This is a genomic window from Paraburkholderia strydomiana (assembly GCF_031456815.1).
Lineage (GTDB): Bacteria > Pseudomonadota > Gammaproteobacteria > Burkholderiales > Burkholderiaceae > Paraburkholderia > Paraburkholderia caledonica.
In genome coordinates this window covers 1-108,764 of the sequence record NZ_JAVDVL010000015.1, presented here as the reverse complement: position 1 = coordinate 108,764, position 108,764 = coordinate 1, and the positions used below count along the sequence as shown (strand labels likewise).

The window sequence follows — 108,764 nt, the reverse complement described above, 5'->3', positions numbered from 1 at the left end:
ATGCTTCCATGCGCGAGTTCGCGGAAGAGGAAATTCGCGCGGCCCGCGAGCGGATGGAACAGCTCGGCGGCGAACTGCAGAAAATGCTGCTGCCGAAAGACCCGAACGACGACCGCAACATCTTCCTCGAGATTCGAGCGGGGACGGGCGGCGACGAGTCCGCGCTCTTCGCCGGCGATCTTTTGCGCATGTATCTGCGTTATGCCGAGCGTAATCGCTGGCAGGTCGAGATGATGTCGGCAAGCGAATCCGACCTGGGCGGCTATAAGGAAGTAATCGTGCGAATCGCTGGCGAAGCCGCGTATTCGAAGCTCAAGTTCGAATCCGGCGGCCACCGCGTGCAGCGCGTGCCGGCAACGGAAACGCAGGGCCGCATTCACACCTCCGCGTGCACGGTTGCCGTGATGCCGGAGGCGGACGAAATCGGCGAGGTTGAAATCAATCCGGCGGATCTGCGGATCGACACGTTCCGCGCGTCCGGCGCCGGCGGCCAGCACATCAACAAGACGGACTCGGCCGTGCGCGTTACGCACTTGCCGACGGGGATCGTCGTCGAATGTCAGGACGACCGTTCGCAGCACAAGAACAAAGACCGCGCACTGAAAGTGCTGGCGGCTCGCATCAAGGACAAGCAGTCGCACGAGCAGCAGGCAAAGGAAGCCGCCACGCGTAAGAGCCTGATCGGCTCGGGCGATCGCTCCGAGCGGATTCGCACCTACAACTTCCCGCAAGGACGTCTGACAGACCATCGGATCAATCTGACGCTGTATCGCCTCGACGCGATTATGGACGGTGATCTGGACGAACTGATCGGCGCACTCGTCAGCGAGCATCAGGCCGAGTTGCTCGCTTCGCTTGGCGACGCGGACTAAGCATCCATGACGTCGAACGCCCCAGCCGATCGCGACAATGCGGCCACGCCCGCCGCGCTGTTGCGCGCCTCGCCGCTGCCGTCGCTGGAAGCGCGGATTCTGCTCACGCATGTGCTCGGCTGGCGGCAAACGCAATTGATCACGCGCGCCGACGAAGCGCTCGACAGCGAATCTGTTCAGCGCTATCAGGCATTACAAGCGCGTCGCGTAGCGGGCGAGCCGGTGGCGCAACTTGTCGGCGTCCGCGAATTTTTCGGGCTCGATTTCGAGGTCACGCCGCATGTGCTGATTCCCCGTCCCGAAACCGAATTGCTGGTCGAAACGGCACTCGTCGCGATGCAGAACCTCGTACGCCCGCGCGTGCTCGATCTCGGCACCGGCACGGGCGCGATTGCGGTGGCGATCGCGTCGATGCGTCCGGACACACGAGTCAGCGCGCTCGACCGTTCGGCGGAGGCACTTGCCGTCGCCTCGCGCAACGCCGCGCGCCTGCTCGATCCGAAACGGCCAGGCGGCGCTGTGACATTCGCACAAAGCGACTGGTACGACTCGCTGGACGAGGCACTTCAGTTTGACGTGATAGTCAGCAATCCGCCGTATATCGCGAGCGGCGACCCGCATCTTTTGCAGGGCGATCTGCGCTACGAACCGCGCGGCGCGCTCACCGACGAAGCGGACGGCCTCAGCGCGATCCGGGCGATCGTCTCGGGCGCGCCTCGTCGTCTTGCCGCAAACGGCGTACTGTGGATGGAGCACGGCTACGATCAGGCTGAAGCCGTGCGCGCGCTTCTGGTCGCGCAAGGTTTCACGCAGGTCCAATCGGAGCGCGATCTTGCAGGCATTGAGCGGATCTCCGGCGGTCGGCTCGCTGACTGACAGAGCCTGGCGTCAGCCGACACAGCCATCGCAATAGCCGCGACGAGCAAATGGACAAAGCGGCCGTCGGCTGGCGCAAGCGAAATCCGCTATCATTTCAGCCTATTCCCTACACATACCGGAACCGCAAGGTCAGTCATGGATACGCAACAACGCATCAAGCAAATCGTCGACGAAAACAACGTCGTGCTCTTCATGAAGGGCAGCGCCCAGTTCCCGATGTGCGGCTTTTCGGGCCGCGCAATCCAGATTCTGAAGGCATGCAACGTCAATGAATTCAAGACGGTCAACGTGCTCGAAGACGACGAAGTCCGCCAGGGCATCAAGCAGTTCTCGAATTGGCCGACCATTCCGCAGCTTTACGTGAAGGGCGAATTCGTCGGCGGCTCGGACATCATGATGGAAATGTACGAATCGGGCGAATTGCAGCAACTGTTTGCTGCAGCCTGACCGTCTGCTTCAAAGCCGATCCTGGAAGGCGCCGCGAGCCATGGAAACACGCGCTGCGGCGCCCCGCCGGCTGATTGTCGCGATCACCGGCGCGACGGGCGCCGTTTACGGCGTTCGTCTGCTGCAGACGCTGCGCAAGCTCGGCGGCGTTGAAAGCCATCTGCTGATCTCCAGCGCCGGGTGGCTCAACATTCAGCATGAGTTAAAGCTGGGCAAGCAAGACGTCCATCCGCTCGCCGATGTAGTCCATTCGGTGCGCGACGTCGGCGCGAGCATCGCGTCCGGCTCTTTCGCGACCGACGGCATGATCGTCGCGCCGTGTTCGATGAAAACGCTCGCGAGCGTCGCTCACGGTCTATCCGACAATCTGATCACCCGTGCTGCCGACGTCACCCTCAAAGAGCGCCGCCGGCTCGTGCTGCTGGTGCGCGAAACGCCGTTCAATCTCGCGCATTTGCGCAATATGACGGCGGTCACCGAAATGGGCGGCGTGATTTTTCCGCCCTTGCCTGCTTTCTACAACCAACCCGCCACCATCGACGAGATGGTCGATCACACTGTTTCCCGCGTGCTCGATCTGTTCGCGCTCGGGCCCGCCTTGTCGCCTGCGTGGGCGGGACTGCGCGGCGCTGACGAGTAAATCCCGGCCGGCCTTCGCGTGCGGGCATGCGGCGGGCACCTTTTCACGATTCCAGACACGCTTGCCGCGAATGACGGCCCGCAGCGCTTGCGGTCGATTATTACCAACCGCTGGAAGAGAATCAAATCCGGTTTGAGCCGTTTATCAAACAGCGGTGCGGCTCTATATTGGTAGTAACCGAACTTTCGAGCGCGCCTCCCGGCGCCCTGCTGCCATGAACCGCTTACCGTCGCTGTTTCTTTCCCACGGCGCGCCGACGTTGCCGATCGACCCATCGCTGCCGTCCGCTGAATTCGGCGTGCTCAGCTCGCAATTGGCGCGGCCTGAGGCGGTGTTGATGCTGTCAGCTCATTGGGGCACAGCGCAGCCGGTCGCAAGCACATCGACAGAACCTGAAACCATCCACGACTTTTACGGTTTTCCGCGCCAGCTGTATGAGATCCAGTATCCGGCGCCGGGCGCGCCCGATCTCGCGCGACGTGCCGCAGTTTTGCTTGGCGATAGCGGCATTCACGCCGACGTACAGCCGCACGGACTCGATCACGGCGCATGGGTGCCGATGTTGTTGATGTTCCCCGACGCCGACGTGCCCGTCGCCCAGTTGTCGATCCAGCCGCACCTGGACGCCGAACATCACTTTCGCGTCGGCCGCGCGCTGCGCTCACTCAGGCAGCAAGGCGTGATGGTGATCGGCTCCGGACAGATCACGCACAATCTGCGCGCCGCGGATTTCTCCGCGCGACCCGAAGATGCAGATCCGCGCGTCGCCGAGTTCACCGACTGGTTCGAAGCGAGGCTCGCCGCCCATGACATCGACGCGTTGCTCGACTACCGCCGTCAGGCGCCGCACGCCGTGTTGATGCATCCGACCGACGAGCACCTCCTGCCGGTGTTCGCAGCGCTCGGCGCGGCCGACGACGATTATTCGCTGACGGTCCAATCGCTCGGCACTTATCAGCGTTCGCTTGCCATGACGAACTACGTGTTTGGAACAGCCTGATCGGCGACATGGCCGCGTGCGCCGCAAGCGCAGACCAGGCAAACCGCTGCAAAACGAAAAACCCCGCCTGAGCGGAACTCAGGCGGGGTTTTTTACGTCATGCAGGACCTTGAACGGCCCGGGCAGCGCCTTAATGCGCGCCGATTCCCTCCAGCACTTCGTCGTGCGTCTGACGCTCTTCCAGATACTCCGAGCGGTAGCCGCTGTGCACGCCCCAGTAATAAAACACGAGCGAGAACGCAATCACGACCAGCATGTCCCAGCCGTACGGCAAGATGCCGTGGCCGCCGAACTCCTTGCTGCCGATCAGCGACAGAATCGCCATTATCGGCAGATAGGCGACCAGCCACCATGCCGCCTTCAGATCGCGGCCCCAGCCGGCAAAACCGGACTTCGCCTGGAAGTAGAAGTACACGGGCAGCGCGACGACCATCAACAGAATGATCTCACCCGTCAGCGGCCATTTGGCCCAATAGAGAATCAGCGATGCGCACACGAACGCGAACGGTGCGATCACCTGCATGCCCGGGATATGCAGCGGGCGCTCGAGGTCGGTCGCCGCGCGGCGCAGCGCCATCAGGCTGATCGGGCCGGTCAGGTACGAAATCACGGTCGCAACGGAAATCACCGCCGCGAGCGAACTCCAGCCGCGGAAGAAGAACAGGAAGATGAACGAGACCAGCAGGTTGAACCACATCGCCGGCCGCGGCACGCCGTAGAACGGATGCACGTTGCCGAAGATCTTCGGCATGGTGTTGTTGCGCTCCATCGCGTAGATCATGCGCGTGGTGGTCGCCATGTAGGTCGTGCCGGTGCCGCTCGGGCTGACGAACGCGTCGACGTACAGCAGAATGGCCAGCCAGTTCAGATTCAGCGCGATCGCCAGTTCTGCGAACGGCGAAGCGAAATTGAAGTGGCTCCAGCCCTTCATTACGTCGGAAGGGCTCACCGCGCCGATATACGCGATTTGCAGCAGCACGTAGATCACGAGCGCGAGCAAAATCGAGCCGATCACCGCAAACGGCACGCTCTTGGCCGGATTGCGCGCTTCACCGGCGAGGTTGATCGGGCTTTGGAAACCGTTGAACGCGAACACGATGCCGCTCGTCGCAACCGCGGTCAGCACAGCCGACCAGCCATACGGCGCGAACGTGCTGGTTTCGCCGAAGTTTTCCTTGTGAAAGCCGGTCAGCATCAGGCCGAGAATCGTCGCGCCCGGAATCAGGAACTTGAAGATCGTGATCGCCGAGTTGGCGCGCGCGAAGAGTTTCACGCCCCAGTAGTTCAGCAGGAAGTAAATGATCACGAGGGCCGCCGAGAGCAGCAGCCCGTTCGTAGTTAATGAGCCGTCGACGAATAATGCGTGCGCCCACTCGTACGGCCACGTGCTCATGTATTGAATGGATGCCTCGGCTTCGATCGGAATCACCGAAACAATGGCGATCCAGTTGGCCCATGCACTAATGAAACCGACCAGCGCGCCGTGCGAATACCGGGCGTAACGCACCATCCCGCCGGACTCCGGGAACATGGCGCCGAGTTCGGCGTAGGTCAGTGCAATAGCGAGAATTACGACAGCGCCGATAATCCACGCGCAGATCGATGCCGGGCCCGCGATCTTCGCGGCCTTCCAGGCGCCGAACAGCCAGCCGGAGCCGATGATCGAACCCAGGCCGGTCAGCATGAGTGCGAACGGCCCGATGTTCCGTTGTATAGAACTTTTCACGTCTTCTCCTGTTTCAGAACCATGTCGGCACCCTACGACCGGCGCTCGTGGCGCTGAAAACGGGTGACACGCATGTATGCGCGGCGGTTATCCATAGGTGCAACCGGCGCGGGCGCGTAGTTTAACGGTTGCACCCGGAGCCTGCAGTGAAACTCAGGGTTCTCCCTAGCAAAAAAGACGCCCGTCCAGCAAGGTTTGTAAGCAACTTTTCATTGCGCTATCGCGAATTTTTGTAAAGTTGCCGCCCGAGTGTTGACCTTCTCTCGAAATCGCCGTATAACGTTCGGGCAGGATTTCAAGCGGCGAGTGAATTGGTCTTTCGTAGTTCGCCCATCAACGGTACTCCGGTTGGTCCCATTACCCCCTTCCTTGATTTTCATGCACCCATTGGGCTTCGGCCTTATTTACCATCTTTAGGAACAAGTAATATGGAAACCGGTACCGTCAAGTGGTTCAATGACGCAAAGGGCTTCGGCTTTATCACGCCTGACGGCGGCGGCGAAGATCTGTTCGCGCATTTCTCGGAAATCCGCACGGAAGGCTTCAAGACGCTGCAAGAGAACCAAAAGGTCACGTTTGAAGTGAAGACGGGCCCGAAGGGCAAGCAAGCTGCGAACATCAAGCCGGTGTAAGCGCTACGCTGCTTCCTTCTGGACGCAAAAAACCCCGCCAAGGCGGGGTTTTTTTATATCAGTCTCCATTGCAAGCGGTGATTATCTTCGCAGTATGCGAGCGGTGATTTCCGGTTATCCGAACACGCGTTGCGCGTGAATACCGAGTCCCGTTGCGACACTCGCAAGACGATCGCCGAATACTGCTTCTGCATCCGGAAACGCCTGCGCCAACGCGCCGGACAGAAACGCGAGCCCCGTCGAGCCGCCCGTGAAGTAAATCGCGCTTACGTCGCGGATCGAAACACCGGCCGCCTGCACCGTGTCGCGCGCAGCCGCCACGATGCGGCGTGTTTCTTCCTGGCCCGCTTCGATAAGCTGAGCTTCGTCGAATGCAAGACGCAGATCGTCCTCCACTTCGTCGAGGTCGATCACGGTTTCGCCGCCCGCCGCGACGCCGATCTTCGCTTCTTCGGCGTGCGCCGCGAGCGCATGCCCAAGGCGCCGCTCCACCACGCGCATCAAGCGGTCATGGTGCTTGACCTCGGTGAACAGGTGCCGCATGAGCCCCAGCTCGCTAACGCGCTTCGGCGCATAAACGGTGTTGATCAGATGCCAGGTCGCCAGATCGAAATAGACGCGGTTCGGAATCTCGCGGCCCTCCGGATCGAGCGTCTGATAGCCGAGTTCGCGCAGAATGGTCGTTAATTCGACGCGGCGGTCGAAGTCCGTGCCCGCGACGTGCACACCGTGGTGAGCAAGCACGTCGTCCTTACGCTCCACCCGCTTCATCCGCTCGGGGCCGACGCGCACCAGCGAAAAGTCCGATGTACCGCCGCCGATGTCGGCCACCAGCACCAGCCCTTCTCGCGTGAGACGCGATTCGTAGTCGAATGCGGCGGCGATCGGCTCGAACTGAAAGTGAATGTCCCGCAAACCGACCGCGCGCGCCGCCGCTTCGAGCTGCTTTTGCGCCATCTGATCGGCGCGCGGATCGTCGTCGACGAAGAAAACCGGGCGACCCAGCACCGCGCGATCGATCGGCGCCCCGGCGCTTTTTTCCGCGGAGCGCTTCAGATGGTCGAGGAAAATCGCAATCACATCGGTGTACTTGATTGCGGAGCCGTCGCCGAGGTCAGTCGAGTTGTCGGCAAGCGGCGAGCCCAGAATGCTTTTCATCGAGCGCATCAGGCGGCCGTCGAAACCGTCGATGTACGCCGCAAGCGCCGCGCGCCCGAATTCGCGCGTGTCCTCGTCGGTATTGAAGAAAACGGACGTGGGCAGCGTCGTATAAGCGCCTTCGACCGGCGCGAGCCTCAGCGCAGCGCCGTCGGGAACGGCTACGGCCGAATTGGAAGTACCGAAGTCAATCGCGCAATAGTTCATGGCAGGAATCGCCGCTAACGGCTGGCGCGGACAGGAAGGGGGAGCGGCTTTGTATCACGAAAGCCGGATCAGCATCAACTTGCCAATAGAAGCGCAAGCGGGCCGTTGCGGAATACAAATTGCTGCCTCCTGCTGCCTGAGTGCGGATTCGGCGCTGACTCAACCTGATCTACCGGCAAAGTGTCGCCGCAAAATATCGCCATCAAGGAGACCTCCAGCAATGAGCGCGCCGCCTGTCGCCGATGCCGAGCGCAAAACAACAGCGACCATCGAAACCGATCTGCCGTCGCGGCTCGACCGACTGCCTTGGGGGCGTTTTCACACGCTGATCGTCCTGGCGCTAGGGGTGACATGGCTGCTCGATGGACTTGAAGTGACACTAGCCGGGGCGGTTGCGAGCGCGCTGAAGGCGAGCCCGGCGCTGCATTTCACCAATGCGGACGTGGGCCTGGCCGGCAGCGCTTACATCGCCGGCGCCGTACTTGGTGCGCTCGGCTTCGGCTGGCTCACTGACCGGTTGGGCCGTCGAAAACTGTTTTTCATTACGCTGGGACTGTATCTCGCCGCGACCGCTGCGACCGCGGTTTCGTGGAATCTCGCCAGCTTTCTGCTGTTCCGCTTTTTGACGGGCGCGGGCATTGGCGGCGAATACACCGCAATCAATTCGACGATCCAGGAATTCACGCCGCCTCGCGTGCGCGGCTGGGTCGATCTTGCGATCAACGGCACCTTCTGGGTCGGCGCCGGGCTCGGCGCGGCGGGCTCGCTAATTCTGCTCGACCCTCACGTGGTGCCCGGTGACTGGGGCTGGCGTGCGTGCTTTTTCATCGGCGCGGCGCTCGCGCTGATCGTGCTGCCAATGCGTATCTGGGTGCCGGAAAGCCCGCGCTGGCTGCTCACCCACGGCAACGAGCGCGACGCGCACGCTATCGTCGACGGAATCGAAACGCGCTTTCGTAACGAAGGCCACACGCTTTCCACGCATGGCCTCGCGCGTCTGCGCCTGCGCGCGCGCGGACACACGCCGCTGCGCGAAGTGTTCCACACGTTGTTCAATGTGCACCGGCGGCGAGCGCTGGTCGGCCTGTCGCTGATGACCGCGCAGGCGTTTTTCTACAACGCGATCTTTTTCACCTATGCGCTGGTGCTGACGGATTTCTACGGCGTGCCGGGCGACCACATCGGCTGGTACTTGCTGCCTTTCGCGCTCGGGAATTTTCTCGGACCGTTGCTTCTTGGCCGGCTCTTCGACGTGATCGGACGGCGCAAGATGATCGCGTCGACTTACGCTATTTCGGCGATTCTGCTGACAGTCAGCGGCTACCTTTTCGAGCAACACATGCTGACGGTCGTCATCCAGACGATCGCGTGGATGGTGATTTTCTTTTTCGCGTCCGCCGCGGCAAGTTCAGCCTATCTGACAGTCAGCGAATCGTTTCCGCTGGAGATCCGCGCGCTCGCGATCGCCGTGTTCTATGCGTTCGGCACGGCACTCGGCGGGATTGCCGGGCCGGCCTTCTTCGGACGGCTGATCGACACGCATCAACGCAGCGAAGTGTTTTCGGGCTATCTGGTCGGGTCGGCGCTGATGCTCGCGGCGGCCGTGATCGCGGCGGTGTGGGGTGTGGACGCGGAGCGCAAATCTCTCGAACATGTGGCGGCGCCGCTTTCGAGCGTAACCGACGACGCGCCGTAGACACGTCGACGCAAAAACGCGCGGTCTGCGCCGCGCGTCCGTGTAAAACGGTTAAAGCTGACAGACCCGCTCAGAACGCCTTCTTCCAGCCGCCGCCGTAGGCGATTTCCGCCAACGGCAGACGCTGCCGCACCGATTTTTCGCGTTCGCGCAAAACAGGATCGAGCTTCTCGACATCGCCGAAATGGCCCAACGAAATGAAGGCGATCGGTTCGACGTCGTTCGGCAGGTCAAACGCCTTGCGGAATGCGTTCGGGTCGAAGCCGCTCATCTGATGCGCGGCGAGGCCGAGCGCGTGCGCCTGCAACACCAGAGCCATGGCGGCCGCGCCTGCGTCGTATTGAGCACAGCGGTTCACCTCGCCCTTGCTCGTGCGCGTGAGTGTGGTAACGGCGATCAGCACGGGCGCGGGCGCGTTCCAGGCCTGGTTAAACGGCACGAGGGTGGCGAACGCCTGCTTGAACGCGACTTCGTCGACGCTGCGATCGAACACAAGGAAACGCCACGGTTGAGCGTTATACGACGAAGGTGCCCAGCGTGCCGCTTCCAGCACAGCGTGCAGATTCTCGCGGCTCACCGGCTCGCTTGAATACGCGCGCGGGCTCCAGCGACCGGCAATCAGCTCGTGAATGGCAACTGCGGAAGGGGCGGGTTTGTGGGCCATGCGCTTCTCTCGGTAGAAATTCATGATCGCGGGCGGCTGCCCGAAGGTCACATAGCATAACCGGGGTTCGGCGCGCGCGCTGCACGAAGCGAGCGGATAGATTTTCCGTAGCGTGGAAAGGCGCGGGCGCTGCCGCGTCTTTCCGTGTAACCGGTCTAGGCCGCCTGCGGCTGCGGCGCCTTGGCGGGACGATTGATGCGCAACACGATGACGGCGGCCACGAGGCACAGACCACCGGATATCATCGACGCCACGGTGTACGTACCGAGGCTCGCGCGCAGCATGCCCGCGCCGAGCGCCGCGAACGCCGCGCCGAGTTGATGCCCGGCGACGACCCAGCCAAACACCACGGGAGCCGCCTCCTTGCCGTAGACGTCAGTCGCGAGACGCACCGTCGGCGGGACGGTCGCAATCCAGTCGAGCCCGTAAAACACAGCGAAGAGCGGCAATCCGAAAAAATCGATGCCGAAAGCGTGCGGCAGATACATGAGCGACAAGCCGCGCAGTCCGTAGTACCAGAACAGCAGCACGCGGCTATTGAAGCGATCGGAGAGCCAGCCGGAGAGCGTCGTGCCGAACAGATCGAAGATGCCCATCGCGGCAAGCAGCGACGCGCCCTGCACTTCCGACATGCCGTAATCGCCGCACATCGCAATCAGGTGCGTGCCGACGTAGCCGTTCGTGCTCGCCCCGCAAATGAAAAAGCTGAAGAACAGCAGCCAGAAATCGCGTGTTTTGCTCGCCATGGCGAGTGTGCCGAAGGCGATCGCAAGCGGATTCTGTTTTGTCGCCGACGCGCTCACCGGTGCGTCGTGCGGCTCGCCATAAGGGCGCAGCGCGACGTCGGACGGCCGCTCCGGGAGCAGGAACGCAACCAGCGGCAGCATGACCGCCGCAACCGCCGCGACGACCCACACCACCTGGCGCCAGCCGTAGTGCTCGACGATCGCCGCGAGCATCGGCAGGAACACGAGTTGGCCGGTCGCGGAACTGGCGGTCAGAATCCCCATGACGAGTCCGCGATGCGTGGTGAACCAGCGTGTCACGACCGTCGCCGACAACGACAGCGCTGCCACGCCTGTCGAACCGCCAACCATCACGCCCCAGATGAGGATCATCTGCCAAGGGTGCGTCATGAGCGACGACAAAGCGACGCCCGCCGCCATGGTGCCGAGCGCAATGAGCAGCGTGGGGCGCACGCCGAAACGCTGCATCGCCGCCGCCGCGAACGGACCCATTAGCCCGTATAGGGCGATGTTCACCGAGATTGCCAGCGAAATGGTGCCGCGGCTCCAGCCAAACTGATGTTCGAGCGGAACCATCATCACGCTCGGTGTTGCGCGCGTGCCCGCCGCCGCCAGAAGCACCAGAAACACCACGGCCACGGTCAACCAGCCGTAGTGGAAACGCCTGCCTATCAGTCTCGCTGCCCAGTTCATCGGCTCTCCTGTCGGCGTCGTCAGACTCGCCGCGCCGTTCGCATTATTGCGGTTTCGGTAAGGGACTTGTGACAGATCAGTCACAATAGTGTTGCGATGTTAGTTACCGGTCGGTAACATGTCAAGGCGTCAATTGAATTCGGGAGCACCCATGTCTGACAACGAAAGCTCCAAGCGAGGCTCTACAGCGGGAAATCCGGCTTCGTCCCGCTCGCGACGAGCACGCGGTGGCCACACAACTGGGCCGGAGGCGCAACAGCATCTGCTCCGCGCGGCGGATGAACTGTTTTACCGTGAAGGCGTGCGCTCGGTCGGCGTCGATGCGGTCGTCGAGCGCGCCGGCGTGAACAAGATGAGTCTGTACCGCCAGTTCTCGTCGAAAGACGATTTGGTGATGGCATATTTGGAGCGCAAAGACGCTCGGTTCTTCGGCTACGTCGAGACGAGCTTCGCGAAACACTCCGGAGACCCCGCAAAGCAGCTGCAGCAATATTTCGACGATCTCGCCGCACGGGCGTCGGCGGAAGGCTATCGCGGCTGTCCGTTCGTGAACGTCGCGGTGGAGTTCCCCGATACCGTGCATCCGGCACGGCAATTCGTGTTCAGGAACAAGGAGCGTCTGCTGGCACGCCTGACGGAGTTAGCAATCGCCGCAGGCGCCGACGATCCTGAGATGCTCGCCAGCTCCCTGGCTTTGCTGATCGAGGGCGTGTATGCGGCGAGTCAGACCTACCGTGCTGGATCGAGTCCGGTGCTCGCCGCGCCGAAAGCCGCCGCGCAGCTTATCGCCGCGGCGTGTGGCGGGAAAACGGGGCGTTAGTCGGCCGCGGGTTGGTTCGGCTGGTGTATAGCTCGGGTGTGGCCTGGCTTCGGCTGCTTCGGGGCTTCGTTCTGCCGTTTCGTTCTGCCGTTTGCTCTCCCGCTTCGTTCCGCAGCGTTGCCCGAGGCAGTCGCGCACTGGCGTGGCGCACGCACCGTTAAAATGGCTCTTTGCCGTCTTTTCCCTTTTCGCAGCCTGCCATGACGTTGTCCTCCGAATCGCACGACGCTGTCGTTGCCGCCACCCGTCACTGGCTGACGGAAGCCGTAATCGGGCTCAATCTGTGTCCGTTCGCAAAGGCCGTCCATGTGAAGGGACAAATCCGCTACGCGGTTAGCGCCGCGACCGGTCTGGAAGGTGTGCTAGCCGACCTCGAAACCGAACTCAACGGTCTCGCCGCCAGCGACCCCGCCGCGGTGGATACCACGCTGTTGATCGTGCCTCAGGCGCTAGAAGATTTTCTGCAATATAACGACGCACTGTTTTTCGCAGAAAGAATGCTCAAGCAGCTTCGCCTGACTGGCATTATCCAGATTGCCAGCTTTCACCCGTCTTATCAGTTTGAAGGCACCGAACCGGACGATATCGAGAATTACACCAACCGCGCGCCCTATCCGATTTTTCATCTACTCAGAGAAGATAGTATTGAACGCGCGGTTGAGGCGTTTCCCGATCCGGAAGCCATTTATGAGCGCAATCAGGAAACGCTTCGCCGAATAGGGCTCGTCGGCTGGAATAAATTAATGAAAACGTGATTCAAGCAGGAACGAAGAATCTCTCTTTAAGTTCCTCGATACCGAGCGTCTGCATGACCTCGTTGAGCCGCTCCGCCGGGCGCCGCCGCGGCAGGTCCTTGAATTGGGCGATGATCAGCTCGTTTTTCATCGAATGTTCCCATCCGACCAGTTCGGTTACGCTGACCTGATAACCGTGCGCTTCCAACTGAAGACAGCGCAGCACATTCGTAATCTGGCTGCCGAATTCCCGCGTATGTAACGGATGCCGCCAGATTTCCGTCAACGCATTGGCGAGCGATTTACTTTTATTCTGACGCAAAACGCCCGCCACCTCAGCCTGGCAGCACGGCACGACCACGATATGTTTTGCGTTCTTTTCGAGGGCGAATCGAATCGCGTCGTCCGTTGCGGTATTGCAGGCATGCAGTGCCGTAACGATATCGATGCGCGACGGCAAACGGTCGGACGTAATAGATTCCGCTACCGATAAATTTACGAACGACATACCCTTGAAGCCGAGGCGCGCCGCCAGCTCCTCCGACCGCGCAACGAGCTCCTGGCGCGTTTCGATGCCGTAAATGTGCGACGCCCCACCTGCGGCATCCTGAAATTCCTTGAAGAACAGGTCATACAGGATAAAACCTAGATATGACTTGCCCGCGCCGTGATCGACAAGGGTGATTGCCCCCTGCTGGTCCTTCAGGTCCTTGAGGAGCGGCTCGATGAACTGGAACAGATGGTAGACCTGCTTGAGCTTGCGGCGGCTGTCCTGGTTCATCTTGCCGTCGCGCGTCAGGATGTGAAGCTCCTTGAGCAATTCGATGGACTGGTTCGGTCGGATTTCGTGGGTTTTGCTGGACATCGTGGGGGACCGGCGTCAATTGCGACGCGAACGTGCGTCAGGTGACGGAAAAAGGAAGAAGTTGCTGCCAGTTTACCCAAACCGCGGCCCGCTCACCGAAGAGCCGCGGAAAACCTGCAGGAAGTGCAGCAATCTTGGAACACTTCCTGCTAACAAAGGCACGACGCGGGACATTTACGCACGGCGCAGAAACCGATTCGCGCCGCCCGAGTCCCAAGAACGTAAGCCGTGGTGCCTATAACAATAAGCTGTCGGTCGTGGTAACGGACACACGATCTTATGCAAGTGGGGAGGGCGGCCCAGTGACATGGGCCGAACGTTACGTCACCGGCAGCGCGCCGCGATCTCAACTGAACGTGCGCCCGGATAATAGAAGAGGCAGCAATGGATACGGTACCCAACGGAAACGTCGAACAGAAGTTCCAGGAAATGATGGCGAAGCTCACCGCCATGCCCGCCTGGTCGGAAAAGCAGCAGCTTGAACTCGAGATGGCCCGCGACATCTCCACCGAAATGCTGCGTCTGGCAGAAGTCATGCGGGACGGGAGCGTCGACATGGAAACGTGTCTGACATTGCTCAAATACGCGAAAGTGCTCGACTTCGTGATGACGACGCTGGCTTCACGGCGCGATATCAAACCGCAAACGTTGCGGGTCATCTTCAAGCTTGCGGGCCTCAAGGTAGACGAGGCTTATCCGAGCTGAGGTCCGGCGAGGAATCGCGGACATATCGAACCCACACGGCGACTCGCGCGAACGGCCATTTGCCGCTCGCCTCCCCTGCGAGTCACCGCGGTGGCTGCTTCTTCCAGAACACTCGATTCATGCGCGCGGCGCTTCCACCGGCGGCGTGCCTTCGTGGAAGAGCGACTTCAATTGCTGGCGCAGTTCGGGCGAGTCGTCGTGTTTGTGCACGCTGACGGCATGTTGCACGGCTGCGTTGAGCAGCTCGTCTTCGTTATCGGCCGACAGGGCGACCGTGCAGTTCGTTTCGCTCGGGAACTCGCGGCAGTCGATGTATTTGCGGGTCATGGCAGTCTCCTTGATCGATATGTATGACCATCCACGCTGGCACAAGGCTCAAACCGAAGCGCACCGCTCCCGATGCCACGGCACGCGGCGCCCGGACAGCGCGGTCGCTTGTACTGACGCGGGAATGACGCGGGGAATGACACGAACGCGCCCAATGGAAGGTGTCCAAAAATTATAGTTTGCGATGCTGAATAACAAAGCCGTGGAGCGGACAAGCCGTGGGACCAGGCGCGCCTGAATGTAGCGTTCTGACGCCCGGTTGGCGACAGGTGCGTTTGCTCCGCGCTGGATGCGGTGTGAAAATAGCGGGCCTTGTGGGGTGTTGGGGGTTGAGCGCTTTTTTCGGGCTGCTGGCCTTTGGACGCTTGGACGCGGAGGGCGCATCTGGCGCATCCTCCGCGCTCTCGCGCCTTCATCATGCTCGACGCTCCGCTGAGCGTCCGCGATCGCCAGCGTTCCAGCGCCTCACACTGCCGCGGTAGCCGTTTTTCACACCCTTCGCGCCGTCCACGCATTAGTGCTGCCGGCGCGCCGCCTCTTTTGCTCATCTGCAGGCCCGCATGTCATCTTCGTTCGATTCCGCCCGGGTCGCCGTCATCGGCGGCGGACCCGCTGGCCTGATGGCCGCCGAGGCGCTTTCCCTGCAAGGCGTACAGGTCGACGTCTATGACGCGATGCCCTCGGTGGGCCGCAAATTCCTGATGGCCGGCAAAGGCGGCATGAACATCACGCATTCGGAGCCGCTCGAGCCGTTTCTCGATCGCTACGGCACGCGTCGCGAATGGATTGCGCCGCTGCTGCAGACGTTCGGACCCGACGCGTTGCGCGCCTGGCTGCGAGAGCTTGGGGTCGAGACGTTCGTCGGCAGTTCAGGACGGGTTTTTCCCACCGACATGAAAGCGGCGCCCATGCTGCGCGCCTGGCTGCATCGATTGAGGGATGCGGGCGTGCGCTTCCACATGCGGCAAAAATGGATCGGCTGGCAGATCGGGGACGAGACCACCGCCGACGCGTCCGCGACGGCGCACTCCGCGCATACCCTTGTATTCGCCACGCCCGACGGAGAGCAGCCCGTGACCTACGACGCCGTCGTATTGGCACTCGGTGGCGCAAGTTGGCCTCGCCTCGGATCGGATGCCGCCTGGGTTCCGTTGCTCACCTCCCGCGACGTGCCCGTACGTCCACTGCAACCCGCGAACTGCGGCTTCGACGCGGACTGGAGCCCTTACCTGCGCGAGCGTTTCGCCGGTCAGCCGGTGAAGTCCATCGCCATTTCACTCACCGATGTAGACGGAAAAGTCCACAATCGACAAGGTGAAATACTTTTGACGGAAACGGGCCTCGAAGGGAGCCTGATCTATGCGCTCTCCGCCGCGATTCGCGAGCGAATTCGTGCTGACGGCGAGTTCACCATTACCCTGGATCTGGTGCCCGGCTTGCCTTTGGAGCGCGTGATAGCAGAAGTCACGAGGCCGCGCGGCTCGCGGTCGATATCGAGCCATCTGCAGGGAAGAGTTGGGATTAGCGGTGTCAAACTGGCATTGCTGCACGAGATCCTGCCGAAAGACGTGTTCGCGGATGCCCCGCGTCTCGCGCACGCTATCAAGGCGCTCCCGGTGAAACTTCTGCGCGCCCGGCCGATCGCAGAAGCGATCAGCAGCGCCGGGGGCATTCCGTTCGAAGCACTGGACCATCATCTGATGATCCAGCATTTGCCCGGTGTTTTTTGCGCGGGCGAAATGCTGGATTGGGAAGCGCCGACAGGCGGTTATCTGCTGACTGCGTGCTTTGCGAGCGGTCTCGTCGCTGGCGGCGGTGCCGCGGCGTTCGTAGGGGCGCGCGGCGCGTTGCAGTAAAGTGGGCGCCGCGTCAGAACCCAAACTCGCTTCAGGCGCGCGCCTTCAACCGCCACAGCGACGTCACTTCGGCGACCCGCGCTGCATGCAACGGGTCCGTCTCGTCGGCGGATTTGGGATGCCTCGGACGAATATCCTCGCGCCCGATCACAGTTAAGCCGGCCTCGTCGATCGCGGCAAGCAACCACTCGCGGGTGCGCAAACCCAGATGCTCCGCGAAGTCGGACAAAATGAGCCAGCCTTCGCCGCCCGGCGACAAATGCTCGGCGAGGCCGTTGAGAAAGCCCAGCAGCATTCGGCTTTCCGGATCGTAGACCGCGTATTCGATCGGCGATGCGGGCCGCGCCGGCACCCACGGTGGGTTGCAAACAACCAGCGGCGCGCGTCCTTCAGGGAACAGGTCGGCTTGAATGACCTCGACCTGCTGTTCGTAGCCGAGGCGCGCAATGTTCTCCCGCGCGCAGGCAAGCGCGCGTGGGTCCTGGTCGGTGGCAACGATCTTCTTCACGCCGCGCTTTGCCAGCAACGCCGACAGCACGCCGGTGCCGGTGCCGATATCGAACGCCTTGTTCAACGAAGGCAACGCAGTCCGCGCAACGAGATCGACGTATTCACCGCGCACCGGCGAAAACACGCCGTAATAAGGATGAATGCGATCGCCGAGCGCGGGAATCTCGACGCCCTTTTTGCGCCACTCGTGCGCGCCGATCAGTCCGAGCAGTTCGCGCAACGACACGACTGACGCCTCATCGGTCGGCGGTCCATAGGTCTCGATGCACGCCTGTTGCACGTCGGGCGCGCGGCGCAGCGGAATCCCATATGACGCGTCAAGCGGTATCAGGATCATGCCGAGCGTGCGCGCACGTTGCGACTGCGTCTGCCGGTGCAGGTTGAACGCCTCGAGCGGCGTCGCGCCCTGCTTGCGCGGCTTGCGTTCCAGACGTCGCGTCACCGCCTGCAACAGTTGCCGCGCGTTCTGGAAATCCCCGTTCCACAGAAGCGCCGTGCCTTCGCACGCAAGCCGGTAGGCGGAGTCGGCGGTGGTCCGGTCGTCGGCGACGATTACGCGTTTGGGCGGAGGCACCGCCGCTTCGGAGCGCCAACGCGCGGTGCGGGGGCCGTCGGCTTCGGGCCAGGTGATGCTTGCAGGGCTGGTCATGATGAGGTGGGTCGTGTTGCGGGAGCGACGCGGTGAGACGTGGCCTGGTTGGACGGCGCGATATGCGCCGGGGTGCGCGGGCGGCGTGCATGAAGCGAACAGCAGTGCCCGCCCGACCCGAATAGTAACCCCTGCCGCCTCGCCTCACGGCATCGTATTCATCGCGCTACTCGCCACGAATGTAGACGATTTTGTCCACGATCGACAAGGTGAAAGAGATATGGCGATTTTGAGCATCAAAAGACGCTCACCGATCGGCGAAAAACGGCGATGGCCGCGTGCGGGCCTTCCTAGCGGCCGACCAGATGCCCAATGAGCGCCAAATAAAAAACGGGGTTTCTGACTGAACAGAAACCCCGTTTCGTACTACTGGTGCCGGCTGCAGGACTCGAACCCGCCACCTCATGATTACAAGTCAAGCGCTCTACCTGATGAGCTAAGCCGGCATGAGGCCGTGATTCTACTTCATTTTACGATCTTGAGGCGAGCCCTACCGCCACCTTTTGAACCGTCGTCGTCGGGCTGGTCGCCCTCCGGCGTCTGATCAGCTTTGGCGGCGCTGTCAGTTGCGGACGGACTTTCGACCGCACGAGGCGCACTGGGCGCAACCGGCGCGGCGGCCGGCTCGACTGTTTCGGCGTCGGCGCCCGAATCCTGCGCTTCGCCTCCGGTCGACTCGACCGGAAAAGCCATGCCCTGCCCGTTTTCGCGCGCGTATATCGCGAGGATATTGGCGACCGGCACTTCGATCTTGTGCGACTTGCCGGAGAACCGCGCGCTAAATTCGACCCACTCGTTGCCCATTTGCAGCTGGCTCGTAGCCTCGAAGCTGATGTTCAACACAATCTCGTTGTCGCGCACGAATTGCCGCGGCACGCGCGTCTGATTGTCGACGCGCACTGCGATATGCGGCGTGTAGCCGTTATCCGTGCACCATTCGTACAGCGCTCGCAGCAGGTACGGCTTGGTGGAAATCTCTTGCATCAGCAGTCCTCTTACCGGGCGCGGAGCTGCGCGCGAGACGCCGCGCGCAGCCCGCAACCCAAAGCCAAACTCAACGACGCATCACCTTTTCCGACGGCGTCAGCGCCTCGATATAAGCCGGACGGCTGAAAATGCGCTCGGCGTACTTCATCAGCGGTGCCGCATTCTTCGACAGTTCGATGCCGTAGTGATCGAGACGCCACAGGAGCGGCGCGATCGCGACGTCGAGCATCGAGAACTCTTCGCCGAGCATGTACTTGTTCTTCAGGAAGATCGGCGCGAGTTGCGTCAGGCGGTCGCGGATGGCGAGGCGCGCTTTCTCGTGGTTCTTCTCCGCGGCCTTGCCCTTTTCGTTCTCGAGCGTGCCGACGTGGACGAACAGTTCCTTCTCGAAGTTCAGCAGGAACAGACGGGCACGCGCGCGTTGAACCGGGTCGGCCGGCATCAGTTGCGGATGCGGAAAGCGCTCGTCGATGTATTCGTTGATGATGTTCGATTCGTACAGAATCAGGTCCCGTTCGACGAGAATAGGCACCTGACCATACGGATTCATCACGGCGATGTCTTCCGGCTTGTTAAACAGGTCGACGTCGCGGATCTCGAAGTCCATGCCCTTTTCGAACAACACCAGCCGGCAACGCTGGGAGAACGGGCAAGTTGTGCCGGAATACAGAACCATCATGATTTACGTTTCCTCAAAAAGCTGAAGGGCCAGCGCGCGGAAAAACCGTTCAACAGGTTTTTCCTGGCGCCGGCCCCACGCCGTGTAGCGGCGTGATTATTTGATATGTTTCCAGTACGCGGCGTTCAGTCGCCAGGCGAAAAAGCTCAGAATACCGAGGAACATCAGCACCCACACGCCAAGCTGTTTGCGGGTTTTCTGAGTCGGCTCGGACATCCAGGACAGATACGACACAAGGTCGGCCACAGCAGAATCATAATCTACCGGCGACATCGTCCCCGGAGTGACCTGCTGGAAGCCCACAAATTTGTGCACCGTTTCGCCCGTTTTTTCGTCGACTTCTTCACCGAACTTCGCGGTACGTTGCCCCTGAAGCTGCCACAACACGTGAGGCATGCTCACGTTTTCATACACCAGATTATTCCAGCCAGTCGGCCGCGTATTGTCGCGATAAAAGCTGCGCAGATACGTGTAGAGCCAGTCCTTGCCGCGCGCCCGCGCTTCCACCGACAAATCCGGCGGACTTGCGCCGAACCACGCCTTCGCGTCGTCCGGGCGCATTGCCACGGTCATCGTGTTGCCGACCTTGTCGGTAGTGAACAGCAGGTTCGACTGAATCTCGGCTGGCGCAATGCCAAGATCGGTCAGCCGGTTATAGCGCACCAGATTCGCGCTGTGGCAATTCAGGCAGTAGTTTACAAACAATTGCGCGCCGTGCTGCAAAGAAGCGAAATTGTCCGCGTTATCCGGCGCGCGGTCGAGATGAACATTCTCGTCCGCATACGCCGAGCCGCTCAGCACCGCGAGCAGTGTCGCGCCGATCAGCGCGCACGTCGAAAGCAGTTTCTTCATCTTCGTGTTCTCCTCGCTCGCCATTAGTGGGACTTGAACCGCACACGCTCGGGCGGTTGCTTGAACGTGCCAAGCCTCGTCCAGAACGGCATGCCGAGGAAAAACGCGAAGTAGATCAGCGCGCACACCTGCGCAATCAACGTGGCGGCCGGCGACGGCGGTTTAGTGCCGAGGAAGCCCAACGTCAGGAAAGCGAGCACGAAGATCCCGTAAAACACCTTGTGGAAGAACGGCCGGTACCGAATCGACTTGACCGGCGAGCGGTCCAGCCACGGCAGGAAAAAGAGCGAAATCACCGCGCCGCCCATCACCACCACGCCCCAGAACTTCGACTCGGTGAAGGCCATTGCCAGAATCACGAGTACCGCGAGCACCGGCAAACCCAGTTTCCACTTGCCGCGGGCGCGCACCAGCGCGAGCAGGCCGAGCAACGCGATCACGACCATCAGCACGATCTTGAACGGATCGGTCGTGGCGCGCAGCATCGCGTAAAAGGCCGTGAAGTACCACACCGGCGCGATTTCCTGAGGTGTTTGCAGCGGATTCGCCGGGACGAAGTTGTTGGCCTCGAGGAAGTACCCGCCCATTTCCGGTGCGAAGAAAATAATCGCCGCGAAAATCATCAGGAAGATCGACACGCCGAAGAAATCGTGCACCGAGTAGTACGGATGGAAAGGGATGCCGTCGAGCGGAATGCCGTCCGGGTCTTTCTTCGCCTTGATCTCGATGCCGTCCGGATTGTTGGACCCGACTTCATGCAGCGCGACCAGGTGCGCGACGACGAGCCCAAGCAACACCAGCGGGATCGCGATCACGTGGAACGCGAAAAAGCGGTTCAGCGTGACGTCCGACACCACGTAGTCGCCGCGAATCCACAGCGACAGGTCCGGCCCGATGAACGGAATCGCCGAGAACAGGTTCACGATGACCTGCGCGCCCCAGAACGACATCTGGCCCCACGGGAGCAGGTAACCGAAGAACGCTTCGGCCATCAGGCACAGGAAGATCGCGCAGCCGAAAATCCACACGAGTTCGCGCGGCTTGCGGTATGAACCGTACATGAGGCCGCGGAACATATGCAGATACACGACGACGAAGAACATCGACGCGCCCGTGGAGTGCATGTAGCGGATCAGCCAGCCCCACGGCACTTCGCGCATGATGTACTCGACCGACGCGAACGCGAGCGTCGCGTCGGGCTTGTAGTTCATCGTGAGGAAAATGCCGGTGACGATCTGATTGACCAGCACCAGCAGCGCGAGCGAGCCGAAGAAGTACCAGAAGTTGAAATTCTTCGGTGCGTAGTATTCGGAGACGTGCTTTTTCCAGGTGGACGTCAGGGGGAAGCGCCGGTCGATCCAACCGACCAGCCCGGTCTTCTCTACTTCATGTTCGATCGCCATTACGCTTCTCCTTTCTCGTCCTTGCCGATCACGAGCCCGTTGGCTCCCGTGAACATGTAAGGCGGGATGTCGAGGTTCTGCGGCGCAGGTTTGTTCTTGAAGACGCGGCCGGCCATGTCATAGGTCGAACCGTGGCACGGGCACAGGAAGCCGCCTGGCCAGTCGTCAGGAAGATTGGGCTGCGCGCCCTCCATGAAGCGCGGCGTCGGCGTGCAGCCCAGATGGGTGCACACGGCAACGGCGACAAATATGTTCTTGCGGTCGGTGCGTGCACGGAATTCGTTGTTGCAGTACTCCGGCAACGGCATCGAAAAGACATTCTTGCTGTGGGGATCGGCTACTTCGTTATCGGCTTTCTGGACATCGGCAAGCATCTTGTCGGTGCGGTTGATGATCCACACCGGCTTGCCGCGCCATGCAACGGTCATCATGTCGCCGGGCTTCAGATTGCTGATGTCCACTTCGACCGGGGCACCTGCTGCCTTGGCCTTTTCAGATGGTGCAAACGAACTAACAAAGGGTACGACAGTGGCAACGCCTCCTATGCCACCTGCTACGGTCGTCGCTATCAGCCAGGTACGGCGGCTGCCGTCGACGCGTTCATCTTCCTTGTCTCGCATCACACGCCCCACTTCTGAGTTGGATTTTTCCTTCACGTCGCTTCTACCGCCGCTAGTTTGCTCGAATGGAGTCGCCATTTACAAGGGCCGATTGCCAAAAACCGTGCGAAGCCCTTGATAGGTAAGGGTTTCTCCGTACGGATCGCAAACTTTTTCGCACCTCCTTTTAAGTGTCCCCTCCGTTATTCGTGCCTTTTGCTTAGCTAATGCCTATTTGCTAATTCAAACGAATCAAACCGGATTAGGGATATCGATAAAGAGGTGTTCGATATCGAACTGCTCGGACAAGTGCTTGCCCACCGCCTGCACCCCGAAGCGTTCTGTCGCATGATGCCCGGCCGCGAGAAACGCGACGCCGCTTTCCGCCGACGTGTGCATGACCGACTCCGACACCTCGCCGGTCAGATAAACGTCGGCGCCGGCGTTGATCGCCGCGTCGAACATGCCTTGCGCAGCGCCCGTGCACCACGCGACGCGGCGCAGACTGCGATCCGGGTCGCCGAACACGAGCGGCGTGCGGCCAAGCGTCTGTTCGATCTCGGCAGTGAAGTGCGCGAGCGTGATCGGCATTGCGAAAGTGGCGAGCCAGCCGAGGTCGTTCTCGCCGAAGCGCGCGTCGCTGATCCAGCCCATCTTCGCGCCTATCTGCGCGTTGTTGCCGAGTTCGGGATGGTCGTCGAGCGGCAAGTGATACGCGAACATGTTCAGGTCGTTCGCGAGCAGCAGTTTCAGGCGCGCGTATTTGCGGCCGGTGATCTGCGGCGCCTCGTTGCGCCAGAAATAGCCGTGATGGACGAGCACGGCGTCCGCGCCCCAGTCCAGCGCGGCCTCGAGAAACGCCACCGAGGCGGTCACGCCCGTTGCGAGCTTGTTGATCTTGCGACGCCCTTCGACTTGCAGGCCATTGGGGCAATAGTCCTTGAAGCGCGCGGTTTCAAGGAGATTGTTCAAGTACAATTCAAGTTCGATCCGATCCATATAAACCTCTAGTCTTCAGATGCTTAGACGCTTTTGGCTGTTCTTTGCCCAAGCGGTGACTGTGCTGTTGGCGCTGATGTTCATCATCGCGACCCTCAAACCGCAGTGGCTCCAGCGTCAAGGGCAATTCGGCAAGCAACTTGCCGAACCGATCGTCGCCTTGCGAGAAGTGGCGCCTGGCATGGGTAGCGGGCCCGCAACTACGTCTTATGCAGACGCCGCTCAAAAGGCCATGCCTGCGGTCGTGAATGTCTTTTCCAGCAAAGATGGCTCGCTGCCGCCGGATCCGCGCGCGAAAGATCCGCTGTTCCGCTACTTCTTCGGCGACAAGAACAATCGCAAGCAGCGCGAGCAACCGGCCGCGAACCTCGGCTCCGGCGTGATAGTGAGTTCGGAAGGTTACATTCTAACGAACCAGCACGTGGTCGACGGCGCCGATCAGATCGAAATCGCGTTGGCCGACGGCCGCACCACGAATGCCAAGGTAATCGGCATCGATCCTGAAACGGATCTGGCCGTGCTGAAGGTCAACATGACCAACCTGCCCACCATCACCTTGGGTCGCATGGAACAGACCCGTGTCGGCGACGTCGTGCTCGCGATCGGTAATCCGTTTGGCGTCGGGCAGACGGTCACCATGGGCATTGTCAGCGCGCTCGGTCGCAACCATCTCGGCATCAATACGTTCGAAAACTTCATTCAGACCGACGCGGCGATCAATCCCGGCAACTCGGGCGGCGCACTGGTCGACGTGAACGGCAATCTGCTCGGCATCAACACCGCGATCTATTCGCGCTCCGGCGGTTCGCTCGGCATTGGCTTCGCGATTCCGGTGTCTACGGCCCGCAGCGTGCTGGAGAGCATCATTACCACGGGTTCGGTTACGCGCGGCTGGATCGGCGTCGAACCGCAAGATGTCACACCGGAGATTGCCGAGTCGTTCGGGCTTGAGCAGAAGTCGGGCGCGATCGTCGCAGGCGTGTTGAAGAACGGTCCGGCCGACCGCGCCGGTATCAAGCCAGGCGACATTCTGATGAGCGTGAACGGTCAGGAAATCACCGACACGACCCGCTTGCTGAATGTGATCGCGCAGATCAAGCCGGGCACGGCCGCGAAGGTGCACCTGGTGCGCAAGAACCGCGAGCTGGATCTGGACGTGACCATCGGCAAGCGCCCGCCGCCGCCGAAACAACCCGTCGAAGACAGCGATCAGCAGGACGACGACGGCGGTTGAGTCTGCCGGTGCCAAAGTCCATTCGGGCTTGAGGCAGAACGCGGAACACAAAAAAGGGCAGCCCATGACGGACTGCCCTTTTGTTTTAGCCGCGCTGCGTAATTGCTGCCGCGGTCTTACCGCAAGATCGACACGGAGTCACCCCAAGCCTGTCACCGATCGGCAGAGCCACGGCAACACCGTAGCGGGCTCACTTCAAGCCGGCGGCGTCGCGTCTTCGACAACTGAGGGTTGCTTGCCGACGATCAACCGCGCGGCGATGATCCCCGCCTCATACAGCACGATCAGCGGAATGGCGAGAATAAGCTGGGAGAACACGTCTGGCGGCGTGACCACCGCCGAAATCACGAACGCGCCGACGATCACGTACGGCCGGATCTCCTTGAGCTTCTTCAGCGTCACTACGTTCATGCGCACCAGCAGCACGACGACGATCGGTACTTCGAACGTCACGCCAAACGCGATGAACATGGTGAGCACGAAGCTCAGGTAATTGTCGATATCGGTCGTCATCTCCGCGCCCAATGGCGCGTTGTAATGGGCCATTACGCGAAAGATGGTCGGGAAGACCACGAAGTACGCGAACGCCATGCCGCACAGAAAGAGCGTATAGCTGCTGCCGACCAGCGGCCCAACCAGCTTCTTTTCATGCTGATAAAGACCCGGCGCGACAAACGCCCAGATCTGATAAAGCACGATGGGCAGCGCGATCACGAAAGCCACCAGCATGGTCACTTTCATCGGCACGAAGAAGGAGCCGGTGACGTCGGTGACAATCATCTTGCCGTCTTTGGGCAGGTTCTGCATCAGCGGGCGCGCCAGCAGCCGGAAGATATCCGGCGCCCAGTACACCAGGCCGACAAACACCACGATGACGGCAAGGCCCGCGCGGATAATGCGGTCGCGCAATTCAACGAGGTGAGAAATGAAGGTCTCTTCAGCGCCTTCGTCCTGACTTTTCTGGGGGTCGCTCACACCGGCCCTCTGTTAGAGATTGTCGTTCTGGTCATCAGAAAAACCGCGTCGGACGACGCATGCTGGCAGGCTTGTGCCGCGCGACGCGCGCCGCGCCCGACTGCACGCGCGTGCGGCGCGTGGTTGCGCGCTTGTACCAGGTTGGCATTGCGGTTTGCTTGACGCGCCAGTTCTTGCGCTTGGCTGCCCCGGCTGGCGCGCTGCCTTGCCACGGAGTATTGCCGGCGTCTTCGACCGCACCGCCGGCAATGCTCGGCGACACCGACGTGCCGCTGTTCCACGCGTCGTTCAGTTCCGTCTCGTGCTTGCGCAGGTTCTCCTGCACGGAGGTCTGGACATTGCTCGCCGCCGTCTCGAACTCGGTTTTCATGCGACGCAATTCGTCGAGTTCGATTTCCCGCGTGACTTCCGACTTGACGTCGTTGATATACCGCTGAGCGCGACCGAACAGCGCGCCGGCCGTGCGGGCGACGCGCGGCAAGCGCTCAGGGCCGAGCACGACTAGCGCGACGACGCCAATCAGCGCCATCTTGGTTAGACCGAGGTCCAGCATGGAGGGAAATGTCCGTCAGTAACGCGGTTGGCCCGCGGCTTAGCGGTAATCGCCCGAACGCGGGGCCTTTTCCTTTGCTTCCACATCGACGGCGCCGTTGCGCGGCAGTTCACGCTGTTGCGTCTCAGCCGGCGTTTCGCCTTCCTTCATGCCTTCCTTGAAGCCTTTTACAGCGCCACCGAGGTCGCCGCCGATATTGCGCAACTTCTTCGTGCCGAACACGAGTGCCACGATCAGCAACACGATCAACCAATGCCAAATACTCAACGAACCCATGACTACTCTCCTTAACCCCGACGCCGCACGTGATGCGGCAAAAATCGTCTGCCTTGCGGCGTGAATCGAAGCAGATGCGCTTCTTCTACGTTACAGCGGCACAGTGCACATTGTGGCCATGCGATCGCGTCGCCGAAATTACAACGCAGCAAAAACAACGCCGACCCCGACGGGCCGCTCGCCCGATCTTCGCGATCAGCCCATGCGCTGCCACGGACGCGGCCCCGCCAGGATGTGCGCATGCAGGTGATAAACCTCTTGCCCACCGCCCGGCCCCGTGTTGATGACCGTGCGGAAGCCCGTTTCACCACCTGTGTATGCCACGCCCAACTGATCGGCAAGACGCGCCGTCAAAACAAGCATTCTACCAAGCAGCGGCGCATCGCTCTCGGTGCAGTCACTGAGGGTGGCAATGTGCTTGCGCGGGATCACCAGCACATGGGTCTCGGCCGCCGGACGGATGTCGCGGAAGGCGACGAAATCGTCGTCTTCGTGGACTTTGGTCGACGGAATCTCGCCGGCGGCGATCTTGCAAAAGAGACAGTTCGGGTCGTGGCTCATCGTATTCCTAACGCGGCAATGCCAAGCATGACTGGACGCGGTCCTTCGCGGCTCCGCGATCGCCCTTAACGTCGGACGAATTCAGAACCACGAACGCGGATTCGCGAGTGGCTTGTTATCGTACAGATACAGCCACCCTTTGATAATACGGTACAACATCCAGATGCTCACCGCCCACAGCACCGCAACACCGATCACCACGAACAGCAGCAGCCCGCCTATCGCATAGCCCAGCAGGCCGATCCAGAACGTGCGGATTTGCCACTCGAAGTGCGCTTCATACGGCGTGCCCGCGGCGTCGCTCCGCTTCACATAGTTGATGATGATCGCGACGAGGATGGTCAGCCCGCCCGTCAGCCAATGCACCGCATACAGCGCGTACAGCACATGCGTTAGCGTGCGCAGGCTGCGTTCCCGCTCCGGCTCGATCGCGTGGCGATACGCCGGCCGCGGATAACTCTCATGCGACTGTTCCATGCTTGCGTCCTCCCGAGGATGCGTTTGCGATGCGTTCAGTGCAATGTGGGCTCCGGCGCGCGCCACTTCAAGACAGTACGGGAAAACATCGGCGAAGAACGCCGCTCAGTCCCCGTTCTGTTCGCGCTCGCGGCTCTTGCGCAGCGCCTTTTCTTCGATGCCGGACATGCCTTCGCGACGCTCGAGTTCGGCGAGCACGTCGGCCGGGCTCAGATCGTAGTGCGAAAGCATCACGAGGCAGTGAAACCACAAGTCTGCGACCTCGCCGACAAGCGCCTTCGTCGCGCCGCCGTGGCGCGTGTCCTTGGCTGCCAGTACGACTTCGGTGGCCTCTTCGCCGATCTTCTTGAGCACCGCGTCGTCGCCTTTGTGGAACAGGCGCGAGACGTACGACACGTCGGGATCGCCGCCCTTGCGGCTGTCGATGATCGCCGCCAGGCGCATCAGCGTGTCGGTCGTGGACGGCGTGGACGGCGTGGACGGCGTGGACGGCGTGGACGGCGTGGACGGTGTAGCTTGCGTGGTCTGCGTCATTTGTAGATGTGTTCGGGGTCTTTCAGCACGGGATCGACGGCGATCCAGTCGCCATCCTCGGCCGTGCCTTCGAATTTCTGGAAAAAGCACGAGTGACGGCCGGTGTGGCACGCAATGCCGGACACCTGCTCCACTTTCAGCAGCACGACGTCTTCGTCGCAATCGAGCCGCACTTCATGCACATGCTGCACGTGGCCGGACTCTTCGCCTTTGAACCACAAGCGCTGGCGCGAGCGCGAGAAGTACACCGCGCGGCCCAGTTCGATGGTCTTCGCCAACGCCTCGCGGTTCATCCACGCGAACATGAGCACGTCGTTTGTCGACGCTTCTTGCGCGATGACCGGCACGAGGCCGTTCGCGTCCCATTTGACCTTGTCGAGCCAGTTGACTGCCGTTGGATTCACCACGTCACAACCTCACCGAAATGCCTTGCTCGGCCATGAAGCGCTTGGCCTCGCCCACCGTGTGCTCGCCATAGTGGAAGATGCTCGCGGCAAGCACGGCGTCCGCGTGGCCGCTCGTGATGCCGTCGGCGAGATGCTGCAGATTGCCGACGCCGCCCGATGCGATCACCGGAACCGGCACCGCGTCGGACACCGCGCGCGTGAGCGCGAGGTCGAAGCCGCTCTTCGTGCCGTCGCGGTCCATGCTGGTCAGCAGGATTTCGCCCGCGCCGAGTTCGGCCATCTTGCGCGCCCATTCGACCGCTTCGAGGCCGGTGGCCTTGCGTCCGCCGTGCGTGAAGACCTCCCAGCGCGGCGTCTCGCCGTCCGCGGAAACGCGCTTGGCGTCAATCGCGACGACGATGCATTGCGAGCCGTATTTGTCGGTGGCGTCTTTCACGAGCTGCGGATTCGCGACCGCCGACGAGTTCATGCTGATCTTGTCCGCGCCCGCGTTCAGCAGACGCCGCACGTCTTCGACGGCGCGCACGCCGCCGCCGACCGTCAGCGGAATAAAGACCTGCGAGGCGACCGCTTCGATGATCGGCAGGATCAGGTCGCGCTGATCCGAGGTAGCGGTGATATCGAGGAAAGTGAGTTCGTCCGCGCCCTGATCGTCGTAACGCCGCGCGATTTCGACCGGGTCGCCCGCGTCGCGCAATTCGACGAAGTTGACGCCCTTGACCACGCGGCCAGCGGTGACGTCGAGACAGGGAATGATGCGTTTAGCTAGAGCCATGATCTTGCAATTCTGCCAATACCGCTGATGAGGCCGCTCATTTCGGACTGAAGCGAGCGGCATGGCCCGGCGCGGAAGGCCGCGCCACGCCGGATGTGTTTCGCGCAACCGAGCCTCGAACCGCTACGGGAGCGCGCCGCAGGAACACGCCGCCACGTGCGCTCGGGTGCCGGAAAGGAATCCGGGCGCGAACGCGTCAAACCTGCCCGTCGCGTCGCGACGATACCGACGCCACGATTCAGGCGTCGTCTGATTCGCGCAGCCGGTCCGCGAGCGTTTGTGCAGCCGCAAAGTCGAGGTCGCCCGAGTAGATTGCCCGGCCGCAGATCACGCCTTCAATGCCTTCGTCTTCGACTTCGCACAGCGATTCAATGTCGGTCAGGTTCGACAGCCCGCCGCTCGCGATCACCGGAATCTTCACCGCGCGAGCAAGACGCACGGTCGCTTCGATGTTGATGCCTTGCAGCATCCCGTCGCGGCCGATGTCCGTGTAAATGATCGACTCGCAGCCGTAATCCTCGAACTTGCGCGCGAGATCCGCGACTTCGTGGCCCGTCAGCTTGCTCCAGCCGTCGGTCGCGACCTTGCCGTCTTTCGCGTCCAGACCGACGATGATATGGCCGCCGAACGCCGTGCACGCGTCCTGCAAGAAGCCCGGATTCTTCACCGCCGCGGTGCCGATGATCACGTACTCCAGACCGTCGTCGAGATAGCGCTCAATCGTATTCAGGTCGCGGATGCCGCCGCCGAGCTGCACGGGAATCTCGCCGCCCACTTCCTCGATGATCGCGCGAATCGCTTCTTCGTTCCTCGGCTTGCCGGCGAACGCGCCATTCAGGTCGACGAGGTGCAGACGGCGCGCGCCGCGCTCGACCCAATGTCGGGCCATAGCCGCCGGTTCCTCGGAGAATATCGTCGCCTGGTCCATATCGCCCTGTTTGAGGCGTACACACTGACCGTCTTTCAGGTCGATGGCGGGGATCAGCAGCATAGCAATCGGGTGTTGTGTGGGAAGGGGTTGAAGGTCGGCGGCAGCGGCTGGTAGGTCAGCTCGCCAGAACGCCGTCTCGCTAGTTTAGTACAACTCTTTCGGCGGCCTTGCGTACCGGCAGGGCCGCGCGAAATCACGGTGCAAAAGCTGTGGCGCGCGGCAGCAGTCCCGCTCGTGGCGGAACGGTGCACGGCAACGGAACAGACAAAGGCGCTCACGGGTTCCAGTGCACGAAGTTGCGATACACGCGCAGTCCCGCGTCGGCGCTCTTTTCCGGGTGAAATTGGGTCGCGAAGATGTTATCCCGCGCCACCGCCGAGGTAAAGGGCACACCGTACACGGTTTCGCCGGACGTATGCGCGGCATTTTCCGGCACCACGTAGTAGCTGTGCACGAAGTAAAAGAACGCGTTGTCCGCCACGCCGTCCCATAGCGGATGCGGCAGCGCCTGACGCACGCGGTTCCAGCCCATTTGCGGCACCTTGAAGCGCGAGCCGTCGTCCTGCACCTGGCCTTCCAGATCGAAACGCAGCACCTTGCCCGGCAACAGTCCGAGGCCTGGCGTATCGCCCTCCGCACTCCAGTCGAACAGCATCTGTTCGCCGACGCAGACGCCCATCAGCGGCTTCACGCGCGACGCTTCCACGACTGCTTCCTGCAAGCCGGACTCCGCGAGACTGCGCATGCAATCGGGCATTGCGCCCTGGCCCGGCAACACCACGCGGTCGGCCGCGCGAATCGCTTCGGGCTTGTCGACGATCGCCACGTCCGCTTCCGGCGCGGCTTTGCGCAAGGCCTGCGCCACCGAGCGCAAGTTGCCCATTCCGTAATCCACAATCGCTATCGAAGTTTTCATTTCAAGTTAGGCAGCAAAGCCTTCAATCCATCGACGATGAATTCCACCGCCAGCGCCGATAACATCAAACCCATGAGCCGCGTGCCGATGTTGATACCCGTGCGACCAACCCAGCGGGCAATCGGTTCGGCAAGACGCAACGAAAAAAAGCAGATCGCCGCCAGAACCGCGCCGATCACGATCAGGCTGATCCGGTCGTACCAGTGCGGCGAGCCGGCTGCATAAATGATCGTGGTGCTGATCGCGCCCGGGCCGGTCAACAGCGGAATCGCCAGCGGCACGACCGCGATGTTGTCCTTCTGCTCTGCCTCGTGGCGTTCTTCGGGCGTCGAACGGCTATTGCCGATCTGCGCGTTCAGCATGTTGATCGCCATCAGCAGCATGATGATCCCGCCGCCGACCTCGAGCGAACCGACCGAAATGCCGAAGAAGCTGATGATCTGCTGCCCAAGCATCGTGGTTATCGCAATCACGCAGAACACCGAGATCGCCGCGATCCGAATGGTTCTGCGCCGCTCGACGTCGCTCTGATTCGCCGTCAGGCTCATGAAAAACGGAATGGCGCCGATCGGATTGATCAGCGCGAGCAGCGAGATAAACGACTTCAGAATATCCATTGAACACCGGGCGCGCGCATTGCGCGACCCCGGTCCTGGTAAATGCGTCGCTTAAAGGCTGCCCTTGGTCGACGGAATCTGTCCCGCCGCGCGTTCGTCCAGCTCGACAGCCATGCGCAGCGCACGACCGAAAGCCTTGAACACCGTTTCCAGTTGATGGTGAGCGTTCAGGCCGCGCAGGTTGTCGATATGCAGCGTGACGCCCGCGTGGTTCACGAAGCCGCGGAAAAATTCGATCGACAGATCGACGTCGAACGTGCCGATGCGCGCGCGCGTGAACGGCACATGAAATTCGAGTCCCGGACGGCCGGAGAAGTCGATTACGACACGCGAAAGCGCTTCGTCGAGCGGCACATACGAGTGGCCATAGCGGCGAATGCCCTTGCGGTCGCCGATTGCTTTTGCCACGGCCTGGCCGAGCGTGATGCCGGTGTCTTCGACAGTATGGTGGTCGTCGATATGCAGGTCGCCATGCGCTTCGATGTCGAGATCGAACAGGCCATGCCGCGCGATCTGGTCGAGCATGTGGTCCAGAAACGGCACGCCGGTGGCCAGCTTTTGCTGACCGGTGCCGTCCAGATTGATCTTGACACGGATCTGCGTTTCGCTGGTATTGCGAACGACTTCCGCAAGGCGCATGGTAATTCCTCGAATCTAGCTGTGAAGCGATAGTAGTGTGGGGTGGGAGCGGCTGCTTGTCGCCGCTCGCTCAGTGCAGCACGAGTTTCAGCGCGGCGATCAATTGGGCGTTTTCTTCGGGAGAACCGACGGTCAAACGCACACAATTAGCGAGCAGTGCATGCATTTTACTCACGTTTTTGATCAAAACCCGTGCGGCGAGCAGGGTTTCGAACAGAACCGAGGCATCGGGCACGCGCACCAACAGGAAGTTGCCGGCGCTCGGGAACACTTCGGCGCCCGGCAATTCGGCTACGGCCTGAGCGAGTTTCGTGCGCTCGTCGCGCAATTGCGCGGCTTGCGAGTCGAGCACGTCGACGTGATCCAGCAGGAAGTCCGCCGCCGCCTGGGTCAACACGTTGGTGTTGTAGGGCGGGCGCACCTTGTCCAGTTCGGTCAGCCAGGCGGGCTTGCCGACCAGATAACCGAGACGGATGCCGGCGAGGCCCAGCTTCGACACCGTGCGCATCACGACGACGTTGTCGAACGCGTCAGCGCGCGGCAGCCAGCTTCGCTGCGCGAACGGCTGGTACGCTTCGTCGATCACCACGAGACTTTTCGTCGCTGCGGCGATGATGCGCTCCATGTCGGCATCGTCGAATAACGTGCCCGTGGGGTTGTTCGGGTAGGCGAGATAGACGACCGCCGGCTCGTGTTCGGCGATTGCCGCGAGCATGGCTTCCGTGTCGAGCGTGAAGTCGGCGTTCAGCGGCACACCGATGAACTCCAGATTCGCGAGCTTAGCCGACATCTGATACATGACGAAGCCCGGCACCGGTGCCAGCACCTTCGCGCCCGGCTTCGCGCACGCGATCGACACCATACTGATGATCTCGTCGGAGCCATTGCCGAGCAGCACCTCGCAGCCGGCCGGCACGCCCATTACGCGCTTGATTTTCTCTATCAGCGCTTCGGGGCGCGGCGCCGGATAACGGTTGAGCGCGACGCCCGCCAGATGCTCGCCAAGATGCGCGGCGAGCACCGGCGGCAGCGGAAACGGGTTTTCCATTGCGTCGAGCTTGATGTAGCCGGTCGCGTCTGCAACGGGATAGCTCGTCATCGCGAGCACGTCGCGTCGGATGATGTCTTGAGGTGTCGTCATAGGTCAGTTGGCTGGCCGCGCGTGTCGCACGCGTCTGGCGCATGAAACGCGTCGGACGCGCCTTGTTTCGCAGCGGCTTGCCGCGTCGGGTTGGTCTGCGTTGTCGTTATTGGATACGAGTTCGTCAACGGGAGTTGCGCGGGAGTTGCTCGGGGAGCGGCGAACCGTGCGGCATCGATGCATTGGCTGCGTAACGTTCCCGCCTTGTTCGCGATTCGGGGCACCTTGCGCTTGAGCTGCATGGGCCGCTCCGCTCGCCTTCGCTGTGATCAGCCGGTCAACACATTCGCGTAGCCGCCTTGCCGCTCCAGCCGCGCTCAGCCGCTATGCCGCATCCGGTACTCGGCGCTGCGCGCGTGTGCCTGCAAGCCTTCGCCGTAGGCCAGCTCGGCGGCAATTTCGCCAAGCGTCTGCGCGCCTTCCGCGCTCACTTCGATCACGCTCGAGCGCTTGAAGAAATCGTAGACGCCCAACGGCGACGAGAACCGTGCGGTGCGAGACGTCGGCAAAACGTGGTTCGGCCCCGCGCAGTAGTCGCCGAGACTCTCGCTCGTATAGCGGCCGAGGAAAATTGCGCCCGCGTGGCGGATCAACTGCCCCCACTGATGCGGCTCCAGCGCCGAAATTTCGAGGTGTTCCGGCGCGATGTCGTTGGCGATCGCGCAGGCCTCCGCCATATCGCGCACCTTGATGAGCGCGCCACGCCCTTCCAGCGACGCCTGAATAACGTCCCGGCGCGGCATGGTGGGCAAGAGTTCGTTGATCGCATCGTTCACGCGGCCGATGAACGCGTCGTCCGGGCACAGCAGAATGGACTGCGCGAGCTCGTCGTGCTCGGCTTGCGAGAACAGGTCCATTGCGACCCAACGCGGATCGGTCGTACCGTCGCACAGCACGAGGATTTCCGACGGCCCCGCAATCATGTCGATGCCGACTGTGCCGAACACGCGCCGCTTCGCCGACGCCACATACGCATTGCCGGGACCGCAAATCTTGTCGACAGCCGGCACGGTTTGCGTGCCGTACGCGAGCGCGCCGACGGCCTGCGCGCCGCCAATCGTGAATACTCGATCCACGCCGCCGAGCAGGGCCGCCGCCAGCACCAGCGGGTTCTTCACGCCGTCCGGCGTGGGCACCACCATGACGATTTCGCGCACGCCGGCCACGCGCGCCGGAATCGCATTCATCAGCACCGACGACGGATACGCTGCCTTGCCGCCCGGCACGTAGATACCCGCGCGATCGAGCGGCGTGACCTTCTGGCCGAGCACAGTGCCGTCGGCTTCCGTGTATTGCCAGCTATGGCTGCCGCACTCGATTTTCTGCTTCTCGTGATAGCCGCGCACGCGCGCCGCCGCCGCTTCGAGCGCCGCGCGCCGCTTCGGCTCGAGACCTTCGAGCGCCGCTTCGAGTTCCGACATCGGCAGCTCTAACGCGGCAACGCTGTTCGCGCTCAGGCGGTCGAAGCGGTTCGTGTATTCGAGCACCGCCGCGTCGCCGCGCGCCTTGACGTCGCTGAGAATCTGCGCGACCGAGCGCTCGATTGCTTCGTCTTCGCTCGCCTCGAACGCGAGCACCGCATGCAGTGACTTCTGGAAGTCGCGAGCAGTGGAATCGAGTTTGCGAATCTTGATAGACATACGGGTATCCGTTTCGGTAAGGCGCGCTTTAGAGCAAAGTCAAACTGGCTCGATCCGCCTGTCAGGCCGCGGCAAGACCGGCTTTCGTCGCGCGTTCGAACGCGTCGAGAATCGGCCGCAATGCGGCGCGCTTGAGCTTCAGCGCCGCCTGGTTCACAACGAGGCGCGACGAAATCTGCATGATCTCCTCGACCTCCACGAGATTGTTGGCGCGCAACGTGTTGCCCGAACTGACCAGATCGACGATGGCGTCCGCGAGTCCGACGAGCGGCGCCAGTTCCATGGAACCGTACAACTTGATCAGGTCGACGTGAACACCCTTGGCGGCAAAATGCTCACGTGCGGTTTCGACGTACTTGGTCGCCACGCGCAAGCGGGCGCCCTGGCGCACCGCGTTCGCGTAATCGAAACCCGCCGCGACCGCGACCGACATACGGCAGCGCGCGATGTCCAGATCCACCGGCTGATACAGCCCGCTGCCGCCGTGTTCGAGCAATACGTCTTTGCCGGCCACGCCGAAATCGGCCGCGCCGTATTCCACGTAGGTCGGCACATCGGTCGCGCGCACGATGATCACGCGCAGATTAGCGTCGGTAGTCGGCAAAATCAGCTTGCGCGAGGTCTCCGGATCTTCGGCTACTTCGATGCCGGCTGCAGCCAGTAACGGCAGCGTTTCCTCAAAGATACGCCCCTTCGACAAAGCAAGCGTAAGCGGCGCGCTGACCGCCGGCGAGCTCGACGTTTGCGGCATCGAACTCATGCCTGGCTCCCGGCGATGCGGCGGACCTTCGCGCCAATCGCGTTGAGCTTGGTTTCCATGCGGTCGTAGCCGCGGTCGAGGTGATAAATGCGGTCGATCAGCGTCTCGCCTTCCGCACGCAAAGCAGCGATTACGAGACTGGCCGACGCGCGCAGGTCCGTTGCCATCACCTTGGCGCCGGAGAGCTTGTCGACGCCGGTCACGAGCGCGGTCTTGCCGTCCGTTGTGATGTTGGCGCCGAGGCGGTTCAACTCCTGCACGTGCATGAAGCGATTTTCGAAGATCGTTTCGACAACCTGTGCCTTGCCGTCCGCCACCGTATTCAGCGCCATGAACTGCGCCTGCATGTCGGTCGGAAACGCCGGGTACTCGGACGTGCGGAACGACACGGCATTCGGTCGCTTGTCCATGCGCACGCGCATCCAGTCGTCGCCTTCCTCGATTGTCACGCCGGCTTCGCGCAATTTGTCGGTCACCGCTTCCAGAATCTGCGGACGCACATGACGCAACGTGACGTCGCCGCCCGCCGCGGCCACCGCGCACAGAAACGTGCCGGCTTCGATCCGGTCCGGAATAACGGTGTGCTTTGCGCCGTGCAGCTTGTCCACGCCCTGAATGACGAGGCGGTCAGTGCCGATGCCCTCGATCTTCGCGCCCATCTGCACGAGCAGATGCGCAAGGTCGCCGACTTCGGGTTCGCGCGCCGCGTTTTCGATGATCGTCTCGCCTTCCGCAAGCACCGCTGCCATCAGCAGGTTTTCGGTTCCGGTCACCGTGATCATGTCGGTGATGATGCGCGCGCCCTTCAGGCGCTCCGCGCGCGCTTCGATAAAGCCGTGCTCGATGGTGATCTCGGCGCCCATGGCTTGCAGGCCCTTGATGTGCTGATCCACCGGGCGCGCGCCGATCGCGCAACCGCCGGGCAGCGACACGCGCGCGTGGCCAAAACGCGCGACCAGCGGGCCCAGCACCAGGATCGACGCGCGCATGGTCTTCACCATTTCATACGGCGCGACGAGGTTATCCACCTTCGATGCGTCGAGCGACACGCGCCCGTTGCCGCTCTCAATGCGCACGCCCATCTGGCCGAGCAGCTTGAGCATCGTGCGCACGTCCTGCAAATCCGGCACGTTATCCAGTTCGACCGGCTCCGCGCTTAGCAGACTGGCGCACAGGATCGGCAACGCCGCGTTCTTCGCGCCCGAGACAACGACCTCACCCGACAGCGGGTAGCCACCTTCAATGACGAGTTTGTCCATGCCTGTCTGTTCCTGATCGACCCGGACTTCAGCCGGGACTGCTTTGAATGTGTTCGACGCGCCGCTGCCGGCGTCGCGCCCTTCCTGAGTAATTCGCACTAAATTTCCAGATTACGCGTTCTGCCATTCGGCGGGCGTCAGCGTTTTCATGCTGAGCGCGTGGATTTCTTCGCGCATGCGGTCACCGAGTGCCGCATACACGAGTTGATGACGCTGGATCAGCCGCTTGCCCTCGAAGCTCGGGGAAACGATGGTCGCAAAGAAATGCTGACCGTCGCCTTCGACTTCGAGATGCTGGCAGGCGAGCCCAGCGGCGATGTATTGCTTGACCTGTTCGGGAGTCGGCAACATGAGAAAAGCTCCTGTCAGTGGCGCAGCTTGTAGCCGGACGCGAGCATGCGCATCGCCACCACGGCCAGCACCACGAAGAAACCGGCGACAATCGCGAGGCTCGCGAGCGGATTGATATCCGACATCCCGAAGAAACCGTAGCGAAAGCCGTCGATCATGTAGAAAAAAGGATTGAGCCGCGACACCTCGCGCCATACCGGCGGCAGCGTATGTGTGGAGTAGAACACGCCCGAGAGAAACGTGAGCGGCATGATCAGAAAGTTCTGGAACGCGGCGAGCTGGTCGAACTTTTCGGCCCAGATACCGGCGATCAGACCGAGCGTGCCGAGAATCGCAGCGCCGCAAATGGCAAACAGAATGATATAGAGCGGCGCGACGAAACTGATCGGCACGAACCAGATCGTCACGATGAACACGCCGAAGCCGACCGCAAGCCCACGCGCGACCGCCGCGAGGACGTAGGCACCGAACACCTCGTAATGCGACAACGGCGGCAATAGCACGAACACCAGATTACCGGTGATTTTCGACTGGATCAGCGACGACGAGCTATTCGCAAACGCGTTTTGCAGCACGCTCATCATCACGAGGCCTGGAATCAGGAAGCTCGTGTATTCGACGCCCGGATAGACCTGCACATGGTCGCGCAATGCGTGGCCGAAAATGGTCAGATAGAGCAGCGCGGTGATGATGGGCGCCAATACCGTCTGGAACGACACCTTCCAGAAGCGCAGAATTTCCTTGTAGAACAGCGTGCCGAAACCGCTATAGCCGCTCATGCGAGCCCCTCGATCACTTCCGGACCGTTCATTACCTGAACGAAAACGTCTTCGAGGTCGGCTTTGCGGACCTCGATTTCTTCGAATGTGCAACCCGCCGCACGGCATTGCGCGAGGATTTTCTCGACCTCGTCATAGCTCGTGAGACGCAGCAGGTGCTGACGGCCGTTGCCGTTGCCCGCGCCGCCCTCGGCTTCGAGCGGCCGCAGTTCGGCCGGCAACACGCCTTGCGCGAAGCGCACGAACAACTGCATGCCGGCGAAGCGTTGCAGCAAGGTGCTCGTGCGATCGAGCGCTACCACTTCGCCGCGACGCAGCATCGCGATGCGGTCGCACAGCGACTCCGCCTCTTCCAGATAGTGCGTGGTCAGCACGATGGTGTGGCCTTCGCGATTCAGGCGCGAGATGAATTTCCACAGCGTCTGGCGCAACTCGACGTCGACGCCGGCGGTCGGTTCGTCGAGCACGATTACCGGCGGGCGGTGCACCAGCGCCTGCGCGACCAGCACGCGGCGCTTCATGCCGCCCGACAGTGCGCGCATGTTGGCGTCGGCTTTGTCGGTGAGATCGAGATTGGCCATGATTTCGTCGATCCACGCGTCGTTGTTGCGCAGCCCGTAATAGCCGGACTGGATACGCAACGTTTCGCGCACGGTGAAGAACGGATCGAACACCAGTTCCTGCGGCACCACGCCGAGCGCGCGGCGAGCTGCGCGAAAGTCGCCGACCACGTCATGGCCGCGCACGGCTATGTTGCCTTCGTCTGCGCGCGCGAGGCCAGCGAGAATGCTGATGAGCGTTGTCTTGCCCGCGCCGTTCGGACCGAGGAGCCCGAAGAACTCGCCTTCTTCCACCGAGAGGCTGACGCCCTTGAGCGCCTGCAAGTCCTTGTAGCGCTTTTTGACGTTACGAATTTCTATGGCTGACATGACAGTGCGCCACGTGCGACGCGGCGCTTAAAGGAGCCCTGGGCGGGCGCACAAATGCGGGAAAGAATCGGAATTGGGGCCGGTTAGGCGGTCCGAACCGCGCCCCAAAAAACGCTTGATTATAGGGCAAAACGCAAAGGCCCTATCTCAGTAGCGGGGAGTGCGGAGCGGCGCGATGAACGCTTCAGGAGAGCGTCAATGTCGCGCCGACAGCAGCGTATCGACGCCGTAGGCTTGCGCAAGACTGGCAAGGCCAGCCGGCAAATTGAGGATCTGGAAGGCGGCGCCGCGAGCCTGAGCGGCTCGCTGCCATGCGAGGAGCACGGCGAGCGCCGACGAATCGAACTGCGTAAGCGGCGCGCAATCGACAGCGCCCGCGCCCGCGGCAATCCGCTCGAGACCCGCCGCAAGCGCGGCATTCGCGCTCGCGTGGGTCAGCGTCGTGCCGCTCGCAAAGCGATTGACGACGGGGCTCAGCACTTCGCTCACGACTGCTTGCCCGCGGCGAGTTGCTGGTTGCGCTGCGTGAGGAACTGGATCAGCCCGTCCACGCCCTTCTGCTGGATCTGCTCGTTGAACTGCTGCTGATACGCCTGGATCAGCCACGCGCCGAGCACGTTGATGTCATAGACACGCCAGCCTTGCGGCGTCTTGTAAAGACGATAGTCGAGCTGGATCGGCGAGCCGTTGTTCATCACGACGGAGCGAACCACCGTATCGGTGTCGTCAGGATTCATGCGGAACGGCTTGTACTGGATCTGCTGGTCGCGCACCTGAGCAAGCGCGCCCGAATACGTGCGAATCAGCAGCATCTTGAACTGCTCGACGACCTGGTTCTGCTGCTCAGGCGTCGCCGTGCGCCAGTTGCGGCCCATTGCCAACTGCGTGGTGCGACGGAAATCCGTGTACGGCAGGATCTTCTGGTTGACGAGCTGCGTGATGTGCGAGATGTCGCCCTGCTGGATCGACTTGTCGGCGCGCACGGCGTCGATCACCTGTTGCGTGACTGTCTTGACCAGAACGTCCGGCGCGCTACTGTCGACGGTCTGCGCAGATGCACCCAAACTCGCGAACGAGAACAGCGCAGCGAACAACGGAATCAGGAAAAATTTTTTCATATCGAGCCTTGCGTAAAAAATAGTGCAACCGTTTGAACCGACATTAACACGCGAGTTCAGCGGCAATCCATGCGCAAACTGCGAGAGTCGTATCGATCTGTTACGGCCACGCGGTCAGCGCAATTTGAATGAGGGGATGTTGAACCGTGTGGGCGGCACAAGCTGTCCCGCCGGGATCTGCGTGGTTTCCGGGCCGCCGTTCAAATCGAGCGGCGGCGTTTCCGAGCTGCCCGAAGCGGACTCGGGCGCCGCGGCGTTGTTAGCCGTTCCGGTTCCCGAAGCGGCTTGAGGCGGCGTCGCGGCGCTCGCACCCGACGCGGCCGACGCCTTTGCGGCAGCACTGTTCGTTCCAGCCGCGCCCGCCGTTCCCGTCACCGCGCCTGCCGGCGCACCGGCGGCCGTGCCGTCGACGTCTTCGTATTTCGGCAGCGGAGCTTCGTCGCCATAGTTCGGCAACGCCTGCGACTGCTTGCCGTCCGACAACAGATACTGACGACGCTGCAAATACGCGTTACGCACGAACGAATACTTGTCGAGTGCGGCGCCTTCCAGCACATCGCTCGCGTTAAGCAGATTCGCGCGCGTATTGACAATGTTGAGGCCGTACAGCGCCCAGCTCAAACCCGCCGGATCCACATAGCTAAGCGGGTTCACATAGTAGTTGCCGATGGAACCCACCGCGTCACGCACCGTGCTCGGCCCGAACAGCGGCAGCACCAGGTACGGACCTGCCGGCACGCCATAGTGGCCGAGCGTCAGGCCGAGGTCGTTGTCGTGCTTCGGCAGCTTGGCAAGCGTCGCTACGTCGAACAGACCGCCGACACCGAAGATCGTGTTGATCACGATCCGCATGATGTCCTGCACGCCGTCGGTGATCTTCAGCTGCAGCAGGTTGTTCGCCGCGATGTAGACGTCGCCGATGTTCGAGAAGAAGTTGGTCACGCTGTCGCGAATCGGCTGCGGCGTGATGAATACGTAACCCTTGGCGACCGGCTTCAGCGCGTACTGGTCCAGCTTGTCGTTGACCGTGAAGATGGTGCGGTTCAAGCCTTCGAGCGGATCGCCCTTGGTGGGCGTCTGCACCGTGGTACAGCCGGCGAGCAGCGCGGCGGCGACGGCCAGTTTGGCCACCCGGAAGGCGCCAGCGCTCCCAGCGTGTGAGGTCTGCATTATTGTTCTCCTTATTGACCGGCGGAGCCGGAAGCAGGCAAGGCCGCCGCAGGCGCCGCGGATGCCGCGCCCGGCTTCGACGCGCCCGAATCAGCCGCTTTGCTATAGAGGAACTGCCCGATCAGGTTTTCGAGCACGATTGCCGATTGCGTCATCGAAATCGTGTCGCCGGCTTTAAGCATCTCGGAGTCGCCGCCTGGCTCCAGGCCAATGTATTGCTCGCCGAGAAGACCCGAGGTCAGGATCTTTGCCGACGTGTCTTTCGGAAACTGGTATTGCTTGTCGATGTCGATAGTGACGACCGCCTGATAGGCATTGCTGTCAAAACCAATCGAGGCGACGCGGCCAACCGTCACGCCCGCGCTCTTCACGGGCGCGCGCGCCTTCAATCCGCCGATATTGTCGAACTTCAGCTTGACCGGGTAGGTCGCCTGGAACGACAGCGAGCTCATGTTGCCGGCCTTGAGCGCGAGGAACAGCAACGCCACAAAACCCAGCACCACGAACAGGCCGACCCAGAAGTCGAGAGCAGTCTTTTTCATCGTCATCCCAAAGTGAATCTGCCGCGCCGCCGTTACTCCGCCGCGCGCGGCCACTGACGCACCGCAGCGGAAAACATGCAGCGCAGTCTTAGCTGAACATCAGCGCGGTCAGCAGAAAATCGAGGCCGAGCACCGCAAGCGACGCGTACACGACGGTCTTCGTCGTGGCGCGCGACACGCCTTCCGGCGTCGGCTTGGCTTCATAGCCCTGAAAGAGCGCCACGAACGTCACCGCGAGACCGAACACCACGCTCTTGACGACACCCGCGCCCACGTCGCGCCAGACATCCACGCCGCCTTGCATTTGCGACCAGAACGCACCGGCGTCCACACCGATCAGCAGCACGCCGACCACATAGCCGCCCGCAATGCCTACCGCGCTGAAAATCGCGGCGAGAATCGGCATGGCAATGATGCCGGCCCACAGGCGCGGCGCGACCACGACCTTGACCGGGTCGACCGCCATCATTTCCATCGCGGTCAATTGCTCGCCGGCCTTCATCAGGCCGATTTCAGCAGTGAGCGAGGTGCCCGCGCGACCGGCGAACAGCAGCGCCGTGACGACCGGCCCGAGTTCGCGCACGAGCGATAGCGCGACCAGCAGCCCAAGCGCCTGCTCCGAGCCATAGCGATTCAACGTGTAGTAACCCTGCAGGCCAAGCACGAAGCCGACGAACAGCCCCGACACCGCGATGATCACCAGCGAATAATTACCTACGAAGTGGATCTGCTTCGTGACAAGACGCGGGCGGCGCAGCAATGGGAAGAACTCGAGCACGAGGCGCAGGAAAAAGCGCGTCGCATAGCCGGCCGTGCCGAGGCCGTCGAGCACCGAGCGGCCGACCGAGCTGATCAGTGAACCGATCATGACTGACCTCCGCCGACGCCGAAATCCGCCGCCAGCGGCGTCTTGCTCGGATAGTGAAATTTGAACGGGCCGTCTGGCGCGCCGTCGATAAACTGCCGCACCGTCGGGTCCGTGGACGCACGCAATTGGGCAGGTGTGCCCTCGGCATGGACGCCGCCGTTGGCCAGGAAATAAACGTAATCGGCGATCGCGAACGATTCCGGCACGTCGTGCGTCACTAGAATAGAAGTCGCGCCGAGCGCCTGATTGAGCGCCCGGATGAGGTTCGCCGTGATGCCGAGCGAGATCGGATCGAGGCCGGCGAACGGCTCGTCGTACATCATCAGTTCGGGGTCGAGGGCGATAGCGCGCGCGAGCGCCACCCGCCGTGCCATGCCGCCCGAAATCTCCGAGGGCAGAAGATCGCGCGCGCCGCGCAGGCCGACTGCGTTGAGCTTCATCAGCACGAGATCGCGAATCAATTCCTCGGGAAGCTCCGTGTGCTCACGCAGCGCAAACGCGACGTTCTCGAACACCGACATGTCTGTAAACAGCGCGCCGAACTGGAACAACATACCCATCTTGCGGCGCAACGCGTACAGGCCCTCGCGCGTCTGCGCGCCGACGTTCTGGCCGTCGAACAGGATCTCGCCGCGCTGGGCGCGCACCAGACCGCCGATCAGCCGGAGCACCGTGGTCTTGCCGCAACCCGAACCGCCCATGACCGCGACGACCTGACCGCGCTTGAAGCGCAGGTTCAGGTTCGACAGGACGAGCCGGTCGCCGTAACCGAAGTCGACATTGCGCAGCTCGAGTAAGGTCTCGGAGGGGGAAGACACTGACTGACAGTCCTTTTACACGGAAGGCCGAATTATAGGGCCATCATGCAAAAGTTGCCGTGAGGTGCCCTGTCCCTTAACGATTCATCGGGATTATCGCGTAAACCCTTGCTGCAGTGCGGAAACTGCGGCAGCGGGATCGACGGCTTCGGTCACTGCGCGGACCACTGCGGCGCACCCTACGCCGGTCGCGAGCACCTCGGGCAGGACCTGCAGGTCAATCCCACCGATCGCGACCAGCGGCACGACGCCGTCAAGCAGCCGGACATAGCGGGCGAGGCGCTTGAGGCCCTGCGGCGCCGTGGGCATCACCTTGGTCGTGGTCGGAAACACCGCGCCCAACGCGATGTAGCTAGGACGAAAATGCAGCGCCTTCAGAATTTCGTAGAAACCGTGCGTTGAAAGTCCGAGACGTACACCCGACGCGGCGATCGCCGACAGATCCGCGGTATGCACATCTTCCTGGCCGAGATGGACGCCGTAAGCGCCTGCATCGAGCGCGGCCTGCCAGTGGTCGTTGATGAAAACCTGCGCGTCGTGCTGGCGCCCCGCAGCAACGCAGCGGGCAATTTCGCGCTGAAGTTCGTCGGCGGGATGGGCGGACTTCCGGCGTAGCTGCACCGTTTTCACGCCAAAGCCGACCACCCTTTCAACCCACTCCGCGCTCGGCAGAACCGGATAGAGCCCGAGCCGCGCCGGACAGCGCGGAAAGGCTTGGGCCGGCGCTTGCGGCAGACCGGCGAGGCGAGGGAAAGTGGCCAGATCGCAGGGGAAAGCGTCGCCGGCCGCGTTGGTCCGGGTTTCGTCGCCGTCGCGCCACGCGAGCGCCAGCACCAACGCGTCGTGCGGATCGAAACCGCAATCGAGAAATGCGGCCAGCGCGGGAATCCAGTCTTCCGCGAGATGCCCTTCGAGGCGATATTTCTCGCCGCCCAGGTGCAGCGTGACCTTGTTCTCGGCCGCTTCGACCACCGCCGCGCCCTTTACCAGCCAGTGCGCCATCTGCTCGCCGTGCCGCGCGGCATCGGTGAGTACGATCAGATCGCCGCCGTTCGGCTCGTCCGGCGCGGTCAGACAGATGCGCCACGGCGCGTGGGTAGGCGGCCAGTCGCCAAGGCGCGCGCGGATGCGCTCGGTCGCCTCGGTGAGTTCGTCGGCGGGCGGCCAGAACAGGTCGCGGTCTTTCAGAGCCAATGTTTGCGTCATGCAGCGCTCCCGTCCTGATGCCAGAACGGCATGCCGACCACCGGCGTGCTCGCGTGGGCGCTCTCGCGCTCGGCCATCGGTCCCGCGAGAAACGCCTGGCGGCCCGCTTCGACGCCCAGCGCGAAAGCGCGCGCCATCGCGTCCGGATGCGTGGCCTGCGACACGGCCGTGTTCAGCAGCACCCCGTCGAAGCCCCATTCCATCACCTGCGCCGCATGCGACGGCACGCCAAGTCCGGCGTCGACAATGAGCGGCACGTCCGGCAACCGCTCGCGCAGCACGCGCAAGCCGTACGGATTGATGACACCCTTGCCGGTGCCGATCGGCGCGCCCCACGGCATCAGCGCTTCGCAACCGGCATCCAGCAGACGGCGGCCGATCACGAGGTCTTCGGTGCAATACGGCAGCACCTTGAAGCCGTCTTTGACGAGCTTCGCGGCCGCTTCGATCAGGCCGACGGGATCGGGTTGCAACGTGTAGTCGTCGCCGATCAGTTCGAGCTTGATCCACTCGGTTTCGAAAATTTCACGCGCCATGTGCGCGGTCGCCACGGCCTCGCCGACGGTCAGGCACCCTGCCGTATTGGGCAATAGCGGCACGCGATGGCGCTTGAGCAGGTCGAAGAAGCCGGCTTCAGCGCCGCCTTCGTTCATCTGCCGGCGCAGCGCGACCGTCACCATGCCGGGTCGGGCGGCGTCAATGGAATCCGACAGCGATTGCAGCGACGGGTAACGCGACGTGCCAAGCAGCACGCGGCTCGCGAAGGGTTGGCCGTACAGCGTGAGCGCGTCGGCGGCCTGTGGGGTAGTCATTTGCATGTCTGGTCTCCTGCAATGCGTGACGGCGTTAGCCGCCGGCCACGGGTTGCACGACATCGAGCTTGTCGCCCGGTTGCAACGCGCGCGCCGCATGCTGCGCGCGTGCGACGAAATCGCCGTTGAGCGCGACGGCGAACGGCGGCCGCGCGCCGTAAGCAGCGAGCGCATCGGCGACAGTCGCGCCTTCTGGCAGCGACAGCGGCTTCTGGTTGATGTGAATGTCCATGATGTTCGAATACGGTTCAGTCGATGGCTAAAGCACAAGCGTGCTGACGGCACTGCGGCACGGTTCGGCGCTCATGCCGGCTCCCGCGCACAATCGTGCTGGAAAAGCTCGCTCCAGCGCGCGCCGCGCTGCCAGTCCGCGAACGCGTCGGCGTTGCCGATGCGCCCGTCCAGCAGCGCCGTCGCGAAGCGCACGGCTTCGTCGGCGACTTCGGGCACGATCATGTAGCCGTGCCGGTAAAGTCCGTTCACCCGCAGCGTCTGCGCGCCGTCCCACAGCAATGCCGGCCGATGATCGGGCAAAGTCGGGCGGCACTGCGAATTCAACTCCAGAATGCGCGCCTCGCCAAAGCCCGGATGCACGGAAAACGCAGCGCTCAAAAGCTCCAGCGCGGAACGCACGCTGACGGGCGACATGTCCTCGCCTTCCACCTCGGTTGCGCCGATCACGTAGAGATCGTCCTGCTTCGGTGCAATGTAGAGCGGATAACGCGGATGCAGCAGCCGCACCGGGCGCGTCAGGTTAATGCCTGGCGCATGCACGCGTGCGACTTCACCGCGAATGCCGCGCAGTGTCGGCAGCACGGGTTTGGCGCCGAGGCCGCGGCAGTCGATCGTGACGCGCGCAGGCGGCAGCGCGCTGTCGCTAACAGGTGTATTCCAGTGAGTCTCAACGCCGCGTTGCGCAAGCCCTGCCGCAAGCGCGCGAAGCACCTGGCGGTTATCGAGCTGGCCCTCGCGCGGCAGGAGCCACCCCTGACTGAAGCGCCCCGCCAGCGCCGGCTCGGCCGCGCCGAGCTGGGCGCCGGCAAGCGTGACAAAGCCGCCGTCCAGCAATTCGGCCGGCGCGTTCGAGCGCACGCGTCGTTCGAACAACGGCGCCTCGGTGCGATCCGCGTGATGCCAGACGACGAGCGTGCCATTGCGCTGAAAGAACACCGGTTCGGGCAGTTCGGCCAGCACTTGCGGCCACGTATCGAGCGAGGTCGCGCCCAATCGAGTGATCAGAAGTTCGGCACTCGCGGCTTCGGCGAGCGGCGCCAGCATCGCTGCGGCGACCCACGCGGCGGCTTGCGAACCGGCTGCGTCGCCGCGCTCATAAAGCGCGACGCGATGCCCTTGCCCGGCGAGCCGCCACGCGACGAGACGCCCGCACAGGCCGCCGCCGAGCACCGCGAAATCGGGTTGTGCAGCGCGGCTCATCGTGCGCACTCCGATCCAATGCAACGCGCAATGGCAACGCAGTGCATGCCGCCGGCGACGTGACAAGGAGCAAGAAACATAACTGAAGAATAGGCGGTCATCGAGTCCTTTCCGTACGGCCAAAAAGAAGCGCGTACCCAGGACGAAACCGGCGGGCAAGGCCGGCCAGGCAATAGCGTGCTTCAATGAAGAACGCCGCCCGGCGGGGAATGGAAGACTGGTTGCTTCCGGAAACTTCCCGCGCCGGTATTACCCGGATCGGGTGCAAAGGGTCTCTCTCAGCCTCGCTGCCGCAGCGTGAAAATCACGCCGCTCAAGTGCGAAGCACCCCTGTTTCGTCGAAGGTCATTAGACCATAAAAGGCGCGGCGCTCGCAAACGAGCGGCGCGCGGCATCGAACGCGCCTTGATCCGGCACCGCCTTGGGCGTCACCCATATCGGCGGCGCGGCGCTCTGGCACAATGCCAGCAGAGATGGCGCAGCGAATGCGGCATGACGCGGGGACTGGCGGCGCAAAGTCGCGGCGACGCAGGCGAAACACCCGCAGCGCGATCACCGCAAAACTCGCGCCGATCATTAATTTTCGCTTAAGGGCTTCGCGCCAGAATCGGCAATCGCACCGGTGGTGCTTGCCGGGTGTCGCCACCGGCACACGCACAAATATTCGCAATGGGCCGGCCTGCGTGGGTCGGCCCGAATGGAACAGCACTCCTCAGGACGCTCATGACAACGAATACATCCGCCAGCCCCGCGCTGCCGCCAGACGAGAAAGTCTCCGCCTGGAGCCTGATCAAGCCCTACTGGGTGTCGGAAGAACGCAAGACGGCGTGGGCGTTGCTTCTCGCGATCATCGTGATGAATCTGCTGGTCGTGTGGATCAACGTCCGGCTCAACCGCTGGAGCGCCGACTTCTACAACGCGCTGCAAACCAAGAATGTGCGCGACTTCCCACATTTGCTGATGGTGTTTTCGGGCCTCGCGTTCGGCTACATCATTCTCGCGGTCTACGGGCGTTACATGCGGCAGATGCTCGGGTTCCGCTGGCGTCAGTGGCTCACCACGCGCTATCTGAACGAGTGGCTGCACGACAGCGCGTTCTACCGGATCGAGCGCGACCGCCTCGCCGACAACCCAGACCAGCGGATCAGCGACGACCTTCAGTCGTTCGCCACCACCACGCTGTCGCTCACGCTCGATCTGCTGTCCACGGTCGTCACGCTGGTGTCGTTCATCACGATCCTGTGGTCGCTCGCCGGCGCGCTGACCATCACGCTCGGCGGCGTTCCGCTGCACATCCCCGGCTATATGGTCTGGGCGGCCGCGCTTTACGCGGTGGTCGGATCGCTCGTGATCCAGAAAGTCGGCCACCCGCTCGTGCCGATCAACTATCAGGCACAGAAAGTCGAGGCGGATTTCCGTTTCGGCCTGATCCGTCTGCGCGAAAACGCGGAGCAGATCGCGTTCTACAACGGCATGGACACTGAGAAGAAAAACGCGCATTCGCTGTTCGGCCGGATTCGCGACAACTGGTGGCAGGTCATGAAGTACACGAAGCGATTGACCTTCGTGCTGAGCTTCTATGGCCAGATCGCAATTATTTTCCCGCTCGTCGTGGCTGCGCCGCGTTACTTCGCGGGCGCCTTCACATTCGGCGTGCTGATGCAGATTTCGAGCGCGTTCGGCACCGTCAGCGATTCGTTCTCGTGGTTCATCAACAGTTACTCGACACTCGTCGAGTGGCGCGCGACCGTGAACCGGTTGCGCGAATTCAAGCGGGTCGTGCATGCGCCGCGTCTGAAGGAATCGGTGTCGCCGGCCACCGCGCACGGCGGCATCAACCTGCATTTCGTCGACGCCGACTCGCTCACCACCGACCGCCTGAAGCTCGCGCTGCCCAACGGCACTCCGCTGTCGCGCATCCGCGATATCGCGATCGAACCCGGCTCACGGTGGCTCGTGCGCGGCCCATCCGGCTCGGGCAAGAGCACGTTGATGCGCGCGCTCGCCGGCCTCTGGCCGTTCGGCGACGGCTCGATAGACGCGCCGGTCAACGCGCGGATGATGTTCATCCCGCAGGTCAGCTACATGCCGATCGGCACGCTGAAGGCTGCGCTCACCTATCCGTCGGCAGCCGACACATATACCGACGACGAATGCCGCGAGGCGCTCGTCACCTGCCATCTGTCGCAGTACGCGGACCGTTTGCAGGAATCGGGGCACTGGACGCGCATGTTGTCGCCGGGCGAGCAGCAGCGCCTTGCCGCGGCACGCGTGCTGCTGCACAAGCCAGACTACCTGTTCCTCGATGAAGCGACGAGCGCGCTCGACGCCGAAAACGAAGCGCGGCTCTATCGCCTCTTCACCGAGCGCCTGCCGAAGGCGGCGATTGTCAGCGTCGCGCACCGCGAATCGCTTGCTGCGTTCCATGACGAGACGCTCGAAGTCGAGCGTGCCAGCGAAGCGGTCGCCGCATGACTTCCGGCAGCGGTGCGACGAGCGGCAGCAACGCGGCTTTCGAGCGCGTCGTACTGATCACGGGCGCGGGGTCGGGCATCGGGGCCGCGCTCGCCCGGCGGCTCTCGGCCCTGCGGATGGCCGCGCAGGAGACAAGCGCCGCGTCGACGACCCCGCCCGCGATCGACGCTCCACGCATTGCGCTGATGTTGCACGCACGCGGCGCCGATCACGAATCGCGTCAGCGTCTCACGCAAGTTGCCGCCGAATGCAGCGCGAATGGCGCGGACTGCGCCACCGTCTTCGGCGACCTCGCCGAGCGAGGCGCAGCCGAACATGTGGTGCATCAAACGCTTGCAAACTTTGGCGCGCTCGATCAACTGGTCGCCAACGCAGGCCACGCGCAGCGCCAAACGTTGCAGACACTCGATCTCGACACGCTGGGCGCGGCCTTCGCAGCGATGCCCGCCGCGTTCGCAGCGCTTGTGAAACGCGCCACGCCGGCACTCGAAACGTCGAGGCGCGGACGCGTGGTCGCGCTCAGTTCATTTGTCGCACACCGCTATCGCGCCGACGCGCCATTCGCCGCCACGGCGGCCGCCAAGGCCGCGCTGGAATCGCTCGCGAAAACCGCCGCCGCTGAACTCGCGCCGCATGGCGTGACCGTGAATTGCGTGGCCCCAGGCTATACGCGCAAGGATCGCGGGCCGAGCTCCGACAACGCCACAGTGTGGACGCACGCAGCCGAGGCGACGCCGCTTGGCCACATCGCCGAGCCGGCCGACGTCGCGGCGCTGATTGCCTTTCTGCTTTCCGACGAAGCGCGTCACATCACCGGCCAGGTGATTCACGTCGACGGCGGTTTGACCCTGGGTTGAACCACCGGGTTGAACGAGCGACGCGAGCGACGCGAGCGACGCAATCATCGCGCGGGCCGCACAAACGGCAAGATCCGGAAACACGAAAGAACAGTTCGAAAGCATTTGCGAAGCGGGCGAGCTTTTCCGCCCTTTGAAAAGAGCCGACAACAGCGACGATAGTCGTGCGAGCCGTCCCCGCGGCCCGCAGTCATTCACTGCTAACGGACTCTTCGCTCATGTCACTCGATCGCCGCTCTCCTCATTTCACTCACCGCCTCACGCTTGCTCTCGGCACGGCCATGCTGCTCGCGAGCGCCGCGCAAGCAGCACAAACCACGCCGCCGAACGAGCCGGCTGACGTGTGCCCTGCGCTCAAGCACATCGTCGAGGCGTCCGATTTCAAGCAGTTGCATACGCAACCGGCCGCACAACTGCCGGGCGTCGCAAGTGCGGAAGATTGCCGCTCCAACGCGCACGCTTACGACTGCCACTGGCGCGCGCACTGGCAGGCCGACGGAGTGGTCAACGATCCGCTCCAAGAAATCGGCGCGGACATCGCCGCCTGCTTTCCGAACGTCGTGCACGACGTCAATACGCCGACACGCCAGCACTTCGTCGTCACGACCGCCGAGCGACGCGTCAACGTGACGGCGAGCGTGCAAGGGCAGAACGAATTGCGTCTGCGCGTCACGCGCTAGGCGTCGGGACCATGCGCGTCTTCCTGCGTCTCGCGCAGACGGTCGATCTCTGTTGTTTGTGCTCATCGCCACCTGGCTCTGCTTCATGACCTTCCTGCCTGGCACACGCGCTCACGCTAACGCCTTCACGCGAGTCCCTCGTGCGGCCTGGGTCAGGTTGCGGCGGCCGAGCGCAAAGCTGGTCGCCTGTACCACGCTGACAGTGGGACTGAACGGCTGCGCATGGACGCTGATCCAGGCAGCCGACGCCACCGGCTCCGTGATCCAGGCGGGCTATGCGATTGCCGCCAACTATTCGTCGCCGACCTTCGTGAACGGCCGTCCCGCCGATGTGCGACATGTCTGCATCGAAGTGAATCAGACGGTGTCGGTGGGCGACTTCGTGCCGGCGCTGCAACTTGCGCTGGACCGGCGCGGCATTCGTTCGGATGTCTACAATCCCGGCACTTCGCCCGCCGGCTGCGAGGCGCGCCTCGTCTACAACGCCGCGATCGACTATGGCCGCCGTTCGTTCAGCGACGAGTCGATCCAGTACCTGTCGATCATCGACTTGACGCTCGTGCAGAGCGGCCGCGTCCTCGTCACCGCGCGCTATCAGACGGGCGGCCTGAACACCGACCGTTTCTCTTCGGCGTCGACCAAGCTCAATGGCCTCATCGACAAGATGGTCGTCGATCAGACCGACTTCAGCCGCCAGACGCTGCAAACGGTTCAGACTTCGCAGGTCAATTGAACCGCGCTCATTGTTTGTCTTACTCAGGAAAGGTTTGGAAAGCATCAACCGCTTTGCTGCGCTCGCGCCGATCACTAAGATGATCTGAATGAACCAATCCATTCTGGTCGTCGACGACGACCCCGTCGTACGTGAGCTCGTCAGCCAGTATCTGGAAGGGCGCGGCTTCAAGGTCGCCACGCTCGAGCATGGCATGGCGCTGCAGCGCAAGCTTCAGGACGAGCGCCCGGCGCTGATCGTGCTCGACATCATGATGCCCGAGCTCGACGGCATCAGCGCGCTGCGCGCGTTGCGCGTCGCGGGCGACGATATTCCCGTGATCCTTCTCACTGCTCGCGCGGATCCGATCGACCGCGTGATCGGTCTCGAACTCGGCGCGGACGATTATCTCGGCAAGCCGTTCGAACCGAGTGAACTGGTGGCGCGCATTCGCACCGTGCTGCGGCGTCGCGGCTCGGTTGCGCCGAGCGCACCGGAACAGCGCGCGCCGTATCGCTTCGGCCGCTTCGAAGTCAACTTCCCGGCGCGCGAACTGCGCCTCGACGGCGAGCGCATCACGCTGCGTTCGAGCGAATTTGCAATGCTGAAAGTGTTCGTCACGCACGCGATGACAGTGCTCACGCGCGCGCAGTTGCTCGAAAAACTGCACGGCAATAGCGAGGCGCATCGCAACCGCAGTCTCGATGTGTCGATCTGGCGCTTGCGCCGTCTGATCGAGGTCGATCCGTCAGAGCCGCGCTATGTGCAAACGGTGTGGGGGCGCGGCTACGTGTTCGTCCCGGACGGCGAGATCGGCGCGGCTGAGCGCGGCCCAACTGCGCTTTCACAGTAAGCGTGACAAGCGCCGCAGCGACACAAGATTGGACTCAAGCACGGCGCGGACATAACCGAAAGGCGGCGCGGATAAAACGCGCCGCGTTGCGCCGCGCCCGCTTCAGAAAGTCAGCACGCTAAGAAACATTCGCTGCAGCCAACCCATGGTTGTCGCATCGGAGAGCATCCCCACGCCTGCCTGTTCGATACGTGCATTTGCGACCTTGCTCGAAGCCACGTAGTTACCTGCTTCGATATCCTTAGGATTGATGACGCCCGACAGACGCAGGCGGTCACGGTTGCCGCTCATCGAAATGATCTTTTCACCGGACACGACCAGGTTGCCCGTGGGCATCGTGCCGATCACTGTGACGGCGAGCGTCCCGGTCATGCCGCTCGCGTCGGTCAGGCTGCCCTGCCCTTTGAACTCGGTGCTTGCGGAGCCGACGTTGAAGAGTCTTGCGAGCCGCGCGGCGGCTCCGGTCGAATGATCGGCGGCATCCGCGGTGATGCTGCTTGACCGGCTTGCCGCTGCCGTCGAACTATTGTTGCCGCTATATGACTCCGACAGGCGGATCGTGAGCACGTCGCCGATGTGCTGCGCGCGCGGCGTCTCGTACAGCACCATCAGCGTGCCGGCCTGGTAGATCGCGCCCTGTGTGTTGACGTTCAACGGCGCGGACACGAGCGGCGGCGCCATCGGCGTTTCGACGATCGACTTCTGTCCGCCGGCGCAAGCCGATAGAGCCACCACCGCGCACATCGCCGCGGAAAAACGAAGCTTAGGCATTGTTTTACTCCCTGGCCTGATCGGCCTCATCTTCGAGTGGATTGGCTGTCAACGGCGCATGGCGCCTCAACCGGCTTCCGCATCGCTTGCCTGCCACTGCCGCACGACCGACTTGACCCACGCGTCGGAACCCTTCAGCAGGTAAGTCAGCGTGCCGTTGCGAGTGCCGGGCAAAAAACACAACGTGATCGAACTCACCGCGTTTTCCCATACGTAGACCGGCAGCGCGCCTGGCGCCGACACGTTCTGCGTCGCGTGACGCGGCGGGCCGTAGCGCTCCGCTAGCGCCTCGCGCAAATCCTCGGCGGTGACTTCGTCGATCACGAACGAGATTTCGTACAGACGCAGCGCGCTTTGTTCTTCGCTCCGGCCGTCGCTTCTACTGTCGCTTCGTCCCCCGATACGCGCGAAGCGCAGCACGTGCTCGGACGCCGGCGCGCCATCGACCACCGCTTGCGACAGCGCCCAACCGTTGTCGTCGCGATGTGCCCAGCGGCACGCGACTGTCAAACTCTCGTGCGACTTCAGCCGCATGCCGAGCACGCCCGCCTGCACATCCGTCTCGCAGACCGGCACGCTGCCGACCGGCGTCGCGCGCACCTTCGAGCCCGCGCGGAATTCGTCGAGCGTGATGCCAAGCGCAATGCCGCGGAAAGCGAACGGCGTGTCCTGCGCGCGCCGCCGCGCATCGAACAAAGCGTCCTTCGACGCGGGAGCCGCCGCGCTCGCTTCGCGCGCCGCCGGTTGCGCCGGCACGGTCAGCGAAAACGTGCTGCAAACCAGCGCCAACGCGCAGGCAATCCGTTGGGGAGTCATGATTCAGTCGATCGCGGATGAACACATGTCGAACGGGCTGGCCGCCGCATGGCCGACGACCGGGATGATTTTCAGCGTGGCTGACGTGAGCCGGCAGGGCAGCGCGGCAACGGCGCAGCCGCCGAGCGGCAACAGCACCGCGCCGAGCGCGAGCCACACAGCGGCGCGGATGAAACGCGCAAGGATTCTCGGAGTCGACACGCGGGCCTCGGCAGATCAGGCCGTCGTATTGACGTGGTGACCGACGAGGCCCGCGGGCGCCGAAGGCTGCGGCTGCGTTGCGGAAGCCGTGGTTTGCGCCGCGCCGCCGGTACTTGCGGAATTGCCTGCAGACGTGGGCTTTTCCGTCGTTTTGGTGGGCGCGACTGCAGGGAAGTGGGTCGAACTGAGGTTGCCTGGAACGGTCATGATGAGCCTCGCATGGTTTGGCGGAATGTCGGTCTTGCGCCGTCTATGCCGGACAGGGCCGTTAAGCTCTTGCGGCGTGTGGCGCTACGTATTGCAGGACGAATCTTCGCGCCGCCGTGGCCCTGGCGATGCACGAAGAAAGACGCGCTTTCCGGCGGTTCTTACGATCGGTTTCGAACGATTGCCACTACTTCCCGGTGTGCGCAAACTGTTTCCGGAAAGCGGCCTGCGGCATGAGAACGCCGTTCGACGCAACGCGCGACGTTGGCGACCGCGTGCTCATCGCGGCTGCCAGCCGCGTTGCCAACTGCATTGCCAACTGCGTTGCCAAATATGGCAGTGGTGAAATATGCTGTGAGCCTTGGGTGACGGGACTTACGCGCCAACGCGCCGATTTTGCGCAGCGCCGGGTAAGCATTGGTAAGAAAACAGTCGGCCGCGCGTTGCGCGCGTCAGTCTAGAATTTCGCCATGAATCCACAGGTCCTTATCGTCGACGACGATCCGGTCGTACGCGATCTGCTTTGCAAGTTCTTGCAGTCGAACGGCTTCGACGCGTCGGTGCTGCATGACGGCACCCATCTCCAGCGCAGACTCGAGCGCGAACGGCCATCGGTCGTCGTGCTCGACATCATGATGCCGAACACCGACGGCCTACGCGCGCTTACCGCGTTGCGCGCCGCCGGTGACGACATTCCGGTGATCTTCGTCACGGCGCGCGGCACAGTGGCGGACCGCATAGTCGGGCTCTCGCTCGGGGCAGACGACTATCTGACCAAGCCGTTCGATCCGCGTGAACTGCTCGCGCGCATCCACACCGTTCTGCGCCGCCGCGGCCCTTCAACCACCAGTGCACCTGAAGCGCGCAAACCGTACAAGTTCGGTCCGTTCGAACTGGACTTCGCCACGCGCTCGCTGTCGCGTGCGGACTCGAAGCTCCCGTTGCGCGACAGTGAGTTCGCGCTGCTGAAGATCTTCGTGAACAATCCCTATAAGGTGTTGTCGCGCGTGCTGATTCACGACCTCGTGCATCGCGACAATCTCGCATTCCGCGACCGCAGTCTCGACGTGCCGATCTGGCGGCTGCGCCGCGTGATCGAGGACGATCCGTCCAATCCGTGCTATGTGCAGACAGTGCGCGGCAAGGGTTACGTCTTCGTGCCCGACGCAGACGGCACACCGTTCTCCGACGAGGCCGCCTCGAACGCATGAGAAACCCGCTGAACACGCTGTTCGGCAGAATGGCGTTGCTTTCGACGGCGGTGCTCTTCGCGATTCAGGCCGGCTGGTTCGTTCTCGTGGTGATGCAGCCGCCGCGTCATGAAGTCGACGGCTTTGCGCGCGGCCTCGTGCTGGTGCTGCAGGCGATCAACGGTGAGCCGATCAAGGGCGCCGCCCTCGCGCCCGCCATGCGCGTGCATCTCGTTCCGACCTGGAACATGCCGCCGAGCATCCATCTGCACGAACCGACGGAACGTCTCGTCGCCGACCTGGCGCGGCGCCTGCGTGACGATCTCCCGCCCGGCACGAAGATCGCCGTCGACGACCTACGTCCGCCGCAACTGTGGGTGCTGTTTCCCGGCAAGTCGAACTGGGTGGTGCTGCCGGTCGACCTTCCGCCGCCGCCGCGCTTTCTGATCGAATCCGTTTCGATGCTGGCCGCCGCGCTCATCCTGTCGCTCTTCGCGGTCTGGCAGATGCAGCGGCCGCTGTCGCGCGTCGCCGATGCCGCGCGTGAGTTCGGTTCGGGTGTGCGGCCACAACCCGTCACAGTGCAAGGTCCGCGAGAACTGCGCGATCTGATCGGCTCGTTCAACGACATGATGCGGCGGCTGAACGAAGCCGGCGACGATCAGGCCGTCATGCTCGCCGGTGTCGCGCACGACCTGAAAGCGCCGCTCACGCGCCTGAAGTTGCGCGCGAGCGTGCTGGTAGAGGAAAGCGAACGTGCGGGCTTGATACGCGATGTCGACTCGCTGACGAACATCGTCCAGCAGTTTCTCGAATTTGCCGGCCAATCCGCCGACGCGGGGCCTGCAGTAGAGGTCGACGAGTTCCTGCGCGAACAGTTTTCCGCGAGCGACGGCTTCGCCGAACACGCGGACAGCGGCGACGGCATGGACAGCACTTCCAGCGCCGGGGAGACGCCGCTCTTCGCGCTCCATCTGCGCGCCGGCCCGTCGTTTACGCTGCCGCGCACGCTGCTTGACCGGCTCGTGACGAACCTCGTCGATAACGCTTTGGAACATGGCGCGCCGCCCGTCGACATCGCCACCGAACGCGGCGACGGATATTGGCTCATTCGAGTGCGCGACCATGGCGCGGGCATTCCTGACGAGCGCATTGCCGCGGCGATGAAACCGTTCGTGCGGCTCGACGCCGCGCGCGGCGGCGAAGGCCATTGCGGCCTCGGCCTTGCAATCGTCGCGCGGCTTGCGCACGACCGCGGCGGACGTTGCCATGTACGCAATCACGCGCAAGGCGGTTTGGAGGTATGTATCGAACTGCCGGCGGCGTCTGCTGCGACCGTATAAGGCGCAGGCTTTTGCTGCGAATGAGCGCCGCGACCGATCCGCTTACGTCACCTTACCGGATCGTCTATCGCGTGGCCGGCGGCCGTATAGTCGGCCCCGGCAACCTCGATGCCGCCCTTCTCAGTCCGCCCGCTTGTTCGGGGCGGATTTTTTTTGCCCACGGTTTGATGCGTGCGTTTTATGCGCGGATTTGTCCGGCCCCAGCGAATGACTTTCCCTGCGCTCTTCAGGCGACAAGCCGGCCGCGCAAACTCTCGATAGCCGACTCCGACACGCCAAGGCCTTCGGTCAGATAGCGCGTCATCGTGCCGTAGCTTGCCTGCACCTGATCGAAGCCCGCCTGCAGATAGCTTTCCTGAACGCCGAGCAAGGGCTCCTGGATCGCGGCGAGCGCGTCGCCGTCCTGCGCACGCAAAGTCTCTTTCTGCGACCTGATCGCCTGTGCGCGATAGACGTTGCTCAGCAGGTAGTCCTGCATGATGACGTCGAGCGGCACGTTAGCAATGCTCTGCAACAACGCGGCAACCCAACCCGCGCGATCCTTACCGGCGTTCGAATGGAACAGCTGCGCGCCCGCGCCATCGGCCAGCTGACGTAGCAGCGCGCCGTAGTTCGCCCGTTGCGCGGCGCCGGTTACATAGGCGCGAGCCTCGGACTCCATGAAAGCCGCCGCGCCGCCCGCAGAATTGAAGGCGGGCGTGATGAAGTCGCGAGCGCCAAGTACGTTCAACGTCTGAGATACGGTGGCACGCGGCAGGATATCGGCCGTCCGCTCGATCTCGCCCGGCGTGCGCAAATCGAAGATGCTAGCAATGCCGAGACTTTCGATTTCGGTCTGGTCGGCCACGCTGAGCGCGAGCACGTTCGCGCGAAAGAACACGCCTCGGCGCATCGTTTTGCCGTCGGCAGTTGGATAGCCTGCGGCGGCGCCCGCGACATCGCGGAAATTGTCGACCGAGGCCAGTCGCGGCGTCTCGCCCTGCTCAGTATCCAGGTTGCCGCCGCCGCACGCGGAGAGCAGCGAAGCGCCGATACCGGACGCTAGCAGCACGCTTGCGGAACCCTTCAGGAACGTCCGGCGCGACCCGCTCGCGGCAAGTTGGCGCGCGGGCACGGCCACGTGCGCAAAGTGGCGGCGAGGCTCCGGGCAGATTTTCGCGGTGGCGGACATTAGGCGATCAGATGTGGCAGGCGCGAGTGTGAGCAGACAATGTGCAGCCGATGCGCTGCGTGCGCAGTGTAACGGTGTTCATTATCTTTTTGGTTACGGCGTATTAGTTCGTAAGCAACGGCTTTCGCGAGCTTTCGCCATCTTGCATGCATCGGCTGGTATGCCGTCCGGCGCGCCCTCGCCGGATCCGTTTCTTTCGCATCTCGTCTGTTGTCCGCTGCTTACCCGTTGTTGCCATGATTGCTGCGATGTTCGCTGCGATGTTCGCTGCCAATTTTGACCACAACTGGCCGCATGTTGCCTCGTCCCCGTAGAATAGAAACACCTCCCACGAGCCGCCGGCACACAAAAAACCAGGAGAACACAACAAACATGCCTTCTCTCCAATGGTTCACCGAACTGACGCAGCGGGAACGCCGCACCCTGTACGCCGGTTTCGGCGGCTATGCGGTCGATGCGTTCGATTTCATGATCTACTCGTTCCTCATTCCGACGCTGATCGCGACTTGGGGCATGACCAAAAGCGAAGCGGGCATGATCGCCACGAGTTCGCTTATCTCGTCGGCGTTGGGCGGCTGGCTCGCCGGCATTCTGGCCGACCGGTACGGCCGCATCCGCGTGCTTCAATGGACGATCGCCACCTTCGCGTTATTCACGTTTCTGTCGGGCTTCACGCATTCGTTCTGGCAGTTGCTCACCACACGCACCCTGCAAGGAATCGGCTTCGGCGGTGAATGGTCGGTCGTGACGATCATGATGGCCGAGACGATCCGCTCGCCGCAGCATCGCGCGAAAGCCGTGGGCACCGTGCAAAGCAGCTGGTCGTTCGGCTGGGCGGCGGCGGCCATCGTCTACTGGGCATTTTTTGCGTTGCTGCCCGAACAGTATGCGTGGCGTGCGTGCTTCTGGATCGGTCTGCTGCCCGCCGCCTGGATCATCTACATTCGCCGCAACGTCAGCGACCCCGACATCTATCTGCAGACGCGCCGTGCACGTGAGAGCGGCTTCGAAACTGCGCATTTCCTGCAGATTTTCTCGGGGCCGCACTTGCGCATCACACTGCTTGGCAGCGCGTTGTGCACCGGCATGCTCGGCGGTTATTACGCGATCACCACGTGGCTGCCCACCTATCTGAAGACCGTGCGTCATCTTTCCGTGTTCAACACGAGCGGCTATCTGATCGTGCTGATCGTCGGCTCGTTCACCGGTTATATCGTGGGCGCGATCTTGTGCGACAAGATTGGACGGCGCGCGTCCTTCATTCTGTTCGCGGTCGGCTCGTTCGTGCTCGGCATGGTCTATACGATGCTGCCGGTCACCGACGGCATGATGCTTGCGCTCGGATTTCCACTCGGCATCGTCGTGCAAGGGATTTTCGCGGGCGTGGGCGCCTATTTGTCGGAGCTTTATCCCAATGCGATTCGCGGCTCCGGGCAAGGCTTCTGCTACAACCTTGGGCGCGGCTTCGGCTCGTTCTTTCCGATTCTCGTCGGCACCCTTTCGCAGGGCATGTCTCTGGTGAAGGCAATGGGCATTGTCGCCGGTGCGGGTTATCTGCTCGTGATCGTCGCCGCGTTGTGCCTGCCAGAAACCAAGGGCAAGGTGCTCGGCACGGCCAGTCCCGCCGCCTGACTTTGCCGTTGATTTCTGGCGCTGATTCCTGCCCACTAAGCACATGAAAACGATTGTTCTGGGAGGCGGCGTGATCGGCGTCGCGACCGCTTTCTACCTGCGCCAGCAAGGCTGCGAGGTCACGGTGATCGAGCGGGAGCCGGACGTCGCGCTCGCCACGAGTTTCGGCAACGCGGGCGTGATCGCACCCGGCTACGTGACGCCGTGGGCCGCGCCGGGCATGCCGACGAAGATCCTCAAGTACCTGTTCAAGCCAGCGTCGCCGCTCATCTTCCGTCCTACCCTTGACCCGGCTCAATGGCGCTGGATCGCGCGCTGGTTGCGCGAATGCGACCTCGAACGCTTTCGCGTCAACAAACAGCGAATGCAGCGCATCGCCTATTACAGCCGGGACTGCCTGCACGAATTCCGCAGCCGTCATCCGTTTGATTACGGGCGCAGCCAAGGGTATCTGCAACTGTTTCGCAGCGAGTACGACCTCGAACTCGCGCAACCGGCACTGGCTGTGCTGCGCGACGCGGGCATCGCATATCGGGAAGTGAACCCCGCGCAATGCGTCGATATCGAGCCGGGTTTGCGCTGGGCGCGCGCGACTCCGGTGTCGGGTATTCATCTTCCCGACGACGAAGCCGGCGACTGCGCCCGCTTCACGCGCGAATTACGAGCTATCTGCGAGCGCCACGGCGTGCGGTTTCGCTTCGACACGCGCGTGACATCGATCGAAGTGCGCGGCGGTGCGGTCCGCGGTGTGCGTGTGGAAAGTGAAGCCGGTGGACGACCGGACGGTGCAAACGGTGCAAACGGTGCAACTGGCGCCGCTGAAATCGTACAGGCCGATAACGTCTTGGTGGCGCTGGGCGTCGACAGTGCGGCGCTGCTTGCGCCGCTCGGCGTAAAAGTGCCGCTCTATCCGGTGAAGGGATATTCGGCAACGCTTCCCGTGATCGATGATGAGAAAGCCCCACGGGCGGCGCTTATGGACGAGTCGCTCAAGACAGCCATCACGCGCTTCGGCAACAACCTGCGGGTGGCGGGCACGGCCGAGTTGGGCAACCGGCAGACCACGCTGCGCGAGCAGGCGCTACAAACGCTGATGAAAGTGCTGGATGACTGGTTTCCGCATGCCGCCGCGCCGACGTCCGCACACTTCTGGGTGGGTCGCCGCCCAATGACGCCCGACGGCGCACCATTGCTCGGACCTTCGGGCATCGACAATTTGTGGCTCAACCTCGGGCACGGCTCGACGGGCTGGGCGATGTCGATGGGCTCGGCGCGGGTGGTCGCCGATCTGATCACGCAGCGCAAGCCGGAGATCGATCTCGACGGGCTTACGTTGGCGCGTTATGGGAAGTGACGCGGCGAGCTGAATCACAAGCAGCACATATGAAAAAACCGGGTCACCCTGTCGGGTGCCCGGCTCTGTTTAACCGCTTTGATGTGCCTTCTGACGTGCCGCTTCGTGCACCGCTTAACGGACGACGTCGTTGCGGCAAACCAGCGGCGACGTTTAGCGCGGCAGGTCCGAATGCCCCATCAGGAAAGCGTCGACCGAACGTGCGCACTGACGGCCTTCGCGAATCGCCCACACGACGAGCGACTGGCCGCGGCGCATATCGCCGGCAGTGAACACCTTGTCCACCGACGTGTAGTACGCCTTGTCACCTTCGGTGGTGGCCCGCACGTTGCCGCGCGCGTCCTTGTCGACGCCGAAGGCTTCCAGCACAGGTGACACCGGTTGCGTGAAGCCCATGGCGAGCAGCACGAGGTCGGCCTTCATTTCGAACTCGGAGCCCGGCACTTCGACCATCTTGCCGTCCTTCCATTCGACGCGCGCCGCAATCAACTTCTCGACCTTGCCGTTTTTGCCTTCGAGGCGCTTGGTCGCGACAGCCCAATCGCGCGAACAGCCTTCCTCATGCGACGACGACGTGCGCAGCTTGATCGGCCAGTACGGCCACACGAGCGGCTTGTTCTCTTCTTCCGGCGGTTGCGGCAGCAGTTCGAACTGCGTGACGCTCTTCGCGCCGTGACGGTTCGACGTGCCCACGCAGTCCGAACCGGTATCGCCGCCGCCGATCACGACGACGTGCTTGCCCTTGGCAAGCAGCTGGTTCGGGACTTTGTCGCCGGCATTGACCTTGTTCTGCTGCGGCAGGAATTCCATTGCGTAATGGATGCCTTCCAGTTCGCGGCCCGGCACCGGCAGATCGCGCGGCGTTTCCGAACCGCCGGCTACCACGACCGCGTCGAAGTCTTCCTTCAACTGGTCCGGCGTGATTGTTTCCTTTGCGGTGTTGCCGATGTAGGCCGGCAGCGAATCGGCCTTACCGACGAACACGTTGGCGCGGAACGTCACGCCTTCGGCTTCCATCTGGCGCATACGGCGATCGATCAGCCACTTCTCCAGCTTGAAGTCGGGAATGCCGTAACGCAGCAGACCGCCGATGCGGTCGTTCTTCTCGAACACCGTCACATCGTGACCGGCGCGCGCGAGTTGCTGAGCGACCGCCAGACCGGCAGGACCGGAACCGACCACGGCAACCTTCTTGCCGGTCTTATGCTTCGGCGGCAACGGCGCGACCCAGCCTTCGGCCCATGCCTTGTCGATGATCGCGTGTTCGATCGACTTGATGCCGACCGGGTCGTCGTTAATGCCGAGCGTGCACGCCGCTTCGCACGGCGCCGGGCAGATGCGGCCCGTGAACTCCGGGAAGTTGTTTGTGGAGTGCAACACCTCGATCGCCGTCTTCCAGTCCTGTTGGAAAACCAGGTCGTTGAAGTCCGGAATGATGTTGTTCACCGGGCAGCCGTTGTTGCAGAACGGAATGCCGCAGTCCATGCAACGTGCGCCTTGAACCTTCGCTTCGTCGTCGGTGAGTGCGGCGACGAATTCCTTGTAGTGCTTCACGCGTGTGAGCGGAGCTTCATACGCCTCGTGGCGGCGCTCGAACTCGAGAAAACCGGTTGCCTTGCCCATGTGGTTCTCTTCTCTATCTGTATCTAGGGGGTGATCTGAACCCGCCGCAGCGCGCCGTTGAACGGTCGCGCGCGGCAGGTACGGCTAAAGGTGACGTCTCTGTGCGAAAGCAGTCGAGCGGTCTGCGCTCAGGCGGCGAGAACTTCTTTATTCGCCTTCTTCGCTGCCATCTCGCCCAGCGCGCGCTTGTACTCGGTCGGGAACACCTTCACGAATTGACGGCGCGACGCGTCCCAGTTTTCGAGCAGCGCTTTTGCACGCGGCGAGCCCGTGAACTGGAAGTGACGTTCGATGAGACCCTTGAGCAGCGCTTCGTCGGTCGTGCCGGCGTGCCACAGGCTCTTATCGACCGTGCGCTCCTGTTCGGCCTGCTGCAGAACCGGCTCGAGCGCAACCATCGACTTGTTGCACTTGCCCGCGAACGTGTTGTCCGGGTCGTACACGTAGGCGATGCCGCCCGACATGCCGGCCGCGAAGTTACGGCCGGTTTCGCCGAGCACGATGACCGTGCCGCCCGTCATGTATTCGCAGCCGTGGTCGCCTGTGCCTTCGACAACCGCCGTCGCACCCGAGTTACGCACGCAGAATCGCTCGCCTGCCACGCCGCGGAAGAACGATTCGCCTTCGATCGCGCCATACATCACCGTGTTGCCGCAGATGATGTTCTCTTCCGACTTGCCGCGGAAATCGTTCGTGGGACGGATGATGATGCGCCCGCCCGACAAGCCTTTGCCGACGTAGTCGTTGCCGTCGCCGACCAGATCCAGCGTGATGCCCTTCGCGAGGAACGCGCCGAAGCTCTGACCCGCAGTACCCTTCAACTGGATGTGAATGGTGTCGTCGGGCAAGCCGTCGTGGCCGTATTTCTTCGCGATCGTGCCGGACAGCATCGCGCCGACCGTACGATTGACGTTGCGCACGGGCTGGATGAACGACACGTGCTCGCCGTTCTCGATGGCCGCCTTCGCCTTCTCGATCAGCGTGTGGTCGAGCGCGCGGTCCAGACCGTGGTCCTGGTCTTCCACATGCTTGCGCGCGACTTCAGCCGGCACTTGCGGCAGATAGAACACGCGCGAGAAGTCGAGACCCTTCGCCTTCCAGTGCTCGATGCCCTTCTTCGTGTCCAGCAGTTCGGCGTGACCGATCAGGTCATCGAACTTGCGAATACCCAGTTGCGCCATGATTTCGCGCGCTTCTTCCGCAACAAAGAAGAAGAAGTTGACGACGTGTTCCGGCTGGCCCTTGAACTTGGCCCGCAGCACCGGATCTTGCGTCGCGACGCCGACCGGGCAGGTGTTCAGGTGGCACTTGCGCATCATGATGCAGCCTTCGACGACGAGCGGCGCCGTCGCAAAGCCGAACTCGTCGGCGCCGAGCAGCGCGCCGATCACGACGTCGCGGCCGGTCTTCATCTGACCGTCGGCCTGCACGCGGATACGCCCGCGCAACTGGTTCAGAACCAGTGTCTGCTGCGTTTCGGCGAGACCGAGTTCCCACGGCGTACCGGCATGCTTGACCGACGACAGCGGCGACGCGCCGGTGCCGCCGTCGTGGCCTGCGATCACGACGTGGTCGGCCTTCGCCTTGGCGACGCCCGCTGCGACCGTGCCGACACCGGATTCCGACACCAGCTTCACCGACACGCTAGCCGCCGGATTCGCGTTCTTCAGGTCGTGAATGAGCTGCGCCAGATCTTCGATCGAGTAGATGTCGTGGTGCGGCGGCGGCGAAATGAGACCGACGCCCGGCACCGAGTAACGCAGCTTGCCGATGTACTCGGACACCTTGTGGCCCGGCAACTGGCCGCCTTCGCCCGGCTTCGCGCCCTGCGCCATCTTGATCTGGATCTGATCGGCCGAGGCGAGGTATTCCGCCGTCACGCCGAAGCGGCCCGACGCGACCTGCTTGATCTTCGAGCGCAGCGAATCGCCTTCCTTCAACGGAATGTCGACAATCACCTCGTCGCCGATCACGGACTTCATCGTGTCGCCGTTCTTGATTGGAATGCCGCGCAGTTCGTTGCGATAGCGGTTTTCGTCCTCGCCGCCTTCGCCGGTGTTCGACTTGCCGCCAATGCGGTTCATCGCAACCGCCAGCGTGGCGTGCGCTTCCGTGCTGATCGAGCCGAGCGACATTGCACCGGTGGCAAAACGCTTGACGATCTCCTTCGCCGGTTCCACTTCGTCGAGCGGAATTGCCTTGGTCGGGTCGAGCTTGAATTCGAACAGACCGCGGAAGGTCATGTGACGCCTGGTCTGATCGTTGATCAGATGCGCGTATTCCTTGTACGTCTGATACGAATTGCTGCGCGCCGAGTGTTGCAGCTTGGCGATCGCATCCGGCGTCCACATGTGTTCTTCGCCGCGCACGCGGTACGCGTACTCGCCGCCTGCGTCGAGCATGTTCGCGAGGATCGGGTTGTCGCCGAACGCGTCGCGGTGCAGACGGATCGCTTCTTCCGCAACGTCAAAGAGACCAATGCCGCCGACCTTCGACGAGGTGCCCTTGAAGTACTTCTGCACGAGATCTTCAGCAAGGCCGACTGCTTCGAAAATCTGCGCGCCGGTGTACGACATGTAGGTCGAAATGCCCATCTTCGACATGACTTTCTGCAAGCCCTTGCCGACTGCCTTCGTGAAGTTGTAGACGGCCTTTTCCGGCGACAGGTCGCCCTTCAGGCCGGCTGCGAGCTGGCCGAGCGTTTCCATTGCCAGGTACGGGTGCACGGCTTCCGCGCCGTAGCCGGCCAGCAGCGCGAAGTGGTGCGTTTCGCGCGCGGAGCCGGTTTCGACGACGAGACCCGTGCTGGTACGCAAGCCTTGCTGCACGAGGTGCGTGTGGATGGCCGCCGTGGCGAGCAGCGCCGGAATCGCGACGTTGTCGCGGTCGGTCTTGCGGTCGGACACGATCAGCATGTTGTAGCCGGACTTGACGGCGTCGACAGCTTCCGCGCACAGCGACGCGAGCCGCGCCTCGATGCCTTCCTTGCCCCACGCGACCGGATAGCAGATGTTCAGCTCGTACGAGCTGAACTTGCCGCCCGTGTACTGATCGATCGCGCGGATCTTCGCGATGTCCTTGAAGTCGAGCACAGGCTGCGACACTTCGAGACGCATCGGCGGGTTGATGTTGTTCGTGTCGAGCAGGTTCGGCTTCGGACCGACGAACGACACGAGCGACATCACCATGTTTTCACGGATCGGGTCGATCGGCGGGTTCGTGACCTGCGCGAACAGCTGCTTGAAGTAGTGATACAGCGTCTTGTTCTTGTTGGACATGACCGCGAGCGGCGAGTCGTTGCCCATGGAGCCGACCGCTTCTTCGCCGGCTTGCGCCATCGGCGCCATCAGGAACTTGAGGTCTTCCTGCGTGTAGCCGAACGCCTGCTGGCGATCCAGCAAAGCAGCGGCTTCGCGGCGCTCGGTCGCGACGTCTTCGGCCTTCGGCTCGATCTCGTCGAGCTTGATGCGCACGGCGTCGATCCAGCTCTTGTACGGCTTCGCGTTCGCGAGGTTGTCCTTCAGTTCCTTGTCGTCGATGATGCGGCCGTGTTCCATGTCAATCAGGAACATCTTGCCCGGCTGCAGGCGCCACTTCTTGACGATCTTCGACTCGGGGATAGGCAGCGTGCCCGCTTCCGACGCCATGATGACGAGGTCGTCGTCGGTGACGATGTAGCGCGCCGGACGCAAGCCGTTACGGTCGAGCGTCGCGCCGATCTGGCGGCCGTCGGTGAACGCGATTGCAGCGGGGCCGTCCCACGGCTCCATCATGGCGGCGTGGTATTCGTAGAACGCGCGGCGGTTGTCGTCCATCAGCGTGTGCTGTTCCCAGGCTTCCGGGATCATCATCATCATTGCGTGGACGAGCGGGTAGCCGGCCATCACCAGCAGTTCGAGACAGTTGTCGAACGAGGCAGTGTCCGATTGGCCCGGATAGATCAGCGGCCAAAGCTTCGGCAAGTCGTCGCCGAGCACGTGCGACGCGATCGCGCCGGTACGCGCGTTCAGCCAGTTGACGTTGCCCTTCACCGTGTTGATTTCGCCGTTGTGGGCGATCATCCGGTACGGGTGAGCCAGTTCCCAGGCGGGGAACGTGTTGGTCGAGAAGCGCTGGTGCACGAGCGCGAGCGCCGAAACGGTGCGCTCGTCCTGCAGGTCGCGGTAGTACACGCCGACCTGACCCGCCAGCAGCAGTCCCTTATAGACGACGGTGCGCGCCGACATGGACGGCACGAAATATTCCTTGCCGTGCTTGAGCTTGAGCGCCTGAATGCGGTGGCTCGCGGTCTTGCGGATCACGTAAAGCTTCCGCTCCAGCGCGTCGGTCACCATGATGTCCTTGCCGCGGCCGATGAAGATCTGGCGGATCAGCGGCTCGCTCGCCTTGACGGTCGGCGAAATCGGCATGGTGTGATCGACCGGCACATCGCGCCAGCCGAGCACCACCTGGCCTTCGGCCTTCACCGTACGCTCCAGCTCCTGCTCGCAGGCGAGACGCGACGCGTGTTCCTTCGGCAGAAACACCATGCCGACGCCGTATTCGCCGAACGGCGGCAACGTCACGCCCTGCTTGGCCATTTCCTCGCGATAGAAACCGTCCGGAATCTGGATCAGGATGCCGGCACCGTCGCCCATCAGCGGATCCGCGCCGACGGCGCCCCGGTGATCGAGGTTCTCGAGAATCTTCAGGCCTTGCTCGATGATCTCGTGGCTCTTCTTGCCCTTGATGTGGGCGACGAAGCCGACGCCGCAGGCGTCATGTTCGTTTTGCGGGTCGTACAACCCTTGGGCGGCGGGTACCGGGTGAACCGGTTGCTGGCGATCGTTCATGGGGACACCGTCTGTGAGGGGCCGACAGGCCGTTAAACCGTTTTTCTATTGCCGCACGTGCACACCCGCAACGGCTGAGACGCCTTTGACGCTGCAACGTACACAGTTCAAAAACGCCGGAATTCGGAATATACGCGACGAATCAATGGAATAGCAAATAAAACGTTATGGTCGATCCCTAATTATCAGTTTGGTGCATTGCGGGTATTTTTTATTGGTGCCATATCAAATATGGGCAAAATAAAACGGCATGTCGTGATGCCGTTTGAAAGACAAACAATTGATTCGATTCGCTTATTGCGCCTGCGGAGTCTCCCGGACCTTGCGAGGCCGACCACGAGGCAGCGGCGATACGCGCCGGTTCGCCGCCCGGGCCGCCCATTCACGGTACGTGTCGCTGCCGAGCACCCAGCCTTTTAGCGTGGCCTGCTGAAGCTGGCTTGCCTCTCGTTCGTCGAGCGGCTGCTCGCACAACTCGCGGTACGCGCGCTGCCGCTCGAACGGCGTATTGCCGAGCGACCAGTAGAGCGGATGGTCGGTGATCAGGCTGTCGAGCGTGAGACCGATGTGATGACGGTAACTCGACCACCGGTAGTCTTCTGGCGCGCTCGCGAGCTGCATGCGCACCGGGCACATTTCGACGACGCGGCTCGCCAGCAGAAAATACCGCTCGCCCTCGATCACCGTCGCGCGATAGCGACCTTCCCACAACGTGCCGCGTCGCGCGTAACGGCGGTTGAAGTGCGCCACGTAGCGGCGCCCGACCGCCTGCATCGCTTTCGGCAGGCTCGACTCCTCCGTTGGAGTGACAAGCAGTTGGACCGCGCCCGGCATCAACGCATAAGCGTGGATCGATAAGTGATGATCGCGCGAAGCCGCTTTCATACAGTCGATGAAGAGTTCGTAGTCCTGGTCGTCGACGAACGCAGGCTGCTGATCGAGTCCGCGGAGGATGACGTGCTGCGGCTGGTCAGGAACATAAAGACGTGCAAGCCGTGCCATGCTGAAGTATCCGATAGTCGCGTTGGTACATACCCGAAGGTCCAAAGAGCCGCATGCGCCGGAGGTTCGACGCGGCGCGGCCAGGCCAGGAAGCGCGCCCGGCTTAGGGAGAAAACTCTAACCGGCGCGTATGGTTAGTTTCAAACGTTGTGGTCATAATGAGCGGGCCTTTTTTGGAGGAGCACATATGAAATTAAAACAGGCCGTAACGGGGATCGCAGTGCTAGCCAGCATGACAACAGCAGCACACGCGCAATCGGCCGGTAGCTTTTTCGTCTCAACAGGCTGGTTCCATCTTGCGCCTCAATCGAGCAGCCAGCCCCTGCGAGTAACGAGCATTGGCGGCAGCCCGACCAACATCACAGAAGCCAATACCGGAGCCTCACTGGGTTCGGCCGACACCATCGGCTTCACCGCGGGTTACTTCATTACCGATCACATCGCCACCGAATTCGTGATTGGCTATCCGCCTTCGTTCGACCTGAACGGCACCGGTAGCCTCGAACAATTCGGCAAGCTGGGTCAGGCGAAACAGTGGAGCCCAACGCTGCTGTTCAAGTACTACTTCAACGCTCCCACTGCCACATTCCGTCCGTATCTCGGTATCGGCGTGAGCCGTATCTGGTTCACCGACGAGAAGATCACCAACGGAGCATTCCAGGCGAACGTCCTGCATGGTCCGACCAGCGTGACTACGGATAGTTCGTGGGAGCCGGTGTTTAATGCGGGTTTCACTTACGCGTTCAATCAGCACTGGTTCGCGGGCGTGTCGGTGTCGTACCTGCCGCTCAGCACCACGGCCAAACTGAACACGCAGGCGCAGACGCCGGTCGGTACGCTCAATGTGCAGTCGCAGACCAAGATCAAGCTGAACCCGATCGTTACCTACGTCAACATCGGTTACCGCTTTTAACACGGCTTGTCACACGGCTTGGAACACCGTTCTTCACGCGTGGAATGCTGTGGTTTAGGGTAGTCGAATTCGCGGGGGCTTGAACAACGCCGTCATTTATCCAATGGCGGCGTTTTTTGTTTTGTGCCGCCGTGGAAGCAGCGCGCCGCCTTTACCGATGCGGCGCGCCGCAGCCTCGGCGCGTTTGTAAAACTGACCCGCAAGCGTTGTGCTTCGTGCAATATCTGCTGACGATTTTCGCCCAGCGGCACCGTGCGCCGGGCATTGGGGTTTGGCACCGAAGTTGCGTCCTGCTGGTGTTTCCTGCGTTGCGATGTGGTTTAAGCGTAACCGTGAACGTGGGCCTTTTTTACCCTCATCGACGGAGCGACTATGACAGCACTTCCGAATACGCGAGATGCCCTCGGCGAATCCTGGACCAGCACGAGCCGCCGCGCGCGGCGTATTGCCCGCCACAGCCGCGACGCGGCTGAAGACATTGCAGGCGAACTTCGCACGCTAATGTCGGAGCTTGAATCCACGCTGGCCGAAGGAACCCAGGCCGATGCAGTAGCGCTGCGCGGCAAACTGCGCAAGCAGCTCGACAACGCCCGCGCCCGCATGAACGACACGCGGGAGGCCGTACGCGAACGCGCGAATGTAGCGCTCTCGGACGCGGACGACTATGTGCATGAAAATCCGTGGCAGACGCTCGCGATTGTCGGCGGCGTCGCGCTGATCGCAGGCGCGTTGTTCGCCTCGCGCATGCGCTGAACGTTGCGCTGAGCCTGGCGCCGAATGTTGCGCTAAAGCGTGCTTGAGCTTGCGCGGAGAAGAGCGCTGAGCAGTGTGGCTCAAGCGCGCGGGCGGGCTGCATGGCGTTAGCGTCCCGTTGCATCGACGCTGTGCAGCCCGGTGGTACGAGACCGCCATCACAGGCGGTCTCTGCCGTGCCTTGTGTGTCGGACTCAGCCGACACGCGCCCCGCCGTGGCCCTTGCTTGCCACGGCTCGTGCTCGCTCAGTTATCGTCGATCACGAAGAGACGCTGATACTCCTTCAGCGCGTACCTGTCCGTCATGCCTGCGATGTAATGCGCGATAAGCCGAGGTTGCTGCGCGGCGTCGGTGGACTGGTAGCCCGGCGGCAGCAGCCGAGGGTCTTCGGTGAACGCGTCGAACAGACCGACAACCACGCGGCGCGCCTTGTTCGCCATCCGCATCACGCGGTAATGGCGGTACAGGTTCTTGAACAGAAAGCGCTTGAGCGCTGCAGCCTGCGCTGCCACCGCTTCGCTATGCGCGACGAGCGCCGGCGCGGCGCGCACTGCGTCGAGCGAATCCGGTGCATGACGGACCAGATTGAGCTTCGTGGTGTCGATGAGATTGACGATCAGCGTGTTGATGATGCGCCGCACCGTCTCATGGATCAGCCGGCGGCCTTCGATCTGCGGAAAATCGCGCCGCGCGGCTTCATAGTGTGTTTGCCACAACTCGACTTCGGCGAGTTGCTCGACGGTCAGCAAACCAGAGCGCAAGCCGTCGTCCACGTCGTGATTGTTATACGCGATCTCGTCGGCCACGTTCGCTATCTGCGCCTCGATGGACGGCTGGCGTCCTTCTAGAAAACGCTCGCCCAAAGCACCCAGCCGCCGCGCGTTTTCGCGTGAGCAATGCTTGAGGATGCCCTCGCGCGTTTCGAAACACAGATTCAGGCCGTTGTACGCGCCGTAGTGCTCCTCGAGATCGTCAACCACCGCGAGGCTTTGCAGATTGTGCTCGAAGCCGCCGTGCTCGCGCATGCATTCGTTCAGCGCATCCTGGCCCGCATGCCCGAAGGGCGTGTGGCCGAGATCGTGCGCAAGTGAAATGGCTTCAACCAGGTCTTCGTTGACACGCAGGTTGCGCGCCACGGAACGCGCAATCTGCGCGACTTCGAGGCTGTGCGTGAGACGGGTGCGAAACAGGTCACCCTCGTGATTCACGAAAACCTGCGTCTTGTATTCGAGCCGGCGGAACGCCGTTGAATGAACGATGCGATCGCGGTCGCGCTGGAATTCGGTGCGGGCGCTTGGCGGTGCTTCCGGATAGCGGCGCCCGCGCGACAGCGCCGAATGCGCGGCATACGGCGCGAGGTGCGCTTCGAGCGCTTCTTGCGTCGGGACGCCGAGCGCTGCGGCGTTCGCCGCGGGTTCCTGCTTTACATCGTCGCTGCGCCTGTCTGTCACCGGGTTCTCCGAAACATGGGCGGCGCCGGTCGACGCCGTGCGCGGCGCCTCGCTGCCAAAGCCGGCCTTCAGACGGCGGCGGCCAGCGTGGCGTGCACCTCGGCGTCGGGCGCCTGGGTGATGAGCGTCTCACCGAAACGCTTCAGCAGAATGAATTTGATCGCGCCGGCTTCCGCTTTCTTATCGACCTGCATCAGTTCGACATAGCGCGATTCGCCGAGCGCCGGCGCGCGGGTCGGCAAATGCGCGGCGACGATGACGTCGACGAGCCGCTTGCGCGACGCTTCGTCCAGATAGCCGAGGCGCACCGACAGATCCGCAGCCATCACCATTCCGCAGCCGACCGCCTCGCCGTGCAGCCACTCGCCGTAGCCAAGTCCGGCTTCGATCGCGTGGCCAAACGTATGGCCGAAATTGAGAATGGCGCGCAGTCCGCCTTCGCGCTCGTCCTGCGCGACCACGGACGCCTTGATTTCGCACGAGCGCTTGACCGCTTCGGCAAGCGCTTCCGGCTCGCAGCGATTCAAAGCCTCGACATTGGCTTCGATCCAGCGGAAAAAACCGGCGTCTGCAATAGCGCCCGTCTTGATGACCTCGGCTACGCCCGCCGCCAGTTCGCGCGCGGGCAGCGTGCGCAACGCGCCGATATCGGCGATCACGGCCTGCGGCTGATAGAACGCGCCGATCATGTTCTTGCCGAGCGGATGATTGATGCCGGTCTTGCCGCCCACCGACGAATCCACCTGCGAGAGCAGCGTAGTCGGCACCTGAATGAACGGCACGCCGCGCATGTAGCAGGCAGCCGCGAACCCCGTCATGTCGCCGATCACGCCGCCGCCCAACGCAATCAGTGTGGTCTTGCGGTCGGCGCGCGAGCCCAGCAGCGCGTCGAAGATGAGGTTCAGCGTTTCGAGGTTCTTGTGGGCCTCGCCGTCCGGCAAGACGACAGTGGACACCTGCTTGCCGAGCGGCGCGAGCGAGGCGCGCAACGTGTCGCCGTAAAGCGGGTCGACGGTGGTATTGGTGACGATCGTGACCGAGTTGCCGGCGATGTGCGGCGCGAACAGCGCGGTCTGGCCGATCAGGTCGGCACCGATATGAATGGGGTAGGCGCGGTCGCCCAGTTCGACATTGACGGTAATCATACGGCCCATTATGACGCAGGATGTTTGGCGACGCCGGCCATCTCGAGCTGCATCAGAACCATATTGACGAGTCCGTTGACCGAAGGCCGACCGGTTTCGATCACGAAATGCGCGCATTCGCGGTAGAGCGGATCGCGCACTTCGTAGAGCGCTTCAAGGCGCGCTTTGGGGTCTTCCGTCTGCAGAAGCGGGCGATTTTTGTCGCGCCGGGTCCGCAGCCACAGGTCGTGCGGATTGGCGCGCAAATAGATCACCACGCCCCGGCTTTGCAGCGCCTGCCGGTTTTCCGGCCGCAGCACCGCGCCGCCGCCGGTCGCGAGCACGATTTTGTCGCGCCCGGTGAGCTCCGAAATCACGCTCGCCTCACGCTCGCGAAAGCCGGCTTCGCCCTCCAGCTCGAAGATCACGGGAATGCGCGCGCCCGTGCGCGCTTCGATTTCATGGTCTGAATCGAAAAACGGGCGATCGAGACGGCGCGCAATGGCCCGGCCCACGGTGGTTTTTCCTGCCCCCATGAGCCCTACAAAAAATACATTGGCGTGTGCGTCCCGCGCTTGCAACGGTGTCCTCTGGCTAATCCGGTATGGTTCGTGCCGCAGCTTACTGGCAAAGCGGCTGCCTTGTCGAGCCTGCGCGCCGCCGCTTTCGAGCGGCGGCAGCGTGCCCCTAATTCGTCTGAACGACGCGCGGCGTGATGAAAACTGCCAGTTCGCTGCGCTGGTCGCGATGAGCCCGATGGCGGAAAAGCGCGCCTAGAATCGGTATTTTGCCCAGGAGCGGCACCCGAGTCACATCGTCCCGGCCGTCGGTCGCGTAAATTCCTCCAATCGACACCGTACCACCGTCTTCCACCTCGACCCGCGTCTGCACGTGCTTCGTGTTGATGGCAGGCCCGGCGTCGGTCTGTTCGCCGACGCTGTCCTTCGCAACATCGAGGTCCAGCACCACGCGGCCGTCCGGCATGATCTGCGGCTCGACCTCGAGCTTCAGCGTGGCGCGGCGAAATTGCACACCCGATACGCCCTGCCCGACTTTGGCCTGATAAGGCAACTCGGTGCCTTGCTCGACCACGGCCTTCATCCGGTCGGCGGTAACGACGCGCGGACTGGAGACGATTTCGCCGCGCCCCTCGGCCTCCAACGCGCTCAGCTCGACGTTCAGAAGCCGCGTCGCGCCCGCCGCGAACAGCGTCAACCCGGCCGTCGCCGCGTCGAAACCCGCAATCGGGCGGGCAGACAGATCGTAGACGAGACCGTCCTTGCCGCCGCTCAAACCACGCGTGGTGCCGTCGGCGTTCGTACCCGCCATAGAAAGCCGCACGCCGAGATTGCGAGAAAAACCATACTCACCTTCGACGATGCGCGCCTCGATCAGCACCTGGCGCGTGGGCCGGTCGACTGAAGCAAGCAGCGCGGCAATCTGCGCGAGGCGCCCCTCCAGATCCGTGACGAACAGTAGATTGGTGCGCGGATCGGCAGTCACCGCGCCGCGTTTGGACAACACCCGCTGATTCCCCGAGCCCGTCAGCAGGCGCCGCACGTCCTCGGCGCGCGCGTAGTGCAGCTCGAACGTGCGGCTTGCGAGCGGCTCGAGATCCGCCGTCCGCGCGTGCGCCTCGAAGCGCTGCCGCTCGCGCGCGGCCAGATCGGCGATCGGCGCAACCCAGACCACGTTGCCGTGGCGCTCCATGGCGAGACCGTTGACGTCGAGCAGCGTGTCGAACGCGACGCGCCACGGAACCTTGTCGAGGCGCAGTGAAACGGCCCCGCGCACTCTCTCGCTCGCGACGATGTTCAAGCCGGTGAACTGTGCAAACGCGTTCAGCACGGCGCCGAGTTCGGCGCGCTGAAAGTTGAGCGAAATCGGCTTGTCGTCGGCGGCAAGCGACGCGTCGGCGGCGGTTTTCGGAGCGCCGCTCAGACGCGCGAGCGGAGGCAATGGCACCGGCGGACCTTCGAGCGCCGACGCGCTCGCGCCGGCATGGCTGGTGGCAGCGGCTGGTTGCCGGCCGAGAGGCACTGAGCCATCCGCGTCGTCCATTGCATCGTCTGGGTGGCTTTGCCGGGCCTCCGTCGGCGTGCGCGAGACGGCGGTGGCATCTGCGGAATCCTCGCGGAACGGGTTCGGCGTTTGGGAGTCTGAACCGCGAGGCAGCGGCGGCGCATTGTATGGCGACTCGGACGATGCCACCGCATCGTCGAGCGGCATGTAAGCAGGCAACGGAGGCAGCGATGGAATCGCAGCACCTGCCGCGCCGGTGGTTAGCGCCGCGCCGAGAAACAAGGTCACCGACAATCCCACGCGAACGCGGGCACGAACACTCAAGGCTGCGGCAACACCGGTAGATGCATGCCGGTCGCCGCGCAACAACTCCGTTGTGCTCATGACGAAGCCTCCGCGAGATCGAGCGTCCGCGTTGCAGCGCCTTTGGCGAGCGTGATGCCGAACGTGTCGAAGCGCGTGACGCGCTCGTCTCCGATCTGCTGGCCGGACGCGACAGTGGTCGCGCCCTCGGGCGTATCGAACAATGCGAGCCCGCGCGCGCGATCGTGCAGCAATCCGACAAGACGTAGTTGCGGCTGCCCGGGCAAATCGACAGTCGCCTGCATTTGCGCGGGCGAGAATGGATCGAAGAACACCACGTCTTCTTCGTCATCCGAATCAAGGCTCGCGTCGGCAAGCTCCTGCGTCGTGAGGCTGGCAGGCGCCGGGCGTAGACCGCTGTACACGCGCAGCGCCGCGCTCACCGAAAGCGTAGACCCGTCACGCTTGATGACGACGTCGACGGGAACCATCAGCACCGGCAGTTCGATAAGTCCGCGCATGAATGACATCAGGTGAATGAAGTCGGTGCGCGCGGCAAGCTGAAGCGGACGCTCGCTCTGAGCGCCCGTTCCGCTCGCGGCGCCGGGCTCGACCGCCAGTAACGCCACGCCGTTCTGCGCGGCGAGTTCTGAGACGACGCGCACGTCATCGGCCGAAGTCCATTGCTTCGACGCACGCGATGCAGTGGCTATGGCCGCGGGGGTGGCGTCTGACGCGGTGTCTTCGCGGCGCAGCGACGGCAATTGCGCAAGCGCTCGCCTTGCGTCGGCTAGATGGTCCGCGCTTGCAAGGAGCGCCGCGCGGCTCGCTGCCAGACGCCCCAGGTCGGCCACGATCCAGCCGTGCGCCCCAAGGCTGAACACGACGAGCGCAATCAACAACGCAATCGCCCAGCGGCGACGCGGGCTCCAGGTGTGAAGCGGCGCGCGCAGACGTTTGATCGCATGCGACAGCGACACTCGTGGCCGCGGCACGCCGCTGAATCCGGCAAATGTCGTACTCATTTCGAACCTCCAATGTGCCCGGCTTTTGCTTTTTGCGATGCCGCGACGCCAGCGCGTTTGTCCGCCACGTTCGCAGCGCCCTCCCAATGCAGGCGAGCGCCGAACTCAACTGCAGCGGCTGCTCCTGCGCTTGCATTCGTAGCTGGACTCGCATGCGGCGACGAGCGATGCGACTCGCTCATTTCCGCACCTGTCACGCCGGGAATCCCACCGAGACGCTTCAGCCACTGCGCAGAATCGATATGCGCTCGCGAGGTCGCCACCAGTTCCGTCTCGTGCTCGCGCTGGCGAAGCTGCTGCAATAGAACGCCGTCGCCGGGTTCGAAACTCAGCGCGTCGAGCAAGTCGCGCAGGTACGTGAGCGGCTCGGACAAACGCTTCGCGCGAGCGGCCTTGTCGCGTTGCTCGTCGCGCGCATGTAGCAGGCGCGCATGCTCGGCGAGCGGCGCAGCGAGTTGCGCAAGCGACTGCTCGATCGACGCACGCTGTGACTCGAGCCGCGCCTTTTCTATCGCCTGATATTCGGCTAGCGCGAAGACCGCTGCGCAACCGGCCAACGCTGCAATCGCCAATGTCAGCAGACATCGCCGGCGCGCGAGCCGGGCTTTGCGTTGCCGGTGAGGCAGCAAATTGAAGCCGCCGAGCCATGGCTTGACAGGACGAACGGCGCGCCGCCCGCGCATGTCGCGCCCGACATGAACTCGCGCCGCCGCGTTGAAGCGGCCTGCATCGAAAACCGCGGCGCTCATTCGAATACCCCGCGCAATGCGAGCCCGAACGCGACCGCGCCCGCCGCCTCATGCAGAAGCGGATCGTTCAATTGACGTGCTACAGCGCCCAGCGCCGCGCACTCGAACGGCAGGACCGTGCAGCCCAGAATGTCTGCGATATCCGCGACCGAGAAGCCAACGCCCTCCAGCAATTCCACCTCGCCGCTCACGAGCGCGCAGTCGAGCATCGGACCATGCGCGAGGTCGCGCAACGCGTCTGCGAGATCCGAATGCTCCGGCGCGGGGTAGTGCATCTCGGCTGCGATGGTGTCGTCGACGAGACGCCAGCCATGCACCCCGTCCGTGCCGATCCATAACGCGACATACGGTTCGTGCGGATCGAGTTCATGACTCGCCGCGTAGCGCATGGCCCGCAGCGCAGCATGCGGTTCGCCGTCGATCGCTGTGAGCGATATGCCCGCGGCGGCCGCGCATTCGATCCGCGCTTCGAGATGTTGACGCCCGGTCGCGGCAATCGTCACGGAACGAGCGAGCGACGGCGTGTCGTCGACGAACCAGTCGACAGCCAGCGCGTGCCGCTCGAGTCCTGCAATGCGTTCCACTTCGTTCATGACTGCAGGTTCGAGTTCGGCGAGTTCGTGCCCGCCGTCTTCCGCGCAACCGCTTTGCATCGCAAGCCGCGCGAGCGGCACAGTGGCGGTCAACGTTGCTGATGCGGGCACGGCCATCGCGCATCGCAACGCCTGTGTCGCGCACGAGTGAGGCATATCGGCGAACGCGTCGCGCAACGCGCGAGCGACTGACTGCCGGTCAGCGATCTCGTTGCCGGCCATCGCATTAGCAGGAAGCGGCACCGTGCACGCATACTCGATCTGCATCGAAGCGCATGCGCGTGCACGTTGGCTCACTACGACGAGCCGCACGTTTTGCGAACTCACGTCGATACCTGCAGCGAAACGCTGCACCCCTGCCTGCACGGCTTCAAGCCATGAATTTCTTAACGTCATCACGCCCTCCCTGAGACTCACGCGGCGAACCATTCGAGCGCGAGTAGCGAGAGAGAATTGTGCGTAAGCACGCCGCTGGGCGACACTCAGCCAAACGGCTAACGTTGAAGGCCGGCCGCCCCGACGTTCGTCAAAGCAGCTACAGTGAAGCCTCATTTCACGCGGTGCAGAGACTTGTAAAGAACTGTCGGTAAGCACGCCGAAAGCTGAAAAGCTGGGCGGCTATAATCGCGGGACTGTTTTTTGGTGCCTATATGCAATCCACGTCTCCCACGTCTCCGCCGCCCGCGCCGCAGAAGCGCAAACGCCCGCTGTGGCTCAAGCTCCTGCTTGGCTTTTTCGGGTTGATCGTCGCGGGCATTGTGTGCGTGCTGCTGGTGGTCGGCTATGCGCTCGTCGTGGCCACGCCCAATCTGCCCTCGCTCGACGCGCTCACCGACTACCGGCCAAAAGTGCCGCTGCGCATCTATACCGCCGACCATGTGCTGATCGGCGAATTCGGCGAAGAACGGCGCGACATCGTCCGCATTCAGGAGGTGCCCGACAGCCTGAAGAAAGCCGTGCTCGCCATCGAAGACGCGCGCTTCTACGACCATGGCGGCGTCGACCTGACCGGTATCGCTCGCGCCGGTATCGTCGCGCTGACCAATGGCCATGCAACGCAAGGTGCAAGCACGATCACGATGCAGGTCGCGCGCAACTTCTTCCTTTCAAGCGAGAAGACGTACACGCGCAAGATTTACGAGATGCTGCTCGCCTACAAGATCGAGTCGAAGCTTTCGAAAGATCAGATTCTCGAGGTCTACATGAATCAGATCTATCTCGGCCAGCGCGCGTACGGTTTCGCGAGCGCGGCTCGCGTGTACTTCGGCAAGGACATGAAAGATCTGACGCTCGCGGAGTCCGCCATGCTGGCGGGCTTGCCGAAAGCGCCGTCCGCGTATAACCCGGTGGTGAATCCGAAGCGCGCGAAGGTGCGTCAGGAATACATTCTTCAGCGCATGTACGAGCTGCATTACATCAACCAGCAGCAATACGATGAAGCGAGCCGTCAGGCTCTTGTCGTAAAGGGCGCTGGCAAGGAATTCAGCGTGCACGCCGAGTACGTGGCGGAAATGGTGCGGCAGATGATGTACGCGCAATACCGCGAGGAAGCGTACACGCGTGGTCTGAACGTAGTCACGACGATCGACTCCGCGGATCAGGACGTCGCCTACCGCGCATTGCGCAAAGGCTTGATGGACTATGAGCGGCGCCACGGCTATCGCGGCCCCGAAGCGTTCATCAATCTGCCGTCCGACGCGGACGACCGCGAGCAGGCCATCGACGACGCCTTGCTCGAACATCCGGACAACGGCGAAATCATTGCGGCGGTTGTGACGGCGGCGAGCCCGAAGCAGGTGCAGGCGACGTTCATCGACGGCAATGTGGCGACGGTTCAGGGTGACGGCCTGCGCTTTGCACAGTTCGCATTGAGCGCACGCGCCCAGCCGAATCAGCGCGTGCGGCCGGGCGCGATCGTTCGCCTCGTCAAGAACGACGACGGTCAGTGGGCAATCACGCAATTGCCGCAAGTAGAAGGTGCGTTTGTTTCCGTGGTGCCGCAAGACGGTGCGATCCGCGCGCTCGTCGGTGGCTTCGACTTCAATAAGAACAAGTTCAATCATGTCACGCAGGCATGGCGTCAGCCGGGCTCGAGCTTCAAGCCGTTCATTTATTCGGCGTCGCTTGAAAAAGGGCTTGGACCGGCAACCGTGATCAACGACGCGCCGCTATTTTTCAGCGCAGCGGAGACGGGCGGCCAGGCGTGGGAACCGAAGAATTACGGCGGCGGCTTCGACGGTCCAATGACCATGCGCACCGCGTTGCAGAAGTCCAAGAACCTGGTGTCGATCCGCATCCTCAACCACATTGGTACGAAGTATGCGCAGCAGTACATCACGCGCTTCGGGTTCGATGCGGACCGTCACCCGGCTTATCTGCCCATGGCGCTCGGCGCAGGTCTCGTCACGCCGCTGCAAATGGCGGGCGCATTCTCGGTATTCGCGAACGGCGGCTATCGGATCAACCCGTATCTGATCGCCGAAGTCACCGATCCGCGCGGCGTCGTAGTTGCGCATGCGCAACCGCTCGTCGCCGAGCAAAGCGCGCCGCACGCCATCGAACCGCGCAACGCCTATGTGATGAACAGTCTGCTGCAGAGCGTCGCGCAGCGAGGCACCGGCGCCAAGTCGAACGCACTGAAGCGCACGGACCTCGGCGGCAAGACGGGTACGACGAACGATTCGCGCGACGCGTGGTTCGCCGGTTATCAGCACACGCTCACCGCGATCGCGTGGATCGGCTACGACAACCCTCGCAGTCTGGGTGACAAGGAAACCGGCGGTGGCCTCGCATTGCCGGTCTGGATCGAGTACATGGGACGTGCGCTCAAAGGCGTGCCGGAGTACAAGATGCCGATGCCCGACGGAGTGACCGAAGTCGGCTCAGAACTGTATTTCGACGAGTTCACGCCGGGCCACGGTTTCGTTGGGACGGTCGGCATCAGTCAGGCGGCGCTCGACGAAGCAAGCGCTGCGTCCGCAGCACCGGGACAAGTCGGCGAGCAGGAGAAGCAGGACATCATGAATCTGTTCCGCGGGCACTAACGCAGCGCACTGCATGCCGCAAAAAAGCCGCCGCGCAGATCCTGCGCGGCGGCTTTTTGTTTTGTTACGCGTCTAACCGCTCGATGTTGGGTTCAGGCCTCGAAACGCACCGGCTCGCCGGCCTGCTCCGTCGCGTACTCGGACAGCGCCGCGAAAAACTCGTTGCCGCTGCGCGTGTCGCGCCACTCGCCATCGACAAAACGGTAGTGGAAACCGCCCGCTTTCGCGGCTATCCAGATCTCGCTCATCGGCGGTTGCAGATTCACGATGATCTTCGAGCGATTCGCGAATTCGAGGGTCAGCACGTTGCCGCTGCGCTCGAGTTCGATGTCGGCCTCGGTGTCGTCCAGCGCGCGTTCAATGGCGGCTAGCGCGGCCTCTGCACGGGTCAGGTAATCACTATCGGACATGCTAAACTCCATCGATTATTTATTCAGGGACAGTCATGCGAGTCGTATCTCGGATGCGCGCGGCGGCGCCCGGCCGCGCGATTGTAGCGGGTTTAGCCATTCTCGCAGGTTGCGCACTCGGTGGCTCGCTCGCCGGCTGCGGACAACGCGGTTCGCTCTATTTGCCTACCGTGCCACCTTTGCCGGAAAAGCCCATCGACCGCACACAGCCGCCGTCTCCTGACGAAGTACAACCCGGCGCCGAAACCGCGTCCGACGCAGACTCCATTCCTGATACTTCCGGCACGCCGCTCTCGCTCGCGCCCGCGAACGAACTGTCGGCGTCTCCTTCATCTGCTGGTTCCGCTGCTTCGGCTTCGCAGCCCGCTTCCGCCGCCACTCCCGTTCAATAAGACCTCCGCATGACTCGACCTGCATTTGACTACGTCAACGGCGTGCTTCACGCCGAAGGCGTGTCCGCCGTTTCGCTCGCCGAACAGTTCGGCACGCCGCTTTATGTGTACTCCCGGGCCGCGCTCACCGACGCGTGGAACGCGTACGCAGGCGCGTGCGCCGGCCGTCGAGCGAGCGTGCACGTGGCCGTGAAGGCCAATAGCAATCTCGCGGTTCTGAACGTGTTCGCGCGTCTCGGTGCGGGCTTCGACATCGTATCGGGCGGCGAACTGGCCCGCGTGCTGGCGGCCGGCGGCAAAGCGGAAAACACCGTGTTTTCCGGCGTCGGCAAACACGCGAGTGAGATGCGCGAGGCACTCGCGGCCGGTGTGAAGTGCTTCAATGTCGAATCCATTCCGGAACTCGATCGCCTGAACACGGTGGCCGCGGAAATGGGCAAGATCGCGCCCGTCTCGCTGCGCGTGAATCCCGACGTCGATGCGAAGACGCATCCCTACATCTCCACTGGGCTGAAGTCGAACAAGTTCGGCGTCGCGTTCGAAGATGCACGCGCCACGTATCAAGCGGCCGCAGCCATGGCGAACCTTGAGATTGTCGGCATCGACTGCCATATCGGCTCGCAGATAACCGAGATCGCGCCTTATCTGGACGCGGTGGACAAGCTGCTGGAACTGGTCGAACTGATCGAGAAAGACGGCATTGCAATTCGTCATATCGACGTAGGCGGCGGCCTCGGCATCACCTACGACGACGAAACGCCGCCGGACATCGGCGAATTCGTACGCACGGTGCTCGATCGCATCGAGGCGCGCGGTCACGGCCACCGCGAGGTGTATTTCGAGCCGGGCCGCTCGCTAGTTGGCAATGCGGGCGTGCTGCTCACGCGAGTCGAATTCCTGAAGCCGGGCGCTGAGAAGAATTTCGCCATTGTGGACGCGGCGATGACCGAACTCGCCCGCCCGGCGATGTACGAGGCGTATCACGCTATCGACGCCGTTGTTGAGCGCGACGTCCCCGCTCATGTGTACGACATCGTGGGACCGGTATGCGAAAGCGGCGACTGGCTGGGACGCGAACGGCTGCTCTCCGTCGAGCCCGGCGATCTGCTCGTGATTCGCTCGGCAGGCGCCTACGGCTTCGTGATGAGCTCCAACTACAACACCCGCCCGCGTGCAGCGGAGGTGATGGTTGATGGTACACAAGCGCATGTAGTTAGGGCGCGAGAAGAAGTCCAGCAGCTCTTCGCGGGCGAAACGGTTTTGCCGGCGTAACCAGCGTCGCAAGTTCGCTTCAAGTAAAAAAGGCGATGCCGAATGGCATCGCCTTTTTTATTAGCGGTTACGCTCGCGCGCAGTCAGCGCAGCTTCAACTTGCGCCGATCGCGTAGCCACACAATCAGACGCCAACCCAGCAGCGCCAGCATGATCGCGCCGTAGATCTTCGGCAGGATCAGGTCGTGCTTGCCCGCTTTCATCCACCAGAAATGCAGAATCGCCAGCGCGCCGATGGCATAGATCGCGCGGTGCAACGTCTGCCAGCGGCGGCCGAGCTTGCGCACCATTGCGCGCGGCGACGTTGCGGCCAACGCGATCAGCAGCACGAACGCTGCAAAACCCACAGTAATGAACGGCCGCTTGCCGATGTCCTTGACGATCTCCGCCACGTCGAACCATTTGTCGAACCAGAGATAAGTCGTGAAATGCAGCGTCGCGTAGAAGAACGCGTATAGCCCGAGCATGCGGCGAAACCGCACGAACGCCGCGATGCCTGTGAGCCGGCGCAGCGGCGTCACGGCCAGCGTGATGCAGAGGAACACGAGCGTCCAGAGGCCCGTTGAGCGCGTGATGAACTCGATCGGGTTTGCGCCCAGCCGGTCGGTCACGCCGAACAACACGATCCGCGCCAGCGGATACCACGCCGCGATGAACACCGCGATTTTCGCGGGCACGACCCAGCGCGAGCCAGCGGCGGGACGCTTTGCCGGCGCCGTAGCAGGCGCATTGGCTCGCGGCGCGCTCTGCCCGGTACGAGTGACAGATTGGGTATCGGAAGCCATCGTCATGTCGCTCAGAAGTTCTTCTTCAGGTCCATGCCCTGATAAAGAGACGCCACCTGATCGCCATAGCCGTTGAACAGCAACGTCTTGCGCTTGGGCGTGAAAAAGCCGTCTTCGCCGATGCGCCGCTCAGTCGCCTGACTCCAGCGCGGATGGTCGACATTCGGGTTCACGTTCGAATAAAAACCGTACTCGCTCGACGCATAGGTGTTCCAGCTCGTCGCGGGCTGTTTCTCGACAAAGCGGATTTTCACCAGCGACTTGGCGCTCTTGAAGCCGTATTTCCACGGCACCACCACGCGAACCGGCGCGCCGTTCTGGTTAGGCAGCACCTGACCGTACACACCCATGGTGAGCAGCGTGAGCGGATTCATCGCCTCGTCCATACGCAAGCCTTCGGAGTATGGCCAGTCGAGTATAGGCGTGGAGAGTCCCGGCATCTGCGACGGGTCGGCCAACGTAATGAACTGAACATATTTCGCGTTGCCTGTCGGCTGCACGCGCTTGACCAGTTCGGCGAGCGGCACGCCGATCCACGGAATCACCATCGACCAGCCTTCGACGCAACGCAGCCGATACACGCGCTCCTCGAGCGGCGCGAGCTTGAGCAGTTCGTCGATGTCGTAGACCTTCGGGTTCTTGATCTCGCCTTCGACACTGACCTTCCACGGCCGCGGACGCAATGTTCCAGCGTTATGCGCCGGATCGGACTTGTCGGTGCCGAACTCGTAGTAGTTGTTGTACGTGGTGATGTCCTTGAACGGCGTGATCTTGTCCAGCGCGACGAACTTCGTGTTCGTTTTGGCCGCCAGTTTCTGCGCCTTCGGGTCGGTCGAGGTGTAGGCCGCCAGTGCTTCGCCGTTCACGCCGATCAGACTGCCGAGCGCCAGCGCGCCTGCGGCCTGCAGCACGCGCCGCCGGTTCTCGAAAATGTGCTGCGGCGTGATTTCGCTGCGAGCGATATCGTCGCCGGTAAGTTGAATCCTGTCGCTTCGCTTGATCCACATCATGCTGCTCCTTGCCGGCCGCCGCCTCAGACATCTAACGGGGCCAGGGTGATGATCGCTCGTCGGGCCATCCATGCGTACTCACATGGACGAACACATTTGGCGTGCAAATATTCCGCTGGCCATAAAAAAACCGCCGGTGCGAAACACGCGGCGGTTCTTTGTCGGTTGGGAACAGCGGAAATTACAGTTTGCCGTAACTATGCAAGCCCGACAGGAACATGTTCACGCCAAGGAACGCAAATGTCGTGACGAGCAGGCCGGTCAGCGCCCACCACGCGGCGACCGCGCCGCGCAAGCCTTTCATCAGACGCATATGCAGCCAGGCTGCATAGTTCAGCCAGACGATCAGTGCCCACGTTTCCTTGGGGTCCCAGCTCCAGTAGCCGCCCCACGCTTCCGCCGCCCACAGCGCGCCGAGAATCGTCGCAATCGTGAAGAACGCGAAGCCGACGGCAATCGACTTGTACATGACGTCGTCGAGCACTTCGAGCGCCGGCAGGCGGTCGGCCAACATGCCACGCTCCTTCGCCAGATAAGCGACTGCGACCATTGCCGACAAGGCAAAGCTGCCGTACCCGATGAAGTTCGCCGGCACGTGGATCTTCATCCACCAGCTTTGCAGCGCCGGAACGAGCGGCTGGATCTGCTGCGCGTCGCGGGCGACCGAATACCACATCAGGAAACCGACGGCGGCGCTGATCACGAGCAGCACGAACGCACCGAGCGCGCGCGTGTTGTAGTGCTGTTCATAGTAGAGATAGAACAGCGCGGTGATCAGGCTGAACAGCACGAAGACTTCGTACAGGTTCGAAATGGGAATATGGCCGACGTCCGCGCCGATCAGATACGACTCGTACCAGCGCACCATCAGACCGACGAAGCCCATCAGCACGGCGGCCCATGTCATTTTCGAGCCGATCGCGGCGCCGGTCGGGGAGCGCGAGAGCAGGCCGATCCAGTAGAAAACGGTGGCGAATACGAAAAGCGCGCTCATCCACAGAATCGCGGACTGGCTCGACAGGAAATACTTGAGGAAGAAGGCGTTGTCCGCCCGGCTCAGATCGCCGTGATAGATCTGGATGGCCAGCAGCGACAGTGCCGCAATGCCCACCATCAGCGGACGCACGGGCTTCCAGCGCCAGCCGAGCACGACGAAGACCGGCACCGCGCACACCAGCACCAGTTTGTCGTAGTAATTCATGAACGGGTAATAGCGCGACAGCGCGAACCCGGCGCCCGCGACCATGGCGAGGGCGAATAGCCAGTCGACGATGCCGAGCCGTTTCAGGAACGGCCGCTCGTCATATTGGACAGCGTTGAACGCTTCGTCCGCAGACGCCTTGGCGGGTCGGGCGGATGAAGGGGAAGATGAGGAAACCTGAGTCAAGTCCATGGTATTACCGGGTCGAATCTTGTGAGCTTGCGGACGGCGTGCCGGCGTTGCCGGACGATGCATCGGTGAGCTTCGCGCCCAACGCGGCGCCAACCGCGTCGCGCGTCTGAACAAATTCTTTTTCGAAGTCGAGCGTTTTGCGCGCGCTCGACATGGCCATCACGACATTGGTGCCCTGCTCAGTATCTTTGAGCCAGAACCACAGGCGCCGTTCGCGGACGTAGAACATCGAAAAGATGCCCAACACGAGAAGCAGGCTGCCAAGATACACGACTTTTTTGCCGGGTGCGCGCGTCAGCTGAAATACCGAGGCTTGCACCTGCTTGAACGAGTCGAGCTGCAAGTAGACCGGCGATCCATACAGGAAGCTGTCGGATATCGCATTGATCGAGCTTTGCACGAAGCGGCTCGAATCCGCGTTGGCCTGCGCCTCTGGCTCGCCGACTTGCTGGCGCGACAGTTGCCAAAGGTCCCACATCGAGCCTTCGAGCATGCGCAACAGGAGGCCTGCCGCCTTTTCCTGCTCGCCCTTCGGCACCGAATGGTCGATAAATCCGGCGATCGCCTGGAAGCCGCCGACCGGCTGACCGTTCGGCATTTTGACGGTGTTGTCCGCGCCCGCAAAAAGGGTCAGCACGCGCAGCGCGCTTTCCTCCAGATGCTGCTGCAATTCCGTGTTCGCTTCGGGCACGGAGCGCTGGGCGAAGCGGTGAGCGGCTTGCGCGCGCATTCCCGGGTTCTCGAGCGTTGCGCGCAGGTTCATCCAATCCTTCACGGTACCGCCGCTGTCGGCGGGAATGCGCAGATAGCGGAACGGGTCGTCGGGATTGAGGCGCATGCCGGCAAGGAAGAATCGTTCCCCGGCAACCGCCACCGGCAGCATGTAGTTGTTGTACTCGCGTGCCTGGCCGTCCTTGTCGCGTACTTTGTACTGCACCGAGGGGCCGACGTTATGGAGGTCGAGCGGCTTGGACGTCTTCGCGCCCGAGCCGAGCCGCTCGTCGAAAGCTTCCTTCAGCGAGCGGTGGGCGGCGACGCCGCGGGCGTCCGTCTGGCCGCTGCCATTGGAAATGTTCTCTACGTTGATCGCGCGGAAGTCGGTGAACTCGACCGTCTGCCCGTCGGCAAGCGACGTGGCCGAACTCAACGGCGCATTGCCTCCGATCGTGCCGCCGAAAGGCGCGGCTTTCGCGCTCGGGCCCGTCATCGGGTAGGCCGTCATCTGCATTTGCGAGCCGCCGTCCTGGAAGCTCGATTGATAGATCGACACGCCGTCGTATTCGAACGGCTTGTTCACTTCGATACGAGCCGGCACGCGCGCGCCGGTCTTGTGATCTACCACGACGATGTCGCTAGCGAACAGCTTCGGCATGCCCGTCGAATAATAATCGACGATGAATTTCTGTAACTCGATCGAAAACGGCAGGTCCTGGATCAGCGAGCCGTCCGGCTGGTTGAGGATCGCGGTGGACACGTGCTGCCCTTCCGGCACCCATGCGTACCCGCGGAACGTCGGATTCGATTGCGACAGGCGATGTTCCGGCGGGATGTCATTGATTACGGTGTTCGCGCGGATCGGCGATTTGTCGAACAGCCACATTTGCAGTTTGATCGGCAGATTGCTGTCCAGCAGCCCGCCAAGGCAGATCACCACGATCGCAATGTGCGCGGAAATGTAGCCGAGCTTGGTCAACGCGCCGCGCTTGGCCGCGATCAGCGTGGCGCCGTCCGACTCGCGCGTGACGAACTTGTAGCCGAGCTTGGCGGACAGTCTGGCGAGCACTGCCGACGTCTGGGCACGCGTGCCATGCACCGCGAATTCGCCCTTGTGATGGAACGCGCGGAGGCTGGCTTCGCGGACCTTGTCTTTCCAGCTCTTCGTGTCGGCAATCATTTTCGGCGCGTTGCGGATCACGCACAGCGACACCGACACCATCAGAAAGCCGAGAATCAGCATGAACCACCACGAGCTATAAACCGTGTAAAGGCTTAGCGCGCGGAAGATGTCCGCCCAGAACGGGCCGAACTGGTTGACGTAATTGGGATAGGGATCGTCCTGCGTAAGGACGGTGCCGATAATGCTGGCGATCGACAGGATCACGAGCAGCGCAATGGCAAAACGCATCGAACTCAATACTTCGACAACGTTGCGCACGATGCGATTGCTCGACTTCGACTGCAAACCCGACGTGGTGACGCTCATTCATACTCCGACTGAACAGCAAAAAAGGGTGAAGGGCGACCGTTGACACGACGCCCCCACCCTTTTCTTGTTTTTTACCGGCCTCGGCGGGCCGGTTGCAATTGCGCGCGGGCCTCTTAGTGCAAGCCCGCGATGTAATCGGCCACAGCTTTGATCTCGCTGTCCGACAGACGCGATGCGACAGCATGCATCGCCTCGTTGTTATTGCGCGCTCCGGGGCCCTGCGTGAACGCGTTCAACTGCGCCACCGTGTATTCAGCCCATTGGCCGGACAAGCGCGGATACTGCGACGGAATACCCTGACCCGTGGGCCCATGACAACTGGCACAGGCCGGCACGCCCTTGTCCGCGATACCGCCTCGATAAATCTTCTGCCCGAGCGGCACCGTGTCCTTGTTGTGCGCATAACCGGGCTTTGGAGCCTGCGCCGCGAAGTAGGCTGCGACGTTGACCATATCCTGGTCGGACAGCGCGGCCGCCATAGCCGTCATGATCGCATTGTTACGCGCGGGCTGCTTGGCGCCGGGCTGCGGCTTGAAATCCTTGAGTTGCTTGACGAGATAATCGGGATGCTGGCCAGCCAGTTTCGGGTATGCGCCGCCGGCACTGTTGCCGTCTGCGCCGTGACATGACGCGCAAACCTGCACTGCGATTGCCTGCCCCCGATTGACGTCCGGCTTTGCCGGATCTGCTGCTCGTGCCTGAATTGCCAAACTTGAAAGACCTGCTGCTACATGAAAAACCATCAGAGCCTTGCACAGTCGATTCATTCGCACACCCTGTCTCGTCTTGTGGATTTTAGAGGTTTTGCACAATACGACGGCGACCCGAGTGACCGCCAGGAGCCGCCGAGGCACGCGGGCTGGCCCCCTCAGGTTTTCAGTAAACCATCGTATTGTACAATAACTCGCTAATCGCTAAGACGCCAGTCGGGCTTGACCCGTCCCCACTCCGGGTTCCCCGGCGTCTCGAAATCTGGCCTGATCATGTCCTTCCTGCTCCACCAATCCCGCTTTTTCACGACCGTCAATCACCTTCGTGATCTGCCGGCCACCGCTCAGCCTGAGATTGCTTTTGCCGGGCGCTCGAATGCAGGCAAGTCGACGGCCATCAATATCCTGTGCAACCAGAAGCGGCTCGCATTCGCGAGTAAGACACCGGGACGCACCCAGCACATCAATTACTTCTCCGTCGGCAAGGCGGACGAACCCACGGCCCATCTTGTCGATCTGCCCGGCTACGGCTATGCGGAAGTGCCCGGCGCAGCCAAGGCTCATTGGGAGGCGCTGCTTTCCACGTACCTGCAATCGCGGTCGCAATTGCGCGGCATGATCCTCATGATGGACTCGCGCCGGCCACTGACCGATCTCGATCGGCGAATGATCGAGTGGTTTGCTCCGACTGGAAAGCCGATTCACGCGCTGCTCACCAAATGCGACAAATTGACGCGTCAGGAAAGCGTGAATGCGTTGCGCGCGACACAGAAGGGTTTTGACGAATATTGTGCGGCGGGCTATCAAGGCGAGCTGACGGCGCAACTCTTCTCCGCGCTCAAGCGGGTCGGTATCGACGAAGCTCACGAACTGATTGAAAGCTGGCTGATCCCCGAAACGAAGGGCGCAACCGACGCCGCACAGTAACCTCGCGGTGTATTTGCTGAAAGCCTGAACGCGCTCTTTCCGCCGCCCATAAAAAAACCCGCCGCTTTAACGGCGGGTCAAACAGCCTAATCGAAAAACGACAGGCACCCGCTCAGGGAGGAGAAGCGGGGAGGTCAGCGCCAAGCGCCTTGCTCGATCGGTATGATATACCATTGTCTTGAAAAGTTTCCGTGAGCGGCCGCCGTCTCCCGAGCACCTCTCTGGGCACTGTCCTACGTCAAGACATCCACGATCTTCAATTCCATGAGCTTCTACCCGCACTATCGTCCTCGCCGCATGCGCCGCGACGACTTCTCGCGCCGCCTGATGCGCGAGAACATCCTCACCACCAACGATCTGATTTACCCCGTTTTTGTAGTCGAAGGCACTAACGTGCGGCAAGCCGTGCCGTCGATGCCTGGCGTCGAGCGGGTTTCGGTCGACTTGCTGATGAAAGTCGCCGAGCAATGCGTCGAGCTCGGCGTGCCGGTGCTGTCGCTGTTTCCGGCGATCGAGCCGTCGCTCAAGACACCCGATGGCCGCGAAGCGACCAACGCCGCTGGTCTGATCCCGCGGGCGGTTCGCGAGCTGAAGAAGCACTTCCCGGATCTGGGCGTTCTCACCGACGTCGCGCTGGATCCGTACACGAGCCACGGCCAGGACGGCGTGCTCGACGAAAACGGCTACGTGATTAACGATGAGACCGTCGACATCCTGATCGAACAGGCACGCGCGCAAGCTGAAGCCGGCGTAGATATCGTCGCGCCTTCGGACATGATGGACGGCCGAATCGGCGCCATCCGCGAAATGCTGGAAAGCGAGGACCATGTCCACACGCGGATCATGGCCTATGCGGCCAAATTCGCGTCCGCGTTCTACGGCCCGTTCCGCGACGCTGTGGGCTCCGCGACGAACCTCGGCAAAAGCAACAAGATGACGTACCAGATGGACCCCGCCAACTCCAACGAGGCGTTGCGCGAGGTGCAAGCGGACATCAACGAAGGCGCCGACATGGTCATGGTCAAGCCAGGCATGCCTTACCTGGATATCGTGCGCCGGGTGAAGGACGAGTTCCAGTTCCCGACCTACGTCTATCAGGTCAGCGGCGAATACGCGATGCTGAAGGCAGCGGCTCAGAACGGGTGGCTGGACCACGACAAGGCGATGATGGAATCGCTGCTCGCCTTCAAGCGCGCGGGCGCGGACGGCATTCTGACCTATTTCGCGCTGGATGCAGCGAGGATTCTTCGCTCGCAGAAGTAGTTGCGCCGCGCCTGGCGGCAGCTAGCTCGTCTGGCGGGGACTAAGTCGATTCACGTGCGAGTTCAGCAAGGGCCAGAACGTGAAATGGAGGCGGACTTTTGGTCACGCCTCCGTTTTTTTATCCACTCGCGCTTGCCGCTCGTTCATGCGGTCAATGCGATCACGCCTGAGGTCGGCTCGCCCGTTCGAGCGTGCGCAGAAATTTGTCGGCCGACTCGTAACCGACGACGCGCAGTACCTCCTTGCCGCCGCGGTCGAAGAAGATAATTCCCGGCGGCCCGAAAAGGCCAAAGCGCTTGAGCAGTGCCTGGTCGTCGGTGTTGTTGGCAGTGACGTCGGCGCGCAGCAGGTTCATCTCCTTCAATTTCGCCTGGACGCGCGGGTCGCTGAAAGTGAATTTCTCCATCTCTTTGCAACTGACGCACCAGTCGGCGTAGAAATCGAGCATGGCAGGCTGCGCAGCGGCTTTGACGGCCTCGTCCAGTCCGACCGATGATCGCACCGGTTGAAACGCCAGATCGGCCTGCGACGCATTCTGGGGCGAGCCAGCCACACGATCCGGCACCGGCGCGCCGCCGCGCGTCGCCAGCACGGCCAACGGACGCAGCGGATCTGACGAGCCAGCCGCCAGTCCAACGAGCAGCACCGCCGCCCAAACGGCAAAGGCGGCGCCGATACCGCGGCCGAGCCGGCGCCATATCGATGCTTGCGCCAAAGGTGCCGAAAAGAGACCCAGCGACGCCGCAGCGATCAAGAGCCAGAGCGCACTCAGGAGCATGGCAGCCGTTGCTCCGAGCACCGGCCAGACGATCCAGAGCGCCGCGGCGAGCAGCACGACACCGAACAGCACTTTAACGCTGTCCATCCACGCGCCGGCGCGCGGCAGCAAGGTTCCGGCACCAAATCCGATGATAAGCAACGGCACGCCAAGCCCAAGTCCCATGGAGAACAGCGCGGCGCCGCCGAGCACCGCATTCCCCGTGTGCGCGATGAAGGCGAGCACCGCGAAGAGCGGCGCAGTCATGCAGGCACCCACGACCAACGCGGACAGCGCGCCCATTCCGGCAACGGCTGCAAACTTGCCGCCAGAGCGCTGCGCCGACACGTGCGAAACGCCTTCCTGCCAACGCTGCGGCAGTGCGATATCGAAACCCGCAATCAACGTGAGCGCAAAAACGGTCAGTAGTACGCCGAACGCGCCCAACACCCACGGATTTTGCAGCCACGCGCCCAGACTTTGCCCAACGAGCGCGGCGGCAATTCCGAGGGCGGTGTAGACGAGCGCCATTCCGACTACATAGGCGAGCGATAGCGCCAAACCTCTCGCGCGCGTGACCCGTGCGCCCTCGCCGATGATGATTGCCGAAAGAATCGGAATCATCGGGTATGAGCACGGCAGCAGGCTCAGCACCATGCCCGCGACGAAGTAAAGTCCGATGATCGTAAGGAAACCGCCGCCTTGGAGCAGCGATTGCGCGTAATCGGCGTTGGTGGCCCGCTCGTACCACGGGGTATCGCTTGACTCAGATTGCAGCGCGCCCGCGCTGCCCGCCGGTTGCAGAGCAGCACCGCTTACATGGTAGACGCGCTCCATCGGCGGATAGCAGATACCGGCGTCCGCACACCCTTGGGATGTCACGGCCAGATCGAACCCTCCGGCGGCCTGCTTAACCGGGATGCGGATCGTCAGCTCGTTGCGATACGTCTCGACGTTCTTGTTGAATGTCTGATCGAACTTGATATGGCCCGCCGGCAACTGCGGCTCACCGATTGTCGCGTTGCCACTGCGGGTTGCGAATGCGAAACGCTCCCGATACATGTAGTAGCCGTCAGCAATTTTGTACGTAACGTCGACTTCGCCCGGCTTTTCTGCCGCACTGAACTTGAACGCTACCGCGGGATCCAGGAAGTCGTCTGCCGCACGGGCGAGCATGCAGAACTGCGCCAGGATCAGGCCGGCAAAGAGGAGGAATACGGCACGAAGCGCATGGCGCGCGCGCCCGTCGAGACAGTTAAACATGTAGAGGGCGTTGGGTTTCTGCAAGGATCCACTGACCATAAATGGCCGAGGCCGTCGCTTGCCACGACAGAATTTCCGGCGTGTCGTATGGATGGTGCGTCTGTATGTATTGCTCAAGCTCAAGAGCACGTGCGGCGCTCGTCTTGAACAACAACTGTATTTCTTGTGCCGTTTCGACCTGCCCTTGCCAGTGGTAGCGCGATTGCACGGCGCCGAGTTGCGTTACGCAGGCGCATAGCCGGGCAGCGAGCGCGTCTGCGGCGAGCTTGTCAGCAACGGTCGCGTCGGGCACCGTCGTCAGGATCAAGGTAACACTCACGCTCACTGAAAGCTCCGGCAAGGCACGATTCGGGTGGCAATATCGTATCACCTGGCAGTCAAGTGCCGCAGGCAGCGCGGGCTCGCGTGTGCGGCATTTGGCCACTGCGGATTGACTGGCTGCGCGCTTGAACTTGGATCCGTAAAGCGCTGCAGCCGTGGTGGGTGGCTTTCAGGCATGCATGCTGCAGCGATGCGACCGGTTGGTCATGCGCGCTTCGACCTCCTGCCGTGGCGCTTTTCGATCGGCTTTTCCTACCCAACCCTGCGACTCACGGAGACATTTGCCTAGCCCGAAAAACAAAACCCCACGCTCCGAGAAACGTGGGGTTCGTCTGCATTCTGTAGCCAAGCGTGACGTCTGGCTCTTTAGTGCCTCGAAGCTTACTCGGCTTCTTGCACTTCAACTTCTTCAACTTCCGGACGATCGAGCAATTCGACCAGAGCCATCGGTGCATTGTCGCCGACGCGGAAGCCGAACTTCAGCACGCGCAGGTAGCCGCCCGGACGGGTAGCGTAGCGCGGGCCGAGGACTTCAAACAACTTCGTGACCGAGTCACGGTCGCGCAGGCGGTTGAATGCCAGACGGCGATTTGCAAGCGACGGCTTCTTGCCCAGCGTGATCAGCGGCTCGACAACTTTACGGAGTTCTTTCGCCTTCGGCAGCGTGGTCTTGATGACTTCGTGCTCGATCAGCGAGTTGGACATATTACGGAGCATTGCCAGACGGTGGCTGCTCGTGCGGTTCAGTTTCCGCAGACCATGACGGTGACGCATGTTGATTCCTTCGATTCAGAGTTTTGGTCCAGCTCTTCTATCGCGCTCGATCTACTGCAAATTCGAGTGCACGGGCCGGTAGTTGAAAAAGGCAAGACGCGGATTCTAAAGGAAAATCCGCGTCTGTGCCAGTGCAGCGACGGGTTCTGCCCCGAGACGAAGCGCCGACTTACTTGTCCAGCCCAGCGGGCGGCCAATTTTCGAGCTTCATGCCGAGCGTCAAACCACGCGACGCCAGTACTTCCTTGATTTCGTTCAACGACTTGCGGCCCAGATTCGGCGTTTTGAGCAACTCGTTTTCCGTGCGCTGGATCAGATCGCCGATGTAGTAGATGTTCTCGGCCTTCAGACAGTTCGCTGACCGAACCGTCAATTCGAGATCATCGACCGGACGCAGCAGGATCGGATCGATCTGCGGCGCGCGCGACGGCGCTTCAGCCGTTGCTTCGGTGCCTTCCAGTGCGGCGAACACAGACAGTTGATCAACGAGAATGCGAGCCGATTGACGAATCGCTTCTTCCGGCGAGATGACACCGTTCGTTTCGATGTTCATCACGAGCTTGTCGAGGTCGGTACGCTGTTCGACGCGAGCGCTTTCAACGGCGTAGCTCACGCGGCGAACCGGCGAGAACGACGCGTCCAGCACGATACGGCCGATGATCTTGGCCGACTCTTCGCCGTAACGACGCACATTGCCCGGCACGTAACCGCGGCCCTTCTCGACCTTGATCTGGACGTCGAGCTTGCCGCCCTTCGACAGATGCGCAATCACGTGATCAGGGTTGATGACTTCGCAATCATGCGCGAGTTCGATATCGCCAGCAGTGACAACGCCTTCGCCTTCCTTGCGCAGCGTAACCGTCACTTCGTCACGGTTATGCAGCTTGAACACTACGCCCTTCAGGTTCAACAACAGGTTGACCACGTCCTCTTGCACACCGTCGAGCGTCGAATACTCATGTACGACGCCTGCGATCGTCACTTCGGTCGGCGCGTAGCCAATCATCGACGACAACAGCACGCGCCGGAGCGCGTTACCCAAGGTGTGGCCGTAACCGCGTTCAAACGGTTCCATGACCACTTTCGCGTGGCTTTCGCCCAGCGATTCAACTGCGATGATCTTGGGCTTCAACAAACTGGTTTGCATAGGTTTTCCTTTTCAATACCCTCGGCTCGTTACACCGATAAGGCTGACCGGTAACAACCTGAAAATAAACAGCCGAGACTCCCCCTTGCGCAACGCAATCGGGGTGCCCCGGCCATTAATCCGATTACCGCGAATACAATTCGACGATCAGGCTTTCGTTGATATCGCCAGCGATGTCGCTGCGTTCCGGCTTGGACTTGAACGTGCCTTCGAACTTCTTCGAATCGACAGCGACCCAGCTGGGCAAACCGCCTTGTTCAGCCAGCGACAGCGCTTCGAGGATACGCGCTTGCTTCTTCGATTGTTCGCGCACTGCGACGACGTCGCCTGCCTTCACTTGCATCGACGGGATGTTCGACACAACGCCGTTCACCATGATCGCCTTGTGGCTCACGAGCTGACGTGCTTCAGCACGCGTCGAGCCGAAGCCCATGCGATACACGACGTTATCCAGACGCGACTCGAGCAATTGCAGCAGGTTCTCACCCGTGTTGCCCTTCAGACGGTCGGCTTCAGCGAAGTAACGGCGGAATTGGCGCTCGAGGACACCGTAGATGCGCTTCACTTTTTGCTTTTCGCGCAACTGCGTGCCGTAGTCGGACGTACGTGCACCCGACGTGCGGCCATGCTGGCCAGGCTTGCTGTCAAGCTTGCACTTGTCAGCGAGCGAACGACGGGCGCTCTTCAGGAACAGGTCAGTGCCTTCACGGCGGGACAGCTTGGCCTTAGGGCCGATATAACGTGCCACGTTGATTCCTTCGTTGATTGATCACGCGAATGCAGACACTCGCGCTAGTCCGAACCCTTTGGGTCGAACAGTGGGCTTAGTCAATTCAATAGCGCAAGCAGCCTGTTTCGCCGGTTACTAAATCCGGCGGCAACAGGCGCTAGCGAAAACAGCGTCTTAGATACGACGACGCTTCGGCGGACGGCAGCCGTTGTGCGGGACCGGAGTGACGTCGGAGATCGCGGTGATCTTGATGCCAAGACCATGCAACGCGCGCACCGCCGATTCACGGCCAGGACCGGGGCCCTTGATCCGCACTTCGAGGTTCTTCACGCCGTATTCCATCGCCACGCGGCCAGCCGATTCGGCTGCCACCTGGGCTGCAAACGGGGTCGATTTACGCGAGCCCTTGAAGCCCTGACCACCCGACGTTGCCCAAGCAAGTGCATTGCCTTGACGATCGGTGATCGTGATGATGGTGTTGTTGAACGACGCGTGAACGTGAACCACGCCCTCGGCGACGTTCTTCTTGACCTTCTTGCGAACGCGTTGCGCCGCGGAGTTGTTCGAAGCCTTAGCCATTACGTTTTCCTGTAACTGTCAGTTCCGCTTACTTCTTCAGCGATTGCGCTGCACGACGCGGACCCTTGCGCGTACGGGCATTCGTACGCGTACGCTGGCCGCGCAGGGGCAAGCCCTTACGATGCCGAACGCCACGGTAGCAGCCGAGATCCATCAGGCGCTTAATGTTCATCGTCGTTTCACGGCGCAGATCGCCTTCAACGATGAACTTGCCGACTTCTTCACGCAGCTTTTCGAGGTCTGCGTCGTTCAGGTCTTTGACCTTCTTCGAAAATGCCACACCAGCAGCGACGCAAATGTCGCGCGAGCGCGTGCGGCCGATACCGTAAATAGCCGTCAGGCCGATTTCAGTATGCTGGTGATTCGGGATGTTAACCCCTGCGATACGAGCCATTGTTTTTCCTCAAACAAAAAGCGCAAGCAAAAGCGCGGCGTTCAGCCTTGACGCTGTTTGTGGCGCGGATCAGAGCTGCAAATCACGCGCACAACGCCTTTGCGCTTGATGATCTTGCAATTGCGGCAAATGCGCTTAACCGATGCCATCACTTTCATGATATTACCCTTTTTTCAAATCACTTCGCCCGGAACACGATCCGCGCACGCGACAGATCGTAAGGCGTCAATTCAACCGTCACCTTGTCGCCCGGCAAGATTCGGATGTAGTGCATCCGCATCTTCCCGGATATGTGTCCCAATACGACATGGCCGTTTTCCAGCTTCACCCTGAAGGTAGCGTTAGGCAGGTTTTCGATGACTTCACCCTGCATCTGGATAACATCGTCTTTGGCCATAAGTCCTTTCAACGCATCGGGACGCCGCCGCCTTTGAAATTAGCTTTCTTCAGCAGCGATTCATACTGTTGCGACATAACGTACGACTGCACCTGCGCCATGAAATCCATTGTGACGACGACAATGATCAGCAGCGACGTTCCACCAAAATAAAACGGCACGTTCCAGCGCAGCACCAAGAACTCGGGCAGCAGACAAACAAACACGATGTAGATCGCACCGGCCAGCGTCAGACGCGTCAGGATGCGGTCGATATATCGCGCCGTTTGATCGCCCGGGCGGATGCCAGGAACGAATGCGCCACTCTTCTTCAGGTTGTCGGCCGTCTCCCTGCTGTTGAACACCAGAGCGGTGTAGAAAAAGCAGAAGAATACGATCGCCAACGCGTACAGCAACACATACACGGGTTGGCCGGGCTTGAGGGCTTCGGCCACATTATGCAGCGTGTCTGCGAACCAGCCGGTACGCGACCCCGAACTAAACCAGTTCAGGATGGTTGCCGGGAAGAGAATGATCGACGATGCAAAGATCGGCGGAATCACGCCCGACATGTTCAACTTCAGCGGCAAATGCGAGGATTGACCGCCGTAAATCTTGTTACCGACTTGCCGCTTCGCGTAGTTCACAAGGATCTTGCGCTGGCCGCGTTCGATGAACACCACCAGATACGTCACAGCAGCAATCAACGCAACGACAATAATCGCCGAGATGATACTCATCGAGCCGGTTCGGACCAGTTCAAAGAGACCACCGATTGCATTCGGGAAACCCGCTGCAATACCGCCGAAAATGATGATCGAGATACCGTTGCCGAGTCCGCGCTCCGTAATCTGCTCACCGAGCCACATCAGGAACATCGTGCCCGTTACCAGCGTCACGACCGTCGTCAGCCGAAACACCATTCCCGGATCGATCACGAGAGCCGGCTGATTTTCCAATGCCACGGCGATGCCGAATGCCTGGAACGTCGCCAGCAAGACCGTGAAGATCCGCGTGTACTGCGTGATCTTCCGCTGCCCCGCCTGCCCTTCCTTTTTCAGCGCTTCCAGCTGCGGCGAGACAATCGCCAGCAACTGCATGATGATCGACGCCGAGATGTACGGCATGATCCCAAGCGCGAAAATCGTGAACCGCGAAAGTGCGCCACCCGAAAACATGTTGAACATGCCAAGGATGCCGCCCGACTGGCTCTGGAACAACTTTGCCAGCTGGTCCGGGTCGATACCCGGCACCGGAATGTGCGCGCCGATACGGTAGACGATCAGCGCCAGCAGCAGAAACACTGCTCGCCGACGCAGATCGCCAAACTTCGCCGCGCTGCGACCGGGTTTTGCGAGACTCGGGCTGTTAGCCAAGTACCTTCTCCGATGCAAATGCTAGTGACGGCAAATAACTTGCGCGTTACTCGGCAAAAGAGCCGCCGGCTGCTTCAATAGCAGCGCGCGCACCCTTCGTCGCACCCAGACCCTTCACAACGATCTTGCGCTTGAGCTCGCCCGTCGCGATGATCTTGGCGCTCTTGATCAGCTCGCCAACCAAACCGGCTTGCTTCAGAGCCAACAGGTCGATTTCGTCGACCGGCAGCTTTTCCAGATCGGAGAGACGCACTTCACCAACGAACTCCTTCGTCAGCGAGGTGAAGCCACGCTTCGGCAGGCGACGTTGCAGCGGCATTTGACCGCCTTCGAAGCCAACCTTGTGAAAGCCGCCCGAACGCGACTTCTGACCTTTGTGACCACGGCCGGCGGTCTTGCCCAGGCCAGAGCCGATGCCGCGACCAACGCGACGCTTTGCGTGCTTCGCGCCTTCAGCCGGCTTCAGGTTATTCAATTCCATTATCAACTCCTTGAGTCCCGGTCAGCCGCTTAGCTGATGACCTTAACGAGGTACGAAACCTTGTTGATCATGCCGCGCACGGCCGGCGTGTCCTGCAATTCGCTAACCGAGTTGAGTCGGCGCAGACCGAGGCCACGCACCGTTGCACGGTGCGTTTCGCGGGTGCCGATCAGGCTCTTGACGAGCTGGACCTTGACAGTTTTATCAGACATGGTGTCCACCTTAGCCCAGAATATCTTCGACGGACTTGCCGCGCTTCGCCGCGATGTCGCCCGGCGTGGACTGCTTGCGCAGACCGTCGAGCGTTGCACGAACGAGGTTATACGGGTTCGTCGAACCGTGGCTCTTGGCCACAACGTTCTGCACGCCCATCACGTCGAACACTGCGCGCATCGGACCGCCAGCGATCACACCGGTACCGTCCTTCGCCGGAGCGAGGAGGACCATCGATGCGCCGTGCTTGCCGTGCACTTCGTGTTGCAGGGTACCGTTCTTCAGCGGCACCTTGAACATGTTGCGGCGGGCTTGTTCCATCGCCTTCTGGACAGCGACAGGCACTTCCTTCGCCTTGCCCTTGCCCATACCGACGCGGCCATCACCGTCGCCGACCACGGTCAGTGCGGCGAAACCGAGAATACGGCCACCCTTCACGACCTTGGTCACGCGGTTGACCGAAATCATCTTTTCACGCAGGCCGTCGTCGCGTTCGTCAGCCTGAACTTTCGCTTGCATCTTTGCCATGACGAATTCTTCCCTTAGAACTTGAGTCCGGCTTCGCGCGCCGCATCAGCCAGCGCTTTCACGCGGCCGTGGTAACGGAAACCCGAACGGTCGAAGGCGACGGATTCGATGCCGGCAGCCTTAGCCTTTTCTGCAATGCGCTTGCCGATCAGCGTGGCAGCAGCGACGTTGCCGCCCTTGCCCGTTTGATCAGCCAGTTGCGCACGCACTTCGGCCTCGAGCGTCGACGCGCTGGCGAGCACCTTGGTGCCGCACGGCGAGAACACTTGCGCATAGATGTGCGTATTCGTGCGATGCACGGCGAGACGCGCGACCTGCAGCTCAGCGATCTTGATACGCGTCTGACGAGCGCGGCGCAGGCGAGATTGAGTCTTATCCATGATTGCGCACCCTTACTTCTTCTTCGTTTCTTTGAGGATCACGACCTCGTTGGCGTAGCGCACACCCTTGCCCTTATAGGGCTCCGGCGGACGATAGCCGCGCACTTCTGCCGCGACTTGGCCAACTTTCTGCTTGTCGATCCCCTTGATCACGATTTCGGTTTGCGACGGGGTTTCAGCCTTGACGCCTTCCGGCATCTGGTGCACCACGGGGTGCGAGAAACCCAGCGACAGGTTCAGCTTGTCGCCTTGCGCCTGTGCGCGGTAACCGACGCCAACCAGCGTCAGCTTGCGCTCGAAACCCTTCGTCACGCCGTTCACCATGTTCGCCACCAGTGCGCGCATCGTGCCCGACATCGCATTCGCTTCGCGGCTTTCGTCAACCGGCTCGATCTTCAGAATGCCGTTGTCGTTCACCACTTTCACGAGGCGGTTAGCCGCCTGCGTAATCGTACCCAGCGGGCCCTTGACGGTAATGCGATCGTCGCTCAGGGCCACTTCTGCGCCTTGCAGCGCGATCGGGCTTTTACCTACTCGAGACATGTTTCTCTCCTTTCGGCCTTAAGCGACGTAGCAGATGACTTCGCCGCCAACGCCCGTTGCGCGCGCCTTGCGGTCCGTCATCACGCCCTTCGGCGTCGACACGATTGCCACGCCGAGGCCATTCATGACCACGGGGATGTCGTTACGGCCGCGGTACACACGCAGACCAGGCTTCGAGACGCGCTCAATGCGCTCGATCACCGGACGGCCAGCGTAGTACTTCAACACGATGTTCAATTCAGACTTCGCACCTTCGGACTTCACTGCGAAATCATCGATATAGCCTTCGTCCTTCAGGACCTGCGCAATCGCAACCTTGACTTTCGACGAGGGCATAGTCACCGAGACTTTCTCAACCATCTGCGCGTTGCGGATGCGAGTCAGCATATCGGCGATAGGATCACTCATGCTCATTTACGTTTCTCCTATTACCAGCTCGCCTTGGTCAGGCCAGGGATCTCGCCGCGGAACGCGATTTCGCGAATCTTGTTACGCGCCAGCCCGAATTTACGGAACGTACCGCGCGGACGACCGGTAATTGCGCAACGATTGCGCTTACGGGTCGGGTTAGAGTTGCGCGGCAGTTGTTGCAGTTCCAGACGTGCTGCGTAATGCTCTTCGTCCGACTTGCTCATATCGCCGATGATCGCCTTCAACTCTGCGCGCTTGGGCGCGTACTTAGCGGCGAGGCGAGCACGCTTCTTTTCACGTTCGATCAGTGCCAGTTTAGCCACGGTAACCTCAGTTTCTGAACGGGAACTTGAAGCTGGCGAGCAGAGCCTTTGCTTCGTCGTCGGTCTTCGCAGTCGTCGTGATGCTGATGTTCAGCCCACGCAGTGCGTCGATCTTGTCGTAGTCGATTTCGGGGAAAATGATCTGCTCTTTCACACCGATGTTGTAGTTGCCGCGACCGTCGAACGCACGACCCGACACGCCACGGAAGTCACGCACACGGGGGAGCGCAACCGTCACGAAACGGTCCAGAAATTCGTACATTGCCTGACCACGCAACGTGACCATTGCACCGATCGGGTATCCCTGACGGATCTTGAAGCCAGCGATTGCCTTGCGTGCCTTCGTGATCACCGGCTTTTGGCCTGCGATCTTCGTCAGGTCGCCAACGGCGTTTTCGATGATCTTCTTGTCAGCAACCGCTTCGCCAAGGCCCATGTTCAGGGTGATCTTGGTGATGCGCGGCACTTCCATCACGGACTTGTAACCGAACTTCTCGATGAGGCCGGGTACAACCTTTTCTTTGTAAAACTCTTGCAAACGAGCCATTTTTTTACTCCGCAGCGTCAGGCGCTCAGCTCGGCACCAGTCGTCTTAAGGAAACGGACCTTCTTGTCTCCTTCGACCTTGATGCCTACACGCGACGCCTTGCCATTCGCGTCGACCAATGCGACGTTCGAAATTTGCAGCGGCATCGTCTTGGCTTCCACACCACCCGTCGTACCCTTCATCGGGTTCGGCTTGACGTGTTTCTTGACGAGGTTGATACCCTCGACAGTGACCTTGCCTTCGCCAACGGACAGCACGACGCCGCGCTTGCCTTTATCTTTGCCGGTGATGACGATAACTTCGTCACCTTTGCGAATCTTGTTCATCGCGACTCCTTACAGCACTTCAGGTGCCAACGAAACGATCTTCATGAATCGTTCGCTGCGCAACTCGCGCGTGACAGGCCCGAAAATACGGGTGCCAATAGGTTCGAGCTTGGCATTCAACAACACTGCGGCGTTGCCATCGAACTTGATCAGCGAGCCGTCCTGACGGCGCACGCCCTTGGCGGTGCGAACCACCACAGCGTTATAAATTTCGCCTTTCTTCACGCGCCCGCGCGGCGTTGCTTCTTTGACGGTCACCTTGATGATGTCGCCAATGCTGGCATAACGACGCTTCGAGCCGCCGAGCACCTTGATGCACATGACTTCACGCGCACCCGTGTTGTCGGCCACTTCAAGCCGAGTTTCGGTCTGGATCATGGTTTATCTTTCCCAACTTAATCCGGCCACACCACCATGGCGTACCCGGTCAGTCTTGGTCCCGTCAGCCAATCGGCTGCTTGGGTTAGAACAGCAGCGACGGCAAACGAAACCCGCCATCGCAATCCGGTGAATCCTTCGGGACAGACTGGCGCCTGAACCGCTTCCCCCACCAACTTCGCCCGCGACGGGGCTCCCATAAAGAGGGAAGACCGAGATTATAACAAATAATCTCGGTCTTGCAAGCGAAATCTACTGCGATTTCAACAACTTCTACTACTCAGCGGCGTCAGATGACGCGAGCAGCCTCGACCAGGCGAGCCACAACCCAAGCCTTCGTCTTCGAAATCGGACGAGTTTCCTGGATCTCAACGAGGTCACCCTCGTTGTACGTGTTCGCGTCGTCGTGCGCGTGGTACTTCTTCGAGCGCACAACATACTTGCCGTAGATCGGGTGCTTCACGCGGTGCTCAACCAGCACGGTGACCGTCTTGTCCATCTTGTTGCTGACGACCTTGCCGACCAGCGTCCGCTTGAGCGAGGTTTTTACGCTATCGTTCATTTCTGGTTCGCCTTCTCAGTCAGGACGGTCCGCACACGTGCGATGTCGCGACGAACCTTCTTCAGCTGGCTCGTGTTCGTGAGCTGCTGGGTCGCGAGTTGCATGCGCAGGCCGAATTGCGCCTTCAGCAGGTCCGACAGCTCCTTGTTGAGCGCGGCCTGATCTTTCTGGTGAAGTTCGGAAGCCTTCATCATTTGCTCCTTAGGCGCCGAGCTGACGCACGATGAACGTCGTCTTAAGCGGCAGCTTAGCTGCAGCCAGACGGAACGCTTCGCGTGCCAGCTCTTCGGTTACGCCGTCCATTTCGTACAGCATCTTGCCCGGTTGAATCTCTGCGACGTAGTACTCAGGGTTACCTTTACCGTTACCCATACGTACTTCAGCCGGCTTGTGCGAGATCGGCTTGTCCGGGAAGATGCGGATCCAGATGCGGCCACCACGCTTGATGTGACGCGTCATTGCACGACGTGCCGCTTCAATCTGGCGCGCGGTCAAACGACCACGACCGATAGCCTTCAGGCCGAATTCACCGAACGACACCGCGTTACCGCGGGTAGCGACACCGGTGTTACGACCTTTCTGCTCTTTGCGATACTTTCTGCGTTTCGGTTGCAGCATCGTTATTCTCCAGTCTTCCCGTCGCCGCCGGCACCGCCAGCACGACGAGGAGCGCCACGGCGTGCACCTGCCGGGCCACCACCTTCACCATCGCGACGCGGACGGCGATCGCCACCCGGACGTGCGTTGCGACGCGGACGCTTTTCTTCGGCGACTTCTTCAACCACCGGTGCGTCGTTGCGGCCGAGCGTATCGCCCTTGTAGACCCACACCTTCACGCCGATGATGCCGTACGTCGTCTTCGCTTCCGAAGTCGCATAGTCGATATCTGCGCGCAGTGTATGAAGCGGAACGCGACCTTCGCGATACCATTCCGTACGAGCGATTTCGATACCGTTCAGACGACCAGCGCTCATGATCTTGATGCCTTGAGCACCCAGACGCATCGCGTTCTGCATCGCACGCTTCATCGCGCGGCGGAACATGATCCGGCGCTCGAGCTGTTGCGTGATCGAGTCGGCGATCAGTTGCGCATCGGTTTCCGGCTTGCGGATTTCTTCGATGTTGACGTGGACCGGAACGCCCATGCGGCGTTGCAGTTCCGACTTCAGCAGCTCGATATCCTCGCCCTTCTTACCGATGACCACACCCGGACGCGAGCTATAAATCGTGATGCGCGCGTTTTTCGCCGGGCGCTCGATAACGACGCGACCAACCGAAGCGTTCTTCAGCTTCTTCTTCAGGTATTCACGAACACCGATGTCTTCCTGCAACATCGCCGCGAAATTGTTGTTGTTCGCGTACCAACGCGACGCCCAATTGCGGCTGACGGCCAAACGGAAGCCAGTCGGATGAATTTTCTGTCCCATCGTATGACCCCTTAATTCCCGACCGTCACAGTGATGTGACAGGATTGCTTCTCGATGCGGTTACCGCGGCCTTTAGCGCGCGCGGTAAAACGCTTGAGCGACGCAGCCTTGTCGATGTAAATGCTCGTGATCTTGAGCTCATCGATATCGGCGCCTTCGTTATGCTCCGCATTCGCGATCGCCGACAGCACGACCTTTTTCACGATTCCCGCAGCCTTCTTCGGCGAGAACGTCAGAACGTTCAGCGCCTTGTCGACCGGCAAACCGCGGATCTGGTCAGCCACAAGGCGCGTTTTCTGCGCCGAGATGCGGGCACCGCGATGAATTGCTTTCACTTCCATCTTGAGCCCCTTATTTCTTAGCCTTCTTGTCGGCTGCGTGACCCTTGAACGTACGGGTCAGTGCGAACTCGCCAAGCTTGTGGCCGACCATGTTTTCCGAGATGTACACCGGAACGTGTTGACGGCCGTTATGAACGGCGATCGTCAGACCGATGAAATCCGGGAGGATCGTCGAGCGACGCGACCAGGTTTTGATCGGCTTCTTATCCCGCGAAGCTGCTGCCGCCTCAACTTTCTTCAGCAAATGGGCGTCGCAGAACGGACCTTTTTTTACAGAACGTGCCATTGCCTACTCCTTAACGCTTGTGACGGCGCTGGACGATCATGCTCGTCGTGCGCTTGTTGCTGCGGGTGCGATAACCCTTAGCAGGCGTGCCCCACGGGCTCACCGGATCGCGACCTGCAGCCGTCTTGCCTTCACCACCACCGTGCGGGTGATCGACCGGGTTCATTGCAACGCCACGCACCGTCGGGCGGATACCGCGCCAGCGGTTTGCGCCAGCCTTACCGATTTGACGGAGGCTATGCTCTTCGTTGCCAACTTCACCAATCGTCGCGCGGCACTCAACGTGGACGCGGCGGATTTCACCCGAGCGCAGGCGGACCTGTGCGTAGATGCCTTCACGAGCCAGCAACATCGCCGACGTGCCAGCCGAACGCGCCATTTGCGCGCCCTTGCCCGGCAGCATTTCGATGCAGTGAATCGTCGTACCGACCGGAATGTTGCGGATCGGCAGCGTGTTGCCTGCGCGAATCGGCGCTTCCGAACCGGACATCAGCTGCTGACCGACGGTGATACCCTTCGGAGCGATGATGTAACGACGCTCGCCGTCCGCATACAGAACCAGCGCGATGTTCGCGCTACGGTTCGGATCGTATTCGAGACGTTCGACCTTCGCTGCAATGCCGTCCTTGTTGCGACGGAAATCGACGACACGGTAATGATGCTTGTGACCACCACCCTTGTGACGCGTAGTGATGTGGCCATTGTTGTTACGGCCGGCGGTCGAGGATTGCGAGTCGAGCAGCGGTGCAAACGGCTTGCCCTTGTACAGATCCTTGTTGACCACCTTGACCATCGCGCGGCGACCCGGCGAAGTCGGCTTAACTTTAACGATTGCCATGATTACTTGGCCTCCGCTTCAAAGTTGATTTCCTGGCCGGGCTTCAGGCAGACGTATGCCTTCTTCACGTCTTTGCGCTTGCCCATGAAGCGGCCAAAGCGCTTGGCTTTGCCCTTCGAGACCAGCACGTTGACGGAATTGACTTCCACCTTGAACAGCAGCTCGACTGCAGCTTTCACTTCCTGCTTCGTGGCATCGGGCGCGACTTCGAACACGACTTGCTCGTTCTTGTCGGCCACCAGCGTCGCCTTTTCGGAGATCACCGGCGCGAGCAGGACCTGCATCAAACGATGATCGTTTTTGCGAATCTCGCTCATGACAGCAACTCCTCGATCTGGGCGACCGCAGCCTTCGTGATCAGGATCTTCTTGAAGTAGATCAGCGACAGCGGGTCGGCGTAACGCGGCTCGACAACCGCCACATGGGCGAGGTTGCGCGACGCGAGGTACAGGTTTTCGTCAACCGTGTCGGTAATCACCAGCACGGAGTCGAGACCCATCGCCTTGAATTTTTCGGCCAGCAGCTTGGTCTTCGGAGCTTCGAGCGTCAGCTCGTCGACAACCGAGATACGGCCTTCGCGGGCCAGCTGCGAGAAGATCGAGCAGAGACCTGCGCGATGCATCTTCTTGTTAACCTTGTGCGAAAAGTTTTCTTCCGGCGAATTCGGGAAGATCCGGCCACCGCCGCGCCACAACGGGCTCGACGACATACCGGCACGGGCGCGGCCCGTACCCTTCTGACGCCACGGCTTCTTGGTCGTGTGCTTGACTTGCTCACGATCCTTCTGCGCGCGGTTGCCGCTACGGGCATTCGCTTGATACGCAACCACCACCTGGTGAATCAGGGCTTCGTTGTAATCGCGGCCGAACACGACGTCCGACGCGCTAACGCCTGCACCTTCCTGACCATTGGCATTCAGGAGCTTAAGTTCCATTATTTCGCTCCTTTCACGGCACGCGTCTTCACGGCCGGCGTAACGAATACCTTGCCACCCTTCGCACCCGGAACGGCGCCCTTGACCAGCAACAGCTTGCGGTCAGCGTCGATACGAGCGATTTCGAGGTTTTGCACCGTTACCGTGTCGTCACCCATGTGACCGGTCATGCGCTTACCCGGGAAAACACGACCCGGATCCTGCGCCATACCGATCGAACCCGGCACGTTGTGCGAGCGCGAGTTACCGTGTGATGCACGGCCGGATGCGAAGTTGTAACGCTTGATGGTACCGGCGTAGCCCTTACCAATCGACACGCCTTGCACGTCGACCTTCTGGCCTACTTCGAACAGGTCAGGACCAACTACGGTGCCGTTCGACAACTCGGCAGCCTTAGCGGCGTCGATCTGGAATTCTTTGAGGATTTCACCGGCTTGAACACCGGCTTTGGCGAGATGACCGGCCAACGGCTTCGTCACACGCGATGCACGGCGCGTACCGAATGCAACCTGCACGGCCGTGTAGCCGTCGGTTTCAACAGTCTTGATCTGCGTCACGCGGTTGTCGGACACGTCCAGCACGGTAACGGGAATCGAATCCCCTTCTGCCGTGAAGATACGGGTCATGCCAACCTTGCGACCTACGAGTCCAAGGCTCATCGTTTTCTCCATTCCCGACTGCGATTGGTCGGGGCTAATTTACAAAATGCCGGTGCCGTTTCGGGCATGAATTCATGCTGCAGCACACCGACTTTTTTGCGCAAATGCGCGAAAAGCCTTGCATTATAGCGAGGCTTTTCGTTTTCTGCAAGCAATCAAAGACTTAGCGTTGTCAGCGGCGCTGAGCAACGCTCGAAGCCCTTATTGCAGCTTGATTTCGACGTCCACGCCAGCCGGCAAGTCCAGCTTCATCAGTGCGTCGACGGTCTTGTCCGTCGGATCGACGATGTCCATCAGGCGCTGGTGCGTGCGGATTTCGAGCTGATCGCGCGACGTCTTGTTGACGTGCGGCGAACGCAGGATATCGAAGCGTTGAATGCGGGTCGGCAGGGGCACCGGACCACGAACGATTGCGCCAGTCCGCTTTGCCGTGTCGACGATTTCAGCAGCCGATTGGTCGATCAGGCGATAGTCGAAAGCCTTCAGGCGAATGCGGATTTTCTGGTTCTGCATGACAATTCCTTGAAAAAGAGCGAGGCGGTATTGCGCCGCCAGACAGTAAAAGAACGTAGAGCCGGGCGCCCGCTGAGGTCCGGCGCCCGGCTCCGGGCACCACTTACAGCAAATACGTCAATCCGCGATTTTACTCGAGAATCTTGGCAACGACACCGGCGCCGACGGTACGGCCGCCTTCGCGGATAGCGAAGCGCAGACCTTCTTCCATCGCGATCGGGTTGA

The 108,764-nt window shown here is 61.9% G+C and carries 124 protein-coding genes, 1 tRNA gene and 1 riboswitch (1 of these 126 running past the window's edge); of the genes, 28 read left to right on the top strand and 97 right to left on the bottom strand.

Annotated features, from left to right (window positions below):
• The 5 genes from prfA to J2W46_RS29515 form a co-directional block, all read left to right on the top strand.
• A protein-coding gene (prfA, locus tag J2W46_RS29535; protein WP_027779442.1) for a peptide chain release factor 1 crosses the window boundary here: on the top strand, positions 1-872 show its 3' portion. Its footprint begins 211 nt before the window's first position; only the last 872 of its 1,083 coding nucleotides appear in the window; the start codon falls outside the window, past its left edge; it ends in the stop codon at positions 870-872.
• Positions 873-878: 6 nt separating this feature from the next.
• Complete coding sequence (prmC, locus tag J2W46_RS29530; RefSeq protein WP_310358642.1) at positions 879-1,748, top strand: peptide chain release factor N(5)-glutamine methyltransferase; 870 nt, start codon at positions 879-881, stop codon at positions 1,746-1,748.
• Between the two features lie 138 nt (positions 1,749-1,886).
• Positions 1,887-2,198: a Grx4 family monothiol glutaredoxin gene (grxD, locus tag J2W46_RS29525; RefSeq protein ID WP_006052757.1), complete on the top strand. Its 312-nt coding sequence runs from the start codon at positions 1,887-1,889 to the stop codon at positions 2,196-2,198.
• A 40-nt stretch (positions 2,199-2,238) separates the two neighbouring features.
• Positions 2,239-2,838 carry a UbiX family flavin prenyltransferase gene (locus J2W46_RS29520; protein ID WP_020070675.1) on the top strand — a complete coding sequence of 200 codons (600 nt, stop codon included), beginning with the start codon at positions 2,239-2,241 and terminating at the stop codon, positions 2,836-2,838.
• A gap of 214 nt (positions 2,839-3,052) precedes the next feature.
• Positions 3,053-3,838: a DODA-type extradiol aromatic ring-opening family dioxygenase gene (locus tag J2W46_RS29515; RefSeq protein WP_087751742.1), complete on the top strand. Its 786-nt coding sequence runs from the start codon at positions 3,053-3,055 to the stop codon at positions 3,836-3,838.
• A gap of 130 nt (positions 3,839-3,968) precedes the next feature.
• Here J2W46_RS29515 and J2W46_RS29510 read toward each other — a convergent pair whose 3' ends face one another.
• Positions 3,969-5,564, bottom strand: coding sequence for an APC family permease (locus J2W46_RS29510; protein WP_310358637.1), 1,596 nt, complete (start codon positions 5,562-5,564; stop codon positions 3,969-3,971).
• Between the two features lie 428 nt (positions 5,565-5,992).
• On the opposite strand from J2W46_RS29510, the gene J2W46_RS29505 reads away from it, so the two are divergent.
• Positions 5,993-6,196: a cold-shock protein gene (locus J2W46_RS29505; RefSeq protein ID WP_007180251.1), complete on the top strand. Its 204-nt coding sequence runs from the start codon at positions 5,993-5,995 to the stop codon at positions 6,194-6,196.
• Positions 6,197-6,310: 114 nt separating this feature from the next.
• Here the strand turns inward: J2W46_RS29505 and J2W46_RS29500 are convergent, their stop codons facing one another.
• On the bottom strand, positions 6,311-7,561 hold the full coding sequence (locus tag J2W46_RS29500) for an Hsp70 family protein (RefSeq protein WP_020070672.1): 1,251 nt from the start codon (positions 7,559-7,561) through the stop codon (positions 6,311-6,313).
• Between the two features lie 220 nt (positions 7,562-7,781).
• Between J2W46_RS29500 and J2W46_RS29495 the strand changes: the two genes are divergently transcribed.
• A complete protein-coding gene (locus J2W46_RS29495) occupies positions 7,782-9,257 on the top strand; it encodes an MFS transporter (protein WP_310358635.1) in 1,476 nt (491 codons plus the stop codon).
• A gap of 70 nt (positions 9,258-9,327) precedes the next feature.
• Here the strand turns inward: J2W46_RS29495 and J2W46_RS29490 are convergent, their stop codons facing one another.
• Complete coding sequence (locus tag J2W46_RS29490) at positions 9,328-9,921, bottom strand: nitroreductase family protein (protein WP_020070670.1); 594 nt, start codon at positions 9,919-9,921, stop codon at positions 9,328-9,330.
• Positions 9,922-10,076: 155 nt separating this feature from the next.
• Entirely contained in the window at positions 10,077-11,360 is a 1,284-nt protein-coding gene (locus tag J2W46_RS29485; RefSeq protein ID WP_310358633.1) for an MFS transporter, read from the bottom strand.
• A gap of 151 nt (positions 11,361-11,511) precedes the next feature.
• Here J2W46_RS29485 and J2W46_RS29480 point away from each other — a divergent pair, with 151 nt between their 5' ends.
• Both J2W46_RS29480 and J2W46_RS29475 read left to right on the top strand, forming a co-directional pair.
• Positions 11,512-12,180: a TetR/AcrR family transcriptional regulator gene (locus J2W46_RS29480; RefSeq protein WP_310358630.1), complete on the top strand. Its 669-nt coding sequence runs from the start codon at positions 11,512-11,514 to the stop codon at positions 12,178-12,180.
• A 200-nt stretch (positions 12,181-12,380) separates the two neighbouring features.
• Positions 12,381-12,935, top strand: coding sequence for a DUF1415 domain-containing protein (locus J2W46_RS29475; protein ID WP_310358628.1), 555 nt, complete (start codon positions 12,381-12,383; stop codon positions 12,933-12,935).
• Between the two features lies 1 nt (position 12,936).
• Here J2W46_RS29475 and J2W46_RS29470 read toward each other — a convergent pair whose 3' ends face one another.
• Entirely contained in the window at positions 12,937-13,779 is an 843-nt protein-coding gene (locus tag J2W46_RS29470; RefSeq protein WP_310358625.1) for a class I SAM-dependent methyltransferase, read from the bottom strand.
• A gap of 384 nt (positions 13,780-14,163) precedes the next feature.
• On the opposite strand from J2W46_RS29470, the gene J2W46_RS29465 reads away from it, so the two are divergent.
• Complete coding sequence (locus tag J2W46_RS29465) at positions 14,164-14,484, top strand: type II toxin-antitoxin system HicA family toxin (RefSeq protein WP_013589753.1); 321 nt, start codon at positions 14,164-14,166, stop codon at positions 14,482-14,484.
• A gap of 117 nt (positions 14,485-14,601) precedes the next feature.
• Here the strand turns inward: J2W46_RS29465 and J2W46_RS29460 are convergent, their stop codons facing one another.
• Positions 14,602-14,811: a DUF1059 domain-containing protein gene (locus J2W46_RS29460; protein ID WP_020070665.1), complete on the bottom strand. Its 210-nt coding sequence runs from the start codon at positions 14,809-14,811 to the stop codon at positions 14,602-14,604.
• Positions 14,812-15,371: 560 nt separating this feature from the next.
• Between J2W46_RS29460 and J2W46_RS29455 the strand changes: the two genes are divergently transcribed.
• Complete coding sequence (locus J2W46_RS29455; RefSeq protein WP_310358620.1) at positions 15,372-16,667, top strand: TIGR03862 family flavoprotein; 1,296 nt, start codon at positions 15,372-15,374, stop codon at positions 16,665-16,667.
• Between the two features lie 31 nt (positions 16,668-16,698).
• On the opposite strand, the gene J2W46_RS29450 is transcribed toward J2W46_RS29455, so the two are convergent.
• The 8 genes from J2W46_RS29450 to J2W46_RS29415 all read right to left on the bottom strand — a co-directional run bounded on the left by J2W46_RS29450 (position 16,699) and on the right by J2W46_RS29415 (position 23,345).
• On the bottom strand, positions 16,699-17,826 hold the full coding sequence (locus tag J2W46_RS29450; RefSeq protein WP_310358617.1) for a class I SAM-dependent methyltransferase: 1,128 nt from the start codon (positions 17,824-17,826) through the stop codon (positions 16,699-16,701).
• 370 nt (positions 17,827-18,196) lie between these two features.
• A tRNA-Thr gene (locus J2W46_RS29445) sits at positions 18,197-18,272 on the bottom strand.
• Positions 18,273-18,291: 19 nt separating this feature from the next.
• A complete protein-coding gene (locus J2W46_RS29440; RefSeq protein ID WP_087751736.1) occupies positions 18,292-18,810 on the bottom strand; it encodes a ClpXP protease specificity-enhancing factor in 519 nt (172 codons plus the stop codon).
• A gap of 70 nt (positions 18,811-18,880) precedes the next feature.
• Positions 18,881-19,492 (bottom strand): glutathione S-transferase N-terminal domain-containing protein, encoded by a 612-nt coding sequence (locus J2W46_RS29435; RefSeq protein WP_006052302.1) that lies wholly within the window; start codon positions 19,490-19,492, stop codon positions 18,881-18,883.
• Between the two features lie 96 nt (positions 19,493-19,588).
• Positions 19,589-20,344: a cytochrome c1 gene (locus tag J2W46_RS29430; protein WP_310358614.1), complete on the bottom strand. Its 756-nt coding sequence runs from the start codon at positions 20,342-20,344 to the stop codon at positions 19,589-19,591.
• A gap of 23 nt (positions 20,345-20,367) precedes the next feature.
• Entirely contained in the window at positions 20,368-21,747 is a 1,380-nt protein-coding gene (locus tag J2W46_RS29425; protein ID WP_310358611.1) for a cytochrome b, read from the bottom strand.
• Positions 21,747-22,367 carry a ubiquinol-cytochrome c reductase iron-sulfur subunit gene (petA, locus tag J2W46_RS29420; RefSeq protein WP_020070659.1) on the bottom strand — a complete coding sequence of 207 codons (621 nt, stop codon included), beginning with the start codon at positions 22,365-22,367 and terminating at the stop codon, positions 21,747-21,749. The genes J2W46_RS29425 and petA overlap by 1 nt, the downstream gene beginning before the upstream one ends.
• A 231-nt stretch (positions 22,368-22,598) precedes the next feature.
• Complete coding sequence (locus J2W46_RS29415) at positions 22,599-23,345, bottom strand: Nif3-like dinuclear metal center hexameric protein (protein ID WP_020070658.1); 747 nt, start codon at positions 23,343-23,345, stop codon at positions 22,599-22,601.
• 19 nt (positions 23,346-23,364) lie between these two features.
• Between J2W46_RS29415 and J2W46_RS29410 the strand changes: the two genes are divergently transcribed.
• A complete protein-coding gene (locus J2W46_RS29410; RefSeq protein ID WP_020070657.1) occupies positions 23,365-24,579 on the top strand; it encodes a Do family serine endopeptidase in 1,215 nt (404 codons plus the stop codon).
• Positions 24,580-24,774: 195 nt separating this feature from the next.
• Here the strand turns inward: J2W46_RS29410 and tatC are convergent, their stop codons facing one another.
• The 29 genes from tatC to J2W46_RS29265 all read right to left on the bottom strand — a co-directional run bounded on the left by tatC (position 24,775) and on the right by J2W46_RS29265 (position 47,067).
• Positions 24,775-25,554, bottom strand: a complete 780-nt coding sequence (gene tatC / locus J2W46_RS29405; protein ID WP_310358607.1) for a twin-arginine translocase subunit TatC — start codon at positions 25,552-25,554, stop codon at positions 24,775-24,777.
• A gap of 34 nt (positions 25,555-25,588) precedes the next feature.
• A complete protein-coding gene (gene tatB / locus J2W46_RS29400) occupies positions 25,589-26,107 on the bottom strand; it encodes a Sec-independent protein translocase protein TatB (protein ID WP_310358603.1) in 519 nt (172 codons plus the stop codon).
• Between the two features lie 39 nt (positions 26,108-26,146).
• Positions 26,147-26,383, bottom strand: a complete 237-nt coding sequence (gene tatA, locus J2W46_RS29395; protein ID WP_020070654.1) for a Sec-independent protein translocase subunit TatA — start codon at positions 26,381-26,383, stop codon at positions 26,147-26,149.
• Between the two features lie 195 nt (positions 26,384-26,578).
• Positions 26,579-26,944 carry a histidine triad nucleotide-binding protein gene (locus J2W46_RS29390; RefSeq protein WP_310358601.1) on the bottom strand — a complete coding sequence of 122 codons (366 nt, stop codon included), beginning with the start codon at positions 26,942-26,944 and terminating at the stop codon, positions 26,579-26,581.
• Positions 26,945-27,025: 81 nt separating this feature from the next.
• Positions 27,026-27,421: a DUF4870 family protein gene (locus tag J2W46_RS29385; RefSeq protein ID WP_020070652.1), complete on the bottom strand. Its 396-nt coding sequence runs from the start codon at positions 27,419-27,421 to the stop codon at positions 27,026-27,028.
• A gap of 105 nt (positions 27,422-27,526) precedes the next feature.
• Entirely contained in the window at positions 27,527-27,955 is a 429-nt protein-coding gene (locus tag J2W46_RS29380; RefSeq protein WP_310358598.1) for a phosphoribosyl-ATP diphosphatase, read from the bottom strand.
• Positions 27,952-28,362 (bottom strand): phosphoribosyl-AMP cyclohydrolase, encoded by a 411-nt coding sequence (hisI, locus tag J2W46_RS29375; protein WP_020070650.1) that lies wholly within the window; start codon positions 28,360-28,362, stop codon positions 27,952-27,954. Before hisI ends, J2W46_RS29380 begins: the two co-directional genes overlap by 4 nt.
• A 1-nt stretch (position 28,363) precedes the next feature.
• Positions 28,364-29,137, bottom strand: coding sequence for an imidazole glycerol phosphate synthase subunit HisF (gene hisF / locus J2W46_RS29370; protein ID WP_020070649.1), 774 nt, complete (start codon positions 29,135-29,137; stop codon positions 28,364-28,366).
• Between the two features lie 238 nt (positions 29,138-29,375).
• Entirely contained in the window at positions 29,376-30,128 is a 753-nt protein-coding gene (gene hisA / locus J2W46_RS29365; RefSeq protein ID WP_020070648.1) for a 1-(5-phosphoribosyl)-5-[(5-phosphoribosylamino)methylideneamino]imidazole-4-carboxamide isomerase, read from the bottom strand.
• 214 nt (positions 30,129-30,342) lie between these two features.
• Positions 30,343-30,984 carry an imidazole glycerol phosphate synthase subunit HisH gene (gene hisH, locus J2W46_RS29360; RefSeq protein ID WP_027805048.1) on the bottom strand — a complete coding sequence of 214 codons (642 nt, stop codon included), beginning with the start codon at positions 30,982-30,984 and terminating at the stop codon, positions 30,343-30,345.
• Positions 30,981-31,601 (bottom strand): MarC family protein, encoded by a 621-nt coding sequence (locus J2W46_RS29355; RefSeq protein WP_020070646.1) that lies wholly within the window; start codon positions 31,599-31,601, stop codon positions 30,981-30,983. Before J2W46_RS29355 ends, hisH begins: the two co-directional genes overlap by 4 nt.
• Positions 31,602-31,652: 51 nt before the next feature.
• On the bottom strand, positions 31,653-32,240 hold the full coding sequence (gene hisB / locus J2W46_RS29350; protein WP_015003873.1) for an imidazoleglycerol-phosphate dehydratase HisB: 588 nt from the start codon (positions 32,238-32,240) through the stop codon (positions 31,653-31,655).
• Between the two features lie 70 nt (positions 32,241-32,310).
• Positions 32,311-33,381 (bottom strand): histidinol-phosphate transaminase, encoded by a 1,071-nt coding sequence (gene hisC, locus J2W46_RS29345; RefSeq protein ID WP_310358592.1) that lies wholly within the window; start codon positions 33,379-33,381, stop codon positions 32,311-32,313.
• Between the two features lie 317 nt (positions 33,382-33,698).
• Positions 33,699-35,021, bottom strand: a complete 1,323-nt coding sequence (gene hisD / locus J2W46_RS29340) for a histidinol dehydrogenase (protein ID WP_020070643.1) — start codon at positions 35,019-35,021, stop codon at positions 33,699-33,701.
• Positions 35,022-35,082: 61 nt separating this feature from the next.
• Positions 35,083-35,781 carry an ATP phosphoribosyltransferase gene (gene hisG, locus J2W46_RS29335; RefSeq protein WP_020070642.1) on the bottom strand — a complete coding sequence of 233 codons (699 nt, stop codon included), beginning with the start codon at positions 35,779-35,781 and terminating at the stop codon, positions 35,083-35,085.
• Entirely contained in the window at positions 35,778-37,040 is a 1,263-nt protein-coding gene (gene murA, locus J2W46_RS29330) for a UDP-N-acetylglucosamine 1-carboxyvinyltransferase (protein WP_204523740.1), read from the bottom strand. Before murA ends, hisG begins: the two co-directional genes overlap by 4 nt.
• A 111-nt stretch (positions 37,041-37,151) precedes the next feature.
• A complete protein-coding gene (locus J2W46_RS29325) occupies positions 37,152-37,391 on the bottom strand; it encodes a BolA family protein (protein WP_006052280.1) in 240 nt (79 codons plus the stop codon).
• A gap of 14 nt (positions 37,392-37,405) precedes the next feature.
• Positions 37,406-38,170 (bottom strand): ABC transporter permease, encoded by a 765-nt coding sequence (locus J2W46_RS29320; RefSeq protein WP_310358586.1) that lies wholly within the window; start codon positions 38,168-38,170, stop codon positions 37,406-37,408.
• Complete coding sequence (locus tag J2W46_RS29315) at positions 38,167-39,099, bottom strand: ABC transporter ATP-binding protein (protein WP_020070639.1); 933 nt, start codon at positions 39,097-39,099, stop codon at positions 38,167-38,169. Before J2W46_RS29315 ends, J2W46_RS29320 begins: the two co-directional genes overlap by 4 nt.
• 195 nt (positions 39,100-39,294) lie before the next feature.
• Complete coding sequence (locus J2W46_RS29310; RefSeq protein WP_020070638.1) at positions 39,295-39,588, bottom strand: STAS domain-containing protein; 294 nt, start codon at positions 39,586-39,588, stop codon at positions 39,295-39,297.
• Positions 39,585-40,217: an MlaC/ttg2D family ABC transporter substrate-binding protein gene (locus J2W46_RS29305; protein ID WP_020070637.1), complete on the bottom strand. Its 633-nt coding sequence runs from the start codon at positions 40,215-40,217 to the stop codon at positions 39,585-39,587. Before J2W46_RS29305 ends, J2W46_RS29310 begins: the two co-directional genes overlap by 4 nt.
• A 114-nt stretch (positions 40,218-40,331) precedes the next feature.
• The gene (locus J2W46_RS29300) at positions 40,332-41,387 is read right to left on the bottom strand and encodes an MlaA family lipoprotein (protein WP_131318484.1); all 1,056 of its coding nucleotides are present in this window, start codon (positions 41,385-41,387) and stop codon (positions 40,332-40,334) included.
• Between the two features lie 11 nt (positions 41,388-41,398).
• Positions 41,399-41,929, bottom strand: a complete 531-nt coding sequence (gene mlaD / locus J2W46_RS29295; RefSeq protein ID WP_027805045.1) for an outer membrane lipid asymmetry maintenance protein MlaD — start codon at positions 41,927-41,929, stop codon at positions 41,399-41,401.
• Positions 41,930-42,017: 88 nt separating this feature from the next.
• Complete coding sequence (mlaE, locus tag J2W46_RS29290) at positions 42,018-42,785, bottom strand: lipid asymmetry maintenance ABC transporter permease subunit MlaE (RefSeq protein ID WP_027805044.1); 768 nt, start codon at positions 42,783-42,785, stop codon at positions 42,018-42,020.
• Between the two features lie 8 nt (positions 42,786-42,793).
• Positions 42,794-43,615 (bottom strand): ABC transporter ATP-binding protein, encoded by an 822-nt coding sequence (locus J2W46_RS29285; RefSeq protein WP_087752269.1) that lies wholly within the window; start codon positions 43,613-43,615, stop codon positions 42,794-42,796.
• 93 nt (positions 43,616-43,708) lie between these two features.
• On the bottom strand, positions 43,709-44,821 hold the full coding sequence (gene thiE, locus J2W46_RS29280) for a thiamine phosphate synthase (protein WP_310358575.1): 1,113 nt from the start codon (positions 44,819-44,821) through the stop codon (positions 43,709-43,711).
• Entirely contained in the window at positions 44,818-45,633 is an 816-nt protein-coding gene (locus J2W46_RS29275) for a thiazole synthase (RefSeq protein WP_310358691.1), read from the bottom strand. Before J2W46_RS29275 ends, thiE begins: the two co-directional genes overlap by 4 nt.
• A gap of 34 nt (positions 45,634-45,667) precedes the next feature.
• On the bottom strand, positions 45,668-45,865 hold the full coding sequence (thiS, locus tag J2W46_RS29270; RefSeq protein WP_020070630.1) for a sulfur carrier protein ThiS: 198 nt from the start codon (positions 45,863-45,865) through the stop codon (positions 45,668-45,670).
• 71 nt (positions 45,866-45,936) lie between these two features.
• The gene (locus tag J2W46_RS29265) at positions 45,937-47,067 is read right to left on the bottom strand and encodes an FAD-dependent oxidoreductase (RefSeq protein ID WP_310358573.1); all 1,131 of its coding nucleotides are present in this window, start codon (positions 47,065-47,067) and stop codon (positions 45,937-45,939) included.
• A 218-nt stretch (positions 47,068-47,285) separates the two neighbouring features.
• Positions 47,286-47,409: riboswitch (TPP riboswitch) on the bottom strand.
• 381 nt (positions 47,410-47,790) lie between these two features.
• On the opposite strand from J2W46_RS29265, the gene J2W46_RS29260 reads away from it, so the two are divergent.
• The 5 genes from J2W46_RS29260 (at position 47,791) to J2W46_RS29240 (ending at position 52,644) form a co-directional block, all read left to right on the top strand.
• Positions 47,791-49,542, top strand: a complete 1,752-nt coding sequence (locus J2W46_RS29260; protein WP_020070627.1) for an ABC transporter ATP-binding protein/permease — start codon at positions 47,791-47,793, stop codon at positions 49,540-49,542.
• Positions 49,539-50,399 (top strand): SDR family NAD(P)-dependent oxidoreductase, encoded by an 861-nt coding sequence (locus J2W46_RS29255; protein WP_310358571.1) that lies wholly within the window; start codon positions 49,539-49,541, stop codon positions 50,397-50,399. Before J2W46_RS29260 ends, J2W46_RS29255 begins: the two co-directional genes overlap by 4 nt.
• Before the next feature lie 218 nt (positions 50,400-50,617).
• Complete coding sequence (locus J2W46_RS29250; protein WP_310358569.1) at positions 50,618-51,079, top strand: hypothetical protein; 462 nt, start codon at positions 50,618-50,620, stop codon at positions 51,077-51,079.
• A gap of 85 nt (positions 51,080-51,164) precedes the next feature.
• Positions 51,165-51,812, top strand: coding sequence for a hypothetical protein (locus J2W46_RS29245; RefSeq protein ID WP_310358567.1), 648 nt, complete (start codon positions 51,165-51,167; stop codon positions 51,810-51,812).
• An 88-nt stretch (positions 51,813-51,900) separates the two neighbouring features.
• Positions 51,901-52,644: a response regulator gene (locus J2W46_RS29240; protein ID WP_020070623.1), complete on the top strand. Its 744-nt coding sequence runs from the start codon at positions 51,901-51,903 to the stop codon at positions 52,642-52,644.
• A gap of 102 nt (positions 52,645-52,746) precedes the next feature.
• Here the strand turns inward: J2W46_RS29240 and J2W46_RS29235 are convergent, their stop codons facing one another.
• The 4 genes from J2W46_RS29235 to J2W46_RS29220 form a co-directional block, all read right to left on the bottom strand.
• On the bottom strand, positions 52,747-53,388 hold the full coding sequence (locus J2W46_RS29235; RefSeq protein ID WP_370687492.1) for a flagellar basal body L-ring protein FlgH: 642 nt from the start codon (positions 53,386-53,388) through the stop codon (positions 52,747-52,749).
• 93 nt (positions 53,389-53,481) lie between these two features.
• Positions 53,482-54,231 carry a hypothetical protein gene (locus J2W46_RS29230; protein WP_310358565.1) on the bottom strand — a complete coding sequence of 250 codons (750 nt, stop codon included), beginning with the start codon at positions 54,229-54,231 and terminating at the stop codon, positions 53,482-53,484.
• A gap of 3 nt (positions 54,232-54,234) precedes the next feature.
• Complete coding sequence (locus J2W46_RS29225) at positions 54,235-54,402, bottom strand: DUF6726 family protein (protein ID WP_341807758.1); 168 nt, start codon at positions 54,400-54,402, stop codon at positions 54,235-54,237.
• Positions 54,403-54,447: 45 nt separating this feature from the next.
• Positions 54,448-54,639, bottom strand: a complete 192-nt coding sequence (locus J2W46_RS29220) for a hypothetical protein (RefSeq protein ID WP_088176485.1) — start codon at positions 54,637-54,639, stop codon at positions 54,448-54,450.
• A 470-nt stretch (positions 54,640-55,109) separates the two neighbouring features.
• On the opposite strand from J2W46_RS29220, the gene J2W46_RS29215 reads away from it, so the two are divergent.
• Complete coding sequence (locus tag J2W46_RS29215; RefSeq protein WP_020070618.1) at positions 55,110-55,850, top strand: response regulator; 741 nt, start codon at positions 55,110-55,112, stop codon at positions 55,848-55,850.
• Positions 55,847-57,172, top strand: a complete 1,326-nt coding sequence (locus J2W46_RS29210) for an ATP-binding protein (protein WP_204523701.1) — start codon at positions 55,847-55,849, stop codon at positions 57,170-57,172. The genes J2W46_RS29215 and J2W46_RS29210 overlap by 4 nt, the downstream gene beginning before the upstream one ends.
• Before the next feature lie 226 nt (positions 57,173-57,398).
• Here the strand turns inward: J2W46_RS29210 and J2W46_RS29205 are convergent, their stop codons facing one another.
• Positions 57,399-58,343: a tyrosine-protein phosphatase gene (locus J2W46_RS29205; RefSeq protein ID WP_310358560.1), complete on the bottom strand. Its 945-nt coding sequence runs from the start codon at positions 58,341-58,343 to the stop codon at positions 57,399-57,401.
• A 372-nt stretch (positions 58,344-58,715) separates the two neighbouring features.
• On the opposite strand from J2W46_RS29205, the gene J2W46_RS29200 reads away from it, so the two are divergent.
• Entirely contained in the window at positions 58,716-59,975 is a 1,260-nt protein-coding gene (locus J2W46_RS29200) for an MFS transporter (protein ID WP_204523699.1), read from the top strand.
• Between the two features lie 43 nt (positions 59,976-60,018).
• A complete protein-coding gene (locus tag J2W46_RS29195; protein WP_310358555.1) occupies positions 60,019-61,329 on the top strand; it encodes a D-amino acid dehydrogenase in 1,311 nt (436 codons plus the stop codon).
• Between the two features lie 153 nt (positions 61,330-61,482).
• Here J2W46_RS29195 and J2W46_RS29190 read toward each other — a convergent pair whose 3' ends face one another.
• The 3 genes from J2W46_RS29190 to J2W46_RS29180 all read right to left on the bottom strand — a co-directional run bounded on the left by J2W46_RS29190 (position 61,483) and on the right by J2W46_RS29180 (position 68,786).
• Positions 61,483-62,952 (bottom strand): glutamate synthase subunit beta, encoded by a 1,470-nt coding sequence (locus tag J2W46_RS29190; RefSeq protein WP_204523697.1) that lies wholly within the window; start codon positions 62,950-62,952, stop codon positions 61,483-61,485.
• Between the two features lie 128 nt (positions 62,953-63,080).
• Positions 63,081-67,784 carry a glutamate synthase-related protein gene (locus tag J2W46_RS29185; protein WP_027805038.1) on the bottom strand — a complete coding sequence of 1,568 codons (4,704 nt, stop codon included), beginning with the start codon at positions 67,782-67,784 and terminating at the stop codon, positions 63,081-63,083.
• A gap of 294 nt (positions 67,785-68,078) precedes the next feature.
• Positions 68,079-68,786, bottom strand: coding sequence for a transposase (locus J2W46_RS29180; protein WP_020070611.1), 708 nt, complete (start codon positions 68,784-68,786; stop codon positions 68,079-68,081).
• Positions 68,787-68,973: 187 nt separating this feature from the next.
• Between J2W46_RS29180 and J2W46_RS29175 the strand changes: the two genes are divergently transcribed.
• On the top strand, positions 68,974-69,699 hold the full coding sequence (locus tag J2W46_RS29175) for an OmpW/AlkL family protein (RefSeq protein WP_020070610.1): 726 nt from the start codon (positions 68,974-68,976) through the stop codon (positions 69,697-69,699).
• 92 nt (positions 69,700-69,791) lie between these two features.
• On the opposite strand, the gene J2W46_RS29170 is transcribed toward J2W46_RS29175, so the two are convergent.
• Positions 69,792-69,977 (bottom strand): hypothetical protein, encoded by a 186-nt coding sequence (locus J2W46_RS29170; RefSeq protein ID WP_310358550.1) that lies wholly within the window; start codon positions 69,975-69,977, stop codon positions 69,792-69,794.
• Positions 69,978-70,071: 94 nt separating this feature from the next.
• Here J2W46_RS29170 and J2W46_RS29165 point away from each other — a divergent pair, with 94 nt between their 5' ends.
• Positions 70,072-70,452: a DUF883 family protein gene (locus J2W46_RS29165; protein WP_020070608.1), complete on the top strand. Its 381-nt coding sequence runs from the start codon at positions 70,072-70,074 to the stop codon at positions 70,450-70,452.
• Positions 70,453-70,698: 246 nt separating this feature from the next.
• Here the strand turns inward: J2W46_RS29165 and J2W46_RS29160 are convergent, their stop codons facing one another.
• The 7 genes from J2W46_RS29160 to pilM all read right to left on the bottom strand — a co-directional run bounded on the left by J2W46_RS29160 (position 70,699) and on the right by pilM (position 78,116).
• Complete coding sequence (locus J2W46_RS29160) at positions 70,699-71,904, bottom strand: deoxyguanosinetriphosphate triphosphohydrolase (protein WP_310358547.1); 1,206 nt, start codon at positions 71,902-71,904, stop codon at positions 70,699-70,701.
• A 68-nt stretch (positions 71,905-71,972) separates the two neighbouring features.
• Entirely contained in the window at positions 71,973-73,049 is a 1,077-nt protein-coding gene (gene aroB / locus J2W46_RS29155) for a 3-dehydroquinate synthase (protein WP_033379725.1), read from the bottom strand.
• Positions 73,050-73,057: 8 nt separating this feature from the next.
• Positions 73,058-73,609: a shikimate kinase gene (locus J2W46_RS29150; RefSeq protein WP_027805037.1), complete on the bottom strand. Its 552-nt coding sequence runs from the start codon at positions 73,607-73,609 to the stop codon at positions 73,058-73,060.
• Positions 73,610-73,715: 106 nt separating this feature from the next.
• Positions 73,716-75,434, bottom strand: coding sequence for a type IV pilus secretin PilQ (locus J2W46_RS29145; protein WP_310358544.1), 1,719 nt, complete (start codon positions 75,432-75,434; stop codon positions 73,716-73,718).
• On the bottom strand, positions 75,431-76,378 hold the full coding sequence (locus J2W46_RS29140) for a hypothetical protein (protein ID WP_310358543.1): 948 nt from the start codon (positions 76,376-76,378) through the stop codon (positions 75,431-75,433). The genes J2W46_RS29145 and J2W46_RS29140 overlap by 4 nt, the downstream gene beginning before the upstream one ends.
• Complete coding sequence (locus J2W46_RS29135) at positions 76,375-77,127, bottom strand: fimbrial assembly protein (RefSeq protein WP_310358540.1); 753 nt, start codon at positions 77,125-77,127, stop codon at positions 76,375-76,377. Before J2W46_RS29135 ends, J2W46_RS29140 begins: the two co-directional genes overlap by 4 nt.
• A complete protein-coding gene (pilM, locus tag J2W46_RS29130) occupies positions 77,124-78,116 on the bottom strand; it encodes a type IV pilus biogenesis protein PilM (protein WP_310358537.1) in 993 nt (330 codons plus the stop codon). The genes J2W46_RS29135 and pilM overlap by 4 nt, the downstream gene beginning before the upstream one ends.
• A 254-nt stretch (positions 78,117-78,370) precedes the next feature.
• Here pilM and J2W46_RS29125 point away from each other — a divergent pair, with 254 nt between their 5' ends.
• Complete coding sequence (locus tag J2W46_RS29125; protein ID WP_020070600.1) at positions 78,371-80,764, top strand: penicillin-binding protein 1A; 2,394 nt, start codon at positions 78,371-78,373, stop codon at positions 80,762-80,764.
• Between the two features lie 92 nt (positions 80,765-80,856).
• On the opposite strand, the gene cyaY is transcribed toward J2W46_RS29125, so the two are convergent.
• On the bottom strand, positions 80,857-81,174 hold the full coding sequence (gene cyaY, locus J2W46_RS29120) for an iron donor protein CyaY (RefSeq protein ID WP_204523689.1): 318 nt from the start codon (positions 81,172-81,174) through the stop codon (positions 80,857-80,859).
• A 35-nt stretch (positions 81,175-81,209) separates the two neighbouring features.
• On the opposite strand from cyaY, the gene J2W46_RS29115 reads away from it, so the two are divergent.
• Together J2W46_RS29115 and lysA are read left to right on the top strand one after the other, a co-directional pair.
• A complete protein-coding gene (locus tag J2W46_RS29115; RefSeq protein ID WP_027779505.1) occupies positions 81,210-81,566 on the top strand; it encodes a lipoprotein in 357 nt (118 codons plus the stop codon).
• 9 nt (positions 81,567-81,575) lie between these two features.
• Positions 81,576-82,838: a diaminopimelate decarboxylase gene (gene lysA / locus J2W46_RS29110; RefSeq protein ID WP_310358533.1), complete on the top strand. Its 1,263-nt coding sequence runs from the start codon at positions 81,576-81,578 to the stop codon at positions 82,836-82,838.
• Between the two features lie 83 nt (positions 82,839-82,921).
• Here the strand turns inward: lysA and msrQ are convergent, their stop codons facing one another.
• From msrQ to J2W46_RS29085, 5 genes are all read right to left on the bottom strand, one after another.
• Positions 82,922-83,623, bottom strand: coding sequence for a protein-methionine-sulfoxide reductase heme-binding subunit MsrQ (msrQ, locus tag J2W46_RS29105; protein WP_310358529.1), 702 nt, complete (start codon positions 83,621-83,623; stop codon positions 82,922-82,924).
• Between the two features lie 11 nt (positions 83,624-83,634).
• Positions 83,635-84,630 carry a protein-methionine-sulfoxide reductase catalytic subunit MsrP gene (msrP, locus tag J2W46_RS29100; RefSeq protein WP_310358689.1) on the bottom strand — a complete coding sequence of 332 codons (996 nt, stop codon included), beginning with the start codon at positions 84,628-84,630 and terminating at the stop codon, positions 83,635-83,637.
• A gap of 184 nt (positions 84,631-84,814) precedes the next feature.
• Positions 84,815-86,026: a c-type cytochrome biogenesis protein CcsB gene (ccsB, locus tag J2W46_RS29095; protein WP_310358526.1), complete on the bottom strand. Its 1,212-nt coding sequence runs from the start codon at positions 86,024-86,026 to the stop codon at positions 84,815-84,817.
• 4 nt (positions 86,027-86,030) lie between these two features.
• Positions 86,031-88,229 carry a cytochrome c biogenesis protein ResB gene (locus J2W46_RS29090; RefSeq protein ID WP_088176470.1) on the bottom strand — a complete coding sequence of 733 codons (2,199 nt, stop codon included), beginning with the start codon at positions 88,227-88,229 and terminating at the stop codon, positions 86,031-86,033.
• Positions 88,230-88,345: 116 nt separating this feature from the next.
• Complete coding sequence (locus J2W46_RS29085) at positions 88,346-88,999, bottom strand: c-type cytochrome (protein ID WP_088176469.1); 654 nt, start codon at positions 88,997-88,999, stop codon at positions 88,346-88,348.
• 216 nt (positions 89,000-89,215) lie between these two features.
• Here J2W46_RS29085 and yihA point away from each other — a divergent pair, with 216 nt between their 5' ends.
• Complete coding sequence (gene yihA / locus J2W46_RS29080) at positions 89,216-89,869, top strand: ribosome biogenesis GTP-binding protein YihA/YsxC (RefSeq protein ID WP_310358519.1); 654 nt, start codon at positions 89,216-89,218, stop codon at positions 89,867-89,869.
• Positions 89,870-90,133: 264 nt separating this feature from the next.
• The gene (hemB, locus tag J2W46_RS29075) at positions 90,134-91,132 is read left to right on the top strand and encodes a porphobilinogen synthase (RefSeq protein WP_027805034.1); all 999 of its coding nucleotides are present in this window, start codon (positions 90,134-90,136) and stop codon (positions 91,130-91,132) included.
• 160 nt (positions 91,133-91,292) lie between these two features.
• On the opposite strand, the gene dsbD is transcribed toward hemB, so the two are convergent.
• The 32 genes from dsbD to J2W46_RS28915 all read right to left on the bottom strand — a co-directional run.
• Complete coding sequence (dsbD, locus tag J2W46_RS29070; RefSeq protein ID WP_310358515.1) at positions 91,293-93,152, bottom strand: protein-disulfide reductase DsbD; 1,860 nt, start codon at positions 93,150-93,152, stop codon at positions 91,293-91,295.
• A complete protein-coding gene (cutA, locus tag J2W46_RS29065; RefSeq protein ID WP_374726885.1) occupies positions 93,145-93,477 on the bottom strand; it encodes a divalent-cation tolerance protein CutA in 333 nt (110 codons plus the stop codon). Before cutA ends, dsbD begins: the two co-directional genes overlap by 8 nt.
• A gap of 377 nt (positions 93,478-93,854) precedes the next feature.
• On the bottom strand, positions 93,855-94,247 hold the full coding sequence (gene rplQ / locus J2W46_RS29060; RefSeq protein WP_006052227.1) for a 50S ribosomal protein L17: 393 nt from the start codon (positions 94,245-94,247) through the stop codon (positions 93,855-93,857).
• A 169-nt stretch (positions 94,248-94,416) separates the two neighbouring features.
• Positions 94,417-95,394 (bottom strand): DNA-directed RNA polymerase subunit alpha, encoded by a 978-nt coding sequence (locus J2W46_RS29055; RefSeq protein ID WP_006052226.1) that lies wholly within the window; start codon positions 95,392-95,394, stop codon positions 94,417-94,419.
• A 124-nt stretch (positions 95,395-95,518) separates the two neighbouring features.
• Complete coding sequence (gene rpsD / locus J2W46_RS29050) at positions 95,519-96,142, bottom strand: 30S ribosomal protein S4 (protein ID WP_310358512.1); 624 nt, start codon at positions 96,140-96,142, stop codon at positions 95,519-95,521.
• Positions 96,143-96,298: 156 nt separating this feature from the next.
• The gene (gene rpsK / locus J2W46_RS29045; RefSeq protein WP_006052224.1) at positions 96,299-96,703 is read right to left on the bottom strand and encodes a 30S ribosomal protein S11; all 405 of its coding nucleotides are present in this window, start codon (positions 96,701-96,703) and stop codon (positions 96,299-96,301) included.
• Between the two features lie 28 nt (positions 96,704-96,731).
• Positions 96,732-97,097: a 30S ribosomal protein S13 gene (gene rpsM / locus J2W46_RS29040; RefSeq protein WP_006052223.1), complete on the bottom strand. Its 366-nt coding sequence runs from the start codon at positions 97,095-97,097 to the stop codon at positions 96,732-96,734.
• Positions 97,098-97,138: 41 nt separating this feature from the next.
• Positions 97,139-97,255 (bottom strand): 50S ribosomal protein L36, encoded by a 117-nt coding sequence (gene rpmJ, locus J2W46_RS29035; protein WP_004199844.1) that lies wholly within the window; start codon positions 97,253-97,255, stop codon positions 97,139-97,141.
• 20 nt (positions 97,256-97,275) lie between these two features.
• Positions 97,276-97,494 (bottom strand): translation initiation factor IF-1, encoded by a 219-nt coding sequence (infA, locus tag J2W46_RS29030; protein ID WP_004521905.1) that lies wholly within the window; start codon positions 97,492-97,494, stop codon positions 97,276-97,278.
• A gap of 8 nt (positions 97,495-97,502) precedes the next feature.
• The gene (secY, locus tag J2W46_RS29025; protein WP_025601778.1) at positions 97,503-98,849 is read right to left on the bottom strand and encodes a preprotein translocase subunit SecY; all 1,347 of its coding nucleotides are present in this window, start codon (positions 98,847-98,849) and stop codon (positions 97,503-97,505) included.
• Between the two features lie 46 nt (positions 98,850-98,895).
• Positions 98,896-99,330: a 50S ribosomal protein L15 gene (gene rplO / locus J2W46_RS29020; RefSeq protein WP_020070585.1), complete on the bottom strand. Its 435-nt coding sequence runs from the start codon at positions 99,328-99,330 to the stop codon at positions 98,896-98,898.
• Positions 99,331-99,359: 29 nt separating this feature from the next.
• The gene (gene rpmD, locus J2W46_RS29015; RefSeq protein WP_007180126.1) at positions 99,360-99,542 is read right to left on the bottom strand and encodes a 50S ribosomal protein L30; all 183 of its coding nucleotides are present in this window, start codon (positions 99,540-99,542) and stop codon (positions 99,360-99,362) included.
• 10 nt (positions 99,543-99,552) lie between these two features.
• Positions 99,553-100,071, bottom strand: a complete 519-nt coding sequence (gene rpsE, locus J2W46_RS29010) for a 30S ribosomal protein S5 (protein WP_006052219.1) — start codon at positions 100,069-100,071, stop codon at positions 99,553-99,555.
• Between the two features lie 14 nt (positions 100,072-100,085).
• Positions 100,086-100,451, bottom strand: a complete 366-nt coding sequence (gene rplR, locus J2W46_RS29005) for a 50S ribosomal protein L18 (RefSeq protein ID WP_006052218.1) — start codon at positions 100,449-100,451, stop codon at positions 100,086-100,088.
• Between the two features lie 12 nt (positions 100,452-100,463).
• Positions 100,464-100,994: a 50S ribosomal protein L6 gene (gene rplF / locus J2W46_RS29000; RefSeq protein WP_006052217.1), complete on the bottom strand. Its 531-nt coding sequence runs from the start codon at positions 100,992-100,994 to the stop codon at positions 100,464-100,466.
• Positions 100,995-101,012: 18 nt separating this feature from the next.
• Positions 101,013-101,408, bottom strand: coding sequence for a 30S ribosomal protein S8 (gene rpsH, locus J2W46_RS28995; RefSeq protein ID WP_006052216.1), 396 nt, complete (start codon positions 101,406-101,408; stop codon positions 101,013-101,015).
• 14 nt (positions 101,409-101,422) lie between these two features.
• Positions 101,423-101,728: a 30S ribosomal protein S14 gene (gene rpsN, locus J2W46_RS28990; RefSeq protein ID WP_006052215.1), complete on the bottom strand. Its 306-nt coding sequence runs from the start codon at positions 101,726-101,728 to the stop codon at positions 101,423-101,425.
• Between the two features lie 7 nt (positions 101,729-101,735).
• A complete protein-coding gene (gene rplE / locus J2W46_RS28985) occupies positions 101,736-102,275 on the bottom strand; it encodes a 50S ribosomal protein L5 (RefSeq protein WP_006052214.1) in 540 nt (179 codons plus the stop codon).
• A gap of 17 nt (positions 102,276-102,292) precedes the next feature.
• Entirely contained in the window at positions 102,293-102,601 is a 309-nt protein-coding gene (gene rplX / locus J2W46_RS28980; protein WP_020070584.1) for a 50S ribosomal protein L24, read from the bottom strand.
• 9 nt (positions 102,602-102,610) lie between these two features.
• Positions 102,611-102,979: a 50S ribosomal protein L14 gene (gene rplN / locus J2W46_RS28975; RefSeq protein WP_006052212.1), complete on the bottom strand. Its 369-nt coding sequence runs from the start codon at positions 102,977-102,979 to the stop codon at positions 102,611-102,613.
• A 289-nt stretch (positions 102,980-103,268) separates the two neighbouring features.
• On the bottom strand, positions 103,269-103,541 hold the full coding sequence (gene rpsQ, locus J2W46_RS28970; protein ID WP_007180129.1) for a 30S ribosomal protein S17: 273 nt from the start codon (positions 103,539-103,541) through the stop codon (positions 103,269-103,271).
• Complete coding sequence (rpmC, locus tag J2W46_RS28965) at positions 103,538-103,732, bottom strand: 50S ribosomal protein L29 (RefSeq protein WP_007180130.1); 195 nt, start codon at positions 103,730-103,732, stop codon at positions 103,538-103,540. Before rpmC ends, rpsQ begins: the two co-directional genes overlap by 4 nt.
• A 10-nt stretch (positions 103,733-103,742) precedes the next feature.
• The gene (gene rplP, locus J2W46_RS28960) at positions 103,743-104,159 is read right to left on the bottom strand and encodes a 50S ribosomal protein L16 (RefSeq protein ID WP_013340739.1); all 417 of its coding nucleotides are present in this window, start codon (positions 104,157-104,159) and stop codon (positions 103,743-103,745) included.
• Positions 104,160-104,161: 2 nt separating this feature from the next.
• Positions 104,162-104,968, bottom strand: a complete 807-nt coding sequence (gene rpsC / locus J2W46_RS28955; RefSeq protein WP_020070582.1) for a 30S ribosomal protein S3 — start codon at positions 104,966-104,968, stop codon at positions 104,162-104,164.
• Positions 104,969-104,979: 11 nt separating this feature from the next.
• Complete coding sequence (gene rplV / locus J2W46_RS28950; protein WP_011490054.1) at positions 104,980-105,309, bottom strand: 50S ribosomal protein L22; 330 nt, start codon at positions 105,307-105,309, stop codon at positions 104,980-104,982.
• A 10-nt stretch (positions 105,310-105,319) separates the two neighbouring features.
• Complete coding sequence (gene rpsS, locus J2W46_RS28945; protein ID WP_004199273.1) at positions 105,320-105,595, bottom strand: 30S ribosomal protein S19; 276 nt, start codon at positions 105,593-105,595, stop codon at positions 105,320-105,322.
• Positions 105,596-105,605: 10 nt separating this feature from the next.
• Positions 105,606-106,433 (bottom strand): 50S ribosomal protein L2, encoded by an 828-nt coding sequence (gene rplB, locus J2W46_RS28940; RefSeq protein ID WP_020070581.1) that lies wholly within the window; start codon positions 106,431-106,433, stop codon positions 105,606-105,608.
• A 2-nt stretch (positions 106,434-106,435) separates the two neighbouring features.
• Positions 106,436-106,750: a 50S ribosomal protein L23 gene (rplW, locus tag J2W46_RS28935; protein WP_007180135.1), complete on the bottom strand. Its 315-nt coding sequence runs from the start codon at positions 106,748-106,750 to the stop codon at positions 106,436-106,438.
• Positions 106,747-107,367 carry a 50S ribosomal protein L4 gene (gene rplD / locus J2W46_RS28930; RefSeq protein WP_007180136.1) on the bottom strand — a complete coding sequence of 207 codons (621 nt, stop codon included), beginning with the start codon at positions 107,365-107,367 and terminating at the stop codon, positions 106,747-106,749. Before rplD ends, rplW begins: the two co-directional genes overlap by 4 nt.
• On the bottom strand, positions 107,367-108,026 hold the full coding sequence (gene rplC, locus J2W46_RS28925) for a 50S ribosomal protein L3 (RefSeq protein ID WP_007180137.1): 660 nt from the start codon (positions 108,024-108,026) through the stop codon (positions 107,367-107,369). Before rplC ends, rplD begins: the two co-directional genes overlap by 1 nt.
• Before the next feature lie 201 nt (positions 108,027-108,227).
• On the bottom strand, positions 108,228-108,539 hold the full coding sequence (rpsJ, locus tag J2W46_RS28920) for a 30S ribosomal protein S10 (protein ID WP_006998489.1): 312 nt from the start codon (positions 108,537-108,539) through the stop codon (positions 108,228-108,230).
• Positions 108,540-108,669: 130 nt separating this feature from the next.
• Positions 108,670-108,764 (bottom strand): EF-Tu C-terminal domain-related protein (locus tag J2W46_RS28915; RefSeq protein WP_024163108.1); only part of this gene is annotated, 95 nt, incomplete at its 5' end.

What these genes read in the sequence shown, in the direction of transcription:
- prmC (WP_310358642.1), top strand. Translation starts at nt 879, where the DNA reads ATGACGTCGAACGCCCCAGCCGATCGCGACAATGCGGCCACGCCCGCC.
- grxD (WP_006052757.1), top strand. Translation starts at nt 1,887, where the DNA reads ATGGATACGCAACAACGCATCAAGCAAATCGTCGACGAAAACAACGTC.
- J2W46_RS29520 (WP_020070675.1), top strand. Translation starts at nt 2,239, where the DNA reads ATGGAAACACGCGCTGCGGCGCCCCGCCGGCTGATTGTCGCGATCACC.
- J2W46_RS29515 (WP_087751742.1), top strand. Translation starts at nt 3,053, where the DNA reads ATGAACCGCTTACCGTCGCTGTTTCTTTCCCACGGCGCGCCGACGTTG.
- J2W46_RS29505 (WP_007180251.1), top strand. Translation starts at nt 5,993, where the DNA reads ATGGAAACCGGTACCGTCAAGTGGTTCAATGACGCAAAGGGCTTCGGC.
- J2W46_RS29500 (WP_020070672.1), bottom strand. Translation starts at nt 7,561, where the DNA reads ATGAACTATTGCGCGATTGACTTCGGTACTTCCAATTCGGCCGTAGCC.
- J2W46_RS29495 (WP_310358635.1), top strand. Translation starts at nt 7,782, where the DNA reads ATGAGCGCGCCGCCTGTCGCCGATGCCGAGCGCAAAACAACAGCGACC.
- J2W46_RS29490 (WP_020070670.1), bottom strand. Translation starts at nt 9,921, where the DNA reads ATGGCCCACAAACCCGCCCCTTCCGCAGTTGCCATTCACGAGCTGATT.
- J2W46_RS29485 (WP_310358633.1), bottom strand. Translation starts at nt 11,360, where the DNA reads ATGAACTGGGCAGCGAGACTGATAGGCAGGCGTTTCCACTACGGCTGG.
- J2W46_RS29480 (WP_310358630.1), top strand. Translation starts at nt 11,512, where the DNA reads ATGTCTGACAACGAAAGCTCCAAGCGAGGCTCTACAGCGGGAAATCCG.
- J2W46_RS29475 (WP_310358628.1), top strand. Translation starts at nt 12,381, where the DNA reads ATGACGTTGTCCTCCGAATCGCACGACGCTGTCGTTGCCGCCACCCGT.
- J2W46_RS29470 (WP_310358625.1), bottom strand. Translation starts at nt 13,779, where the DNA reads ATGTCCAGCAAAACCCACGAAATCCGACCGAACCAGTCCATCGAATTG.
- J2W46_RS29465 (WP_013589753.1), top strand. Translation starts at nt 14,164, where the DNA reads ATGGATACGGTACCCAACGGAAACGTCGAACAGAAGTTCCAGGAAATG.
- J2W46_RS29460 (WP_020070665.1), bottom strand. Translation starts at nt 14,811, where the DNA reads ATGACCCGCAAATACATCGACTGCCGCGAGTTCCCGAGCGAAACGAAC.
- J2W46_RS29455 (WP_310358620.1), top strand. Translation starts at nt 15,372, where the DNA reads ATGTCATCTTCGTTCGATTCCGCCCGGGTCGCCGTCATCGGCGGCGGA.
- J2W46_RS29450 (WP_310358617.1), bottom strand. Translation starts at nt 17,826, where the DNA reads ATGACCAGCCCTGCAAGCATCACCTGGCCCGAAGCCGACGGCCCCCGC.
- J2W46_RS29440 (WP_087751736.1), bottom strand. Translation starts at nt 18,810, where the DNA reads ATGCAAGAGATTTCCACCAAGCCGTACCTGCTGCGAGCGCTGTACGAA.
- J2W46_RS29435 (WP_006052302.1), bottom strand. Translation starts at nt 19,492, where the DNA reads ATGATGGTTCTGTATTCCGGCACAACTTGCCCGTTCTCCCAGCGTTGC.
- J2W46_RS29430 (WP_310358614.1), bottom strand. Translation starts at nt 20,344, where the DNA reads ATGAAGAAACTGCTTTCGACGTGCGCGCTGATCGGCGCGACACTGCTC.
- J2W46_RS29425 (WP_310358611.1), bottom strand. Translation starts at nt 21,747, where the DNA reads ATGGCGATCGAACATGAAGTAGAGAAGACCGGGCTGGTCGGTTGGATC.
- petA (WP_020070659.1), bottom strand. Translation starts at nt 22,367, where the DNA reads ATGCGAGACAAGGAAGATGAACGCGTCGACGGCAGCCGCCGTACCTGG.
- J2W46_RS29415 (WP_020070658.1), bottom strand. Translation starts at nt 23,345, where the DNA reads ATGGATCGGATCGAACTTGAATTGTACTTGAACAATCTCCTTGAAACC.
- J2W46_RS29410 (WP_020070657.1), top strand. Translation starts at nt 23,365, where the DNA reads ATGCTTAGACGCTTTTGGCTGTTCTTTGCCCAAGCGGTGACTGTGCTG.
- tatB (WP_310358603.1), bottom strand. Translation starts at nt 26,107, where the DNA reads ATGCTGGACCTCGGTCTAACCAAGATGGCGCTGATTGGCGTCGTCGCG.
- tatA (WP_020070654.1), bottom strand. Translation starts at nt 26,383, where the DNA reads ATGGGTTCGTTGAGTATTTGGCATTGGTTGATCGTGTTGCTGATCGTG.
- J2W46_RS29390 (WP_310358601.1), bottom strand. Translation starts at nt 26,944, where the DNA reads ATGAGCCACGACCCGAACTGTCTCTTTTGCAAGATCGCCGCCGGCGAG.
- J2W46_RS29385 (WP_020070652.1), bottom strand. Translation starts at nt 27,421, where the DNA reads ATGGAACAGTCGCATGAGAGTTATCCGCGGCCGGCGTATCGCCACGCG.
- J2W46_RS29380 (WP_310358598.1), bottom strand. Translation starts at nt 27,955, where the DNA reads ATGACGCAGACCACGCAAGCTACACCGTCCACGCCGTCCACGCCGTCC.
- hisF (WP_020070649.1), bottom strand. Translation starts at nt 29,137, where the DNA reads ATGGCTCTAGCTAAACGCATCATTCCCTGTCTCGACGTCACCGCTGGC.
- hisA (WP_020070648.1), bottom strand. Translation starts at nt 30,128, where the DNA reads ATGCTGCTGATCCCCGCCATCGACCTGAAAGACGGTCAGTGTGTACGC.
- hisH (WP_027805048.1), bottom strand. Translation starts at nt 30,984, where the DNA reads ATGAAAACTTCGATAGCGATTGTGGATTACGGAATGGGCAACTTGCGC.
- J2W46_RS29355 (WP_020070646.1), bottom strand. Translation starts at nt 31,601, where the DNA reads ATGGATATTCTGAAGTCGTTTATCTCGCTGCTCGCGCTGATCAATCCG.
- hisB (WP_015003873.1), bottom strand. Translation starts at nt 32,240, where the DNA reads ATGCGCCTTGCGGAAGTCGTTCGCAATACCAGCGAAACGCAGATCCGT.
- hisC (WP_310358592.1), bottom strand. Translation starts at nt 33,381, where the DNA reads ATGACGACACCTCAAGACATCATCCGACGCGACGTGCTCGCGATGACG.
- hisD (WP_020070643.1), bottom strand. Translation starts at nt 35,021, where the DNA reads ATGTCTATCAAGATTCGCAAACTCGATTCCACTGCTCGCGACTTCCAG.
- hisG (WP_020070642.1), bottom strand. Translation starts at nt 35,781, where the DNA reads ATGAGTTCGATGCCGCAAACGTCGAGCTCGCCGGCGGTCAGCGCGCCG.
- murA (WP_204523740.1), bottom strand. Translation starts at nt 37,040, where the DNA reads ATGGACAAACTCGTCATTGAAGGTGGCTACCCGCTGTCGGGTGAGGTC.
- J2W46_RS29325 (WP_006052280.1), bottom strand. Translation starts at nt 37,391, where the DNA reads ATGTTGCCGACTCCCGAACAGGTCAAGCAATACATCGCCGCTGGGCTC.
- J2W46_RS29320 (WP_310358586.1), bottom strand. Translation starts at nt 38,170, where the DNA reads ATGAGCGGCTATAGCGGTTTCGGCACGCTGTTCTACAAGGAAATTCTG.
- J2W46_RS29315 (WP_020070639.1), bottom strand. Translation starts at nt 39,099, where the DNA reads ATGTCAGCCATAGAAATTCGTAACGTCAAAAAGCGCTACAAGGACTTG.
- J2W46_RS29305 (WP_020070637.1), bottom strand. Translation starts at nt 40,217, where the DNA reads ATGAAAAAATTTTTCCTGATTCCGTTGTTCGCTGCGCTGTTCTCGTTC.
- J2W46_RS29300 (WP_131318484.1), bottom strand. Translation starts at nt 41,387, where the DNA reads ATGCAGACCTCACACGCTGGGAGCGCTGGCGCCTTCCGGGTGGCCAAA.
- mlaD (WP_027805045.1), bottom strand. Translation starts at nt 41,929, where the DNA reads ATGAAAAAGACTGCTCTCGACTTCTGGGTCGGCCTGTTCGTGGTGCTG.
- thiE (WP_310358575.1), bottom strand. Translation starts at nt 44,821, where the DNA reads ATGACGCAAACATTGGCTCTGAAAGACCGCGACCTGTTCTGGCCGCCC.
- J2W46_RS29275 (WP_310358691.1), bottom strand. Translation starts at nt 45,633, where the DNA reads ATGACTACCCCACAGGCCGCCGACGCGCTCACGCTGTACGGCCAACCC.
- thiS (WP_020070630.1), bottom strand. Translation starts at nt 45,865, where the DNA reads ATGGACATTCACATCAACCAGAAGCCGCTGTCGCTGCCAGAAGGCGCG.
- J2W46_RS29265 (WP_310358573.1), bottom strand. Translation starts at nt 47,067, where the DNA reads ATGAGCCGCGCTGCACAACCCGATTTCGCGGTGCTCGGCGGCGGCCTG.
- J2W46_RS29260 (WP_020070627.1), top strand. Translation starts at nt 47,791, where the DNA reads ATGACAACGAATACATCCGCCAGCCCCGCGCTGCCGCCAGACGAGAAA.
- J2W46_RS29255 (WP_310358571.1), top strand. Translation starts at nt 49,539, where the DNA reads ATGACTTCCGGCAGCGGTGCGACGAGCGGCAGCAACGCGGCTTTCGAG.
- J2W46_RS29250 (WP_310358569.1), top strand. Translation starts at nt 50,618, where the DNA reads ATGTCACTCGATCGCCGCTCTCCTCATTTCACTCACCGCCTCACGCTT.
- J2W46_RS29245 (WP_310358567.1), top strand. Translation starts at nt 51,165, where the DNA reads ATGACCTTCCTGCCTGGCACACGCGCTCACGCTAACGCCTTCACGCGA.
- J2W46_RS29240 (WP_020070623.1), top strand. Translation starts at nt 51,901, where the DNA reads ATGAACCAATCCATTCTGGTCGTCGACGACGACCCCGTCGTACGTGAG.
- J2W46_RS29235 (WP_370687492.1), bottom strand. Translation starts at nt 53,388, where the DNA reads ATGTGCGCGGTGGTGGCTCTATCGGCTTGCGCCGGCGGACAGAAGTCG.
- J2W46_RS29230 (WP_310358565.1), bottom strand. Translation starts at nt 54,231, where the DNA reads ATGACTCCCCAACGGATTGCCTGCGCGTTGGCGCTGGTTTGCAGCACG.
- J2W46_RS29220 (WP_088176485.1), bottom strand. Translation starts at nt 54,639, where the DNA reads ATGACCGTTCCAGGCAACCTCAGTTCGACCCACTTCCCTGCAGTCGCG.
- J2W46_RS29215 (WP_020070618.1), top strand. Translation starts at nt 55,110, where the DNA reads ATGAATCCACAGGTCCTTATCGTCGACGACGATCCGGTCGTACGCGAT.
- J2W46_RS29210 (WP_204523701.1), top strand. Translation starts at nt 55,847, where the DNA reads ATGAGAAACCCGCTGAACACGCTGTTCGGCAGAATGGCGTTGCTTTCG.
- J2W46_RS29205 (WP_310358560.1), bottom strand. Translation starts at nt 58,343, where the DNA reads ATGTCCGCCACCGCGAAAATCTGCCCGGAGCCTCGCCGCCACTTTGCG.
- J2W46_RS29200 (WP_204523699.1), top strand. Translation starts at nt 58,716, where the DNA reads ATGCCTTCTCTCCAATGGTTCACCGAACTGACGCAGCGGGAACGCCGC.
- J2W46_RS29195 (WP_310358555.1), top strand. Translation starts at nt 60,019, where the DNA reads ATGAAAACGATTGTTCTGGGAGGCGGCGTGATCGGCGTCGCGACCGCT.
- J2W46_RS29190 (WP_204523697.1), bottom strand. Translation starts at nt 62,952, where the DNA reads ATGGGCAAGGCAACCGGTTTTCTCGAGTTCGAGCGCCGCCACGAGGCG.
- J2W46_RS29185 (WP_027805038.1), bottom strand. Translation starts at nt 67,784, where the DNA reads ATGAACGATCGCCAGCAACCGGTTCACCCGGTACCCGCCGCCCAAGGG.
- J2W46_RS29180 (WP_020070611.1), bottom strand. Translation starts at nt 68,786, where the DNA reads ATGGCACGGCTTGCACGTCTTTATGTTCCTGACCAGCCGCAGCACGTC.
- J2W46_RS29175 (WP_020070610.1), top strand. Translation starts at nt 68,974, where the DNA reads ATGAAATTAAAACAGGCCGTAACGGGGATCGCAGTGCTAGCCAGCATG.
- J2W46_RS29165 (WP_020070608.1), top strand. Translation starts at nt 70,072, where the DNA reads ATGACAGCACTTCCGAATACGCGAGATGCCCTCGGCGAATCCTGGACC.
- aroB (WP_033379725.1), bottom strand. Translation starts at nt 73,049, where the DNA reads ATGATTACCGTCAATGTCGAACTGGGCGACCGCGCCTACCCCATTCAT.
- J2W46_RS29145 (WP_310358544.1), bottom strand. Translation starts at nt 75,434, where the DNA reads ATGAGCACAACGGAGTTGTTGCGCGGCGACCGGCATGCATCTACCGGT.
- J2W46_RS29140 (WP_310358543.1), bottom strand. Translation starts at nt 76,378, where the DNA reads ATGAGTACGACATTTGCCGGATTCAGCGGCGTGCCGCGGCCACGAGTG.
- J2W46_RS29135 (WP_310358540.1), bottom strand. Translation starts at nt 77,127, where the DNA reads ATGAGCGCCGCGGTTTTCGATGCAGGCCGCTTCAACGCGGCGGCGCGA.
- pilM (WP_310358537.1), bottom strand. Translation starts at nt 78,116, where the DNA reads ATGACGTTAAGAAATTCATGGCTTGAAGCCGTGCAGGCAGGGGTGCAG.
- J2W46_RS29125 (WP_020070600.1), top strand. Translation starts at nt 78,371, where the DNA reads ATGCAATCCACGTCTCCCACGTCTCCGCCGCCCGCGCCGCAGAAGCGC.
- cyaY (WP_204523689.1), bottom strand. Translation starts at nt 81,174, where the DNA reads ATGTCCGATAGTGATTACCTGACCCGTGCAGAGGCCGCGCTAGCCGCC.
- J2W46_RS29115 (WP_027779505.1), top strand. Translation starts at nt 81,210, where the DNA reads ATGCGAGTCGTATCTCGGATGCGCGCGGCGGCGCCCGGCCGCGCGATT.
- lysA (WP_310358533.1), top strand. Translation starts at nt 81,576, where the DNA reads ATGACTCGACCTGCATTTGACTACGTCAACGGCGTGCTTCACGCCGAA.
- msrQ (WP_310358529.1), bottom strand. Translation starts at nt 83,623, where the DNA reads ATGGCTTCCGATACCCAATCTGTCACTCGTACCGGGCAGAGCGCGCCG.
- msrP (WP_310358689.1), bottom strand. Translation starts at nt 84,630, where the DNA reads ATGTGGATCAAGCGAAGCGACAGGATTCAACTTACCGGCGACGATATC.
- ccsB (WP_310358526.1), bottom strand. Translation starts at nt 86,026, where the DNA reads ATGGACTTGACTCAGGTTTCCTCATCTTCCCCTTCATCCGCCCGACCC.
- J2W46_RS29090 (WP_088176470.1), bottom strand. Translation starts at nt 88,229, where the DNA reads ATGAGCGTCACCACGTCGGGTTTGCAGTCGAAGTCGAGCAATCGCATC.
- J2W46_RS29085 (WP_088176469.1), bottom strand. Translation starts at nt 88,999, where the DNA reads ATGAATCGACTGTGCAAGGCTCTGATGGTTTTTCATGTAGCAGCAGGT.
- yihA (WP_310358519.1), top strand. Translation starts at nt 89,216, where the DNA reads ATGTCCTTCCTGCTCCACCAATCCCGCTTTTTCACGACCGTCAATCAC.
- hemB (WP_027805034.1), top strand. Translation starts at nt 90,134, where the DNA reads ATGAGCTTCTACCCGCACTATCGTCCTCGCCGCATGCGCCGCGACGAC.
- dsbD (WP_310358515.1), bottom strand. Translation starts at nt 93,152, where the DNA reads ATGTTTAACTGTCTCGACGGGCGCGCGCGCCATGCGCTTCGTGCCGTA.
- rplQ (WP_006052227.1), bottom strand. Translation starts at nt 94,247, where the DNA reads ATGCGTCACCGTCATGGTCTGCGGAAACTGAACCGCACGAGCAGCCAC.
- J2W46_RS29055 (WP_006052226.1), bottom strand. Translation starts at nt 95,394, where the DNA reads ATGCAAACCAGTTTGTTGAAGCCCAAGATCATCGCAGTTGAATCGCTG.
- rpsK (WP_006052224.1), bottom strand. Translation starts at nt 96,703, where the DNA reads ATGGCTAAGGCTTCGAACAACTCCGCGGCGCAACGCGTTCGCAAGAAG.
- rpsM (WP_006052223.1), bottom strand. Translation starts at nt 97,097, where the DNA reads ATGGCTCGTATCGCAGGGGTTAACATCCCGAATCACCAGCATACTGAA.
- rpmJ (WP_004199844.1), bottom strand. Translation starts at nt 97,255, where the DNA reads ATGAAAGTGATGGCATCGGTTAAGCGCATTTGCCGCAATTGCAAGATC.
- infA (WP_004521905.1), bottom strand. Translation starts at nt 97,494, where the DNA reads ATGGCCAAAGACGATGTTATCCAGATGCAGGGTGAAGTCATCGAAAAC.
- rplO (WP_020070585.1), bottom strand. Translation starts at nt 99,330, where the DNA reads ATGGAATTGAATAACCTGAAGCCGGCTGAAGGCGCGAAGCACGCAAAG.
- rpmD (WP_007180126.1), bottom strand. Translation starts at nt 99,542, where the DNA reads ATGTCTGATAAAACTGTCAAGGTCCAGCTCGTCAAGAGCCTGATCGGC.
- rpsE (WP_006052219.1), bottom strand. Translation starts at nt 100,071, where the DNA reads ATGGCAAAGATGCAAGCGAAAGTTCAGGCTGACGAACGCGACGACGGC.
- rplR (WP_006052218.1), bottom strand. Translation starts at nt 100,451, where the DNA reads ATGGATAAGACTCAATCTCGCCTGCGCCGCGCTCGTCAGACGCGTATC.
- rplF (WP_006052217.1), bottom strand. Translation starts at nt 100,994, where the DNA reads ATGTCTCGAGTAGGTAAAAGCCCGATCGCGCTGCAAGGCGCAGAAGTG.
- rpsH (WP_006052216.1), bottom strand. Translation starts at nt 101,408, where the DNA reads ATGAGCATGAGTGATCCTATCGCCGATATGCTGACTCGCATCCGCAAC.
- rplE (WP_006052214.1), bottom strand. Translation starts at nt 102,275, where the DNA reads ATGGCTCGTTTGCAAGAGTTTTACAAAGAAAAGGTTGTACCCGGCCTC.
- rplX (WP_020070584.1), bottom strand. Translation starts at nt 102,601, where the DNA reads ATGAACAAGATTCGCAAAGGTGACGAAGTTATCGTCATCACCGGCAAA.
- rplN (WP_006052212.1), bottom strand. Translation starts at nt 102,979, where the DNA reads ATGATCCAGACCGAAACTCGGCTTGAAGTGGCCGACAACACGGGTGCG.
- rpsQ (WP_007180129.1), bottom strand. Translation starts at nt 103,541, where the DNA reads ATGAACGATAGCGTAAAAACCTCGCTCAAGCGGACGCTGGTCGGCAAG.
- rpmC (WP_007180130.1), bottom strand. Translation starts at nt 103,732, where the DNA reads ATGAAGGCTTCCGAACTTCACCAGAAAGATCAGGCCGCGCTCAACAAG.
- rplP (WP_013340739.1), bottom strand. Translation starts at nt 104,159, where the DNA reads ATGCTGCAACCGAAACGCAGAAAGTATCGCAAAGAGCAGAAAGGTCGT.
- rpsC (WP_020070582.1), bottom strand. Translation starts at nt 104,968, where the DNA reads ATGGGACAGAAAATTCATCCGACTGGCTTCCGTTTGGCCGTCAGCCGC.
- rplV (WP_011490054.1), bottom strand. Translation starts at nt 105,309, where the DNA reads ATGGAAGTGAAAGCAATTCATCGCGGTGCCCGCATCTCGGCGCAGAAA.
- rpsS (WP_004199273.1), bottom strand. Translation starts at nt 105,595, where the DNA reads ATGGCACGTTCTGTAAAAAAAGGTCCGTTCTGCGACGCCCATTTGCTG.
- rplB (WP_020070581.1), bottom strand. Translation starts at nt 106,433, where the DNA reads ATGGCAATCGTTAAAGTTAAGCCGACTTCGCCGGGTCGCCGCGCGATG.
- rplW (WP_007180135.1), bottom strand. Translation starts at nt 106,750, where the DNA reads ATGAGCGAGATTCGCAAAAACGATCATCGTTTGATGCAGGTCCTGCTC.
- rplD (WP_007180136.1), bottom strand. Translation starts at nt 107,367, where the DNA reads ATGGAACTTAAGCTCCTGAATGCCAATGGTCAGGAAGGTGCAGGCGTT.
- rplC (WP_007180137.1), bottom strand. Translation starts at nt 108,026, where the DNA reads ATGAGCCTTGGACTCGTAGGTCGCAAGGTTGGCATGACCCGTATCTTC.
- rpsJ (WP_006998489.1), bottom strand. Translation starts at nt 108,539, where the DNA reads ATGCAGAACCAGAAAATCCGCATTCGCCTGAAGGCTTTCGACTATCGC.